Origin of the sequence: Chryseobacterium defluvii (assembly GCF_003634775.1) — a bacterium.
Lineage (GTDB): Bacteria > Bacteroidota > Bacteroidia > Flavobacteriales > Weeksellaceae > Chryseobacterium > Chryseobacterium defluvii.
In genome coordinates, this window is record NZ_RBXB01000001.1 from 1038087 (window position 1) to 1153429 (window position 115343).

Consider the following 115343-nt stretch of genomic DNA (forward strand, 5'->3'; position numbering starts at 1 on the left):
CTTTGAGAAATAAAAACCCTCAAATAATATCCTTTCAGCTATTTGATTGGATGTCTCCTCATCATTCCCTGAAAGCAGTGCATTCTTTTTAGTAAAAACAGCTAATGTAGCCTTCGAGCGAATAAAATTAAAATCTGTTTTTAACTCTGGAAAACTTATTTTTAAATGCTCTGCAAGCTTTGTTTGATAGCTGTTTATTTCTTCCCTGTGATCCATATTTAAATAGCTTTTATTAAAATAAAGCTATATATCAATGGCATCCGATTTTTTGTCCGTCCTTTATTGTCTGGAGATGTCACTTTTAGGCTTTGAGAACATGATATCTTTTATTTTAAAACCGTCTCCGCTCTACATTGCGCACTGTAGAAGCGATGACGATAAAAATCATTTTCTGATCTTCCATGGGTCGAGATCCTTAATGGGAGGATCAGACTTAATGGTGTCAGAAGAACTTATTACATCCGAATGATTGGATTTAATACTGTCATTCCTTTTTTCATTTAGCCTTTGGTAGGGCTCATAAACCTCTACAGGAGTTTCCATATCCTCCGATTGACAGGATAACAAGCTGGTTATTCCGGAAAGAATGGAGATAATTGAGATAATCTTTTTCATGTTGTAATCAATTTTAAAAATTATCCCGGCCGGGTTCTTTAGAATTCTGGAATTGAAATTATATCTCTTATTTGCATTAAAAAATCAATGGTTGTATCATTTTAGATAGTGATACGTACCATTATATAAATTGGTACAACTTTAATAAATTGAGGCTCAGCGGTATATTGGGTTCATGCGTAAAGGGCATTAGTTACTCACTATAATGGGAATTTATGTAACTTTATATATAACAAACTAACCTATCCTATGAAAACCTCACCTAAACCTTATAGCATTCTGCTATTCATTTTGCTATTTCATGCAGTGAGCTCCGAGTTAAGAGGGCAGTACAGTGAATTTTATCAGATCAGGAAAAGATATGAAGACAGAAAAGAGAATGATACGAGTGCACTTCCATTAGTTCAGATTTCTATTGAAAAAGCCAAAAGAGAAAAGAATTATCATGAGTTATACAATGGATATAAATTTTCAGGCTATTTTTCAGAATCAAAAAATTCAAAGCTCATCTATGCAGATAGTGCTATTGAAGCCGCTTTCTTATCTAAAGATGAAGCACTGATAAGTAGAGCTTACATGGGAAAAGGAATTGTATATTATTATAGTTTTAAAAAGTATAAACAGGCGTTGGATCAATATCTCAAGGCTTATGAGTACTCAAAGAAAACGAAAGATCAATACCAGCAAAATAAATTACAATATCACATTGGGGTTGTTAAAAGTTACATTGGCTTTTATGATGATGCACTTGATAATTTATATCCCTCTAAAAACTACTTTTATAATGAATCGTTAAAAAAAGATATCCATCCGAATATTTTGTTTGGGATTAAAAGGGGGTATTTTAACAGCCTTCATCAAATATTGGTATGTTACAGAAATCTCAGAGATTATAAGAGAATTGACTCATTACTAGCTTTAGCGGTTAATGATCAAAATTTGAAGGATAATTATACTCTTGAATACGGTTATTTTCTTAAAGAAAAAGGAATAAATGAATTTCATAAAGCAGATTTTAGAAGTAGTATTACTTCGCTAAACCAGTCTTTAATTCCGATAAAAAAAGCAAAGGATTTTGCATGGGAAAGTGTATGTTATGCTTATTTAGGAAAATCCTATTTGAGGTTGAATAATGAGAAAAAAGCCATCGAGTATTTTACTAAAGTAGATTCTATTTTTCAAAAAGAAGAATTTATGATACCAGAAGTCAGAGACTCCTACGAGTGTTTGATCCAATATTATAAAACCAGAGGCGAGGCTAAAAGTCAACTTTATTATACCGGGCAGCTGGTCAAAGCAGACAATATATTAAATCGGAAATTTCCCTATTTATCATCTAAAATATTTAGAGAATATGATACCAGCAAATTGAACGAAACACACCACCAAGAAAAGAAAACGCTTCAAAGAGAAAAAGTAATTTTTATTGGTGGAACCATTTTTTTGCTTGTTATATTTTTGCACAGGTATTGGAAAGAACAAAATCTTCAAAAGAATTACAGGTTATTAGAAGAGCGGATTTTGAACAAGAATGTTAAATCAAATAAAACTCAGGATAGACAAGATAATCCTTATTCCCTAGAAATTGAAAAAGAAATTTTAGATGATTTATTAAAAAAACTGGAAGATTTTGAAAAGAAAAACAAGTTTTTAGAAAGTGGTATAACGTTATATAAACTTGCTTCAAAATTCCAGACTAACTCTACTTATCTTTCACAGGTAATCAACGAGTACAAAGGTTCAAATTTTAAAAAATATATCGGGGAATTGAGAATCGAATATATCACCCAAAAGCTGTATAATGATAAAAAGTACCTCAGTTATACAATAGAAGGACTAGCAGAAGAGTGCGGAATTGCTTCAAGACCCAATTTTTCCAATCTTTTTCAGGAATATAATGGGATAAGGCCCAGGGATTTCATTAAAAAACGAATGGAAGACTTGAAAAATAAAGAAAATCTTGAAGAAGGAGCAATCAGTTGCGAGTAAGTAGGGATATGGAGCATATTAAAGATTTTTTGATATTAATATTAAATGATAATTTCTAACTTTATATCGGTTAACCAATGAAGTAATGAAGCCTTTTAAAGGAATCGATGATGAGGATGTGCTTAAAGAGTTGCGCAAAGGGAGTGATTTGGCATTTGAATGTATATATCGCCATTTCCAACCGTCGCTTATTTTCTTTGCCAGAAGGTTACTAATTAATTTCGATATTGGTGAATCTGAGGAAATTGTGCAAGATGTTTTTTTAAAACTGTATGATAAAAGAAAAAGCTTTGATTCCCTTTCTAAGGTTAAAGCTTTTTTATACCTTTCTACTAAAAATTCCTGCCTTAATAAAATAGAAAAAGAAAAGGTTCAACGTAAAAGGTTTGATCTCTATATTGAAACTTTTTCCGAGGAGGATGAAAGTTTCATTACTTCAGAAATCATTTATGCAGAGGTGGTTCGTGAGGTCGGGTTGGCTATAGAGGAACTACCGGAAAAATGCCGGATAATTATTAGGGAATTTTTGGATGGGAATAAAAACGCTAAAGAAATTGCTGAAAAATTAAATATTACGGTAAGTACCGTCAATAATCAAAAAGCCCGCGGAATACTTCTTTTAAAGCAGAAATTAAGCAGATCCGGAACTGCATTTTTACTGTTTAATCTATTGATGTAATAAGTTTCAATTTATAAGGCATCAAAGTAAATTTCATTTTTTTTCAATTTTCTTTAGAGATCGAGAACCTTTTCCTGTTTGTATACAAAACAGGAGCTCATGAAACGCACTCAGATAGATCAGGAATTAAAAATAATCGAAATTCTCAAAAAGCATATTAAGGCTACTCCGTTAAGTGTTGAGGAACATGGTATTTTGAAAAATTGGTTGGAAGAAAGCGAATCCAATCAAAAATTATTTAAAAATCTTGGAAACGAAGAGTCGCTGGCGGAGTCCATTAAGATGCTGTATAATACCAATACTGAAAATCTACTAAAAAAGTTCCAACAGCGAGTACGGCTCAAAAGACTCAGGAAGCAAAAAAAGAATAGAATAAAATGGCTATCTGCTGCAGCTTGTCTCATCGCTGTTCTTTCTATAGGTTATTATATCGCCGCAATCCGTTATAAGGGAGATCAAACTTTGAATATTACTAGCCAATTTGGTGACGAAGCCCTTCCAGGTTCTAACCGTGCTATTTTAACATTATCTAACGGAAAGGCCGTTAGCTTAAATGATCATAACAAAGGGATCTCAAATCAAGCCGGAAAGATATTTTATGAAGGGGGAGAAGAACTGCTATCCTTAGAAGATGCCCAAATTGGTGTTTTAAAAACACCTAATGGAGGGCAGTACAAAATTACGCTTGAAGATGGAACCAAAGTATGGTTAAATGCTTCTTCATCTTTAGAATATCCTATAAAATTCCAAGGCAACTCAAGAGAAGTCAGAATTTCCGGTGAAGCCTATTTTGAAGTTGCCCATAACAAGGACAAACCATTTATTGTTTCTTCCAAAGGGCAAAAGGTCAAAGTCTTAGGAACTTCTTTTAATGTTCGTAATTATGACGGAATGGAACAAACCACTCTTTTGACGGGAAGAGTTTCTATAACTTCTGAAATTGGAAATAAACAAATTCAATTAATCCCCGGACAGCAATCAATAGTTTTCAATGGAAAGTCACAGGTGAGAAATGTAGATGTCAGCGATTTTAGTTCCTGGAAAGATGGATTTTTTGCTGGAAGTTCCATGAGCCTGCAATATTTGACTAAAGATATTGAGAGATGGTACGATGTCCAATTTGTTTATCCTCAAAATTTTAATAATTCGGAAAAAGCTTACCTCCATCTTAACCGCAATGAGAAGCTTTCCTCCGTCCTGAAAGCATTAGAAAAAACGTACGGGGTATCATTCCGTATCAAAGGAAAGGAGGTAATCGTTCAATAAAAATTAGTTTCAGTTTATGTTTATGCCCAATGCTTAAAGATGCCGTCCCGGCTGGAACCCGGGACGGCGGCAGCGGGTTTCTAAAAGAGTTTACTTACTAGATTTCATAACCCAACCGTTAACAAAAATATGAATAATACCATTAACAACAATGGTAGTTTTATCTCTTTTCAACAAAAGAAAAATGATAAAATTCCAATGATAACCAAATGGAGGGTGATGCTTTTAAGAGCATTATTCCTTTGTTTGCTCATATTCCTTTATAGCCTCAGTATGGGGCAAAAAATCAGTTTAGAACTTTCTTCCGCATCCTTTAAATCAACAATTCAACAAATTCAAAAGCAATCAGGATATTCTTTTTCTATCAATGACAGGCATATGAGAATTTCAAAGCCTGTCAACATTTCAGCTAAGAATCAGGATATATTAGAGGTTTTACCTGTGATATTTAATCAACAACCGTTTGGATATAGTGTTGATGGAAAAATTGTGATTTCCATTGACCGTAAAAATAATTTGGGTAAGGAAAAGGAAAAAGTAAACCCCTCCGGTTTCCGGCAGCCTGCTTTTAGGGGAAAAGTAGTCAACGAAAGGGGAGAGCCTCTTCCCGGAGCGACTATTAGAATTAAGAAAACCGGGGAGCAGTTTTCCACAGATTCAGAAGGAAATTTTGAAATTCCAATCCAATTTAGAAATGAAGAATTGCAAATTTCTTACATTGGATATTCAAGCCTTGAAAAAATTGGTGAAGATGCGACCCATACTGTTTTGGTTCCTCTACAAAACACATTAGGAATAGCGGAGGTGGTTTCAACGGGTTACCAAACAATTCCAAAAGAAAGGGCGACAGGTTCTTTTGCCATTGTCGATAACAAACTGTTTAATATGAGGGTAAGTCCAAATCTAATAGACCGTTTGGAAGGAAATGTACCGGGATTGATCTTCCATAAAAATACCTCTTCAAGCACTGAAAATGGCGTAGATATCAATATTCGGGGACACTCAACATTATTTGCCAGTGACCAGCCACTTATTATTTTGGATAATTTCCCTTACGATGGAGATCTACGTAGAATTAATCCCAATGATATTGAAAACATTACTGTACTAAAAGATGCTGCTGCCACTTCAATTTGGGGAGCTAAATCAGGTAATGGTGTTATTGTAATAACGACCAAAAAAGGAAAAAGAAATCAAAAGCCAAATATCGAGTTAAATTCGAATGTGACAATTGGAGCTAAACCAGATGTCTATTACAATAAAAACTTTATCAATGCTGATGATTTCATCAATATAGAACAGGAATTATTTGACAGAGGATTTTATAATAATGATCTGGCAAGTTTAAGTATGCCTGTTATTTCTCCTGTGGTAGATATTTTGGATAAAAAGAAAAGGAACATAATCTCAAGTAGTGAAGCAGAAAAAGCAATCTCAGAATTAAGAAATGTAGATGTGCGAAAAGAGATTGAAAAATATTTCTATCAAAAATCAGTGAATCAACAGTATTCAGTAAATATAAAGGGAGGTGGTGATAATATTGATTATTTTGTCTCACTAGGTGCTGATCATAATAGATCAAATTTGGTTGGCAATACAGATTCCAGATATACAGTAAATGTGAAGACCAATATTAACCTTACGAAAAGGTTATTAGCTTCCATTAACTATATGTTTGTACAGTCAGGTTCAAAGCAAAATTATACACTTGGAAATCTATCACCCTATTCTAAGTCCGTTTATCCTTATATGAAGCTTTCCGATGAAAATGGGGGACACCTAGCCACCATAAAAGAATTCAATACGAATTATATTGATACAGCAGGAGGGGGTAAATTCTATGATTGGCAGTACCGACCATTGGATGAACTAGGTTATGCTAATGATAAGAGTCGTTCAACAGACAATTTGGTGAATTTGAGTTTGAAATATGATTTTTCAAAATCACTTTCCGCAGAAATCAAATATCAGTTTGGAAAATCAACCTCTCAAAGTAAGGGTTATTCAAGTGAACAGACTTATTCTACTAGAACCTTAATAAATAAATTCACCTATTTTGATGAATCAGGTAATCCAGTTTATCCTGTACCAAAAGGAGGGATGCTTGACCAGACCTACTCAACGCTAACAACAAAAAATCTGAGGGCACAGATTAATTATAATAAATCTTGGAATGTTCATGAACTTACAGCCATTGCAGGAGCAGAAATTAACGACGTTGTAAAGGAAAGTGACTTTAATACTTATTATGGATATGACCTGAATACAGGAAGTTTTACAACGCCGGATTTTGTAACGAATTTTGAAACGAATCCGTCTTCATCCTCCCTGATACCTTATTATCCTAAAATAACAAAGTTCACCGATCATTTCATTTCTTATTTTTCCAATGCGGCTTACACCTATGATGGAAAATATACTTTTTCCGTCAGTGGTCGAATTGATAAATCCAATCTTTTTGGCGTCAATACTAATCAAAAAGGCGTGCCGCTATATTCAATTGGTGGAAGCTGGAATTTAAGTAAAGAATCCTTTTATCATCTTGATTGGATTCCTTATTTGAGATTAAGAACAACGTATGGGTATAGTGGTAATGTGGATAAAAATGTAACCGCTGTAACGACCATACGGCAATTAAACAATTATTATTATTCAAGAACTCCATATGCTCAGGTGGTTAATCCGGGAAATCCTGATCTTCGCTGGGAAAAAATAAAAACGGTGAATTTTGGAGTTGATTATGCTTCAAAAAACAATCGAATTTCCGGCAGCATTGAATATTTCATTAAAACAGGGTTGGACCTTTTTGGAGATATGCCTCTAGCGGGTTCAACAGGATGGCCTAATTTCAGAGGAAATTATGCAAGGACAAAAGGAAGAGGATGGGATGTTGTACTTAATACAAAAAACATAGTTACTACGAACTTTGAATGGAATACACAGCTTCAACTAAGTAAAGCCCAAGATTTCGTAACCAAGTATGATGTCAAAGAAGCTGATTTAAACTATCTTACGTATGGTTCTGGAAATTTTGGGGCAATTATGCCGCTTGAAGGAAAACCATTATTCGCTATTTATGCATTCAAGTCCGGACCTTTGACCCACGATACTGGTGATCCGCAAGGATTTTTAGATGGAAAACTTACCACTGACTATTCTTCTATTTTTAATAAAACTCCGTTAGACAGCATGGTATATGCAGGTCCATCAAGACCAACCGTATTCGGGTCTTTAAGAAATACTTTAACCTTTAAAAGGTTTTCATTGTCCTTTAATATTCTCTATAAGTTTAACTACTATTTCCGTAGGAACTCAATTTTTTATTCAAGTTTATTCAATTCTTGGAATGGTCATGAGGATTTTTCAGACCGATGGCAAAAACCTGGTGATGAAAATGTAACAAATATCCCATCAATCCAATACCCGCCAATGAATACTTTCCGTGAAGGCTTCTATGCTAATTCGGAATCATTAGTAACTAAGGGAGATCATATACGGCTTCAGGACATTATGCTAAGCTATGATATAGATAAATCCGCTGAAAGCCGTCTTCCATTCGCTCATCTTCAATTGTATTGTTATATCAATAATATAGGAATAATTTGGCGGTCAAATAAGCAGGGATTAGATCCAGATTTATTTGGTAATGGACTTCCTCAACCTAGGTCGATAGCACTGGGTTTAAGAGCCAATTTTTAATTCTTAAGCTATGATTATGAAAAAATACATATTAAATAACAGAAAGTTCATAATATTATTCTTGTTAAATGCCCTTGTCGGTTGCACAAAACAGGACGAATTTTTAGATGCCAAACCTAATCAGGCTTTGACCGTACCAACCTCACTCAATGATTTTGCATTATTACTCAATAATGAGGTGGTATTCAATGCATATTCTCAACCTGCTCTCGGTACACTGCATTCCGATGAAGTCAATGTTACGACAGCCAATTTTAACAATCAAGCGAGTGCAATAAGTCAAAATGCATTTACTTTTCAGTCTGACGTTTTTAAAGGGTCTACCTATTTCCACGAATGGAATCAACCTTATAATCAGGTTTTTATTGCAAATATTGTGTTGGACGGTCTAGCTAAACTGAAAGATCAGAATACCAATTTAAGTCTCTATAATGAGGTAAAAGGTACTGCGTTGTTTTATAGGGCATTTGCCTTTTATAATTTGGTACAAACTTTCGCCCTTCCCTATGACCCTGCTAATGCAAAGTCGGATCTAGGTATACCTCTTCGGCTTAGCCCTGTTCTTACCGATAAAGTACAACGAGCTTCAGTTGAAGTGACCTATGAGCGTATTATTAATGATCTCAAAGAAACATATACTTTGTTACCCAATACAACAATTTCGCCTCGGAAGCCATCAAAGGCTGCCGTAAATGCTATGTTAAGCAGGGTTTACTTTGCTATGGGAGATTACCCAAATGCATTATTATATGCGGAAAAATGTCTTGCTACAAATAAAAAATTAACCGATTATAACACGATAGTTCCTAGACGGAATAATCTTAGTCAGAATTTTTTGGATGAAGTAATATACACCAGTTGTATGATTAATTATGGATCTATTTACAATCCGGATTCGACCATATATAAATCATATAATATAAATGACCTACGAAAAAACCATTTTTTTAGAGCATCATCTGTGGATGGCAGTTTAGTATTTAGGGGCACATACGATGTAAACGGAGATAAATTCTGTGGTTTGGCAACTGATGAAATATACTTAATAAGGGCGGAATGTTTTGCTAGGACAGGAAAAACAAAGGAAGCAATGGGTGATCTCAACCTCTTATTAAAGAATAGATTTAAAACCGGAACATTTGCACCCGTTAATGCACCTGATGCTGAACAGGCGCTAAAGTTGATCCTTGAAGAAAGGAAAAAGGAACTACTCTTTAGGGGAATAAGATGGACGGATTTAAGAAGGCTCAATAGAGAGGAGCGTTTTAAGAAAACTGTTGTGCATATCGTCAATGGAAAAACGTACACCCTCCAGCCTGGTAGTTTATTGTATGCTATATCAATTCCAGAACAGGAAATTCAATTAAATGGGATTCAACAGAATCCGAGATAGGAAGTATTTTGAAAAAAGATTAAAATGAAAAAATTTATTATAGTTATTGTCCTTAATACCTTAGCATTGTTATCATTTGCCCAGCAAGATTCCATTATAATTTCTGGAAGTTTCCAACATTTACGAAGTGAAGATTCTATTATACTGGAGGTAAAAAAATATTATGATGTAGGTGATAAAAATAGTGAAGAGGTTATAATCGTAAAACCAAAGGCAGGTTCCTTTAGTTTTAAAATCGCAGGTCAAAATCACCCACAATTTATAAACCTTATAATGCCTGGTGGATATCAGGATATAATAGCTAACAATTTATCTTTGTATGGTTATTTGGTAGAAAATGGTGATCAAATTTACTACTCGGATAAATATAAAGATAGATTTATAGGTCCCGGATCAGAGAAATGGAAAATCTTAACAAGATTGAGGTCTATTGATGTACCATATGAAAAGCAGAGACGACAAGTAAAGGACAGTGATTTAAAGAGTCTTTTTAATGTTTACGATTCATCATACATTGCGAAGTTGGAATATATATCTGAAAATGAAAAAATGCTATCCCATAATGTATATACATTGATGAAAGCCGATATTGTTTCTTCAAATATAATCGGCAAGCAGTTTTATATCAGGCAAATTGAAAGAAGTAATCCCGCTGCTTTAAACGAGCTTGCAAAAAGTTCCATTACCGATTCGTTGTTCAATTCTTTAGCGAATGATACATCAATGTTTTACTCAATTGATTTTATAGGAGCTGTTATATCAAACTATCATACTAAACAGAGCCTTAGCAACAGAATATTTGATGTAAAAGACTGTTATAATTTTTTGTTAAACACATACCCTTCCAATCTTGGTGAAAGAGCTATTGTATCATTATTTCTTCGCTATATGCAAAGGAATAACATCACGCCTTTGTTAAAAGATGCCGTTTCAAAAGTTAAGGACCGAAATCTTAATACTATCATTCTACGGTTAGTATCTGGACGTGGCGAAGGTTCGGAAGCTTATAATTTTCAGTTGCCGGATGCAAAAGGGAAGATAGTTAGGCTGTCTGACTTTAAGGGGAAAACAGTTGTGCTGGATTTTTGGTATACTGGATGTATTGGCTGTGCAGCGCTTGCACCTTATATGAAAAAAATTGAAGAGAAATTTCAGGGAAAAGACGTTGTATTTATTACAATTTCTGTGGATAAGAACAAGGATAAATGGTTGAAAAGCTTAAAACAAAAGATCTATTCATCTTCTTATACGATAGATTTAAATACTGAAAGTGAAAGTAAGAATCATCCGGTAATAAAAAATTATATGATCCGTTCATATCCAACACTAATTACAATAGATAAAGATGGTAAGATAATGCGTCAAGTTGAGGATCCAAGAGGAGATAATGGCGGTGATTTGATTTCTTTATTAAATTTTTCACTTCAATAAAATAAATACATTGGGTGTCTTTTTTAAATTCACCCAATGTATTATTTTGATAGTCAGGCTTTTTAAGGCTTAGGTACTAAAGCCTGATTGGTTTTAGTATACCCGCTAGGAATTATATTATCCGCAGGTGCACTTGCAGCCTGATATCCAGTACAGGAGGCGCCCCCTTCGTCACAAACGTAATCATTAGGATTTAACATTTGCCAATGAAATGTTGTTGCACCCGTTCTTACCGGGTAATAAGTATTCAAGGCTTTATTTTCTGATTTTTCAACTTTTGTGAATGAAAAAGCAGCGAAAGAACCAATTGCAATTGCAGCAATCCCTAATGTTAATCGTAAATTTTTCATGATATTGGTTGCTTTTATAAATCAAAAAGCTAAACTTTAATTTTGCCTACTCTGAAATAAGGTTTTCGGCTTCCCCTTTTATTTGGGCCTGATTTATTTTATGTATTATAAATTCAGTGAAAGTTTCTCATTTGGTTTTTCTTTTTGAATCAGGGCTATAAATGTTATAGAAACAATAAAAAGATTAAATAATAGATGTTGTGACCAAGACAGATTTTTTATAATTCCGCCGCAACTACACGGAACTTGATCAAAAACATTAAATAAAACTAATGCTGTATAGGTAGTAAAGAGCCCCATTAAGGTTAGAGAGAATAATAGCCCTAATCTTCTTGTCTGATTTATACATAACATTAAAGAAATTGTAATTTCTGAGGTAGGAAGCATCCATTCAAGAACAGTAGTAATAGAATGGGGAAAAGGTTGCCTATTCAAATCTATGGTAAAATTATCAAAATCTAAAAATTTACTCACACCAGTGTAAATGAATAAAATAATTTGTAAGAACACGACTATTTCAACAAAGATATTTTTGGCTTTCATGGCTGAAGATTTTTGGAAGTGATCATTTCACTGTTTATTGAAATGAAACGTAAGACAAATGTAAATTAGAGCATCTTTGATTTGCAAACTATTGTTGTACTCATTTAAGTTTTAGTACGGGAATATAATTGGTAAGCCATTTTCAATTCGAGAATATAGGATAGATTTCAAAATTTTTTTTGATGTATCAATTTAAAAATTGATACATAGATTATAGCCAAATTCTTTTTAGATTATATCAATTTGCACTGACAGTCCATTTTTTGTCATTTCAAAACCCTGGCAAAAATAAGCTGTCCGTAAAAAGGGAAGAACCTAATGAGTCGCTAATTTCCTTCATACTAAACCCACCACCATATTAGGAGAACTTCGTTTACTATAATTCTGAAATAAATAATCAGTTAGAATTTTATTCAACAAAACGACCAAAAAGGGAAGCGAATGTAGAACGGGCAGCCATACCTTCAAGTCCTGCAAAAGACTACGGCATAAACGGTTTCCTCCCCAAAGGGTCCCCTCCAATTATTCCGTTTCCTTTTGCCTTACGCATTGCCCATTCTCTTTTTGGGCTTTCTTTTTTTTCGTTTTTTCTTTTGAATAAAAATCAGGCGAAGCAGGGCGAGCCACCGACAGCGGGAAAAGAGGAATACAAAAAAGAATGTAAAACTCTAAAATCAATGCTTATGAACATTATCGGACGTTTGACAAGTGATGCGCAGGTAAACATCACGTCACAGGACAAAAAAGTAGTTAATTTTTCCGTTGCCGTCAATGAAACGTACAAAAACAAAAAAGGGGATAGAATCGCCCAGACGGCATTTTTTAACTGCTCTTACTGGCTTTCTCCTAACGTTGCCAACCATTTAACAAAAGGACTTCTCGTTGAACTTTCAGGTATGGTACAAGTGTCTGCATGGATGGGAAAAGACGGAGAACCCAAAGCAGGAATGAACTTTCACACCTCACAAATTAAATTTCTTTCGGCTATCCAAAAAAGGAACACAGCTAATTCGGATTCCAATAATGGAACTTCTACAGATGACGATCTGCCCTTTTAAATAGTAATCCCAAAATCAAAAGATCATGACAACAATAGATATTAACGAAGCAAATGTATATGTAGGAACCTATAAGAAATATAACGAAGGTTCACTTTTTGGCAAATGGTTAAACCTGTCAGATTATACAGATAAAGAAGAATTTTATAAGGCATGCACAGAATTGCATAGTGATGAGAATGACCCTGAATTCATGTTTCAGGATTATGAGAATATCCCAAAAGGGCTGATTGATGAATCATGGCTAAGTGAAAACGTATTTGAAGTACTCCAAGCCCTTTCCGATCTAAGCGGCAATGATCAGGAAGCATTTTTAATATGGTGTAATAACGGTCATGCTGATTTATCAAATGGTGATATATATGATTTGATCAGCGATTTTGAAAATGCTTATGTTGCCCATTATGATAGTGAAGAGGATTTTGCAAGGGAACTGATCGGGGAACGTGATGATCTAAACGATTTCGCAAAGCAATACTTTGATTACGAAGCCTATGCAAGAGATCTTTTTTGCGGAAGCTATTGGAGCGAAGACGGACATGTATTCTACAATTAAAATGAACCGCAGGCGACTTATGCCAGATGTCGCCTGCTAAAAATACCACCAAATGACACAGGAACAGTTAAAAGACAATTTCAGAGTCTTGCTTACGATCAATCATCCACTCAGAGAAATAGAGGAACTTTTCCTTAAATCTGTTCAGTGCGGTGCTTTAAATTATAGCGAGGAAGAGGAAGATAGTTACAGGACTGCAAAGATTATATATCATTCCATTCTTTGCAAGATGGCGAGTAGGTGGCAACCACTCGCTCAAGAAAACAAGAATGATTCTGCCAACCTTCAAAAATTCTTGTAAACCAACAAATCTAAAAAAATCATGCTATGAATATCGGAATAATCACCTATAAAAACTACGATGAAAATGTGCTACTCAATGCCCATTTCAATATTGATGAACTATTTAAAATCATCCTTTTTGACAAAGATTTTGTAAAGTTTGAAATTTTTGACACCAATAAAAAGCTATTGGCATCAACCTATTATCCACAAATTGAAGGGAAAGGCTTTTTCATTGATCCTGTAAAAGTGGAAAGGGAGGAAGAAATTAAGTGGATTGATTACTATGCTTTTAGATCACCTTCCACCATACGGCATACAAAAGTGACTTGGAAGGTGAAAGGCGAAGTTTTCAGGACAAAGAAAAAGGCGGATGAGTGTGCAAAGGTGTGGAATAAAAGAGCTTCCTACTTTATTGAGCACTTAATTGATCGTAGTACCTATTCAAAAAAATATAAATGAATTGAAGATGGAAATGAAAATCACGGATTTAAACGGTTTGGAAATTACCGTAACCAATATTAATAAAGCCATCACACAGGCGGAAAACTTTAAAGATATGCATCATATTCCGCCTGTTCCTGCCGATAAGGAACGCCAGAAATACTGGACAGACATTTATAACAAACTATTGGAATTAAAAATAAAAATAGAAAATGAGCAATCTAGCTGATAAAACAGAATATCGGGCATTATGCATCATCGCCCGAATGGTTAAGGAATTTGAACGTTTGCACTGTCTGGACATGACAGTAACGGACGATTGGGATGCAACAGGAGCAAGGAACCTTTTGGAAGGTATAATAGAAACCAACGGTTATAAAGTGAATTACGACCGGAAGGGCAAGGGGAAAAGAACCATTCTAAAAGATGAATCCCAAAAGCCCAACCATAATTATATAAGGTAATTTTTAGAATTACTAATAACAGATTATCAATCATAAAAATCGAAATAATGGAAGCCAATTTTTTTAAGCAGTTAGCAGGAATGGACATTGACAGCCGAATTATGCTAACAATAGCCAAAGCGACAAAGGATACATTAGTAGTGTCTATCTTAGTACAAAACGATGGATGCGGAGACAAAGCAAAGAATATAATTCCTCCACTTAATCTCAAAGGAACAGCAGAGGAACTCGATGCAGGGTTTTTCTCCTTCGTCAAAAAGCCAATCGAATCAGCATCGGGATTGATGTCAAATATGGAATCTTATATGAAACAGCTTGAAGAAGCCAAGAAACAATCAGCGATGGAGAAAGAGAAATCAGATAAGGAAAAAAAGGAGAAAGATGCCAAAACCAAAAAATATAATGATGCAATGGCAAAAGCTGAAGCTCTGGAAAAAGAAGGCAAATTTAAAGAAGCTTGGTCAGCGTTACCGAAGACTTCCGAATATCCTGAAAATACTGATGCCATTCGTAAGAAACAGGATGTTTATGAAAAGCATTTTGCTCCGAGTTTATTTGCGAATGAGCAGACAGAAACCGAAACGGAAGAAGTACGACCATTTTTTACAGAAATTAATGTAACCCCTATATAAGCAGATTATGATTTTAAGTACAGAATTAGCAAGAGTTTTTATACTCATGGATAAAGGGCAGAAAATCAGCCTTGACGACCCTGAACCACGGTGGAGCGTGGACGCTGTTTTGAATTTCTATGCAAATATTTATCCCATATTAACGACTTCAAAAATTTCTGCTCCCATCATTCGGGATGATAAGGTGGAATATGTTTTTGAAAGCGTCATGGGAACAAAAGGTTAAATCTCAACTTTAAAATGATGAGCAATGCAAAAACATATTCAGTGGGGAATAATACGTTCCCCCAAAAACGAAAAGGGACACAAACTTTATCATCGCTTGGGGGAGTTCGCAAATTGGATGCAGAGGCCAAAAGATGCGCAGGAAATCAAAAAGGACAAAAGAAAGTCCGTTCCCATAGCTATGTTGCCAATGGTTTTTTAAGGACATCGTTTCTTCCAAAATATCGGGAAACTGAAATAACACGAGTTTCACGGAAATCTGCCAAATTGGAAAGGGATTTTTTTGAGTCCCTTTTCAAACTGACCGAGCATTATTCAATTGAGATTTCCAAAATAGATCAATTAGAATTTCCTTACAGCATTTTTCTTACGTTGGCTAATGTCAAAAAACAATTAAAAAATACAGTTAACAATTGGTCAGATATTCGGTTGGTACAAGATAAAGAAAAGACGTATCTGATATCCGAAGAACGATATGATTCAGGCTCAACATTATTTTATATTCCTGTTTTCCCTCTATATAAAATGCTACATGACAGGGATAGAAGAAAAACAGCAACCTTGTTATTGTCTGTGTTTTCTTATCTCTATCATGTTGCCGATATCCCTTATTACCGACAACAGGAAAGTTATTTATATTGGGAATACGAAATGCTGAAAGATTGGATGCTTGATGATGAAATTCAGGATGGAGAAAAGGACAAGCGTTTAGATGAAATGAATATATCTGAATGGGTAGGAGATAACATTGAGAAAAAAATATATCATCAAAACAACCTCACGTTTTTCCAGCATCGTATTGATCATTTTAAACCCAAAGATCAGCTTGACAGAGATTGCCTTTTGGTAGCTGAAAAAATACTATCCCTTTATAAGACCTACCCGACAGCTACGATTTTCCGCAATGCCAGCTCATTGATTGATACGGATAATGATGATGTTAGCGAAGAGATCATTTCAATGGACAGGTATATTTCCTTTTACGCTGATAATGTAGGTTGGCTGTCTTCTACATTATTTGAAATGGTCAATAATGAATTTCAGGAATTTTCAGATACGCAGGAACCTGTTATTGAAAAAAGGTTTGATGGAAATGACATGGAAGGGAAAGACCTTCTATTTGAAAGTTCACTTTTTGACCTTTTGCATGACATCATTGATTTGTTGAACGAATACAGAAAATTAAGTAATGAAAAATATTGATATAACACAGGATTTTGAAGGACTATATCACCCAAAATGTGCATTAGTCGTCTATGAAGCGGAGGGAAGACAAAATGATATCTATGTGGAGCATTTTGATATGGATTCAAATGGAAATCCTATTAATGCCCATCCGCTTACTATAAAGGAAGCTGAAATTTTATCAAAGGCTCTTCAAATTGAACAGGAAAAAGAAAACGGTTTTCTTAAGCCTAAGACCCTATTGCCGACCAATATTTTAAGCCTTGACCCAAGCACCGAGAAAGGAACGGTAATTTGGCATACCAAAGCCCAACTTAAACAGCTTTTTTTTGTCGAGAGTTTAGGAATTCCCAATGGTAAAGCCCATGTTCCTCCACTTTTATGGAAGGCGAACAAACATAAATTATCGCTATTCGCCCTGAAAAGTAACAGAAGACCATCGGAAAGAACCAAACTCTTTCATGCGCCGTTTTTTAATGTTTATAATAATGGAAGCGTGTGTATGGGGACAGTCCATATAGATATCAAAAAATCCACCTCCGTAGAGGAGTTTATACAGGGGTGGGAACATTACTTTTTCAATAGTTATTTCAGCCATCTTTTGGAATCTGGAAGCCACATTAAAGGCAATTGTGTCAGCCTTTGGAAAAGACTGATCAAACAGGGAGCTTCATTTCCTTCCGATGTCCTGATGCCTAATCATTTAACCCTTAAAAATATCCTGCCATGATGAACGAAAAACCAAAAATGCATTTTACGGACAAGTATCTGTTAGCTCCCACTAATCCCATTACCGTAAATCTGATAGGGGCAGGGGGAACGGGCTCTAAAATGTTAACAGGACTGATGGAAATTAATGAGAGCCTGCTAGCCCTCGGACACCCCGGTTTACAGGTTCGGTTATGGGATGATGATTTGGTTACCTCTGCAAATTTAGGAAGACAGCGTTTTTTTGAATGCGAAGTGGGTTTGCAAAAGTCCGTTGCGCTGATCAACCGCATCAACCGTTGTATCGGTTCTAATTGGAAAGCGGAAACCGTGAAATTTGTTAAAGACAACGCAGGGAACCTGCCTGAAAATGCAAGAGCAACCATTACAATTACCTGTGTGGATACTGTGAAGGCACGATTCGGAGTAGCTGAGATTCTTACGGAATTAAATGAAAAAAGATCGTATTTCAGGGATTCACCAAAATATTGGATGGATTTTGGCAATAGCCAATATTCGGGGCAGGTCATTCTTTCAACAGTTGGAAACATCAATCAGCCAACATCACAGAAATTTGAACCTGTTAAAAATCTTCCTTTTGTAACCAATGAATATGGAGAGCTTCTGATCCAGTCGGAAAAAAATGATAATACTCCGAGCTGTTCACTTGCAGAAGCACTCGAAAAACAGGAACTTTTCATCAATGCATCCTTAGCGCAGATGGGTTGTGATTTATTGTGGGGGTTATTCCGTAACGGAATGACACCCTATAAAGGATTCTTTCATAACCTGAAAGATTTTAGAACGGTTCCGATCCCAATCGCTTGATTTTGGGATCGGGCGAAAAGTTCGTCCCTTCCTGCGGACGGGATGAACTTTTCGCGGATAAGCGGTGCAGGCAAGGATTGGGAAAATGATCCCGAAGATCCAATCCTTTGCCTGCGGCTGGGTTGTGAGGTATTTTCAGATACCTCTTTTTTAGTTGGATTTATAATTTGTTTGGAATTGTAATTAATTGATGGAAGAATTATCAAATGACTTCTGTATTTTGCATTAAATACAAATTCTAATTTCAAATGGATATTAATTCAATTATTCAGGTCCTTGCTTCAATTTTTACCGTTTTTATTTCAGCCTTTATTGCTCCTTTCTTTTTAAATTTTTATATGAAAAGAAAATTCAGGAAAATGCAATACTTAATTGATTCCCAAAATATATTGCAAAATGTTCATAATGATTTCAAAACCAATTTCGTTGAACCAACTATTGCGGAAAACCTGTTTTTTGTGATGACCGGGATTAGAACCAATTATAATACTATTCCGGCTTATCTTAAACTGAAAGATTTATTGGGTCAGGATTATGAATGGTTGATGATCAGAAGTGCTAAACCACATTTCAAGTTCGATAATAAGGGAGAAATTGAAATCATATTATCAAAATATACATTGATCTACAGGAATTTTTCATTAGTATTATCTTTTGTTTTCTCCTTAACTGGTTTGGGAATTCTAATTTACTTTTCCCGTTTTGATATCAATACATTATCAGAAATCTTACTTATTTATATGTTGGCTTTCCCTTTGTTTATTTTTGCTTTTTATATATTAAGTACTTTAACGTCTATTAGTAGGGCAGGGATATTACAAAAAAGACTTACAGTGGTTAAAATGAAATTAACTCAATCTGAACCGGAGAATAAAATCTGATTAAAATTGATGATTTTACCATTCCGATACTATTTTTGACTTTACAACTGAAAAACTACTTCTTTTTCGGTATGCTTTTTACACCAAGATAATAGCTCCAGCTGAAAATTTTCGGCACAATATCCAAATTAAATTTATAAAGGCTATAGGTGTATAATGAAAAAAGAAAGAATGCAATCCAACTTAGTCCTATGACATAATATCTATCCCTCGTATGAAAACTGAATAATCCAGGTACTAAAGATTTAATTAAAAATGCAGGAACTATACAACAGACTATTATACATATTGTCCAAGGCAATATCCATAATTTGCTTTTTTTAGCCCGAAGAGCTATATTCATTCCTTTCAGAAAATAAATGATGCAGAATATGAAATAAGTAAATATAATAGTATAAATAATAAGCTCAGTTTTGTCTGCTCCTTCACCCAAAATATTTTCTGATATGAGAAATCCTGCATAAAAAAACAAACCATAGAGAGCAGCGATTTTTAAAATCAAAAACGAAAAGTTCAAGATCATAAAAAGTAATCCTATTGAAGATTCGCTTTCTTTATTTTTGCGAAGTTCATATTCCGATTCTGATTCTCCTGGGTAAGCATCGGGGTTATTCCAAGCCATAATAATAAAATTTAAAGTTTGTTAGGCAATCGTCTTATTACAAGGTTGTTACATCTGTAAATATAATAAAAAAAAGCCTTCTCACATCTAAAATTATATATAAAAGCTAGTTGAAATTTAATGATTGATTTTCTTTTAAAACGAGGTGCTGAACTAATTATTAATGCTTACCAATTGAAATTAATATGGGATCTTCATAAAGATTACTTTTCATATTAATAATAATCTTAGAAAAGCAAAGAGCAGAAGAATTTTCTTCTGCTCCTCTGAATGTTTATTTAAGTGACTAAAAATGTTTTATGAAAATTTCACAAAATAAACGGTCCTTAATATTATATCTTTTGAATTAGTTTTTCAATAAGTTTATTCTGTACGTTTAAAAGTTGTGTAATTGCATCTTGATTTTTTAAAATACCGTTTATTAGATCAGGTGATTCCGAATAAAAGTTGGAGTTCGGATTTCCAATATTTTGAATACTACAATCGTTATTCGTTATTGAAAATGTCGGGGCTTCTTCAAGAAGCTCATCTAAATCAATATCGTATACTTCACATATCTTCACCAGATGTTCTGTTGAAGGCTTTGCTATATCTGTTTCCCATTTATGATAGGCTGGCTGCGAAATGTTTAGTTCATCAGCAAGCTGTTGTTGGGTAAGTCCTTTCTTTTTTCTTAGCCTGGATAATTTGGTCCCCAGTGTAATCATAACTATTGTTTATGAAAACAAAAGTAGTGATTTTGGGAATACGAAAAAACATAAAATATAACTATTGGTTATTAAATTTATAACTAATTATATCAAATTTATAACCAAATTATTTGTTTTGATATAAAGTTTAACAATATCTTTCCAACCTATTTCTGTACCGTTTCTTTTATTAGATTTCCTTTGGAAATGCGACGGCTTTTGTCGCAGTGGACTTCTATATTCGCAAAAGATTAATTACAAACCTAAATATTATGAAAAATCAAAAAATTAGAGATACAATACTCTTATTCATAACAGCTGTGTCTATCCTAATTGTTCTTTTCATTTATAATTTCAGAAATGGGAAAAATACGGGAAATAAATATGGGGTTTTCCCATTGTGGGGTTTGCAGAATTAAAATAAGTTTAACCGCTATAAAAAACATCTATTTTATGAAAATTACTTTTTTGGCACTAATAGCAAGCCCTTTGTTTTTAGTGCCTGCACAAAAGGTAGTCTGGCAGAAGGATATTAAATCAAATACTCAGGATTTCCTTAGCCAAGTAACAACTACCCTCGATCAGCAGTATTTAATTACAGGAAGCAGTATTCAGTCCTCAAAACAAACAGAAAGCAAACAAAAAAATGGTTATGATTTCCATTTGGTCAAGCTCAACCAGCAAGGTGAAGAAGTCTGGGAAAAATACTTCTCAGGACAGAACCATGATTTCCTGTCTGCCACAGTGAACACCCAGGAAGGAGGCTTCCTTCTCTCTGGAACATCTTATAGTGGGAAATCTTTAGACAAAAAAGAAGATTCCAAAGGAGGATCAGATTTGTGGCTTATTAAAATCAATGAATTCGGGGAAGAACAATGGCAGAAAACACTCGGGACTGCTTCCGATGAAGAAGCCAGAGCCGTGATTCAAACCACCGACTTAGGTTACTTTGTGGCAGGAAATGTTCAGAACTCAGCTAAAGGATTTGGTTCTAAAGATATCTGGATCATAAGACTCGATAAAACAGGAAAACAAACTTCAGAACTGATCTTAGGAGGAAAAGGACTCGATGAAGTGGAGAAAATGATTCCGACCAAAGATGGAGGAGCTTTATTAGGCATGTATTCCAGAAGCACTACCGGAGGATCCAAGAAAACAGAAAACTTCGGTGAAGGGGATTACTGGATTGTAAAGCTTACCAAAGACGGAAAAGTAGAATGGGAAAAGAACTTCGGCGGAAAGGCAGATGATCATCTAAGAACCCTTGCTTTAACTTCCACGGGATATATCATTGGTGGAGAATCAAGATCAGAAAGATCAGGAAATAAAACCACAGGCATAGAAGAAGGAACCGATTTATGGTTAATTGCTTTAAATGAAAGAGGGGAAGAATTATGGCAGAAATCCTACAATTTTAAGAACAGGGATGTTTTGATGGGAATGAGTGTGATAAGCGGGAAGCAAGAAGCAGGAGGCGGGAAGCTTTCAACTGACAACTCTACCCTGTCAACTAAAGGCATTTTATTGGGAGGTTATACCCAGGCAGAAGGAAGAATAGAGAGTGATGATGAAACGTTCTGGATGCTGTATCTGGATCAGGAAGGGAAAGAAGAGTGGAGAAAGCATGTGAAGGGAGAATCCAGGAAGAAGGAAGAAAGATTATCTGATATAAAACTCAACAGAGACGGTTCTATTATCCTGGCAGGAACCAGTGCAGAGGAATTAGGAAAAGAGAACTGGAAGATCGTGAAATTAGGTGACGGACAGATCGATCAGCTGATTGAAAAGCAGGACATCAGAGTCTATCCGAATCCTGTATCAGATTATACCTATGTAGAGATCGGGTATGAGTTTAAGGAAGCGGATATTTTGTTGTATGATATGAGTGGAAAGCTCCTGCAGCAAACCAAGACTAAGAATAAGGTAACGAAGATCAATACTCAGCCACTCATTCAGGGAGCTTACCTTGTGACCATTAAAACAGATACCAATAAAACAGCGAACGCTAAAATAATTAAGAAATAAATTGTGATGAGAAAATTAATTTTTACACTCTCCATTGCTCTAATTAATATATGCATGGGGCAAGATTTCGAGACAGGTTTCTCCAAACCTGTAGCTTCGGTTTCCTCCTTGTCAACGTATACCAATTCTCCAGTCTCTTTTGCCACGGGGATACCGGACATATCCTTTCCAGTAGTTTCACTTCCGACTAACAGTAAAGAAATCTCTGCGGGGTTGACTCTGAGCTACCACCCTAAGAACCTACTAAGTAGTGAAAAGGCAAGTGAAGTAGGATTAGGATGGAGTCTACTGGGAATAAACGGTGTGATTTCTAGAGAAATTGTTCAAGGGTTGGATGAAAAATATGACGATGCAGCCAATGCAGGTTACATTAAAAACGAGTTTAATGATATTTATTATTACAATATCGGAGAATACTCTGGAAAGTTCAGAATGATAAGGGATATTGCCAACAATACTTTTCAGTTGGTTAAGCTTACACCTTCAAATGTCAAAATTGAATACGTAAGAAATAGCAATACAGCAACTTTGATTTTCAACAGTTTTAAAATTACAGATGACAAGGGGTATATTTACATTTTTGATAAAAACTCTGTATCTCCCTATAAGGAAGGGGCTGTTTCTATACCATTTAAAAGTGCTTTTTTCCTAACTAAAATCTATGATTATAAGATGCAGGAGTTAGTTTCTTTTGATTATCAGGTCGATACTTATACACAACCTTCTGCATCACCAGGGACTTTTCAAAACTGCAAACTTAAAAAGATATGGTCAAAAGATAATGGTTCCATCGAAATTGATTACACTTTCACAGAAGCCTACAAGAATTCAATGAATGATCCATACGAAGTCAATTCAATTGTTTCGAAAAGTAATGCAGGAAATATTTTAGCAAAATTTGAATTTACATATGGCTTCACAGAATTTACTAATCCATACGATTATAAAGATTCCATTTCAAAAAGGACATTATGGAAGATAAAAAAATACAGTTCGGATCTTTCCAAAAACGAAACGACTCAATTTGAATATAACAATTCGGGAAGCTCTAAAGAATATGGAGCAATTCCTGGGCAATTCAAAGATTATTTCCTTTGTGATTACATTTCCCATAATCCGGGTACCAACGAGATTGAAAATCCTAAATATTTTAGTTTGGGGTCTTTAAAGAGAGTTATATCACCAGCAGGTGGCGTTGTTGAATATAACTTTGAAGCTAATGAGTATGCTCATAAAGAGTTTCAACAGTACATGACCGACCTTACTGACAATATGGTATACTTTGGAGATCCGCAATTCCAATACCTTAAACCAATTTATTCCGCAGATTTTAATACAAATATTTCAACAACCTATAATTTTGCAGTAAGTGGTAATACCTCGCAATATAGAGGGGTTTATGTCAAATATGTTGTGAATGAGATTTATCCGTATCAACCAGGCTTTGAACCTAGCGATGGCTCTCAACCTTCATTAAATTTTACAATTCTTGACGCTAATTTTAACGACGGATTTACAGGGGTATTATGCTCTACGCCGCCTCCGATTGTATCGTCAACGAGGTTTATGCTGAATGGTGGCACCCATACCTTAAAAATTCAGAGTCCGACAGGTGGTAAAGGACATTTTGAAATCTATGAAATGACCATCAGAGATCTACCTCACAGAAATGCTATTATTAAAAAAGATCAAGGTTTGCGAATAGAAAGTATCAAATACTATGAGAACTACTATTCACAGACCCCAGCGAAGTTTGAAAGATTTGCTTATGACAAATTTGATGAGACCAATTCATCAAGTGGAGAAAATATTGTTGAAGGAAGTACTCAAGGTTATTTAGTAGAATCGATAGTCTATCAAAATGTAAAGGTATTTAATGGAGACACAGGAGGATACACAAAATATTACTACAAAGCTCCTTCCGCGTACCCTTCCCAACCTGGTCCGTATTATAAATATTGGCCAAATGTGAATATTACCAAAGGTGGATTGATAGAAAAAAAGGAAGTATTTAATATGGGGAATTTATTATTGGCATCTGAGAATTACGATTATACGCTGGCAGAAATGAATGTTCCAAATTATATTCCTATTGCTGGCGGAGATTATGAAACGAAAACTGCGTGGATTAAAGAACAACGTGCTACATCTAAAGTGTTTGATCAGAACGCAAGGGCAGTAACAACCAGTTCTGAATTGATAAAGTCTGCCGATGACTTCAATTTAGTTACAGAAAGAGCAACAAATTCCGATGGAAGTACCCAGGAGAAATCCTATAAATATGCAAGAGAAAAAAATCAAACAGCATTGATCAATGCTAATATATTAGGAGTCCCACTAGAAACTCAGGTGACGAAAAATGGAACAGTAGTAGCCAAAAGCGAGATAAAATATGACAACCCTTCACAACTATATCCTACTTCGGTTATTGCGTTTACGCCTGATAATTTAACAAGTAGCTATACAGGCATTAAGTATGAAGTATATGATGAAAAAGGGCATGTAGTACAATATTCTACAACACCAGATTCCTCAACGGGTATTGGAGTGCCAACCACAATAATTTGGGGTTATAATAAAACAATGCCTATTGCTAAGATAGATGGTGCTACACTTGCTAATATTCCTCAGAACCTGATCGATGCTATAGTGAATGCTTCCAATGAAGATGCCAACGCCTCTCCGGCTGATGCACAAGCTAAAGAAGATGCATTACTGGCCCAGTTAGAAAATTTTAAAAACAATACTGCATTGTCAGGATTTAGCGTTTCAGTTTACACTTATAATCCATCAGTAGGAGTAACGAATGTTTTACCTCCTAACGGTATAAGAGAAATCTATGTCTATGATAGCTTCGGAAGGCTAGAAAAAGTAAAAGATGTCAATGGAAATGTGTTAAAAGACTATCAGTACAATTACAAACAGTAAAACAACCTACCAATGAAAAAACTATTATTTATATTCAATATGCTGTTTGTGGCTGGATTATTTTATGCACAAACACCTACTACTTCGCAGAATTATATTTATACTAGAACTTATTTGTCTGAAGATGGCAGTAAAAAAACTGAATCTGTTCAATATTTTGATGGTCTCGGAAGACTGAAGCAAACAGTTTCTGTAAAAGCCACACCTTCAGGTAAAGATTTAGTGGTTCCTGTATTGTATGATGAATTGGGCAGACAGCCTAAGGATTTTCTGCCACTGCCTATGGCAACTGCCAACGCTGGAATTCAAACCTTAACGGAAGCCGATGTCAACTCATATTACAATGTTGCCAATGCTTACGTTGAAAAGATATTTGACAATTCACCACTAAGTAAGGTACTAGAGGTCGCAACACCAGGTGATGCATGGAAGAAGAATTCTGGTCATACGCGTAAGTCTGAATTTGAAACCAATATAACAGCAGATCAGGTTAAAAAGTTTGTCATTAATTCTTCCTGGGCAAATGCGACCGTGTCTTTTTCTGTTCCTACAGTAGAATGGTATGGAGAAAGTCAGCTCATGAAAAATGTTACCATCGATGAAGACGGAAACAAAAGCATTACTTTCAAAGACTCACAGGGAAAGACCATATTAGCTAGAAAAATGAACGGTACAGAGCCTGTTGATACTTATTATATCTATAATCTTTATGATCAATTAGCACTAGTAATTACTCCAAAAGCAAATAAGGAAATTACCCAAAATGGAAATGTTGTTACCCAAAGTATCCTAGATCAATATTGTTATCAGTACAAATATGACAATAGAAACAGGATGGTGGAAAAAAGGCTTCCTGGAAAAAATTCATGGGATTATTTTGTCTATGATAAACAAAACCGATTGGTATTATCGCAAGACGCCAATCAAAACAGGAAAGAATGGACATTTACAAAATATGATAAGTTCGGGAGAGTCGTGTATACGGGATTGCTAGCCAACACTTCAAATAGGGTTACAATGCAAAATTCCCTTAATGCTATGTCTTCTAATGAATTGAATAACGAAAGCAGAACTTCCACGCCTTTTGCTGCCAACGGACAGAATATTTACTATACCAAAGTAGCATTTCCAACCAGTAACATGACCGTACTTACCGTTAATTACTATGATGATTATGCCCCTGAAGCTCCCGCAAGACCTAACACTATTTTGGGAAAGACTACATTAAGTTCAACACCAACTCAATACTCTACTAATGGGGTCGTAACATATAGAAGTTTAAAAGGGATGCCTACTTCCACTTATATTAAAAATATTGAAGACGACAATTGGACACAATCACATGTGTGGTATGATTCTGAAGCAAAAACGTTGGGTTCTCATTCCATTAATTTCTTAGGCGGTTATACCAAGACTGAAACAGAAATTGATTTTGCAGGTATTATAAAGAAAACTAAAATCTATCATAAAAGGCTTAATACTGATACAGAAAAAGTGATCATTGAAACTTTTGAGCACGATAATCAAAACCGACTACTTGTATATAAGCACCAGGTTGACAATAATCCTGAAGAGGTGTTAAGTCAGAATACTTATAACGATCTTGGACAGCTTGTAGTAAAAAAGGTTGGAAATACAATTTCCTCACCATTACAGACCATTAATTATACTTACAATATACATGGAAAATTAAAAACGATTAATGATCCGAATAACTTAGGTGATGATTTGTTTGGATATAAGATCAATTACAATGAGGTAGAAGGTCTTGAATCTCCCAATACTGATTTTACTGAACTTAAAGTAAAACCTAGGTTTAATGGAGATATCGCGGAAGTATCGTGGAAGACTCTTACCGAAGATAATGAACCGTTGAAGAGATACGGGTATGTTTATGATGGTTTGAGCAGGTTATCTGCTGGATTTTATCAAAAAGCAGGAAATGAGTCTGCTAAAGAGTATTTTGAAAAGATTGATTATGATATAGATGGTAGCATAACAAGGTTGAAAAGGTCAGAAGGGGTTACTGCTGGAAACAGTTTTGCAACAATGATCGATAATCTGAAATATGACTATGCCGGAAACAGATTAACTAAGGTAACCGATGAACAGCAAAACCCATCAGGATATCCCTATATTGTAACTCCTAATACGATAACTTACGATGCCAATGGAAATATGACCACTCTTTTGGATAAAGGAATTTCTTCCATCCAATATAATTTTTTAAATTTACCGAAACAAATCACCCAAAATGCCCGAGTAACCAATTATACCTACAGGGCAGATGGAGTGAAAGTGAAGAAGCTCTTTGGTGATATCGAAACCAATTACCTGGACGGTTTCCAGTATAAATCTACAAAGCCATCTGAAACAGTACCACCGGGTGACTTCCCCCCTGAGCCAGATCCTAATGAAGTTGCTGAAATGAAGCTAAGGATTATTCCTACAGCCGAAGGTTATTATGATGCCCTCAACAACCAGTACATCTATAATTTTACGGATCATTTAGGAAATGTAAGATTAAGCTATACGGATACGAATAAAGATGGTGTCATTCAGCCCAGACAATACAAAGTTGTACAATGTTCAGGATCTGGATGGAATCAAATGTGTATTGATTACTGGAAACCTGGTGAAATTGTAGAAGTAAATAATTACTATCCTTTCGGATTATTGCATAATTATACGGCAACTACACAAAATGTTTACCAGTACAAGTACAATGGCAAGGAGTTGCAAGAGTCTGGAATGTATGATTTTGGTGCAAGAATGTATATGCCTGATCTCGGAAGATGGGGAGTTATTGATCCACTAGCAGAAAGTTATAGAAGATGGTCACCTTACCATTATGCGATGAATAACCCAGCAAATCTTACTGACCCGGACGGAATGGGGTCTTATGATTCTGAAGGAGTTTGGCATAGTGAGATGGAAGATTTTGAAAAATACCACGGTTTAAATTCTTATTCTCCATTTGAAAAAGAGCACAACACCTTTAAAACTCCAGATGGTGAAGGAGCTGGCGGAGGCGGAGGAATAACAATAGGTGATTTGATGGATGCTCTTTTCCCAAATTCTAATGAAGGTTATCAACCAGATTTTGGAAAGTTTGATTTTGAACAATTTGGATTGGAAGACATTGATGACAATATTGATAGAGGTAGAAAGAAAGGAAAAGGAAAGGCAAAAAGAGATATTAAAGGAAATACACTCAATTGGTTTAATGAGGGTGATGGTGGGCTATACATAGCAGCTTCCAATGATATTGTTCCAAATAATACCGTAAGAGTTTTCTCCCACGCAAATGAGGATGCAATAATGGGACCCGATGGAAAGTTGATATATAATGCTGCTGATTTCAATGCTTTATTAGTACATCGAAGTCCGGCTTGGAAAAAATTTAAAGAGAAAGGAGGAGTAATGATATTAGACTTGAGAGCTTGTAATACAGGTTCGATTGAAAATTCTTTTGCACATAGATTATCAATGCATCCTGATTTTAAAAATGTTGTCATAATGGCGCCGGCAGATTATTATATTGCTAGTGGTGACGGTAAATCAACTCACGTGGGAGGACCAGGTAATTATAATCTCTTTATTAATGGAAAATTAGTACGAGGAAAATTTAATAATATCAAACGTTAATAAGTTATGAAAAAAATAGCCTTTATTATAATAACATTCTTACTGTTAAGTTGCCAAAAAAAGGAAAATACTAAACTTGTTGTAAAGAAAGAAGAATTAATTGAACTTAAAAGGGAAATAATTGAAAAAGGTAATGAAGATTCCTTTACTAAATTAGCGCTTAGGATTGGGAATAATTCCCATAAATATGAGATTTTACCTTATGCACTGATTATGGCAAATAAGTATAATAGTGGCGAAGGCTGCCATCAGGTTTTTGTTGGATTACTAGACATGAATAATCCAAATAATTATGGATATAAAATATCTTTAATTAAAGACTTTAGCGAGACGGATAGACAATTTGCTATAGCATATCTTGAAAAAGGGGCAAAACTTAAAAATATAAATTGCATTCTAGCTCTAGAAGAAATTTATAGAAATGGTTGGGGATTAGAAAAAAATGATACAAAAGCCGATAGATTGCAAGAGGAATTTAAGTCCATTACAGAACGAAAGAAATAAATATTTGGCAATGTACTAATGTATCAACCATATTGGTTTTGGAGTTTATATCTTTTTTGAGACAAAGAGCTTGTTTTTTTATACTCTCTAACAATAGAAACATCATAAATCAGGGCTTTTTTAAAGCCCTGATTATAAATTTCACAAAAAAGAAGTTCTTGAAATTATAGAGCTAAACAATTACTATCAGTTAAAGCATGGTTATACAACCACGAACTTAAATGCTATAAATAAAAGTACAACGGGAAGGAATTGCAGGAAAGTGGGATGTATGATTTTGGTGCAAGAATGTATATGCCTGATCTCGGAAGATGGGGAGTTATTGATCCACTGGCTGAAAGTTATAGAAGATGGTCACCGTATCATTATGCAATGAATAATCCAAGAATAAGTATATAAAAGATTAATCACAATTTGGACAATTGATGAACAGGATCAATAGTATTTCGAAAAAGAACCCAGTTTATGGGGAAAGCCTAAAGGCTGGAAAAAATTTATTAGAAAAAGTAGGATTTAAATTTTAAATAATATGAAAAGTTTTGAATTAGGCAACCTTTATACAATAGATACAAATAAAGGTTTGGGATTATTTCAGCTTGTAAATATCCCTGAAGATAAAAAAAACGAAGTCGAAATGATAAGGGTTTCTTATCATCTTTTTCCAGATATTCCAAAAGATATTGATGAAGTATTTTCTGATGACTTTTTTTATGTATGTTTTCCAGTCAAAGCTGCTTTAAGAAAAAAAGTAATAAACTTAGTAGGACATCAGGATTTACCTGAGAATTTTTCCATTCCAAGATTCTACAGAATTGAACATTACTTTAATAAAGGAGAATGGATTATAGTTGATAACAAATCTGAAAATATAGAGCAGGTAAAATCTTTGTCTGATGATCAGCTTAAGTTATCTCCAGATGGAGTTTGGACAGATCTTTATTTAAAAGATCGTTTGGAAGAAGGTTGGCGTTTAGAAAATTGGAAATAATTGAATAAGATGAAGAATTTTGAATTGGGGAGTGTATATGCAATAGATACTGTTAAAGGTATAGGTATATTTCAATTGGTTAATATTCCTGAAGATAAAAGGCATGGAGTTGAAATGATAAGAGTTTCTTATGATCTTTATACGGAAGTTCCTAAAAGTTTCCAACCAGTGTTTGACCAAGACTTCTTCTATATCCGTTTTCCAGTAAAGGCAGCATTAAAAAGGAAAATGATAAACTATATAGGGCATAGTGATCTGATACCGGGTTTTAAAATCCCTAGATACTATAGAACTCCACATTATTTTAATCGTGATGAATGGATTATTTTCGATTCAGAGACAAATCAAATAGAACAGGTCAAAACTCTTACAGTGGAACAACTTAAGTTATCCACTGATAGTGTTTGGAATATCGCATTTTTAAAAGAGCGTTTAGAAGAAGGCTGGCGTTTAGAAAATTGGAAATAAAATATTATGAATCAATATCATTTAATAATTCCCTTTTGGGGTGACGACATTTCTGAAGATTTTGGGTTAAGAGATGTGGTTGTAGAGTATCTTGAGGAAACACTTCAATCCGAAGTTTATGAAGAAGGTACTGGAGTCGATGGAATGCATGTTTTTTCAACTCCGATTTGCCAAAATCAGAAATTAAGGAAAAGATCAAATCAATATTATACCAACGTACTAATAAGGAGCTCAGCCACCTTATAGAGGTTGTAAGTTAATTGTGTGAACAATTCCTGAAATTTAAAATTATAAGAGGCTGTCATTGACAGTCTCTTATTCTAAAAAAATCCATGAAAACAGAAGTATTGATCGAAAAGATTTATTTAGAAGCCACTAAAGGTTTAAAGGAAGAATGGTTTACCACCGATCAACCATATTGGTATAATTATGTTGTTAACCTAGATTTACCTTTGCAAGTTACCTATTTAACTGTGCTATTGGAAAGCCAGGTATACAATGGCGGATTTCACCAATATTTCTGGAATGGATACGGACAATTTGCTCTTGAAACGATTGATGCTTTAATAGAGTTAAATGCTTATAAGAAATCCGGGCTATTAAATAGGGCTTTAAGTATTGTGAAATACGAAAATATCAGCGATGGAGATTTTCGTAATAAGCTTATTAATAAAACACTTACAAAGCTGTTTGAAGGCGAGGACTTATTTGAACCTTTAGGTAAGTTAGATGATCAATATTATCGCACAGCTGATGAAGATATAACGATCTTATTAGAGCGTTTTCTTAGAAAAGAATATCCAGAATACGAGGTTTAATTTTATCGAATTTTGGAATTTATTTCTAAAGCTCTTATTTTGTAGTGTGAACTTCAGTTCTTAATGCATGGCAAGAGGATCAAATATATATCTGTTTTTAGCAATTGTATCAATAATAATCACCTGGCTATTTGTTGGCCTTTTTAGAGATGATGAATTTTATAAGCCAAGTTTGTTTTTAAAGCACCAACCTACGTTTAAAACTATCTTTTGTTCTCCAATAGGAATGTCTGATTTACATTTTGAAAGTCTACCCAACAATGAGCGAACTGAGGAAATTGCATTTCAAGAATATGTTGTTAAACAAAATATTCAGAAAAAAAACGGAGTGGAACTATTTTTCGTTCCATTGATTCTTATACAAACAACTTTAACTTTATTGAGCTTTGGTATTATGGGGACATGGGGAAAATTCGTTTACGAAAAGCGGCATTTTATAACGCATTTTTCATTGTGTTTTATCGCAATTTTTATGGGTAATCTATTCATCATGTCATTTGATAAAATACTTCTTACCCGTTCTTATTGGGATATCAATATTTGGATTAAATATCGGTTTTTTACTAAAAAAAACAAAAACAACAAAATCCTGATAGGTGGTATTAATAGAAGACGATTAATACAAAGGATAAACAAACGCCCCTATTTATTAAAACAGCCGATCCTTCTGGATTCGGCTGTTTTTTAACACCATTTAATCAACATGATTAAATTTAAAGCTTAACTGCTTTTCGTTTCCGAAATTGTCAGAAATCCAAATATCAAAACTCTGCGACACAGCGGATTTGGAAGTATAATAAAGGGCAATTTCTTCCTCTTCACCCTCCGGCAGATCATATACATCATTGGGTTTAAATTCAAATAATCCGTGCTTATACTTTAAAATACCGAACCCATCATATTGAAAATACCGGATATAATAATGCGTTCCAGAGTAAATTCCTGATCGGACAATTTTCATCTTAATCGCCGTTGTTTGCCCAAAGGCTATATCCTCTCTGACAGGTAGTACCTTGACTTCAAAAGGAAAATTTTGCTGTATTTCCAAATTTTCATTTTCACACGAAATCATGATGAAAAGACTTCCGGCAGCAAGCAGCGTCAGCCAAAAGAAGTGGAAAATGAAACTTTCAGTATTGATTAATTTTCTCATTATAAGTTTTTTTTAATTGTTATAAGTTTAATCTGATCCCCATTCCAACTGAAGGCGAAAGACGGTTCACGGAAGTTCCCCAAAACAGATATGCTTTGGTTTGCAATAAAACCATAATCTTATCCGTGATATAAAACTCTAAAGACAATTTCCCTCCAGTTCCGTAAATAAGACCGCTTTTATCCAATATAATAGCTCCATCCGGGAGAATATAATTGCCTTTATTGATGTTTTGATATCCGGCAGCTGCGGTAAGACCCAAATAAAGATTTAGGCTTTTACTGTAGTTTCCTAAAAAACGGAAACTGTATCCACCTTCGCCCAAATATATTTCAAGAGGGAGCTTTTGAACGCCATAGGTGATACTCCTATGCTGATATTCTGCGCTCCAAATTTGGTAATTCCCGCTTCTAGTGTTTTTGGTAAAACTCAATTGGAAATAATAATTATCACGAGGTTCTTTCATAGAAAAAATACCTGATGAAACTGATATTCCTTTTTGTCCGGGAAGCTGTCTTTGGCCTTTTACCTGGGAAGTCATCATAAAGACTAATAGAAGGATATATACAATGTATTTCATAGCCATTTCTTTATATTATTTCATTTTTAAATGGAGCTGATCAACGGGTACTGCCCTGATCAAATCATTATTATTTACTTCTACGATCTGGTGGCGTCCGCCATTTTTTTCATACACTTCGATAACCAGCATTTTGTCATTGGTAAGGGTGAAATTATCGAGCAGAAAAACATTGGTAGCGGTGCTATGCTTGCGGACATCTGAAAGTATTTGATAGGAACGCAGGATTTTCAATGGTTTTTCCTGGGAAACGGTTCTTTTAGCCACTTTCCGGTCAACGATCTTGAAATTAATAAAGTCTATAGAATAGGGGATATTACTTTCATTTCTGAGTTCTGTGTGAAAATACAGCATATGCTCATGAGAATATAAACCTTTCAATGAGAATTGGATACCATAACTCTTTGAAGCGATATGCCTAATGTATCTCTTATTACGTTCATAGATGGCACTCAGTACATAGTCCGAAACAAATGGCGAATAAGATCCCAGGTCTTCAAGAAAGATTCCGCCAAAGTGCCTTCGATTCTCCAGTTGCAAATCGGAAAGGTCATGGCTTAATTTAGAAGGATAAGGACTGTAATACACGGTAAAGCTATAAAAGCTCCCGTCGGCAGTGATCACTGAAAAATTGGTTTCACCTTCAAATCCTTCTACGGATGCTTTGACCCTTAAAACATTATTGGCATCATCGGCTTTCCCTGCCGAAAGATATTCACTACCCAAATCCACATAGGTGATGGCTGAAGGGAAAATGAGATGCGAAGTTTTATTATAGGTTACCTCCAAAATGTAAGGATCGGTGGCTTTTTCGTATTTAACGGTAAGACTGTCCTGTGCAGAAGCATGTACTGCCAAGAGAAGAAAAACCACTAAATTGAGATATAACTTGATACGATTCATTGCTATTTATTTTGTTGTTAATTTTTGGACACAAGAAAAACCTGATGCCCTTCCTTCAATGTCACTTTTACGGTTCTGAGTTTCCGGGAAAAATAGCCCGAAACCCCTTGGACTAACCCTCGGCTTAAATCACCTGTTATCTGCTGTCCGGCAGAACGGGACATCATGATGCTGGTTCCTGAGCTCTGGCTCATATTGGATGCGATCTCGGAGATTGCGCTCGCTTCAGGGGCATATGGAATATTAAGACCTTCCTGCCCGTCAAGATCATATACCAAAATGTCAACAGGAAGAATATTTCCCTGATATTCAATGGAAGATATTTTGAGTTGCATTCTTGCCCCCTGTAATTTTGCTTTGGCAGAAAGCAGCGTTCCTTTTGGAATAGTTCGATGGGAAGTCCTTACAGGTTCAATTAGCCTTAACCGGACTATATTATCACCTGTCACCACCACTGTTTGATGCACCACCGCTTTTATGCTGTTTCTTGGCTGTACTGATTCATTATTTTCTCCCGGTCCAAAAAATCTGGAGTTTAGCTCATTTGAAAAATGAGCAAGCAATGAGCTGTCACTAACATTACGCCTAAGTGATGACACCTTATTATACCCAATTGGATAGACTGCCATAAAATGTTCTTTCTTATCTTTTGAATCAATGGATGAAGAATCATGAGGTAAAGCATTTTGTATCTTTTGATTCCCCACTGGTAAAAATTTTGCAGCCATTTCATATGACTTTTCCATAAGTGCCAGCTGATTATCAATGCCACTCGATGGTTGTGCCTGCGCCTGATCGGCAAGTTCTCTTTTCAAGTCCTGAATTTCTTTTCGTAATTCCTGGGTCTGATAACTTTCTCCATTATCGTAAAATGAGCCCAGCGTCTGTTGAGCATTTCGATAACTATTCAAAGCCGGGTTGTCATTACCCTGAGAATCATCAAATGGATTGGACGATTTTGAATCCAAGGTGTTTGAAGACAAGGCGGAATCAGTATTAAAATAGTCGGACAACGCGGAAAGCGATTGACGTTCTTTCGCCTGCTTGTCTTCCATAAGCTGCTGTTCATATGCTTTTTGCTTATCATCCTGTAAATCGGCATCTTTGGCTTGCGGAACAGCACCATTAATGCCAGAGGAATTTTCTTCTCCATTATCTGAAGGAGCGAAAATAAGATATAAACAACCCAAGAATACGATGCCCATTAATACCATTATTAATGGCTTTTTGAATCGTTCCCATGAAGTTTGGGGCACTTGAATATGATTACTTTCCGCCTCATTTGCATTTTCATCTACAATGAGGCTTATTTTTGAATTTTCCTTTTCTTTCATAATAAGTTTCAATTTTATTAATCCTGTTTTCCGGTTTCAATCTGCTTCCGCTTTAATACCGGATTAGTGATATGTTCTATTTCCATTTTTCTGGATACCTTAGACGTCTCTTTCCAAACCATCACGAGTGTAAATAGGGTAATGGCGAAATACGATAGGAAAAAGTACAAGGTTAACTTTCGTTGCTGGCGGAGCGGAAGAGATTTCCATCTGCGGTCCAGTACTCCAAACTTCTTATCTATATATGATCTTATATTTTTCATGATTGAGGTTTTAGCTTTTAAACCGATTTACTCTTTTCGCTTTTCTATTTCTCATTTCACTAACCATAGCAATAGCTTCAGCTGCTTTAGGGGCGTTGACTATAGAGAGCTGATCCCATTTTGCCTGTTTTAGCAGTTGACCAAATTGATCTTTTCGGGACACCTCCATTGCAGATAAAAATAGTTTTCCGTTTAAGGATTTTACTTCAAAAGTGCATTCGACCCTTGGTTTGTCTTCACCTTTCCATTGCAGGTAACAGGAGAGAGAAATCATGTTATTCTTCTGGGATTCCAACCCTTTTTTGAAGCTTTCAAAATAGCTTTCAAGGCTTTCTTTTAGCTTTCCCGAATGCCCGCCCTGAGTTTGAAAATATCCGGTGTATCCTTTTTCAGAGAGGATTTTGACAAATGTGTTTATATCTGATATAGCTGTCATAATTGTATTATTAGCGTTCTACAATTTCCAGGTCCCGGTTTTCAACAACACTGAACTTTTCAATATTAAAGCCCTGTGGGTTGGTATCCGATCTCACTGAATTCACCAAGAAGCAGGAAGTGACCAGATTACGTTTGGTAAGATTGCTCGATCTTATGATAAATTGAGTAGCGTAAGTAATGGCAGAATAGGGGTAACTATCAAAATTGCAAACGACACTATCAATCTCAATTCGTTGCTGAACGTTCCCAGAGATTACCCTATTGAAATATCCCTTTTCCGAAAGGTCTTTGTAATAATCAAAAGCACTTTTATCTGCTAAGTTGAAAGCCCTTTTCATGTTGCTTTCAATAGCATTCTTATCAGGGGCGAGAGTGAAGAATAGTTCATGGAACCGTCGCACGTGTTCCCTCGCTTCAACAGGGCGGTTGATGGATGCGTCCTGGGATAATGCAAGCATTAGGGATTTACCATTATCAAGGACGTATATTTTCTCCCTTTGTTTATCAGCAAATGAATATGCCTTCCAAATTGATATTGCCACCACGGTAAAACACAGGGCAGCGAATATAATGGCATATAACCTGATCTGCTTGAAGCTGTTTTCGATATTTCTTAACGTTTTAAATTCCATATCTTTTTATTTTAATAGCCTTCCAGCAATATTTCCGGTTACTGCTCCGGTTCCGGCACTTGCAATATTTCCGGCTTTTTTTGAAGTATTTTCAATGGTTTTCGTGAAATTTCTGGCGCCACCAGCTTCGATAACCCAGCCTGTTACAGTTGGCACAGTAAAATATCCTATGATACCAATGATCATAAAAATCACATACACTGTATTGGATGAATCCGGAATAAAATTGGGATCTGAAAGAGACTCAATATCTTTTTCTAAAATCAACGATTGTATTTTGGCGAGCATGGAACTGAAAATATCAGCAACCGGAAGCCAGAGGTAAACACTAATGTATCTTGTCAGCCATCCGGTTAAAGTAGACTGAAATCCATCCCAAACGCTGATCGCAAAAGCGATTGGTCCCAAAATAGACAGTACAATAAGAAAGAAAGTCCTTATGGTATCTATAACCAGAGCCGCAGCCTGGAAAAGTATTTCCAAGAGTTCCCGAAACCAGTCTCTAATAGATTTTCCCATTTCATACGCCTGACGTTCCATATACATTCCCGCCATCGTTGCCAGATCAGATGGTGACCAACCCAACTCTTCCAACTTTTTATCAAATTCTTCGTTAGAGACCAGATAGGCAGATTCAGGATCACGAAGCTTTGCTTCTTTTTCCAATAAATCCCTTTTTTCCTGAAGAGCGTGGAGATCCAGGACCTGATTTTCGAGCATTCCATGTGTGCCTTTGACAATGGGACTAAGAACAGCATTGATGCTGCCCAATACTACCGTTGGAAAGAACATGATACAGATTCCTAATGCAAAAGGACGTAATAAAGGGAATACATCAATGGGTTCCGCCCGGCTTAAAGCCTGCCATACCTTTAGAGAAACATAGAAGAGGGCTCCAAGTCCTGCAACTCCTTTCGCAACCGCTGCCATATCAGCTGATAGAGGCAACATCTCGTCGTATAGATTGCGGAGAATTTCATGAAGATTATTAAATTCCATAGCTTACCAATATTTAGAGTCAACACCATATAGTTCCAAGACGCGCTTTGTATTGTTCTTCTCCTTAGCACGGATATAACTCACTGAGATATTCTTATTGGTAAAATATCGGACAAGGTTATGATAATCTTTAACCTCCTTATATACCCGGTCGATAATATCCATACGTTCTTTATCATTCAATGAAAGCCCATTGGCGGTTACGATTTGCTTAAGTTCTTTTAAGAGTTCTGTACTTTCATTGAGCAGAGTAGAATAGCCATTGGCAATTGCAGCTAATTCCTGTGGAGAGAAATTCGGATCGTTCATCATCTTTCCGAAGTTTTTGACATACATTTCGGAGACATTGCCTACTAAGAGAACTGTTTGCTGAACTTTACGGGCATCTTTGACAAGGTTATTGACGGCTTTCAGTTTGTCGTAATACTCTTTGCCTTGCTCATAAACTTTTTTTACTTCGTTGAAGTTTTTAATCACATTACTTACTGTGGAGGAAGTGTGAACAATTTCATTGGCGCTGTTCAAAATTCCTGAAGCCAGGTTTCCGGGATCGGTTACTACCCACTGCGCTTTCACGGTTTGTAAGCCAAGCATTACAATAATGCTTGCCAGAAAGATCAATTTTTTCATTGTTTTAAATTTTAAGAGTTAATAGAAATGTTATTTTCTTTTTTTCGTAGAGTAATTCTTTTAATCGCCTGCTCAACACTTCCGTCGAACTCCGAGGCAAGGTCCATGACTTCCAGTTTCTCGGTTTCTTCTGTGGTATAGGCGAGATATTCTTCTGTACTAACTTCTGTGGCATACACCGCAGAATGGGTTCCGCCAAGCCCGATCCAGACTTCTTTGTAAAGCCGTTTGGGATCATTATTCATATTGATGGAAAGGATTTGTGAACGTTCTTTGTCGGTGAGTCCGAGCATTTTCTGAATATCATCGAACTTGTTCATATATTTCCGCTGATCCAGAAGAATTTTGCAGTCTGAATTATTGATAATACTTTCCTTGACGATAGGTGAATGGATAATATCATCGACTTCCTGGGTAACGACAATGGCTTCGCCAAAAAATTTCCTGACCGTTTTAAAGAGGTATTTTATATATTCCGCCATACCTTCTTTGGCTATGGCTTTCCACGCTTCCTCAATTAAAATTAGCTTCCGGATTCCTTTGAGCCTTCTCATTTTATTGATGAAAGATTCCATAATAATGATAGTTACTATAGGAAAGAGGATTTTATGATCCTTAATGGCATCAATTTCAAATACAATAAAGCGTTTGGTGAGGAGGTCCAGCTGCTTTTCAGAATTTAGCAGATAGTCGTATTCACCTCCTTTATAGTAAGGTTCCAGAACATTCAGGAAGTTGGCAATATCAAAGTCCTTTTCACGAACTTCCTTTTGCTGCAATACCTTTCTAAAATCCCCTTTCACATATTCATAAAACCCGTTGAATGAAGGGTAACCATCTTCATATTTAATCTTCTCGATATACCCAGCCACCGCATTGGATAAGGCGACTTCTTCGGATCTTTTCGGCGGTTCATCATCACGTTTCCATAAAGTCAAAATCAAGGTTTTGATACTTTCCCTTTTCTCGATGTCAAATACGCCATCATCAGTATAAAAAGGATTAAATGCAATAGGATTATCTTCGGTGTACGTAAAATAAACCCCATCAGATCCTTTAGTCTTCCCATGAATGAGCTGGCATAATCCCTGGTAGGAGTTTCCTGTATCGACGAGTAAAACGTGGGCGCCCTGTTCATAATATTGGCGAACCATATGGTTGGTAAAGAAAGATTTTCCCGAACCGGAAGGTCCTAATATGAACTTATTACGATTAGTAATAATACCCTTTTTCATGGGAAGGTCAGAGATATCCAAATGAATGGGTTTTCCTGTCAACCGATCAGCCATCTTAATTCCAAAAGGTGAGGGCGAATTCTGGTAGTTCGTTTCTTCATTAAAAAAACAAAGAGCAGGTTCTATGAACGTATAGAAACTTTCTTCACTTGGAAAATCACCAGCATTTCCCGGAATGCCCGCCCAAAATAAAGTAGCGACATCTGTCGTATTATGGCGTGGTTTACATTCCATAAGCGCCAAAGCACTTCCGGTATCGTTTTTTAACTGCTTTAATTCGGTACTTTCTTCGGACCATGACATGACATTAAAATGGGCACGTATGGAAGATAAGCCTTGACTATGAGCTTCATTTAAGTACAAATCAATCCATTCTTTATTGATCTGGTTAGCCCTGCTATACCTTGCTAATGAATGCATGTTTCGAGCTGATTTTTCAAACCTTCTTAGGTTTTCATCACTATTATCCAGGAAAAGGTATTGATTGTAAATATGATTACAGCTGAGTAGAAGCCCGACAGGAGCAGCAAACGATAATAAGCAGTCACTTCGATCCGTACTTAGTTTTTCATACCTCGAATGTGAGGAAACTTGGGCAGGCAGATCATCGGTATCGGAAAGGGTATGAAGGCTGAGCCTTTTATTCCCGATTCTTAATTCTTCAGCCCCAATGGCGATGTCCTGCATCGCCGTTGAAGAGTCCCTGGATAGCGTAAAATACTGCTCCAATAAACCGGGATTTTCCTTTGATCCTACAATATCCTCTTCACTCATCAGTTCTATTGTAATAAGACCGCTGTCATTGATGATCCTTTCAAATTGAGTTACCGATTCAAGAAATCGACGGATAACTTCTTTATCCCTTATTTCTTTTGGTATAAGTATACCCTTACAAAGTGAACTGAAATTGCTTTGTTGGCGCATTCTTTCCTTTGTAGTTTTGGTCAGAAAGAGGTAGCAGTAGTGATTTAAAAAGGGTCGTTCATTAAAATGTCTCTGATAAGATTTAGATAAGAAGCTTTGATCTTCTTGCGATAAATCCGGAGCATAGTTCTCTTTAATAAACCAATCTTGTTTATGAATAATGGTATAATCGGGCATTGTCTTTATGGCTTTATGCCAGGTAGAATGTATAGCATCGTATTCGGCTGAGGAAACGGTGAAAAGTTCAGGTAAATGGACTTGAAAACAAGCTGTAACATCACCGTCTTTCGAAATGATACAGTTGTTTTCCACAGCCAATAATGGGAACTTATGTTCCAAAGTGGTCGTTTTCGAAATATTTCTCATGGGTAAATTATTTTTTGGATGATGTGAAATATCTAAAAATGGCTTTCCTGCAAATTATATAGCGCGGGTATCTTTTCTTTGCGCCAAGCTTCATCAGTCCGTGCTGGCCATATTTTCCATTCAATGAGAAAGTCTGCCAGATAATTGTGAGCGAACCGGAGGCTGCGGTAAACAAACAGATATAAGAATGGACGCCTGCCATATACATTACCATAACCAAAATGAGTACTCCTAGCAGTCCTCCTGCAAAAATGAAGAGATATTGCGCCTTTAGCCCTTTAAACTCAACGGTTCGGCCTATACCCTTATTAATATTATAATTACTCATAGGTTAAGGATTAAAGAAAGAATGATCTTAGAATAGTTGCCGCTACGATCAAGAAGATACAGGCGCCAAACCAGCTCGCTGCCGTCTTGGAAGTATCCGGATCACCGGAGCTAAATTTATTGTATACCTTAACCCCACCAATGAGCCCTACAACTGCACCGATAGCATAGATTAGTTTGGTTGCAGGGTCAAAGTAAGAGGTGACCATTTGGGTTGCTTCTTGAATTCCGGCAGCCCCATTTCCCTGTGCCATTACGCTTCCTGAAATAAATAATGCTAAACCCAGGAGCATTAATTTTCTTTTGTTTTTGTCCATGATGTTATTTTGTTAATTGTTAATTTTCAGGCTGTTAATGCAAGCCTTTGGACAAAATTGATAAGGAGGGAGGCTGTATTTTTTACCTATCCGGATGGGGCGTTATTTGTCATTCATTGTCTTTGCAAACACCCGTGGAAGAAGAATTTTCTGACAAAAAAAATCCTATCATGTTTTGATAGGATTTAAATTTTGATGTTGTTTAAAGTGTGGCAGTATGAAATTCTCATCTTTTTCTGCCCTTTAAACTCGGTTTGCTTGTATTAGGTTTTATCTTTAAATTTTTCAAATTTTCTTTAATAATATCTTTAAGTTCTGTTTGTTCCCATGGGATGACCTTGGCCTGATGATGAGACTTTAGTCCGATATGTTTAAGCTCATCTTTTGGGTTCCATCCTCCAAGTCTATTCCAGCCAATGGGATCTAAATATTTTTGGAAAGGAAATTCAATAGCAATAATATCCTTAGGAAAAGCAGTACACTTTTCCCAATCAAATTCTTGAAACTCGTGGGTTTTAGGATTGTAAGGAATCAAATAAGCATTTCTTTCTTCTGAGAAATAGTCGTCAATTTCCTCAAAATGGATTCCATTGGAAAGGAAGTCATCTTTAGGTCGAAGCATTTTCATTCGTAAATCAACATAAAATGTATGCCCTGCTATATTGATTGTAGGCAACATTCCTTTATTTATTCGAAGATCAAATGCTTTCTGATCTACCATGATATCAAAATCCGTTTTACCTTTAACTTCATCTATGGTTAACCCATATCTTTTGGCTATTCCTACCGGATCTATTTGTACGAAATCAGGTATTTCAAACTCTGTGAATACCGTTGCGAAAATGCAATTATCTTCTTTTATCAAATCTTTGTTGTAGTAAAATGAATAGCCAGATTCATTTTCATGCATATTCTTAAATGGAATGACTGTTTCCGGATCACCCACTTCTCGGAGTTCTAATTTTTCCCCGTCCACTGTAAACTGATGTTTATCGATTGTAATTATTGGGAGTTCTCTTTCCATATTTTTTAGTTTTTAAAAAACATGGGCAGTTATACAAACTGCCCAATGTCAAAGTCATTAAAATTACTTTTGGAAAGGGGTGGGCCGGAATCTGAGTTTTCAGTATGGCTTTTATCCAGTAATACTGCAATTCTTTTAGAAGCGCCTTCAATTTGTTGTTCCAGAAGACTGAGCAGTTCGGTTCCCTGTATTTTTCTAACGATTTCAACTGCTTTTTTTTCAAGGGCAGGCTCCGGGTCCTCATTCTGAAGTATTGCCCCCACAGTTGATAGTTCGTCCAAGGTTACCCCCGTGGTGAAACCGATGTCATCTTCAGAAAAATCTTGATCGCTCCAAATTGCCTCTTCTTCCTCTGCATTAAGCTCACTCTCCACATTTTCCTTTGACCCACTTGCCTTTTCCTTAAGTTCAGACATTTTCTGGTCTGTTTCTATTTCAAAAGTAGGAGTGCTCGAAACCGATTTTGCAATTTGTTCTTTTAGGGCATCATTTGTCTGGAATTGGCTGTAATCTGATTTTGTAGCACCAATAATATCTTTGCAATTAGTTCTTTTTTCATTAACGGGTAGATGAGTTGAAGTGTCGGCCTTTTGATTTATTTTACTATCTATTAATAATACAATAATTATTACCAGACATGAAAGGATAAGTATTTCCATAACTTTAACAATTAGAGAATGGGTTTATTATTTTTATTAAAGCTTGAAATGATCTGATCACCAAATTCCTGAAAGTGATAATCAAGAATATTATCCAGATACCCATATATAGTAATTTTGTTTCCACCTATAACCTGAACTATGCGGAGAAGCTTTTCATGAAAGTCCTGTCGAATATAAACCGATTTTCCATCCCTTGCACTGGTATCTGAACGTTTAAAAAAAAGCTCTTCATAATTACCCTTTGCTTGGTTATGATGCCTTGTGGAAGGCAGCTTTTTTTCTTTTTTTTCAGTTTGAATAATTTCTTCCTTTATTTCAATGCCTTCTTTCTGAACACCTTTCGCCATAAATGACATCATGAGTTCTTCATTGATTTCAGGGGCTTTGTTATTTTTATTATCATTTCCCATATCTTATAATTCAGCAATTCTTAAAAATTCATTCATAAATAAATCAAAACCGGATGTTTTCAGTAGTTTTTCTTCCGGTGGAAGAAGGGTAGAGCGGAAAACAGTTCTAGCTTCCGATTCACTTTCCTTTCTGAAACGCATGGAATTTATAATTTTAGATTCCATAAGACTTAAACCCAGATCCTTGATAAGAGCATTGTAAATAGAATAAAGGGGGGAACGCTCCCTTCCATCCACCTGATTCCAGAAAAGATTGATGGCTCTGATGGACGTGTCGTTATTTTTCATAATAACATCCTGCATGATTTGGGTAAAAGCGAGCGTGCTTTCAAGAACCACCCTGTCAGCGGTTATTGGGGTAAAAATATAGTTCATCCCTATTAATGCCTGAATAATTCCAGGAGTATTTACTGTTCCCGGTAAGTCAAAAAATATAACATCAATTGGTGAGTCGGATGAATTCACCAATTGATAGGCTGATTCCAATAAACCATCTGCTTTGTGCTGAATGATCGGATAGGCTTTTTTATTAATTGTTGTAAACTGTTTATAGGCAAGCCTTTTGAATATTTCATTTTCCATTACCGCACTCATGTCTCTTTCTCTCATCTTAATTAAACTGTGCTGAGGAAAGTCGCAATCGTAAACCGCTATATTATACCCGAGTTTATAATGTAATAGACTTGCTGCCAGTGTAGTAAATGTACTTTTTCCAACGCCTCCTTTTTGGGATGAAAAAGCGATGAATTTTGTTGTTGTTTTGTTCATATGTGCATGTTTTTAAGTTTGTATAAATGTGTTGAGTGGTATTCAGTTACATTGGGCTTTATTTATTGATGTATGATCATTAAGCGGCAGGTACTTCCGGATGTATAGGATTTGATATAAATAACCCTATTTATATGTGCCCCTAAAACTATAATTACCTAAGTCTAAAAATTACTCCGTACCTATTTTAGTAGGTTGATATTAGTTCATATCCGGGCATCTGTCTTTACGGCAGTTCTGCCGTAGCTACGTAGGTATGTACTTATGTATTGCCATAATTGTCTATCCATTTAATCCTGTATGTTTAGTGAACTATTGATATGCACAAAAGAAAAGATATAGGTAAAGCAAAAATTTAATTGGCATCATTTGGCTAAAAGGGAGTATCATTTGGCGCTCATTGCCATATCAATACTTTCATTTTCAATTATTTACTTTGCAAAGGGGGAAGTTTAAGAGTAGAGGTTTACTCCTAAAACAGAAAACTGTTCAGCGGAACAGAGCAAGTTATGTTTTGAGCAGCTTGAAATTAATTCCGCTGCTCAAAACCACTTGCCCTCCGGGATTAAACTACTCCGAAGTCGTAGTTTGTAATAAAAACATATTATGGAACAAGGAAAAGAAAAAAGAAATAGAAAGGGTGGGAGAAAGCCTAAGATAGATCCTGCGGTTCACCGATATTCCATCAGTTTGACGGATAATGAAAATGCCAAATTCTTATCGCTATTTGAAGAGTCCGGATTAAAAGTTATGGCGCACTTTATCACTGCCTGTATCTTTCAAAAACCTATTAAGACTGTTAAAATAGATAAAGCTTCGATGGATTTTCATATCCAGCTCACCAAATTGTATGCGCAGTTTAGAGGTATTGGGATTAATTATAATCAAATTGTTAAGCTAATGCACCAGAATTTTTCTGAGAAAAAAGCACAACTTTCCTTACAAGGCCTAGAGAAAAAAACGGTTGAACTTTCTTTGATATGTAAAAAGATTATAGAATTGATAAAAGAATTTGAAGAGAAACATCTTGAAAACACGTTGAAGAAATGATCGCGAAAATCGGTAAGGGAGGAAATTTATATGGGGCTATATCCTATAATCAGCTTAAAGTTGATCGTGGGCTGGGAAAAGTGTTGGGATTAAATAAGATTCCGGAAACGATCAATAATACATACAATACCAATCTTCTTTATCATTCATTTATACCCTATCTGGCTGCCAATGTTAAAACGGAAGTCCCGGTACGTCATATTTCACTTAATCCTGATCCGGACGATAAACTTACCGATGTACAATACATTCAAATTGCAGAGGAATATATGGATAAGATGGGGTATGGAAATCAGCCCTATATTATTTATAAACATACTGATATTGATAGAACTCATTTACACATTGTTTCAGTTTGTATTGATGAAACGGGCAGAAAAATTTCGGATTCCTATGATCACCCTCGTTCCATGAAAATATGCAGGGATCTTGAAAAAAGATATGGTTTAATTCCGGCAGATGAAGAAAAAAGATCAAATAATGAAGTATTATTTAAGCCAGTTGATTACCAAGTTGGCGATATAAAAAGTCAAATTGCTTCTGTTGTCAGACATTTACCCAATTATTACCAATATCAAACTTTGGGTGGTTATAATGCTCTATTATCATTATTTAATATTACCATTGAAAAAGTGAAGGGTGAAATAAATGGACAACCAAGAGAAGGGTTGGTATATTTTGCATTAAATGAAAATGGAGAAAAAGTAAGTAACCCTATTAAAGCTTCAAAGTTCGGAAAAGTGGCAGGGATTAATTCATTGAAAGAAAGGTTCCTTAAAGCAAAAGAAGCTTTGAAAAATCATCATGTAAAAGCCGTTCTTAAAAATACCATTGAATCAGTACTTTCAATTAGTAAAAATGAATCTCAATTTAAAAGTCAACTTATCGAACAAGGGATTAATACAGTAATCCGCAGAAGTGAAGAAGGACGTATTTATGGAATAACATTTATTGACCATGAAAGCCGTACCGTTTGGAACGGTTCAGCGTTGGACAAAAACCTATCAGCAAATGTGTTTAATGACTGGTGGAAAGAACAGACAGCAGAGCAACGCCAAAATACAGAGCAGAAAAGGACCATTACATTATCAGCCGAAGAAATAAACGTTGAGGATGAAAAAGAAGAAACCCACAGGCTTTTTGATTTCCTTGATAAAGAACAACCGAATGATGATACAGGACTGATTGACGGATTGGGCTGGCTATTGCCGGAAGCGCAGGGCGAGGACTACGAGGAACAGGCTTTTGCCAATAGAATGAAGAAGAAGCACAAACGCAAAAGAAATCAATAGTTTTCTTATGAGCTTTACAGGAAAGCAAAATGAACCTCACAGAAAAGTATAACAGGAACAAAATTTCTAAATTTGTACAGGAATAATATAAGCAGATTATGAATGTACAGCAAGAAGATAAATACGATACGTTAAGCTATTCGGGGATTTTCCTTTCGTGCTTTTCCGAATATGGCACACATTGCGTTCACTCCAAACCCGAACACGTTTTGGTTTATATCTATTCGGGCGAGCAGGTAATTGTTGACAGAAATAAAAAGACCATTATAAAAGCGGGGGAATGTGCATTTATCAGGAGAGATAACCGTTTGCAAATGTTCAAGAACAGTAAAGGGGAAGATTTCTACAAAGGCATTTCCCTGACGTTTCAACGGAATGTATTGCGGGAGTTTTACAGCAAAATGAATAAGGCAGATATACCCAAAGATGTGCCTATATCCGATAAAAAAGTTTTCAAGCTAAAGCCAGGCCCTGCAATAGAAAGTTTGTTCCAGTCGCTTACCCCATATTTTGACAGTAATATGAAGCCGACAGAAGGCGTAACCCATTTAAAATTATTGGAGGGAATTTATGCTTTGCTCAACAGTTCGGAGCAATTTTACCCGATACTTTTCGACTTCGCCGACCCTTGGAAGATTGACCTATTGGAGTTTCTGAACGAAAACTATATGCAGGAGCTTTCAATGGAACAAATTGCATCATTTACCGGACGAAGCTTAGCAACATTCAAAAGGGATTTTAAAAAGATTAGCAGCCTTACACCGCAAAAATGGCTCATCAATAAACGTCTGGAAATGGCTTACATCAAACTCAAAGAAGAAAAGAAAAAAGTACAGGAGGTTTATACAGAAGTTGGCTTTAAAAATCTTTCCCACTTCTCTACCGCATTTAAAAAGCAATACGGCATACCACCGACAGAGATTTAAAATTGAGCCTTACAGAAAAGTAATTTGAGCTTTACAGCAAAACCGATGTAAGGCTTTATTTTTAACTTTGTATCATAAAATGTAAGGCAATGGAAACAGCAACAACAGACATATTTGAACGGTTACGCAATGGGCAAAGCGTACCATTCAGCGACCCTCAATATTCCAACATAGGGCAAGCCTGTAACGATACAAAGAAATTGCTGCTGCGATTGAACGGCACAGCCGACCCCAACGAAATAAGAAGTTTATTGAGCCAAATTACAGGCAGCGGGATTGACGACACCACAACCGTATTTACACCGCTACATATCAACTACGGTCGGCATACCAAAATCGGCAAAAACGTATTCATCAACTTTGATTGCGTGTTTCTCGATTTGGGCGGTATCACTATTGAAGATAATGTACTGATAGCACCAAAGGTCAGCCTGCTATCAGAGGGACACCCCGTAACACCCGGAACAAGAGCGACACTAACCACCGGGCATATCCATATCAAAAAGAATGCTTGGGTTGGCGCAGGTGCTACCATTATGCAAGGCGTAACCGTCGGCGAAAATGCCATAGTAGCAGCAGGTGCGGTCGTTTCAAAAGACGTTCCCGACAACGTAATTGTAGGCGGTATTCCTGCAAAGATTATTAAAGAAATAGATTAATGAATAGAGCAGTATTAATTGTAAGTGTAATTGCGATAACGTTACTTATCGCTTGTAATAATAATAAAAATCAAGAAAATATGAACGAGCAAAATAACAATTCCCTTTATCCAAAAGGAGATAAATTATCTAACGAATGGTTTAGCGGAAACGCATTCTTAACACCATTGATAGTAAAAGACAAGAATAATGAGTTCTCGGCAGGCAGCGTAACATTTGAACCAGGTGCAAGAACAAACTGGCACACGCACCCCAAAGGACAGGTATTGCTTGTTATTGAGGGCAACGGGTTTTATCAGGAAAAAGGCAAGTCGGCACAGCCTATCAAAAAAGGCGATGTGATTAATATCCCCGAAAATACAGAGCATTGGCACGGCGCAACAGCTACTACCAAAATGGTTCATATTGCCATTACCAATTATAAAGATGATGAGCAGGTAACCTGGCTGCAAGCTGTAACCGACGATGAATTTACTGAAGCTAATAAGACAACCAATTAAAATTGAGAGTAAATGAAAAAGTTAATCATACTAATAGCAATCCCCCTGTTTGTACTGGGAGCCTGCCAACAAAATAAACAAAAAGAAGAAATGAAACAGACAGCGCAAAAAGACCATTATACATTTGAATTGAGCGATAAAGTAACCCGCCAAAAAGTAACCTTTAAAAACCGCTACGGCATTACACTATCCGGCGATTTGTACATCCCGAAAAATCACGGCAGTGAGCCATTGGCGGCACTTGCCATTAGCGGACCTTTCGGGGCTGTGAAAGAACAATCATCGGGATTGTACGCTAATCAGATGGCCGAGCGTGGGTTTATCGCATTGGCTTTCGACCCGTCCTATACTGGCGAGAGTGGCGGCGAACCTCGTGCCGTTGCTTCGCCCGATATTAATACAGAAGATTTCAGCGCAGCAGTAGATTGCCTTGGTATACAGAAAAACGTTGACCGCAAGAAAATAGGCATCATCGGTATTTGTGGCTTTGGTGGTTTTGCACTAAACGCTACAGCCATTGACAAACGTGTGAAAGCCGTTGCCGTTACCAGCATGTACGATATGACAAGGGTAATGTCCAAAGGGTATAATGATGCAGTTACATTGGAACAGCGTACAAAAACATTGGAGCAGTTGGGCGAACAGCGTTGGAAAGATGCAGAAGCAGGAACATTCCACCCCGGGGCGATATTAAACCCTGAAAAGCTGAAAGGCGATGAACCGCAATTTGTGAAGGAATATCACGATTATTACCGTACAACACGAGGCTATCACGAACGTTCCCTTAACTCAACAGGTGCGTGGAACGCTACCAATGCCTTGTCATTTATGAATATGCCGATTTTGACCTACATCAAGGAGATTTCGCCAAGACCGCTTTTAATCATCGCCGGGGAAAAAGCGCATTCCCGTTATTTTAGTGAAGATGTTTATAAAGCCGCAGCAGAACCAAAGGAGCTAATGATTATCCCGAATGCGGTACACGTTGATTTGTACGACAAGGTTGATGTTATTCCTTTCGCCAAGTTGGAAACATTCTTTAAAGACAATCTGAAATAAAAACCACAGTTATGAAACATTCTTTTTTAATGATTATGGCTTTTATGATAATGATGGTATGCAGTGCTTCGTCCTGTGATAAGAATGAAGATAACAGCAACACAAATAACACTCCTGAAAACACTACTCCTATGGCTAACGGTAAGGTCAAAATAAAGGTAGGTTCACAAACCTTTACAGCTACGCTTTTAGATAACAATTCGGCAAAGGCATTTAAGGAAATGCTGCCCTTAACCATTAATATGGTTGAGCTGAACGCAAACGAGAAATATTATGATTTGCCAAACAGCCTGCCGACCAATTCATCCAATCCCGGAACCATAAAAAACGGGGATTTAATGTTGTACGGTTCAAAAACATTGGTATTGTTTTACAAAATATTTTCAACCTCTTACAGTTATACAAAATTAGGTTCGGTAGATGATGTAACAGGTTTGGCATCTGCATTGGGTTCTGGAAATGTAACCATTACTTTTGAGAAAGGGTAAGATAAAATTCATTTTAAAATCGGACTGAAAAGGTAGCAAACTGCTGCCTTTTTTCTTGTCATAATTCGACCAATCACTGCCACAAAAAGTCCGACACCGCTTTCGTCATACCGCTACTCATAGCGGTTACTTAAATGTGTTATGACCATTACAAGACAACCTAGATAATGCCGAGATAAAAGATGATAACAACGATTTTGATGGTAAAATTATTTTGATTTCGGAAACCATAAAAGCCGCTTAAGATGGTTTTGAATATGAAGAAACGATTTGTTTTGAAAAAAAGGAAATCAAACCATAAAATAGGATTTGAAAAGTATTATATTCATATTTCGACGATAATTTGTGTAATATTTTCATTAATCAATCTGAAATTCATTCCAATTCTATAATATCCTTTTATAGGCTCTTCAGATTCTTTAGGTGGGAGGCTGGTTTCTAAATTTATGGCAATATCATCATCACGGAATAGCCAAGATGATTTAATTTTAAAATCCCGGCTGCAAATTTCCTGATAAGAACAATCGACATAGTTTTTAAATTCTTCAATGCCATCAACAACTAATTTTTGCCGCCAATTTTTTCTTATTTCAAAATGGAGATTTTCCGATATATTTTTTATAATAGTGTCACAATCATTATTATTACAGCCTTTGATAAATTCACGGACTATTTTTCTGGGAATCTTTTCACGTTGTTGTTTTTTCTTCTTTTTAAACGCCAAATATTCTGCGTAATCTTTATCTACAACATTTTCTAATCGATCTTTCCCCCTGTAGAAAGCATCAAGTTGGGTTTCATACAAAGTGTCAGGGAAAAATTCTGCCGTTTCAGGATCTGCTTCCTTCTCAAACTCTTTTAGTAGCAGAAATCCTTTTTGATGAGTAGAATTATTGATACCTGGGATTATATTGATATGATAAGTTCTTTCATCAGATCCAAAAAGCACCTTAATTTCAGGATTAAATTGAACTGGTACATCCGTTATTTTTTTAATCAAATATTTAGTTTCATTTAATGGATCATCAATCGGATATCCCCAATCCGTTGTGCACAGTTTTGATTGAAACCTTGAGACTTCTAATCGAATTTCTTTTCTACCTCGGTGCAAATCTGTCGTGAGTTCATATCCAGGAAACGCATCACAAATATACTTGTCAAGTTCCCATTCTTCATAAGTACTTGTGAAATTAATCGCAAAATGTTCTCCATACTCTGTAATATAAACAGGTGACTCTATTTTGTTTCTGATCAAAATATTTTTGATCATATCAATATCTGTTTTCCTATTTACTGAAATATGTATTTGCGTTTCGATCATTATTTTATGAGAGAATTAAGTATAGAAATTTAAGGATTTAAAGTAAATATCTATTGATATATTTTGGATTCCTAAATTTTATGGGATTGACTTCCCTTTAAAACAATTTTATAGTTAAATTTAACGAATTTTAATAATATTCCATTAATAAACATTGACTGGAAAAGGAAACTTAACCCATTATTATTGATATTTTTAATTATGAGCATCCCCAAAAACCATCATTATATATCACAAATTCATATCAAAAACTTTTTTAATAAAGAAGATGGTGGTATTTATTTGTATGATAAGAATCAAAATAATCTATTTAAAAGTAATGGAACACGAAATATCTTCAGCGAAAAAAATCTTAACACTATACGATTGTCAGAAAATGATTTAGACTATACAAGTATTGAAAATGAATTGAATGATAAATTTGAAAAGGATTTTAACAGGCATTTGGAAACAATCGTTGGTTTTATTGATTCGCATCAATTTTCTACAGAAGTAGATTCTGCTTTAATGTATTTTGCCCGTTATGGTGTAATTGGTGAATTTAGAACACCTGATTTTAAAAGAAGAATGGACGATGCCATTTTCAATGGAATGAAAGATATTATGGAACATGCAGTTGACGGACTTAAAGATAAATTTTTTAAAGCATTTAAATTTGATGAGGAAGTAAAATATACAAATACTAATAATTTTGATGAATTAGCGGATAATATTATAGAAACAATGGGAGAGATGAGCTGGGTTTTACAAGTTCCTAAAAATCAGGAAGATTATTTCCTGCTGGGAGATTTTGGAGCTGCAACTGTCCGCGATAAAATAAATGTATATTTTAATCCCGATGTAAAAGAGATTGCATATATCGGCTTTCCTTTAAGCAGCAAAATTTATTTGCATTTGTATTCTACTAAATGGAGTAAAAGCCCTCAGGAGTCAATAATTCAAATTTTGAGCTCAGCTCATGTTTATGAAATAAATAAGGCCAATTTCATGTATGCGAAAAAATTGATTGCCTGTGAAAATGAAATCTATTTGCAAAATTTTATTTTTCAAGTAAGAAAAGACCTTGGGATGTAGACAATAAATTCCAAAATAAGTCTTTCAAAGACTCTTTCATAAAACTATAGTGCATAATTATATTTTACAGAAAAATTTATTATGCAGGGAGAAGATGATTTACGAGGATTAGCCAAAATAATGGCTTTTATGAGGGCTGTCAGCATTATTCTGGTATTAATGCATTTTTATTGGTTCTGCTACGGTTTCTTTTTGGAACGTGGATGGACATTGGATATAATCGCTAAAATATTGACTAATTTCAACCGGACAGCTGGACTTTTCAGTCATATTATTTATACTAAAGTTTTCGCTCTTTTGCTATTGGCATTAAGTTGTTTAGGGACGAAAGGAGTGAAAAACTCAAAGATTACATGGGCAAAAATTATTGCAGCATTGAGTGTTGGCTTTGCGCTGTTTTTTCTAAATTTTCCTTTGCTAAAATTATCTAATAATATCTATATCCTTACTACAAATATTGGGTATATTTTACTTCTTATGGCGGGAGTTTGGATGAGCAGGCTTCTTCGCAATAATTTAATGACGGATATTTTTAATAATGAAAATGAAAGCTTTCTCCAGGAAACCCGTCTGATCAAAAATGAATATTCTATTAATCTTCCAACCCGTTTCTATTACCATAAAAAATGGCATTCAGGCTGGATCAATGTGGTAAACCCTTTCAGAGCAACCATTGTATTAGGAACACCTGGCTCAGGAAAATCCTATGCTGTTGTGAACAATTATATTAAACAGCATATAGAAAAAGGATTTTCCATGTATATATATGATTTTAAGTTCGATGATCTTTCGACTATTGCCTATAATCATTTGTTAAAGTATGGAGATAGCTATGAAGTTAAACCTCAATTTTATATCATCAATTTTGATGATCCAAGGAAAAGTCATCGTTGCAACCCACTCAATCCGGCGTTTATGACCGATATTTCAGATGCATATGAAGCTGCCTATACGATTATGCTCAATCTAAATAGAACCTGGATTCAAAAACAAGGAGATTTTTTTGTAGAAAGCCCTATCATATTATTAGCAGCCATTATTTGGTTTTTAAAGATTTACGAAAACGGCAAATATTGCAGCTTTCCCCATGCAATAGAATTGCTAAATAAACAGTACTCCGATGTTTTTACTATCCTAACCTCTTACACTGAATTAGAGAATTATCTATCGCCGTTTATGGATGCATGGAAAGGGGGAGCTCAGGATCAATTGCAAGGACAGATTGCCTCAGCAAAGATCCCCTTATCAAGAATGATTTCTCCCCAGTTATATTGGGTAATGTCGGGAGATGATTTTTCATTGGATATTAATAATCCCCAATCCCCGAAAGTACTATGTGTGGGTAATAATCCGGATCGCCAAAATATCTATTCAGCGGCATTAGGGCTTTATAATTCACGGATTGTGAAATTAATCAATAAAAAGGGACAGCTTAAAAGCTCGGTTATCATAGATGAGCTGCCTACCATTTATTTTAGGGGACTTGATAACCTAATTGCTACCGCAAGGAGCAATAAGGTAGCTGTATGTTTAGGCTTTCAGGATTTTTCACAATTAACGAGGGATTATGGAGACAAAGAAAGTAAAGTTATTCAAAATACAGTGGGAAATATTTTCAGTGGACAAGTGGTCGGAGAAACAGCTAAAAATTTATCCGAACGATTTGGAAAAGTACTACAACAGCGACAAAGTATGACCATCAACCGAAATGATACTTCAACTTCTATTTCGACCCAATTAGATTCACTAATTCCAGCCTCTAAAATTTCTAACCTGTCTCAAGGGATGTTCGTCGGGGCTGTTACTGATAATTTTGATGAAAGAATTGAACAGAAAATCTTTCATTCTGAGATAGTAATTGATACTGCGAAAGTGTCAGATGAGGCGAAAAATTATTACAAAATACCAGAGATTGTCTCTTTTAAAAATTCTATAGGGAATGATTGTATGAAAGAAATCATTGAGGATAATTATAAAAAGATTAAAAAGGATATTGAATACATTGTAAAAAGTGAGATGGAGCGCATTAAAAACGACCCTGAATTAAATCACCTTCATGAAAAGCAATAGTGTATCTTTTTGTATTATAGGTGTTTGCAAATTTTTGATTCTTAGGTTCAAATATTTTATAAAAAAGGGCAAATATCAATTGGCCTAATAAAATATCATAATCTTATTTATTCTTGTAATGAAAACCTAATGAACATTTACCAGGTGTTACTTGTTATTCAATATGGAAAAATAGTATAGATGGAGATATAATAATATTCTCTTGGTTGGGAAATATTGTATTTTTTGAACTAATATTGATACCGGGCCTGATAGTTTAAACTTCGTAAAATGATATTTTGCTATGAGAAATACTATCTATGATAACATTTATAAACGTATCCAAAAGCAGGAATGTACTCTGACATTTGAAAAATCAAAAGTGATTGAAGAGGTTTGTCAAATGATGTCTCTTCTCAATGAATCTTTACTTGAATTAAAAAAGTATGTTCTGAGAATTGGTTTTGAATCACCTTCTGAAGAAATAGAGTTTTTTAAGAAAATTAAACCAGGTATTCAGGGTAAACTCATTTATTATAATCGAATATTTAAAATTGAGACAACAAGCCCTGTTAAAGAGGGTGGTTGTTATTATAAACATCTCACCGACCAACAAACTTTACTTCAAAAAGAATTCAAGCAACATTTTGCAAATTCCGAATTCTATAGGTACTATAGATCTTTACGAGAGGATCAGGATGATATTTATTTTAGACTAGGAAATATCAGTGTGACATGGGGACTTCAAAATTTTGCCTTTGACATTGATTATCAATTTTCAACCTACTATGATAGCCAAGTTGCATTTATAATTGCAAATGATTTGATCAATAATTACATTATGTTGCGACTAAATCCTGATAAAGATATAGAATTTTCAAAATCGATCAATTATCAAAATTACCATGATCTTTTCTGGACGGATTCCAAAAATGCACTGATTGAATTAATTTATGCGCTGCATGCGTCCAGAGCACTTTCGAATGGTAGGCTCGGAATTTCTAAGATATGTAATGTTTTCTCCGAGCTCTTTAGTATAGATGTCGGTGACCTTCATCATGCGTTTCACCGTATGAAAGTTAGGGCAGGAAGTAAAACTGCTTTCCTTGACCAGCTCAAAGAGAATTTAGAACAATATATGAACAAGGATTTGTGAATTTTCAATCAGTTGATTTACAGTATTATACGAATTTAATGCCAAGTTAAGCCAATATTTGCCAAGAGGTTTTAATCTTTACTCAATACTACATTTTAATAGCAATCAGTTTATTCTGGTTGCTTTTTTTATTTATGAGATTTTTTCAAAAAAATGCAAATCGTATGGGTAAGGTATGGGAAAACTTGGCGGATCAAGATATACAATATTTCCAGTTTTGTATCAAACCAAAGTTGCAATAAAATGAATATTGAAAGAATTGAATTCCTGGAATGGATGAAACGCATTACAGATCGTCTCGATATTCTGAGCGATCAATTAAAGAAGAATAATAAAAACCAAGCTGCCATAGATGGAGAAGTATTGCTTGATAATCAGGATTTGCTTGAAATGTTAAAAGTTAGCAGCCGGACTCTTCAAAGATATCGTACAGGTGGTAAACTTCCCTATTATTCAATAAGTGGAAAGCTGTATTATAAATTATCTGATGTTCATCAATTTATTCGAGAAAGCTTTACAGCGGCTAGATAAGATAGACTTTAAAAGGCAAATAATGCCTCTGTGAGACAATAAATAATATGGAGGTACTACCACATTAATTTTAATAAAAAATGATTTATGGAAGAGATTAAAGAGCAAAAACCAGAATTGCCTGATCAGTTCACCGACATCATATTGGTTATGGATCAGGAAAAAAAGAAGATCATGGCTGTTAAAAGCATGGGGCAAGATGGCAAAATGGAAACAATTGATCCCAGTAAATCTAACCAGCAGGAGTTTATGCGTGTCGATAGACAAGGAGATGTTTTCAGCAATTTCTTTTCCAACTTTAGCCGGCAACTGAAAGAACCTACACGATTCAAATTTTTCAGAGTTCCTTATAAATTCGGATTGAAGGTAGCTGGGAAACTTCAAAAACATCTTGAAACTTTTACCGAAGAAGGAGAAAAGATGATGAAGCTATATGAGATTAAACCAATAGAAAATAATTCACAAATTCAACAACCGATGGCAACACCAGAATCAACAACCACAGAAAAAGAAGTATCAAAAACTGAGACAGTAGTACAAGATGCGACACCTACAAAAACCTATCGCTTTCAAGAATATCAATTAGACTGGGAAACTTTAAACAGTTTGGGATTAAGTAAAGAACGCTTAGAAAAAAAAGGGTTTTTAGAACCTCTTCTTATGGGAAGAAAGACGGATGGTATTATTAGCGTTAGTTTAAACCTTGGATCTGCTATAACAAGAACTGATGCCAGATTATCGTTACAACCAGGAGAAAACGATAAAGCTGTTATGGTCATCCACGGAATCCGAAAAAGCCCTTCGTTAGATTTTCCTTTTTTAGGATATACATTCACAGATGAGGATAAAAACAATCTTAAACATACCCGAAACCTTGGAAGGGTAGTTGATCTAACCAATCCAAAAACAGGAGAAAAAATACCTTCTCTAGTTAGTATTGATCGTTACACTAATGAACTGGTGGCATATAGGGCAGATCGTATAAAAATTGATGATGAAATTAAAGGCGTTAAATTGAGTGACGAACAGAAATCCAGTTTGAAAAACGGAGAACCTGTTTACATCCAAAATATGTGGTCGGAAACAAAGCAAAAACATTTTAATTCCCATGTTCAGTTCAATGCCGATAAAGGTTTTACAGAGTTTATTTTTAATAGAGAAGCCCCAAGGTTTGTTAATGGCAAACAACTAGCCGATGAAGAGTATAAAAATCTAAAAGATGGCAGAACTGTGTTTGTAACAGGAATGAAAGACAGGGAAGGACAAGAATATTCTGGTTACCTGACTTACAATAAAAATACTATGAAAGTGGATTTCTCTAAGAATGATCCTGAAAATAAAATTAAAGAAAAGCTTCAACCTTCAGAAGATCATAAAACCCAGATTGAAGTAAATAATAAAGGTAAGACACATGAAGCTACGAAAGCTATCAATGAACCATTAAAAACCGGACAAGTCGAGCCAATTAATATTGAGCAAAAAGAAACTCAAAAAACAAACAAACGGAAAATGAAAATGGGCTAATTAAGTTTATATTATGAAAGCTATAGTAACTGGAAAAGAAGTTGTAGCAAGAATAATTGCTAATGTTGTGGAAGCCGTCGATAAACACGACGGCTTCTTTAGTAATACCGAATTTATCGTCACCTGGACAGGTGGTAAAATAATTGATTTATTATGGGGAAATTCAACTCAAATATTCAATGAATCTAAGGATTGTGTATCTTTTAATCCAGAGGATTTAGTCTTAGATGAGATTAAAAATCAATCAAAAGGCTTCAATAATCAGCTTCAAAAAATTAAATATTGTTTGGATCATTGCGATAGTATTATTGTAGCTACCGAACCAAATGAAGAAGGGGAAATGATTTTTAGAGATCTATATACTTATTTAGGATGTAACAAACCCTTTGAAAGATTATGGCTACAATCTTTAACTGAAAAATCTATAGCTCGAAGCCTTGAAAATTTAAAACCATCAAAAAGTTTTGATCATGTTTATGAGGTTCAAAAATGCAAAAGATATGCAGATAGAATTATCCAATACCATATTACCAATTTGGGAGGAAAATCTATCTTAAATGGGCTTGAATCTTTTGGTATGGATCATATTTCTGTATTATCGAAAATATGCCAAAGTTACAAGGATAATCAAGAATCGCTGGGAGAGGATTCGTGGAGGATTAAAGTAGAACTTGCAACCAGCGGAACTAATTTAATATCAGAAATTGAATTTCAGGATAAAATTACTGCGGAGAATGCATATGAATTAATCTCTACCAGTGATCAGGCTAAAGTGGTGAATATTGAAACACACAATAAAAAAGAAGAACCACCTTTATTATTTGATCTTTCTGACTTACAAATTGAAGCCTTTAATCTGTTTAATTTCTCTCCACTTGAAACCCTTAACATTGCTGAGTCACTATATGAGCGAAGATTCATTACCTACCCAAAAGTAAGCAATAACTACATTCCATATGAGGTTTGGGATGATTTGGTCAACAATTTAAGGATTCTCCAATTGACAGAAGATTTTAAGCCTGTATTAAAAAACCTAAGATGGGGATTATTAAACAAACAAATATTAAAAAATAATATTGAAGAGCATCACGGAATAATTATTACAGAAAAAGTTCCTTCTGCGCTTAATGTTCGGGAATTCAAGATTTATGAAATGATTGCTAATAGGGTCATTGAATCGGTTTCTATGAGTTATCTTGAAATTTATAAGACAATAGTGTTGGATATTTCAGGGTACCACTTCAAGATTTATAATGTTGAAATCACACAATTAGGATGGAGAATAATTAACTCTAAAATTTATGATGATTATAAGCTTTTCTTCTGGAATATACCAGAGTTTAAAATTGGTGAGGCCTTAAAAGTTATTAAAACTAACATCTATAGCACAAAATATGATTTAAATGAACAAATAACTTTTACTAAACTTATTGAAAATGGCTTCAATACTTCTTTAGCAATAAAAGAACTTTTGGAAAATGATTTTATTGAGAATTTTAGTAAAAAATTATCTCTTACTGATACGGGTAAAGAATTGTTTAAAAATTTATATAAAAAAAATATTATTCCTTTAGCTGCCAAATTGGAAAGTAGTATAATGCAAGTAGTCAATCATAAGATCGATCCTTCAACCTTTTTATCAAATATTAAATATAATTTGGAAGAATTTGAGGAGATGAAATGGTATGAAAATTTGGAGAGTTCAATTCCAAAACTTTTTTGTCCAATTTGTAAAATCAATCAAATAACAATTACCGACAAATCCATTTATTGTCCGGAAAAGAATTGCCAATGGCAGATGATGAGAAAAATTTGTGGTATAACCTTAACCAATTCGGAAATTTCTAAACTTCTTTTTACGAGTAGATCTTCATTAATTGAAAATTTTAGAATTAATTCTAATAAAACCTTTAAAGCTATTTTGCATTTTGATTTGAAGGGAAGGATTAATTTTCAAATAGTAAAGTAGTTTTCTAAAAGACTTTCACTTCCAAATAACGACAATAATAGCTATTTAATAACTTGGCTTTTCCACCTTCTAATTTAGTCATTGGTTTTATTATAACAGGTTATATACACAATTTAAAAGTTGAGTAAAGTGAAGGAAGAGGGACAAAATATAGAAATTGCGAATACGTCTTCAAAAGTAAAATTAAACTCTGAAAAGGTTGTTAAAATCCTTGAAAAATATGGTACGTCGGTATCTTTGGAAGAAGCTGGAATTATTTTGGAGTTCTTACGAAAACTTGCTGATGTGGCAGTAAATCAGTATATTGCATATAGGAAAAGGAAAGAATAACAACCTAATTTTTATGATATGAACAGAGTAGCAGATTTGTATATTCGGGTTTCGACGGATGAACAAGCTGATAAAGGCTATTCATTACGTGATCAAGAAGAACGACTAAGAAGATATTGTGAAATTAAGAATATTTCAGTACGAAATGTTTACAAAGAAGATCACTCTGCAAAGACATTTAATCGTCCTGAATGGAATGTTTTGATTTCAAATCTCAAGAAAAATAAGAACGGTAAAAGCTCTTCATTACTTCTATTCACAAAATGGGACAGGTTTAGTAGAAATGTATCTCAATCTTATCAGAATATCGACCTCCTTCATTCTCTACGAGTAGAACCTCAAGCTATTGAGCAGCCACTTGATATGAGCATTCCTGAATCTAAAATAATGATGGCCCATTACCTTACCATTCCAGAAGTGGAAAATGAGCGTCGTGCGTTAAATGTTTTTTATGGTATGCGAAGAGCGAGAAAAGAAGGCCGTTATATGGGCGTTGCTCCGCTTGGTTATGTTAATAAAATTACGGAAGATAAAAAGAAATATATTGCCATAAAAGAAGATGAAGCTGAACTGTTGAGATGGGTCTTTGATAAAATAATAGAGAATAATTATAATACGGAACAAATTTGGAAACTTGTAAAGGAAAAAGCAAAAGGAAAGCGGAGATTTAGTCGTAATAACCTTTGGGTTGCCATAAGAAATCCGTTATACTGCGGAAAGATTTTTGTACCCGCTTTTAAAGATGAAGAAGCTAAATTCGTTCTTGGACAACATGAGCCCATAATTAGTGAAAGGAAATTTAATGAAGTACAGGAAATTCTTGATGGAAGAAGAAGGAAATTTCCTAAACCAAAAATAGTATCCTTGGATAAGTTGCCATTAAGAGGATTTTTAAAGTGCCCAAAATGTCAGCGTATGCTCACAGGAAGCGCCTCAAAAAGTCGTTTAGGACGGTATTACTATTATTACCATTGCCATGCCCAATGTGGTGTTCGTTTTAGAGCAGAATTAGCAAATGAAGCCTTTGAATACCAATTAAAGGAATTAATGCCTATACCTGGTATTGCGGAATTATTTGTAGATGCAGTCTTGGAGGATTTTTCCAACAAAATCAAAAAGCAAGGTATCGACCGAAAACAAATGTTAACACAAGTAGAAGAATTGAATAATCGCCTGCAAAAAGCATTAATCCAAAAAGTTGATGGAAAATTAGATGATGAAGATTATGCATATATTAAAAAGGACACACGAGAAAAATTAGAAAAGTTAGAATATAATCTTAGTCAGTTATCTGATCAAAATTTGGAAATTGAAAGGTTATTAAAAAGTGAATATAGTAAGATACTAAATCTTTATAAACTCTATTCAGAAGGGGATATTGAACAGAAGAGGCAAATAATTGTTTCGATGTTCCCTGAAAATTTGCAGTTTGATGGAACACGACATCGAACCCAAAGATTGAATTCAGCAGTAATTCTCATTTATGCTAATACAAAGGATTTAAGCAGAAATAAAAAAGGGATAAGTCTACCGTTTTTAGACTTATCCCAAGAGGTGAGCGCAGGAGGAGTCGAACCCCCAACCTTCAGAGCCGTAATCTGACGCTCTATCCAATTGAGCTATGCACCCTGTTTTAGGTTTGCAAATATAACACTTTTTTGCTTTCTTTGAAAGATGAAATCAAGAATTTTACTATTATTTATCCTTTTCATCTTAACCTCCTGTAAAAGAGAACCAAAAATATCATCTTCAGATTGGACTTTACTTTCCAACCGTTTACAGTACAAAGAGCAAAACGGAATATTACAGCTGAAATCGGGAAATTTCACCTATGATTTCAAATCGGATCAGATGCCTTTTAAAAAAATTATCCTCCTCAATGCAAGTATGGCAGGGTACATTACCGAATTGGGTGCCGAGGATCTGATTGCCGGAGTTTCAAGTCCTGAATATATCTATTCTGATAAAATTCAAAATCTGCTTAAAGAAGGTGAAATTCTGAATGTGGGAAATGAACAGAAATATGAAGTGGAAAAAATTATCTCCCTGAAACCGGACGCCATTTTTACGAACTATGTTGCCAGTTTCGACAATACTTACCAGTTACTAAAAAACAATGGGATCAAGATTATATTCCTGGATGAGTACATGGAGCAAAAGCCCCTTGAAAGAACGGCATATATCAAGCTTTTCGGGAAATTATTAGGAAAAAATAAGGAAGCAGAAACAAAATACCAGGAAGTAGAAAAGAATTATAAAGAATTGAAGCAATTGGCTCTGCAGGCTAAAACCAGACCTCTGGTATTAGCGAATATAATGTATGGTGATGTCTGGTACCTTCCCGGGGGCAATACATCCACGGTCAACTATATTTCAGATGCCAATGCTGAATATATCCTGAAAAACAATACAGAGGAAAAATCCATCCCTATGAGCTTTGAAGAAGTTTTTGCAAAATCCGGAAACGTCCAGTATTGGGTAAATGCAGGGAATCATGTTTCCAAAAAAGAAATGCTCAGCATGAATCCTCTTTACAGTAAATTAGACGTTTTTAGCAAAGGGAAAATATATGTAATTACAGGAAAAGAAATACAAAAAGCCAATGATTTTTTTGAAAGCGGAGTGGTAAGATCAGATCTGGTTCTTAAAGATTATATTAAAATCTTTCATCCGGAATTGCTGCCGGATTATCAACTCACATATATGAAGGAATTGCAATAAATAAGAGTATTTGTTTATTTTTGCAGTTCCTATTAAAAAGTTATGTGGAAAAAAATCAAACAAATTCTGTTGATCATTCTGATACTGAATGTAGTATTTATTATATGGGGAAGATTCTTTAATCCGCCAATTACCATCACACAGATCGGTGGTCTTTTTAAATATGGAAAATTACACCGCGATTATATTTCCTATGATGAGATGGGAGATAATGTGAAAAAAGCGGTAATTGCCTCCGAAGATCAGAAGTTTTTTATTCACGACGGGTTCGACTATACTGCTATTGAGAAAGCAATGAAGCATAACGAAAAAGGCAAAAAGATTCGTGGCGGAAGCACTATATCTCAGCAAACAGCGAAAAACGTTTTCTTATGGCAGGGAAGAAGCTGGTTCCGGAAAGGCTTGGAAGCCATGTATACCTTCATTATAGAAAAAGTTTGGGGAAAAGATATTATTCTTGAAAGATATCTGAATTCCATTGAAATGGGACAGGGCGTTTTCGGAATAGAAGCAGCAGCTCAATATTATTTCGGAAAATCTTCCAAAAATCTTTCCAGATCGGAGGCGGCGTGGATTGCTGCTGTATTGCCCAATCCCAAAAAATATGATCCCAAAAATCCATCGGCCTATTTAAACAGGAAACACAATTGGATTATGAGACAAATGAGAAATGTAAGTTTGAAATAGTATCTTTGTACCAATGAAATTTTTAAATTCCGGTACAAAAAACTTTCAATCTGTTCTTAAAAAATACTTTTCTTTTAAGAACGAAACCCTTTCTTTAGAACCGTTTGCAGAATTTTTGGAGGCGGTAAAAAGAACTGATTTTACCAATGTCCTCAGCTTCTTCAAAAATAATCCGGTTTTCCTGGAACATTTTAAGTATTATATTCATAATATTTTTGAAGGAAAACCCTTCAACCTGTCTCTGACGGAAGCCAATATTCTTTCAGAGAACGCATTTTTTCCTGAGCTTAAAAAAAGAATCCTTAATACCATTTTGCCGCCCGTAGAGCATGAAAATACGGTGTGGTATATGATCGACAATATCAGCCTTCGACCTAAAAAAGATTTGAAATACCTTCATAATCTTCCTGAAAATGAAATCGACGAATTCTTACGAATGCTGGATGCCTCGGATTTCATTAAAAATATCAAGGTTAAAAAAGAAATGCTGTTTGCCATGAACATCCTTTCCTGGAGGGTTACGGGAATGGCAATGGAGGTAGAAGTGGTAAGAATGGCTCCTGAGTACAGAAATTTCCATAACCCTTTTATAGCCCTGCAAAATGAACTGGAAGCGCTAACGGAAGAACTGGAAAATGATCCTGAGCTGCAGCTGCATTCCAAAGACAGCCGTTACAAGCAGATTAAAATATATATAGAACAGTGCCTGGAATTTGTGAATATTGCTTTTAAAAATTCTTCCAAATATGGAATTTCAGGGAAGATCAACCAGTCACTTTTAAAAATACAACAGCAGATTCAAAGAATTTACGACATCGTAAGCCTGCTTGTTATTGATACTGAGGAAGATCTGATGATTAATTCCAAGCAATTGATTTTTAATGTCCTGAGATATAAATCTCATAAAAATAATATCTCAGAACTCGTTAATGACAGTACGAGATTAATTTCCCATCTGATCACCAATCACACCGCTGAAACAGGAACTCACTATATTACTTCTACAAGAAAGGAATACCTGAAAATGTTTTACAAAGCCAGTGGTGGCGGAATCATTGTAGGAGCATTATGTGTATTGAAAATGCTTTACGGATATATTCCCGGAAGCGATTTTTTTCATGCCTTTATGTATTCCATGAACTATGCGATGGGATTTATCATGATTTACCTGATGGGATTTACGTTGGCCACAAAACAGCCTGCAATGACCGCAGCAACAATGACCAAGGTACTTTCTGAAGGGGAAAATAATACAAGAAATAATACGGAATTTGCCCATCTCGTTTCGAAACTTTTCAGAAGCCAGTTTATAGCGTTTGTAGGAAACGTATTACTTTCCTTTCCGATAGCTTTGGCAATCATTTACGGACTGGATGTTTTTTTCTCACAGAATCTGGCGGTTGATAAATCGGATAAGCTTCTTAAAGATCTCGATCCTTTTAAATCCAAAGCTATTCTGCATGCAAGTATTGCGGGGTTTTATCTTTTTATTTCTGGAATTATTTCCGGAAACATAGGAAATAACTCGGTTTTCTATCAGATTCCCGAAAGAATTGCCAAAAACCTTTCTATCAAAAAATTTTTCGGGGCCAGATTTGCCAAAAGCCTTTCCAAATATTATGCGAAAAACTGGCCGGGAATTGTCTCCAATTTCTGGTTTGGTGTTTTTCTTGGGGCTACAGCTCCGGTGGGCTTATTTTTTGGATTGGATTTGGATATCCGTCACATTACCTTTGCAGCAGGGAACTTTGCTTTAGGATTATATGGAAAAGATTTTACTGTAGATAATTATACGTTCTGGTTGTCCTTTATAACCGTTTTTGTCATTGGTTTTTTCAACTTCTTTGTGAGCTTTACGCTGTCAATGTTTTTAGCATTCAGGTCAAGAAAGCTGAACTTTGGACAGGTAAGTGAAATTTATAAAGAAATTTTCAGGTATTTTTCCAAGCATCCTTTGAAATTTTTCCTTCCTATACGCTCGGGGTTAGATAAAAAGGCAGATGACTTAATGAACAGCACCGTGTCTACAAAATCTGAAGATCATTAAATTTTTCCACTCCGAATTTATCCTGAAATTTTTTCAGATAAAAGCTTTTACGCATTTTGAAATCATTTTTCAGTAAAGGAGAATTGATCGTAATCATGATTACCTTATTCTGAATATTAACGCTTTTGATTTCATTAAAAAGACTTTCATCAAGATACTCTTCCAGAAAATCTTTAATCTCAAACGCAACGAGTTTATCTTCAAAGCCATACATTCTGGCAAAAGATTTTACAAGCTCCGAGGATTGGTATTCGCGTTTTTTCTTGTTTTTCATTATGAATTCGGGTTTCGGGATTTTGAGTTTCGAGGTTTGACAGGGAAGTATTATTTTAATTTTTATTTTCGTTCCAGTTTTCTTTTACCCATTTTTTATAAGTATTAATTTTTCCACCTAATACATTCATAGTCTCTTTTTAATATTTCAAATTCCGAAGAAAATTCTGGATATAATGCAATAATTTTTTCTAAATGATTAATGGTTTCGTCATTACTGGCATGACTAAAAACCAAGAACCGTATATAATCATTTTTATAATAAGACCTTCCATAACCTTCCACAATATTAGTGATTATTGAATCTGAGGATCTTCTTAATTGACTTCCCAACTCAAAAAGTTCATACTTTGGAAGAAGAAAAGTAGCTTTATGGGTTTTTAAAAATAAGTCAAATGCCATTTTATAAATATCCAGGTTCTTATAGCTCATATCATTTTGTGTTTTGTATATTTTATTCTGGGATTCGTGCTTCGGGGTTATATCGTACCTCGCATCTTATTCATATTTCGAACCCCTGTACCTCTTATTTATCTTATACCTCGTATCTCGTATCCCAATCATATTTCAAAAATGATGCTTTCTTCGTTAATTTTCTTCACCACACTTTCCGTACGTTCCTTATGCGTATCCGTAATAAAGATCTGTCCGAAGTTTTCCTGATTCACTAATTCTATCAATTGAGAAACCCTGTAATCATCCAGCTTATCAAAAATATCATCCAGCAAAAGAATGGGCGTTTTTCCTGTTAGCTCTTTCACAAGGCTCATTTGGGCAAGTTTTAAAGAGATCAGAAATGATTTCTGTTGTCCCTGCGAACCTACTTTCTTTATTAAAATCTGATCCATTTCAAAAAGCAGATCATCTTTATGAATTCCCTTTGAAGTATAAGTCAGCATTCTGTCTCTCTCAAGACTTTCTTTTAGCAGGTTTCCAAAAGAATTTTCAAACAGATGAGATTCATAAATCACAGAAACAGTCTCTTTTCCTCCGGAAATAATACGATAAAAGTTTTGTACAATCGGATTTAATTGAGTGACAAAATCTTTCCTTTTTTCAAAAATTTTGGTCCCGAATTTAATGATCGGATCATCATAAATATCCAAAGAATCTTTATCAAAAACACGGTTTTTAGCAAAATACTTTAACAATGCATTTCTTTGCTGGATGGTTTTCTGATATTGGATCAGGTCAAAAAGATACTCCGAATCCGTTTGGGAGATCATGGCATCCAAAAATTTTCTGCGGCTTTCTCCTGAATCTGAGATCAGGTTGGAATCGTAAGGCGAGATCATCACACTTGGCAAATAACCGATATGATCTGCTATTCGGTCATAGTTTTTATCATTCTTTTTAATGATCTTCTTTGCTTCTTTAGGCTGAGAAATTTTGATAATATCTTCACTGTCTTCATTAAGGACTTCCGCATCAATTGTAAAAAAATCCTCATCTTTCTTTATATTATTGAAATCGGTATTGCCTAAAAAGCTTTTCCCGACGGATAAATAATGTAAGGCATCCAGGATATTAGTTTTCCCCACACCGTTATTTCCCACAAAGCAATTGATTTGAGGGGAAAACTCAAACTTTTTCTCAGAGTGGTTTTTGAAATTGTACAGGGAAAGCTTCTTGATAATCATTCGTCAAAAATACTCCATTATTACTAAAAATAAAAAAGGAAGTGCGGAACAAGTTTCAACACCAAAAGAAAAATAGGCGTCATTTCTTTCGTTTTCGGAGAAATAAATAAGAATATATGTAACAATACTTGCCAGAAAAAAGGCTAAGGAATAATCATATTTCAGATAGAAGATTGCCAGAATGGTGCTAATGAAAACAAGCAGATAAGCGATATATTTGGTATTCTGAATGCCTGTCAGCTGAGGAAAAGTCTGTACCGCATCTTTTTTCATGTCCCGGATGTCAAAAGGAAGAACCAAAGCCGTGATGAAAAAGAAACTGATGAAAAAAATTGGGTAGCTGAATTGAGACAATGTAAGCCATGAATTCATAAGACCCCAGACCAGCCCCACATAAAATATCTTTAATAAAGGAATTTTCCGGATGTAGACATCCAGAAAAAAACTATTGTAAAGAAGTCCTAAAACAACAATGATCAACCATTTCAGCAAACGGATTTCGTTGTGATTATAGACAATAAGAAAGGCACAGATGATTCCTGCAATCGCATTTAGAACCAATATTTTAAGAAAATGCCGGGTATGTTGGTATTTGGTATACAGATACCCGCTGAAATAAGTGATGAAAATTAAAAATACAGTAGGGAAACGGAACGTGTTTTGCTCTTCCATGAAAAACACCGCGAAAAAAGTTCCCACTATAGAGACATAAATTTGACTGTCTATAACGGATTTTTTCAGTATTTTTAAAGAGTTCATTGATCAAAAATAACATTTATGAAAAGAATATCCAAGATTTTTATGCTTTTGCTTCTACTGCTGAACTTTTCGGCTGCTTACGGTCAGAAATATTATGACGATCAGTGGAAAAAAATAAAGGAGAATAGCAAAAAAGGAGCGTATAAATCTAACCTTCCCATCGTTTTAGACATACAAAACCATGCTATGAAAGAAAATAATGCACTCCAGCTTATCCGTTCCCTGAAAGCGGAATTCAGTATTGTGAATCAGACTGTGGATGATGATCAGAATGATTCTGCTTCCAAATTCTTCGCCAAGCTTCAGACAACGGAAAAAGAGTTGAAGGAAGAAGAAAAGCTGGCGTATAGCGTATTATTGAACAGTTTTTTCATGGATTATTATCAGCAAAATTCATGGAAAATCAATGGCAGGACCAATCTGAATTCACAGGACCTTTCGCAAATTGAAACATGGAGCAAGCTTGATTTTAAAAATTACCTCGGTAAAAGCTTTAAGGAACTTGATCAGCAAAAAGCGGAAATAAAGAAGATTTCTTTAAAAAAATATGAAGATGTTTTTTCCGGCACAAAAGATCTGGAGTATTTCCCGACCTTATGGGACTGGCATTCTTTGAAAAAAATAAGTTTCCTGTCAGACCGTCAACTTTTCACGAAAAATGAACTGGCAGAGAACCGCCATGAAATCAATGCGACCTTCGATGAGCTCATTGCTCAGAACAATGGAAACTCCAAACTGTATTTCATGCATCAGAAATTACAGGAGAATTGTAGTTTCAACCAGTGTAAAGACAGATTGGAGCAGCTTCAGAACCTTGTGAAATCTAATGTAGAGGGCGATTATAAAGTGTTGGTTATGGAAGAGATCATGAACGAGCTGATAGTAAAGAAAAAAGAAAAGGAAGCTTTAGCCATCGCTGCGCAGGCAAAAAGCCAGTATCCAAAATCTCCTTTCATCGAAAATATAAAAAACAAAGAAAGTCAGATTACCAATCCTACACTGAATATCAGATACGAACAGCAAACTCAAAGCAATCTGCCGATACATTTGGTAGCGGAATATAAAAATGTAGCACAGTTTTCCCTCAGCATCTATGAAGTAAAAGAAGGCCTTTCTTCTTTCTTGCAATATGCCCAGAATTCTTACAGGGATTCCTATAACAAGGTTAAAAAGAATTTGGTGAGAAAAGAAGAATACCAACTGCCTGATCCTAAAGATTACCAGGTTCACAAGACTTCTCTTGAGATTAAACCGCTTCCTTCAGGAATTTATCTTGTTGAATATGATGTGGCCGGAGCAGAAAAAAACGATGATGCATCAAGACAGAATTTTTATTTCCTGGTTTCCAATAACAAGATTATTTACCAGACAAAATCAGACAGAAAGCCACTTTCCAATGAGTTGAAGCTTGTGAATAGTGAAAATGGAAAGCCTGTTGCCAGTGGAAACCTTATTTTTCATGAATTTGTTAATGATCAATCAATCAATAAGGTAAATGCTAAGACAGATGAGAAAGGGGGCTTCAAATTCCCGCAAACAGCAAATAAAGGATATTACAGAACTTTCCTGATCCAACAGCCGGAAACGAATGATTTCCAGATCATGCAGATATACGGAGACAATGGTTATGAAGTTGATAATCCCAATAAGAAATTACGGGGAAAAGCTCAGATTTTCACGGACCGGGGTATTTACAGACCCGGACAAACCGTTTATTTTAAGGTCATCAATACCAAAATAGATAAAGAAACCGAATCGGTGGTTTCCGGGCTACAGCAGAAGATAACATTACTGGATGCCAATAGTGAGGAAGTATCTTCCCAAAACTTCACCACCAATGAGTTTGGATCCTATCACGGAAGTTTTACCCTTCCGAAAGGCAAGCTGAATGGAACATTTTATCTGAGAACGGACGGCAGTGAATACGGATATAAGGACATTCGGGTTGAAGAATATAAGAGACCTAAATTTGAAGTCACTTTTGATCCGGTAAAAGAAGAATATAAATATGGGCAAACCATCGAATTGAAAGGAAAAGCCATGATGTTTTCCGGAGTTGCTTTAAGTAATACTACAGTACACTATGAAATCAAAAAACGCAATATCCGTTGGAGATATTTCTGGTGGTATCCTCAGGAAAATGATAATGAAAATTCAATTCTCGGTGAAGCCAAAACTAATGAGAAAGGAGAATTTGTGATCCGTCTTGATCTTAAAAAAGATGAAAAGCTGGAAGGTATCCAGATTGATAATTATGAGATCAACGCTTCAGTGACAGATATTAACGGGGAAACCCAATCTGCAGATACACAGTTGAAGGTTGCCTCGGTTTCCCATTACATTAAAGCAGATGATATTAAAAATGTATTCGCTGAAGAAAATGTAAAACTGAAAGTCGAAACCAAGAATTATAACGAACAAAACCTGAAAAAATCTTATCAGGTTAAATTATCAAAACTGGAAACTCCCAACAGGATTTTCAGAGAGAATTTCCAGTCTGCGGTTCAGGATCTTCCGAAGTTTTCAAAAGACGAGTTTATCAATAAATTTCCACATGACCGATTTGATAAAAATGATGAATTGAAAAACTGGAAAGCTTCATCTGTCATTCTGAACGGTGAGAAGCGAAGTGAAGAATCTCTGGATCTTGGGAAACTGGAAGCCGGAGATTATCAGCTGGAATTATACAATATCGAAGGAAAAGATACGATAAAATCTTCCCAGAACTTCAGTGTTTGGGATAAAAAATCTTTGCAAGCTTCTCAAAAAACATTCTTGACAGTATTAGAACCTAAAGAAGAGTTTTCAAGAGGGGAAAAAGCTAAAGTATATGTGTATTCTGCAATTCCGGGAGCTTTGGTAAATGTTTTTGTTCAGGACGGATCAGGAAAAACCATATCAGAAGTGCATCCGTTCAAAAACGGGGTATTGGAATACACGGTTGAGATTCCGAAAGATAAAGCAGTAGAATATCTGAACCTTCAGTTTCAGGTAGTGGCATTCAATGATGTGCAGACTCAGTCTGTTAATCTGAAAATTAAAGACACGGAGAAACCTCTGAAAATTGAAACCGTAACTTTCAGGGATAAGCTTGAGCCTAACTCAAAAGAAAAATGGTCGGTGAAAATTTCCGGAAATGACAAAGAAAAGATCAATGCCGAAGTATTGGCCAATATGTACGATATGTCTCTGGATCAGTTTGCCGTAAATACTTTTAATTGGCAGAAACTGTATATGCCATATTCCATCATTACATCGTATGACATTAGAGAATATCTGGCCCAGAAATACTATCAGAAAAGACAGTCTTATTATCCTGGGAAATATCTGGAAGTGCCTTATTTCAATTGGTTCGATGGGAATATTCTGAATCATGCTTTAATAGGAAATGCTGCCGGTATTCAGGTTGAAGCCATGCCTGCTCCTGTTGCTGACAGTGCTAAAAATCAGGAAATAGACCAGGTTGTAGTGGTTGGTTACAGGTCAATGAAAAAAGCAGTAGCAAGTAAAGCTAAGGATGGGGCCGCAGATGATGAAACAGAATCTCAAGAATCTTTAGAAAAAGTACCGGTTCGTCAAAACCTGAATGAAACCGCATTCTTCTATCCGGACCTGAAAACCGATGCTGAAGGAAATGTGAATTTTGAATTTACTTCCCCGGAAGCGTTAACGAAATGGAAACTGATGTTCTTAGCGCATACAAAAGATGCAAGAGCAGCCACATTAGAGAAAGAAGTTGTTACTCAGAAAGAGTTCTCCGTTACTCCAAACTATCCGAGGTTCCTGAGAGAAGGAGACGAATTGAACCTGCAATCAAAGCTTTCCAATTTAAGTACGAAGAAACTTAACGGTTCGGCCAGTCTGCAGATCTTGGATGCATTTACCAATGAAGATGTTTCCTCCAGGTTTGGTATAAACAACGGAGTTCAGAATTTCAACCTGAATGAAAACGGAAATACAGCCTTAACATGGAAACTGAAAGTTCCGAACAATGTTTCATCCATTATCATCAAAGTAGTGGCTAAAGCAGGAGCGTTCTCTGATGGTGAGCAACAGGCCATCGCCGTATTACCAAACAGGATGCTGGTTACAGACTCAGTTCCGGTATTCGTAAAAGAAGGGGAAACCAAAACATTTGTACTGGATAATCTTACCAATGCCAATTCATCTACCATTTCGAATGTTTCCAATACGCTGGAATTGACGACCAATCCGATCTGGGAGATTATGTTTGCCCTTCCGAGCCTGAAAAATGATCAGAATAATTCGGCTGACGTGATCTTCAACAAATGGTTTGCGGATGTTCTTGCCTCTGAAATTTTCAAAGCCAATCCAAAAATGAAAACTGTTTTTGAAGAATATCAGAACAAAGGTTTGCTGAACTCTAATCTTGAGAAAAACCAGGAACTGAAACAATTGTTACTGGAAGAAACCCCTTGGGTACTGGAAAGCAAAAATGAAGAAGAGCAGATGCAGAAATTAGCCAGGCTTTTCGATGCCAATACGATGAGGAATTCAATCAACCAGGATTGGGAAGATTTTGTTAAGCTTCAGAATCCGGACGGTGGTTTTTCTTGGTATTCAGGGTATCCAAGCTCTTACGGAGTATCATTATATATACTTAAAAATCTAGGGAAAATAAATACCTGGCTGAAAGATAACGTGAAAGATTACCAGACTTCAGCTCAAAATGAAATGGTAGGAAGACTTATTAAGTACGTAGATAATGAAATTGATAAATATTGGGATGTGAAGAAAGAAAATGTTTGGAATAACTGGACATTGGAATATCTTGACACCCGAAACTACTGGGAAAAACAACATCCTTTGAAAGGAAAAGGAGCTACATTGAAATCTTTGGTAAAGCAAAAAGCAAAGACAGCAAAACTAACTGATTTCACGTTTTTCGGATTACATCGTGCCGCTTTATTGATGAGTGATTACGGCTTGAAAGAAACCTCTGATAAACTCATGAATTACCTTAAAGAAACTTCTACTGACACCAAAACTCAGGGAGTGTACTGGAAGCAGAACTTTAATGACTGGGGTTGGTTCAGTTCGAAAGTAGTAAATCATGCAGGAGCTTTGGAAGCATTCAACAAGTTAAAACCAAACGATCAGAAACTCATTGAAGAGATGAAGATCTGGCTGGTTACCCAGAAAGAAGTGAATTCATGGGGCAGTTCAAGGGGAACTTCGGAAGTGATTTTCACAATTTTAAACTCTGGAAAATCCTGGACAACTGCTGAAAGCGATAAAGCAACCATCGTTTGGGGTGGAAAAGAATTACAGCCCCAGCCCCAGGCAACAGGGTATGTGAAATCTACTGTAAAAACTGATGTTTTAGATAAAAACTTAGGAACCGTAACCGTTACAAAGCCAGGTCCCGGAATCGTTCAGGGAGGATTATTCTGGCAATATTATGAAGACCTGGATAAAATCAAATCTTCAGAAAGCTATATCTCCATTACCAAAGAACTATACAAAAAAGTAAAGACGGTGAACGGAGAAGAATTACTGAAAATCTCACCGGAAACTCCTTTGAAAGTAGGAGACAAGGTTGCTGTAAGGATGATTCTGAACACAGATCGCCCGATGGAGTTCATTCATATTAAAGATATGCGTGCTGCAGGATTTGAACCTGTAGATGTATTGTCCGGCTATCAGTGGAAAAACAGTTTAGGATATTACCAATCAACAAAAGATGCTTCAACCAATTTCTATATAGAATATATGCCGAAAGGGAAATATGTATTTGAATACGATTTTGTGGCGAATGCATCAGGAAAATTCTCAAATGGTATTACCACCATGCAGAATTACTATGCTCCGCAAATGAATGCCCATACAAAAGGAAGCAGTGTGACAATTTCAGAATAAATTTTAAAATAAACCATGAAAAACTGCAGTAAGATTACTGCAGTTTTTTATTTAATAATATGATGAGCAATATTTATTATTCTCAAATTTTTTCAGTTACAATAGAAGAGATAATTAAATCAATTAAACAAATGTTTAATTTTGGAATGATTTTTGGCTATAGGAAATAGTGAAATTTTTAAAACAAAACAAAATGAAATTTTCAAAAACGGTAATTACAGGATTAGTAATGTTGATGGGTGTAAATGCTTTTGCCCAAAAGAAAGGAGAAAAATTTGAAAAGCTACAGATTGAGATGTTCCCAAAAGCAAAGGAAGGATATAAGCAAGTGTATATTCAGCTTCCGGTGGCTAAGAACGAAAACGATTTAAAAGTTGAATTCTTTGTAGGAACTGAAAAAATGCTTGACTGTAATAAACATTTTTTAATTGGAGATGTAAAAACTCAGGATTTACAAGGATGGGGATACAATTATTATGAAGTGGAATCCAAGGGAGAAACCGGAGGAACTTTAATGGCTTGTATAGACCCTAAACTGACTAAAAAGTTTGTAACGCTTCAGCCGGAAGTAGTAAGATATAACAGCAAATTACCTTTGGTATTTTATGTTCCTAAAGACATGGAGGTACGATACAGAGTGTTACGTCCGGATGCCATGAAAAAAGCAGTTCAGAATTAATTTGAATTTTAATATAAAAGCCTCGCAATGTTGCGAGGCTTTTTTGATCTAATTTATAGCTCACAGGCATGACTTATACCTTATATCGGGTTTTTACGGTTTTTTCAAAAGAATATACATTCATACAAAAAAACTGATATATTTGTTCTTTAACAAACGAATAAAGTATGGAAAACGTATTTGACGCAAAAGATGCTCAGAATTACATTGATAGAATCAATAAGCTTGTCCCGGATACTCACGGTTTGTGGGGGAAAATGACCGTTGATCAGATGTTGGCCCATTGTAATGTTTCCTATGAAATGGTATATGAACCTGAAAAGCATAAAAAACCGGGGTCCATTGCTAAATTTATTCTTAAGACCTTTGTAAAATCTAAAGTGGTGGGAGATAAAGCCTATGCTAAGGATAATCCTACTGCACCGCAGTTTATCATCGTGGGAAGAAAAGACTTCGACGAAGAAAAGAAAAGATTGATCGGCTTTATTCAGAAAACACAACAGCTGGGAGCTTCTGCATTTGATGGCAAAGAATCCTTTTCATTTGGAAAACTAAATGCACAGGAATGGAATAATATGTTTGCCAAACATTTGAACCATCATTTGGCACAATTTGGAGTTTAAATAGCAAAAACATGAAAAAAATTTTATTACTTCTTATCCTTGTTTCCAATCTTGTCCTGGCGCAGATGCCGGACATTTCCAATGTATGGCGTAATAATAGCAAGCCATATACAGGAACGATAGGAGATCATAAACAGGAAATAAAACTTAAAGTAAATATTTCCGAACAGAACAGAAAAAACGATCAGGAATACTTTGTTTCAGGGTATTCTCTGGTAGATCAGTCTTACGCCAAATTTGAAGGAAAATTCATAATTACCAAGTATAAAGACACCAAAAATAAAGGAGTCGTATTTGGCGAGTACGAACTGGCCGAAGAAAATAAGGGAAGACATTCAGGGATATTCAAAGGAAAGTTCATTTATACCTTTAAATGGAATAAAAAGACTGAGAAAATTGAAGCACAATATATAGAGCTCGTCGGAGACTGGAAAAGCTACGATGGAACCCTTGACTTCAAGACCCGGTTGAAAAATCAATAAAACTATACACTATGTTAAGAAGAATATTATCAGTTGTAGCCGGTATCATTACGGGCTCACTTGCTATTGCAGCTGTTGAAATGCTTGGACATTACCTGTATCCTTTACCGGCAGGAATGAAAAGCGATGATATGGAAGCGATGAAAGAATATATTCCCAATGCTCCTTTTATGGCCTTGTTTTTTGTGATTATTGCCTATGCATTAGGAGCTTTGATCGCAGGATTCGTTTCTACAAAAGTGGCTAATGACGGGGAAAACAGATACGCTATTATTTGTGGAATTATCTTTGTGATCATTACCATTATCAATCTGGCGATGTTGCCGACCCCGATTTGGTTCTGGGTCTTAGGAATCCTGGTGTGGGTATTGGTTTTAGCAGGGTACAGATTAGCGGTAAATAAAAAATAAAATATGAAATTAGGAGCATTTTCGGTGAGTTTAAGTGTGAAAGACCTTCAAAAATCAAAAGAATTTTACGAAAACTTAGGGTTCAGTTCAATGGGAGGAAGTATGGAGCATAACTATCTGATCATGAAAAACGGCAGTACCTTGATAGGCTTATTTCAGGCTATGTTTCAGGGAAATATGCTGACTTTTAATCCGGGATGGGATGAAAACGCCCAGAATCTGGAATCCTTTGATGACGTTCGTGATATTCAGAAACACTTAAAGGAAAATAATGTTGAGCTTGATAAAGCAGCCGATGAATCCACTTCAGGCCCGGAACACATTATTTTAAAAGATCCCGACGGAAACGTAATACTTATAGATCAACACAGATAACAATTAAAACATAAATAAGATGAGAATACTTAAATGGATTATAATCGTTTTGGCAACCCTCCTTATCCTTTGGCTGGTTATTGCAGCTTTAATTTCGGGAGAATGCAAATATGAGAAATCAATCTCCATAAACGCTCCTGCAGAAAAAGTATGGCAGAATACAAACACTTTGAGGGCGATGGATCAATGGAGCCCATGGAATGACCTGGATCCGGGAATGAAAAAAGACTGGACGGGAACTACAGGACAACCCGGAGAAAAAGTGTGTTGGGAAAGCCAGAAAGAAGAAGCCGGAAAAGGCTGTCAGGAAGTAGCAAAAGTAGATGCGGCAAGCAAAAGAATTGATACCAATATCCAATTCCTTACTCCTTATGAAAGTGAAGCAAGAGCTTACGTGACCGTAGTTCCGGAAGGAAACGGAAGTAAAGCAACATGGGGGTTCACCTCAGAAATTCCTTATCCGTTCACTGTTATGAAATTATTCATGAATTTGGAGGATGCTATCGGCAAAGATTACCAGAAAGGGCTTTCAAGATTGAAAGAAATGTCTGAAAAACCTTAATAAATACAACGTAAAACTAAATTTAAAAAAGAAACATTATGGCAGTAGTAAACGTTTACTTAACATTTAACGGAAACTGTAAAGAAGCATTTGATTTTTACAAATCAGTTTTCGGCGGAGAATATCCTTATATTGGAACTTTCGGAGAAATGCCTCCATCAGAAGAGTGTGGCGAAATGTCTGAAGAAGATAAAAACAAGATCATGCACGTTTCCCTTCCGATCTCTAAAGAAACTGTTTTAATGGGAAGCGATACAGGAGGTGAGTGGGCTCCAAGCTTCGTACAGGGAAATAATTTCTCAGTTTCTGTAGGTGCAGAATCTAAGGAAGAAGCGGATAAACTATTTGCGGGCCTTTCTGCAGGCGGGAAAGTAACAATGCCAATGGCAGATACATTCTGGGGAGCTTATTTCGGAATGTTTACCGATAAATTCGGGATCAACTGGATGGTAAATTATGATGATCCTGCAAAAATGCAACATTCATAATATTCATATTGTATATACGCGATATAGGTAAAAATAACTGACGGACTTTTCCGTCAGTTTTCTTTTTATAATACATTTGTATAATCATAAAAACAATTAAAAATACAAAGATGAAATTCACTATTGAACAAATTAAAACAGCACATCAGAAAGTAAAAAGCGGAGAGGATTTCCCTCAATATATCAAGGATATCAAAAAATTAGGAGTTTCTTACTATACTTCTTACGTAGCCGATGGAAATACAGCATATTTTGATACGGAAAATGAATCAGTTTCTACAGGAAGTAAATATGATACCCGGGTTATTTCACAAAATACGGATATTGAAAATTTCAAAACCAGATTACAACTGCACCAACAAGGCGGAACAGATTATCTGACTTTTTGCAAAGATTGTGCAGATAATGGTATTGAAGGCTGGAAAATGGATTTGAATGCAATGACCTGTACCTATTTTGATAAAGAAGGAAATGAAGTTTTAATAGAACAGGTTCCGTCGCTATAAATTGTTTATATAAGAAGATTAATTCAATTGTAAACGAACGGGAAAAATTTTCATAAAAAATATTTTTTTCTTATTATTGATAATTCATATTGATTTTGATTAATATGATAGACAGGAGTAATAAATTAAAAATAAATTATGAAGATTGTAAAGCTACTGGCTTTGGTTATTTTCAGCTTGGGGACAACATTTTCCTTTGCTCAGAAAAATGATCTTGGGGCTTGGTATATGTATTTCGGGAACAATAAAATCAGTAAAAAATGGAATTGGCATAATGAGATCCAGTATCGTAATTTTGATGCCGTTGGAGATCTGGAGCAGCTGCTGATCCGTACCGGGATTGGATATGATCTGACTGAAAACAATAACAATGTTTTGCTTGGATACGGTTTTATATTAAGTCAGCCTTATGTAAACGGAGAGAAAACTGAAAATATCGAACACAGGATTTTCCAGCAGTATATTACCAAGCAGCAATTCGGAAGGTTTAATCTTCAACATCGTTACCGCTTGGAAGAACGTTTTTTAGAAGATGATTTCAGGATGAGGTTCCGGTATTTATTAGGCGTAAATATTCCGATCAATAATAAAGAAATGCTGCCGAAAACCTTTTATGCATCTGCATACAATGAGATATTCCTGCATTTTGACAGTCCGGTTTTCGACAGGAACAGAGTATACGGAGCGTTAGGATATGTGATCAATAAAAACATGAGAATTGAAGCCGGATATATGAACCAGCTCCAGGAAAATAAAAACCGGGGCCAAGTTCAGATCGGGTTCTATAATAATATTCCGTTCGGTAAAAATTAAAATTTCCACTCTGTTGACAGGCTGGTTCAAAAAATAGTAATAAAATAAACTTAAAACCAAAACACGTATGCATTCAGGAAAAAGATTTGGAGCTTTCGAGTTCATGATGTGGACCAGGAGAAGTATTTATGCCTTAACGATTTTAGCAGCAATTCCAACGGTACTTTATTTCTGCGGATGGAAATTTCTCGCTTTTCCGTGGCAACCTATTGCTATTATGGGAACTGCAGTAGCCTTTATTGTGGGATTTAAAAATAATGCGAGTTACAGCAGGCTTTGGGAAGCAAGGCAGATTTATGGAGCCATCATCAACGACAGCAGAAGTTTCGGATATATTCTGAGAGATGCGCTTGCAGGAAAAAATCCCGGTAAAGTAAAAGAGATGTTCATGCGTCATTATGCATGGTTAACGGCACTTCGTTTTCAGCTTCGTGAACCGAGGGCCTGGGAGAATATGAATACGCCACAATTCGATGAATATGCAAGAAAATATGAAATTCCCGAAAGAACTTCCAAATTAGATGACGAACTGAAAAACTACCTTTCGGAAACAGAGCTTCAATATATTTTGAGCAAAAAGAACAGAGCAACCCAGTTGATGGCAAGTCAGAGCAAAATATTGTCTGAGGCTTATACAACCGGAGAGATTAATGATTTTCAATGGACGCAGATCAACCAGCAATTAGTAAAATTTACCGATAACCAGGGAAAAGCGGAGAGAATTAAAAACTTTCCTTATCCGAGGAATTTTTCTTCCATTACGACCTATTTACTGCTATTGTTTATCGTTTTTGTGCCTTTCGGCCTGCTGAAAGAATTTGATAAATTAGGAGAAGGTACTTTCTTTGAGGGAATTACCTTATGGTTCAATATTCCGTTTTCGTTATTGGTGACATGGTGCTTTCATACCTTGGATAATGTAGGTGAAGCCTCAGTCAATCCATTTGAAGGGAGTGCGAACGATGTTCCGATCACTCAGATCAGCCGTACCATAGAAATTGATATGAGAGATATGCTGGATGAAGCGGATCTTCCGCCGGCGATCACTCCGAAAAATAATATTGTGCTTTAAAGACAGATAATTTCTTTTTATCTGCCTTAGAATTCAGATTTTAATAATATAAAGAGAAATAATAATGATTCATAATTATGTCATAATATCCATAGCGGTTTTATTATCCGTGATGATATTGGTAATGATTGGTCAGAAGCTCAGGGTGGCATATCCTATCTTTCTGGTTATTGCAGGTTTATTAATAAGCCTTATCCCCGGAATGCCGCATATTGAGATAGAACCGGATCTGGTTTTTCTGATCTTTCTGCCCCCGATTCTGTTTGAAGCAGCCTGGTTTACATCGTGGCAGGATTTTCATAAATGGAGAAAGCAGATTTTTTCAATGGCTTTCGGATTGGTTTTCCTTACTTCGATTGTTGTAGCCTATCTTTCATCTTCCATTATTCCTGGGCTCACCGTTGCAATGGGCTTTCTGTTGGGAGGAGTAAATTCCCCACCCGATGCGGTAGCAGCCACTTCTATATTAAAACACATGAAAATTCCTAAAAAGATAACCTCTATTTTGGAAGGAGAAAGCCTGATCAACGATGCATCCAGCTTAATTGTCTTTAAATTTGCTTTAGCGGCCGTTATTTCCGGACAGTTCATCTTCGGAGAAGCAGTGAAAGATTTTTTTAGCATGGCAATCGGCGGGATTGCGGTAGGAGTAGGAGCAGGGCTGCTTTTTGGAGCCTTACTAAGAATTATCCCCTCCAATTCCAATATCGATACGGTAATTACCCTGATCGTTCCTTACATTATGTATATCGGGGCAGAACATTTTCATTTTTCAGGAGTATTGTCCGTAGTGGCAGGAGGCTTATTGATGTCTTATAACTCCCATTGCTATTTGAGCCACACCTCAAGAATCCAGTCCGGGAACGTATGGAGTGTTTTGATATTTCTGATGAATACATTGATCTTCATTCTTATCGGATTAGAACTTCCTGTTGTTGTTGCAGCGATGAAAGAGTATACTATTTCGGAAGGTATTTTTTACAGTGTGGTTATTGGAGGAGCTATTATTCTTACCAGAATATTATATAGCTATGCGTTAATGTATTTTCCGAGAATATGTTCAAAGGAATTAAGGATGAAAGTCCCGAAACCGGATTGGAGAGAACCGTTTATCATCAGCTTTGCAGCAATGAGGGGAGTAGTTTCATTGGCAGCGGCACTTTCTATTCCCGCATTTTTACCTAACGGAGAAGCATTTCCGCACCGTAATATCATTTTATTCGTCACTTTCGTTATTATTTTAATTACCTTAGTAGGACAAGGATTGTTGCTGGCCCCGATCTTAAAATGGTTGAAAATTGATGATGCAGGAAGCGAACTGCCGGAAGAAAAGCAGGAGGTGATTCTGATGAGAAAGTTAAAAGAAACTGCCCTGCATAAACTGGATAATGATTTTTCTGAGCTGGCAGAAAAAAATAGCCTGGTTCGTCATCAGAAGCATAAACTGGAAAATGAAATGATGCTGATGGCAGATAAAGCCCAGTGTATGGCTTCTACGGGTGATTATGTAGCGGCGTTCAATGAAAATAAAGACGTTCTCCGCCAGATTATACAGGCACAGAGAAATGAGCTGCACCGCATGAAAAGAGAAAAAATATTCGATGATCATGTGATGAGAACCATTGAAATGCAGCTGGATTTTGAAGAAGCTAAAATCACCGGATTCTCACATAGCTAAGTAGAAAAAGTAAAACATAAAAATATGAGTGTTCCCATTGTTGTAGAATATAAAGTAAATGCCCCCATAGAAAAAGTATGGAAAGCGTTAACAGATAAAAAGGAAATGAAATCCTGGTATTTTGATATACCGGATTTTGAATTGGCTGAAGGTAAACAATTTAACTTCTATGAACCCGGAGATGCTAAGAAATATCATCACCAATGTGAAATTTTAGAAATTATTCCCCATCAAAAACTCCAACATTCATGGGCATATCCGGAATTTTCTAAAGAAAAAACCATAGTAACCTGGGAAATCAATGCTGAAGATGATGGTACTTTGATCAGACTGACACATGAAGGAATAGATAATTTTAAAGATCTGGGAGAAAGCTTTTCAAGGAACAGCTTTACCGAAGGCTGGAACGGAATTATCGGACAAAGTTTGAAAACGTATCTGGAAAAATAATAATTGGGCGCAAAGCGAAGCTTTGCGCCCAATTATTATCATATATCACTAATAGCAAATGGCAACATACACTGCACTTCGTCCCATTCTTTGGACAGAAAACCTGGATGACACCATCGGTTTCTATATCCATATATTGGATTTTTCTCTTTTGGAGAGAAATGATGAATGGCAATGGGCTTCCCTTCGTAAGGACAATGTTTCTATCATGCTTTCAAAGCCCAATGAACATGAAAATTTGAAAGGAACAGGCTTTACAGGATCATTTTATTTTAATGTAGATAACGTGGATGAACTTTGGGAAGACCTCAAAACAAAAACCAAAATCTGTTATGAGATAGAAACCTTCGAATGGGATATGAGAGAGTTCGCGATCTATGATAATAACGGTTATATCTTACAATTCGGGCAGCCTGTACATGAAATTGGTAAAGCGGAATAAAATTTGCTATTTTTGGGGAAAATATTTAGAAATTCAATGAAAAGAAATATCATAGCAGGTTTTGCAGCAATTTTATTGTTGGCGTCTTGTAACAAGGATGAAAAAATCCTGAACAGTCTGAGTGATTATAACAATTCAATGGAAGGTAAAGGATATCACTTTGGAGACAAGCTTGCCCTTCCGAAAGAGGTTACGGAGAACGCGGAAAGCATTACCATCAGTTTCGGAGATAAGGAAACTTCCGATCTGACGATTGACCCTAAATTTTTCACCCTTGGAGATAACGCCGTAACATTCAATATCAAATCTAAAGGTGGCGAAATATTGAATCAGGATGCTACCATCAATGTTTTCGCAAAAAGCCCTGAAAAAAATCTTTCTTATCAGATTGTTGCTGAATATCCTCACGATCCTAAAAATTTCGTACAAGGATTTCAGATTGAAGGAAATACCATTTATGAAAGTGACGGGCAGAATGGATCTTCCCAGATCCTGAAATATACATTAGGTACTACCACTCCTTTAGCTTCAACCAAGCAGGCTCAGGAAGACTTTTCCGAAGGAAGTACGATCGTGGGTGATAAAGTATACCAGTTAACATGGCAAAGTAAAAAAGGATATGTATATGATAAGAATTCCCTGAAATTGTTATCTGAATTCTCATATCCTAATGTACTGGGAGAAGGGTGGGGATTAACGTATGATGGAAAAAACCTGATTGCATCGGACGGCAGCAAGCTGTTATATTTCCTTGATGCTAAAGATCCTTCCAAATTGGTAAAACATATTGCCGTTGCCGGAAGTTCTCAGGCTTATGACCAACTGAATGAGCTGGAATACCATAATGGCTTTATCTATGCGAATGTTTGGCAGAAACCGGTTGTATTAAAAATTAATCCGGCTAATGGTGAAGTGGTAGGGAAATTTGATTTTACGGAGATAGCCAAGCAAAATACCAAAGGAAGCGATGATGTGTTGAACGGAATTGCCTTTAAAGGGGAAAATATGCTGATCACAGGAAAAAACTGGTCGAAGATTTACGAAGTGGCTGTTAAATAGTCTTACAAATAATAAAAATAAATGGCGTTCTTTAAGAACGCTATTTATTTTTTAGCAACCAGAATAAATTTTGCTAATTTTGAAGCATATTCGAATTCGGTGAAGAAAAATTTAATAGCAGGTTTTACGATAATTATATTGCTGATATCTTGTCATAAAGAGGAGAAGATTCTTGATATTTTAAGCAATTATAACAGCTCAATGGAGCTTCAAGGCTATCATTTTGGTGACAAGCTCGAACTTCCTGAAGAAGTAAAGAAGAACGCCGAAGCTATTTCTATTACCCTTGGAAATAAGGAAACCTCAAATCTGATGATTGATCCCGTTTTTTTTACACTTGGAGACAATAAGGCGATTTTCAATATCAAAACAAAAAACGGTGAAAGCTTAACCCAGGAGGCAACTATTAATGTATTTACTAAAAATCCCGAAGAAACAATTTCCTATCAGATAGTGGCAGAATATCCGCATGATCCTGAAAATTTTGTCCAGGGGTTTCAATTGGAAGGCAATATCATTTACGAGAGTGATGGTGGGAAAGGAGTTTCAAAGCTTTTGAAATATGCATTAGGAGCCACAACGCCGTTGGCGTTAACCAGGCAGCGTGAAAAGGACTTTTCGGAAGGATGTACTATTGTGGGTAATAAGATCATTCAGTTGACCTGGCAAAGTAAAAAAGGATATGTATATGACAAGAATTCTTTGAAATTACTTTCGGAATTTACCTATCCGAATCTGTTGGGAGAAGGATGGGGGCTGACGTATGACGGAGAAAACCTGATTGCATCAGACGGAAGCAAGCACTTGTTTTTCCTCGATCCTGAAAATCCTTCCCGATTAGTTAAAACGGTTGCTGTTGCCGGGAATACCCGTACCTATACCCAATTAAATGAACTTGAATATCATAATGGATTTATCTATGCAAATGTGTGGGGGAAACCTGTTATTTTAAAAATTAATCCTGACAGTGGGGAAGTTGTGGGAAAACTAGATCTTAGAGGAATTGCCAAAAAGAATACGAAAGGCGAGAATGATGTATTAAACGGCATAGCCTTTAAAGGTGAAAATATGTTGGTTACAGGTAAGAATTGGACTAAGATTTATGAGATTGCCCTGAAGTAATTAAAATTTAATCAATTTTGATCTTTGTAAAATAAAGATGTAAATTGGCTGCGATTGTACTTAATAAAAGATATTGAAATTTATATATATCATATTGTTCTCTCTTTTCTGTTCATTATCTGCACAGAAAGCCATTCCATTGGATACTTTGAAGTTGAAAGAAGCAAAAGATATGCTTGCTGATGACTATGGAAATCTTTATATCTATAAAAATAAAGACTTCAGTCTTACCAAATATGATTCCTTAGGAAGGCAAATCGGAAAAATGATGCTTACGGTTCCTTTTAAAATACAAAGTGTGCAAAACCCTTTGAGTGTCCCACTATTTTCAGAAAATGCCCAGGAACTCAAACTTGTGGACCAGAATCTTAATGAGATTCAGAAAGTGGATTTCAAACAAAAATTCGGATTCATCAGAATGGCTTATGCGGAGGATCTTCAGCAGCTCTGGCTTCTGGATGACAGCATGAAACGCCTGATCCAATATAATTTCAGAAATGAAACCACCATCAATTCTTATCCTTTTGATGCAAGCTTTGATGACCTGGTAGATCTTCTTGTATTTGAAAATAAGGTATATATCCTTACGAGAAAGAGCCTGAAAGTTTACACCTTAAAGTTTGAAAAACTTTTTGAAGCACCTTTGGAAAACGGAAAACGGTTCAGAAGAGAAAACGAATTTATTTTGGTCATTACCCATAACGCCATATTAAAATACGTTCCTGAAAAAGAATTAGTGAAAATTTTTGAAGATCCGGATGCACAAATTGTGGATAAAAACACCCTTTCTTTTTTTGAAATCAAAGCCAACAACCTTTATCTTTACAGCCTTGAAAATAATAAAGAAAAGAAGGAACAGGCACAGCCTGAACCTGAACAGAAAACTACAGAAAAACCAATGGAGCAATCAGCAGAGAAACCTGTTGAAGCTATAAAAGAAACTGTAGAGAAAACCGAAGAAAACTCTAAAGAGAAACCGACGGAAAACAGCTTGGAAAAACTTATTCAGGACACTTCGGAAGTTCAGTCTTCGGGTATTTAATTGTTGAGTTAATATCAAAAAAACAGTAAGGAAAAATATGCATATTGCAGTTACAGGAAATATTGGAGCCGGGAAAACTACTTTAACCACCATGCTTGCGAAACATTACGGATGGGATGCCCAGTTTGAAGATGTAGATCATAATCCGTATCTGGAAGATTTTTACGCAGATATGAGCAAGTGGAGTTTTGCACTTCAGATTTATTTCCTTGGAAGCAGATTCCGCCAGGTAAAAGAAATCAGGGAAAGTGGTAAAAATATTATACAAGACCGTACCATTTATGAAGACGCACATATTTTTGCGGAAAACCTGAATGATATGGGACTGCTTTCGGACAGGGATTTTAATAATTATGCTTCTGTTTTCAGCCTGATGAAATCCTTTGTTTCCGCTCCGGATTTGTTAATCTACCTGAAATCAGATGTACCTAATCTGGTAAAAAAAATCTATAAGAGAGGAAGGGAGTACGAAGCATCCATCAGTATTGAATACCTTTCCAAACTGAATCAAAAATATGAAAAATGGATTTCTAATTATACCGAAGGTAAGCTTCTGATTATTGAAGTGGACGATCTGGATTTTGTTGAAAAACCTGAAGATTTCGGATTTATCCTGGAAAAGATCGAAGCTGAGCTTAATGGTCTCTTTTAACAATTAATTATTATAAATTAAGGTTTCCGTAACTCTATTTCTTTCTAAATTTGTTAGAGAGAAGTCTGAAATTTTAATACAATAAAAAGATGTTAGTGAAAGTCCTGCATAATGGAAATTGTTCGAAATCCAATGCTGTTTTAGAGTATCTGGATGAAAACGGAGTGCCGTTTGAGATCATTAATATGGTGGATGACCCATTGAGTGTGCTGGAGATCAGAACGGTATTGAAGAAACTGAATCAAAGCGTTTTTCACATCATCCGCAAAACGGAAAAGCTATATATGGAAAAATTTGCGACTCATAATTATTCTGAAGATGAATGGATTAAAATTTTATCGGAAAATCCTTCTTTAATTCAGAGACCTATCCTTATCAAAGGATCTGTAGCTATGTTGGGAAGACCTATTGAAAATGTAAAATTTTTTATTGAAAAATAAATCAGAAAAACATTAAAAAACATAAACAAAAAAGTCAGCGGTTAGCTGACTTTTTTCTATTAAAGAAGTATTACGCCTTCTATTTTGGCCACTTCTTTATAAATGTTCACTACCTGGTCTGCATCCAGTACAAATGCATTGATATTACAGGCTGTATATTTTCCGTTTTTACTTTCTCGGTTTCCCAATGTAAATTTAATGCCATCAAAAACCCTGTAGATTTCGGTAAGCTTGGCCTGATCAGTCGGGATAATAAATTTAAATAAATAGTCTTCCGGAAAATCGTGGTGATCTTCCAGTTTGGCCTTCAAAGAATTATAAAAATCTTCGGGGCTTGCATGTTGATTTCCTTGTAATATATCCATCTACAAATATTAATTATATATAAATATAATGAAATTTTCTCTATTTTCCAAGCGGCCCCAAAAGCGATTTAGAATTTTGATGTTCGTAATCTTCAATGATATTGAACATTCCGTTGACCAATTGCTCCGAAGCAAGCTGGCTTAATCCTCCGGCATTCACTGAGTTGTTATTTCCGCCCAGCAGACTACCGAGTAAGTTGCTTCCCGAAAGAGCCGTATTAATCGTTTTTACGATACCATACTGGTTTAATTTTTCATCTACTTTCGGAGCAATGGCAGCAACTAATTGCTGGGAAGTTTTTTCTTTTAAAATTTGAGTGGCGGTTGTACCTTGTACAATTCTTGTTACGTCCTGAGCATTTAAGCTGTTGACAGCCCCTTCCAGGATAGGCCTTGAAATAGTAACCGTATAAGAAGCGGCCTGGGCAATATAATCTCTTTCTTTAGCCACTAATGAAGGGGCTATTTTTTCCAAAGTGGCATTAATATCCCTTAATTGTTTCGGTAATGCCTTATCCACTAGATTATTCTGCAGGAAAGCCTCTTTATTGCTGTAAATACCCATTCCTTTATCTATTCCGTTCAACAGCAATCTTTTAATAAGGGATAGCCCTAGATCGGTTGTTGCTAAGGTAGTGCAGGATTGCATTGTGGTATTGATTACTGCTCCGGTTCCGATAACTAAAGCAGCTGCGATGATATATTTTTTCATTTACAATGATCTATTTGCTTAGTGTTTTCAAATTTTGAGCCAAAATTAATACGGATGATCTGAATAGTAAAAGTATCAAGTTAATAAAGATAGGGTGTTTTTATTTAATAATTCAATTAAATTTAACCGTAATATTTAATAAAAATCCCTATATTTTGTTTGTTTAATATAACATAATATAATTTTCGGAAATTATTTAAGATAATTTAACAATGTTAGAGATATTTTTATAATTTTGAATAATGTCTTTTTTTGAGAATAAGAAGATATAATGCTGAATAAGCGAAAAACAAAGCTTTTTTTGATTGTACAAATAAAATAAAAACTATATGAAACAAAGTGATTTAAAGTATTCATGTCTCATTGCCGTTTTATACTTCGGGATGAACGTTAATGCACAGGTTACACCTCAGGACACCATTACCCAAGAAACGAAAATAAATGAGGTTGTGTTAATTGGATATGGAGCTAGAAAGAAAATTGACAATACCACCTCTATAAGTTCTTTAAATGCCGAAGAAGTCACTAAAACGAAAGTTTTAAATGCAACGCAGGCAATACAGGGTAAAGCTGCCGGGGTTACAGTGGTAGCTTCAGACCTTCCGGGTTCTACTCCTTCAGTAATCATCAGAGGTTTAGGAACAGCACTCAGTGGTAGAAATCCACTATATGTTGTAGATGGAATGTTCGTAGATAATATTAATAATATCAATTCTAATGATATTTTATCTTATGACATATTAAAAGATGCTTCTGCATTAGCAATTTATGGTAACAGAGCGGCAAACGGAGTTATTATTGTTACTACTAAAAGTGGAAGGGGTAAAAAAATTACTGTAGAATATGATGGATTTACCGGAGCAAGAATGCCTTTAAAAAAGGTTAAAATGGCAGGCAGTAATCTGTTTTCATATTATACCAATACTGCTTTAGGTACAACAAAATTCTCACAAGACCAACCAGTAAATACAGATTGGTTTGATGCAATAACAAGAACCGGTACCTATAATCAGCATAATTTGTCTTTATCCGGTGCATCTGATAATGCCAAATACTTTTTGAGTTTAAGCAACTATGATGAAAAATCTATTCTTAATGGTTCGGATTTCAACAGAGCCACAGTAAGAACCAATAATGAATTTAAAATTACAAAAGGCATAATCGTTTCCCAGACATTTAGTGTAGCATTTAACAATACAACACCTAAGCCTTTAAGTGCATTTACTGCAGCATATAAGCAATCTCCAATAATTCCGGTATATTTTCCTAATGGGTTATATGGTGTTTCTTTTGTTGGTGCAGATGGTTTTGCATCACCTACAGGATCTTCATTTAACAATGTAGGAAATCCTGTGGCACAGCTTAATTTTAATAATGAAAGACAAAAATCTGTGTTGATGCAGGGTGGTATAAAGCTAGACATGGATATCATAAAAGGCTTAAAATTTACTTCTCAGTTTAATGGAGAATACTATAATTTCAAAAGTTATAATTTTGTTGATTCTAAGGCAATCTGGCTAGCGGCAGACCCTACAAGAGTTCTCAATAATACACCTTATCCTGCAAGTGATCCTACTAATTTATTAACCAATGAAAAAAAGGATTACTTCAACTGGATATTATCAAACTATATTACTTACAATAAAAAATTTGGGCAAATCCATGATTTAGAAGCGACTATAGGAATGGAAGTTTCTGAAAGAAGTGGTGAAAATGTTATCATTTCCCAAAGAAAAAACATGATTGCCAATAGTGATTATTGGGATATCTATGGTACAGGAAGTGATCCGCTTAATTATTTGGATCAGCTGGTAAAATATAATAGCATCAATTATAATAATAACAGGACTAATTCTTATTTTGCCAGAGCTCAGTACAAATTGATGAACAGGTATTTGGTTTCTGCTACCATTAGACGAGATGGTTCTTCTCAATTTTCTGAAGGAAACAAATGGGGGAATTTTCCTGCTTTTGGTGTAGGATGGGTAATTTCCGAAGAGGATTTCCTGAAAGATAATTCTGTTATAAATTCGTTAAAACTAAGAGGAGGTTGGGGAAAACTGGGTAACCAGAATGTTCCGCTTAATATCTTGCCTTTCGCCACAGGAGGAGATTATAATTATAACTTCGGAAGCGGATCTATTGCCAACGGAACAACTATTGATAAGATCAATGATCCGAATTTATCCTGGGAAATTACAGAAGAATCGAATATAGGTTTAGACTATGAAATGCTGAATAACAGATTAAAAGGATCAATAGACGTATATAACAGAGTTACTAAAAATGTTATTTTAGATCAGGTACCATTAATGACTTCAGGTATTTCCCTTGCCGGATTATCGCATTTAGGAGAAGTTACAAATAAAGGAATAGAGGTAAACTTAGGTTGGGACGATAAAATTAATGAGAACTGGAGTTATAGTATCAACGGGAATTATTCATTTAATAAAAATAACTTAAACAAACTTGCCAATGCCAATGTTAATGATATTAGAGGTGGCGGTTTAGGAAACGGACAGTATACTAAACTTTTATCCGAAATCGCAGTAGGTCAGCCACTGGGAAGTTTTTGGTTATGGGAGGTTGCTGGTAAAGATGCTAATGGTAACTTTACTTACGTTGATACCGATGGAGATGGTAAAACAGGAGCAAATGATTTAGATGACAGAAAGTTTATGGGCTCTTACATCCCTAAATCTACTTTTGGAATTAATATAGGACTAAAATATAAGAATGTAGATTTCTCGGCTAATGGATACGGTACTTTAGGAGCTAAAGTTTACAACGGTAAAAAAGCTCAGAGATTTTCTGGTGAAAATGTTGAGTATAATATAGCCAATAATTTCTGGACTCCTGGAAATACGGGATCTGAAAATCCGGCACCATTCAATGCTGTGCCTCTTGCTTCAGATTACTATTTGGAATCAGGAGATTTTTTCAGAATCAATAATATCACTTTAGGGTATACCCTTACAAAACCTATAGAATATCTATCATCTTTAAGATTATACATAAGTGCAATTAACCCTGTAGTTTTTCAGAAATTTTCAGGATATTCTCCTGAACTTAATGCAGACGGAAACCCATATAATTTAACAGGTGTGGAATTAGATGCGTACCCGACATTGAGGTCATTTGTATTTGGTGTTAATATAAAATTTTAAATTACAGAATCATGAACAAAAAAATAATAATATTATCCTCACTACTACTTCTATCATTATCTAATCAAAGCTGTAGTAATGATTATTTGGACGTAAACCCCACACAGGCTATTTCTGCAGAAGATCTTTCTTTGTATAATAATGATGCGGGAGCCGAAAGCTTTGTTACTGCCATTTACGCTAAATTTCGTGACTGGAATATGAGTTCCTTTTCTTGGAACGGAGTATCAAGTATTACAAGCGATGATGCAGACAAAGGTTCTTCTCCCGGAGATACTGGGGGAGATAAAGATTTATTGGATGCATTAAATTTTACTCCGACAGGAGGTTCCATTGAAGAAATATTTAAAGCAAATTATCAGGCGGTAAATCGTTGTAATCAGGCTCTCTTTTTTATTCCTCAATTAAATAATGCAGATCCGAGCCTTAGAAATAGATTAATAGGAGAAGCAAGGTTTTTGAGAGCATTTGTTTATTTTACATTAGTAAGATCCTATGGTGGAGTACCTATTGTTGATCATGTTCCTGTTGCTGGTAATGAAGATGACAGAGTAATGCAGCTAACGAGAAAAACAAAAGAAGAAGTATATGCATTCATTGAAGCTGATTTACAGGCTGCAATTGCTGCATTGCCGGATAAATCTGCTTATTCTGCAACTAATAAAGGAAGAGCATCCAAAGGAGCGGCTTACGCTCTATTAGCAAAAGTTTCACTGTATCAGAAAAAATGGCAGCAGGTAATCGATAATTGTAATATGGTTACCGGATATACTTTAACACCTGATTTTGCGGAGATTTATAAGATTTCTGGCGAAAATAATGCTGAATCTATATTTGAGATTCAGGGACAGGGTGGAATTGATATGCCGGGTATTCGGCAGTATTCCCAAACCCAGGGAGCTCGCGGAGCAGGAGGTTGGGGATGGGGTTTCAATACTCCCTCTCAAAGTCTGGTAGACGCCTATAATGCAGAAGGAGATACTGAAAGAAGGAATGCCACAATTATTTTTAGAAACTCTACTTTGTACGATGGAAGAGTAGTTCCGGCCACTGTTGAAAATCCATATTATAACTATAAGGCCTATTCTTCAGCTTTTACGGGAAGTGATTATTCTGATGCCAATATCAGGTATTTAAGATATGCAGAAGTATTATTAATGAAAGCCGAGGCTATGAATGAATTAGGACAGACAGGTGCAGCAGCTCCTTTTCTTAATCAGGTAAGGAATAGAGCGGGATTGGCTAATACTACAGCTGTTTCACAGTCTGATATGAGAATGGCAATATATAAAGAAAGAAGATTAGAGTTGGCCTTTGAACATGACAGATGGTTTGACATTATAAGAACAGGGCAGGCACAAGCAGCAATGGCAGCCAATGGTAAAACGTTTGTTGTAGGCAAACATGAGCTGTTTCCTATTCCACAGTCTTTTCTTAATGAAGCTCAAGGGCTGTCTACTCAAAATCCTAATTACTAAATAAAATAAAAAACAAATGAAAAATAATATTTTTAAATATATTGGTGCCGCTTTTCTTTTTGGTACGGTGGTATTAAGCTGTGAAGACAGTATTGATAAAGACAATCCGCCAATTCCGTATGCTTCCATCGGAGGATATCAGAACTCGGATGATATTGCTTCAGGAAACCTGATCGCCAAACTGAGTTTTGAAAATAACCTGGATGATAAGGTTAATAATATCACAGGGCAAATGCCGGTGGGGGTTACCTATGCTTCAGGAGTAAAAGGGATGGCATATAATGGTTCATCTTCACAAATGAGATACTCCGTAGGAAATGCTTCCGCAGCAATTACAGGAATAAATAAAAGCTTTACCATTGCATTTTGGTTGAAAAGTGACGGAACCGTAGATCCTGCAACCCCGGGACAAGGAAAAGGAGCACAGGGAATATTCTCTATCGTTCGTCCTACAGAGTTTTGGGGAGGAATTAACCTATTCATAGAAAATCCAAATGCCTCCAAACCTGAAAGAATCAGATTGAAACTTGGAGTGGAAAGCAGTAACCCTGCTGTTGCCTGGAAAGGACAGGGAGTAATTGCCAATTTGGATGGATATAAAGGAAAGTGGGTACACGTAGTTTTTGCTTATGATGCTACCGCAAGCAAATGTTATGTATATCAGGATGGGGAAGCTGCCAAAAACCTTGATGGTTTTGCGTATTCTCCGGCCGGAGGTGAGCTTGGTGGCTATGCAAGCTGGTTTGCGGATAATCCGGGAGGATTGAGTAATCCAAACGGAGTAGCCGGATATGGAAATTTTATGATGTCTGGTACCAATGGAAAAGTGGTTTTCGGATCCCATCAGTTTGAAACAGTACCTCCTCTGAATAATGGATCTCAACAAGATTGGGCAACAAGCTTTGCCGGGCAGATGGATGAATTTAGGATATATAATGTAGCACTGAAGGGTTCGGATGTTGTGGCATTATATAAGCTGGAAAAAGATAATAGATAACTATAAAAGGCCTTTTTTAGGCCTTTTTTTACAAATCCGAATATGAAGAAAGCAATAACAACAATAGTATTAGCAGGATTTTTATTGAGCTCTTGTTCATCAGATGATCCTTCGTCGGGTACGGGAACTCCGCTTGGAGGGGGAGGAACACAAACTCCCACCACGTACAGCGATGCTCAGTTAATAGAAATGGTGCAAAAAGATGCATTAAAATATTTTTGGGACTATGCCGAATCAAACTCAAAATTAGCCAGAGAAAGATATCATACAGATAATCCGGGACAAGATGCCAATGTTGTGACGACAGGTGGGTCCGGTTTTGGACTGATGACTATTCTGGTTGGGGTTAAAAATGGATATATTTCCAAGCCTGAAGCTGTTTCAAGATTAACGACATCTCTGAATTTTCTCCAGAACGCCAATCGTTTTCATGGAGCATGGCCTCATTGGATGAATGGTACCACGGGTCAGGTAATCCCATTTAGCCCGCAAGATAATGGGGGTGACCTTGTAGAAACGGCATTCTTAGCACAAGGACTTATTTGTGTAAGGGAATATTTTAAAAATTCTTCTGATGCTTCAGAACTTGCCCTTTCCCAAAAAGCAGATGCATTATGGAAAGGTATTGAATGGAGCTGGTACACGAAAGGAGAAAATGTTCTCTATTGGCATTGGTCTCCTAATTATGATTTTCAGATGAATCTTCAGCTAAGAGGCTTTGATGAGACCCTAATAACTTATATTCTGGCAGCAGCTTCACCTACCTATACGATTGATAAACCCGTTTATCAGCAAGGTTGGGCAAGAAGCGGAAATATTAAAAATACAGGTACGCAGTATGGAATTCCGCTTATAGTGAATCACAATGGAGCAGGAGGAACAGTAGGGCCTATGTTCTGGTCGCATTATTCATTTTTAGGATTGGATCCGAGAGGATTGTCCGATGAATATGTAAACTATGGTGATGCAACAACCAATCATGCAAGAATTATGTACCAGTATTGCGTTACAAATCCAAAAGGATGGCAGGGATATAACACAAAAAGTTGGGGACTTACGGCCAGTTATTCAAGAAATGCAGACGGTACTACAGGATATTCTGCGCATCAGCCCAATAATGATTTAGGAGTGATCTCTCCTACGGCTGCACTTTCAAATATGCCTTATACTCCTGCAGAAAGCATGAGTATGCTGAGATTTTTATATAACGAAAACTATAATAAATACATCGGGGTTGCAGGTCCTTATGACGCCTACTCAATCCATTATAATTGGGTCACACCAAGATATTTGGCTATAGACCAGGGAACCATTGCTCCTATGGTGGAGAACTACAAAACTCAGTTTTTATGGCAGCTGTTTATGAATGCTCCGGATGTACGACAAGGATTGGTTAAATTAGGATTCCATTCCTCACAATACGGATTTTAAAATAATAATGATATAATGAAAAGGATACTATTATCAATTGGTGCAGCAGCAATATTTTGTAGCTATTCCTGTAAAAATTCTCAGAATTCAAAGCAGGAAACAGTCCAGGCTCATCCTGTAAAAAGCAATATTACAGATGAGCAGTTAATGGATAAAGTACAGAAAGATGCGCTGAAATATTTCTGGGAGTATGCGGAACCGAATTCCATGTTGGGAAGAGAACGCTATCATGAAGATAATATTTACCCTGATAATGATAAGCATGTGATAACTACCGGTGGTTCAGGATTTGGCTTAGCGACTATTCTGGTAGGCGTAGAAAGAGGTTTTGTTCCAAGAAAAGATGCCGTAAAAAGACTCACCATAATGATGGATTTCCTGGCGAAAGCAGACCGCCACAAGGGAGCCTGGTCACACTGGATCAATGGAGAAACAGGAAAAACAGTTCCTTTCGGGAAAAAAGATAATGGAGGAGATCTGGTAGAAACAGCGTTTTTAACTTCCGGGATTTTAATGGTTCGTGAATATTTTAAAAATGGAAATACAGAAGAAAAAGCCTTAGCTAAAAAATGTGATGAATTATGGAAAGGAATCCAATGGAACTGGTATACCAAAGGAGGGGAAAAAGTATTATACTGGCATTGGTCACCTGAATATCAATGGGAAATGAACTTTCCGCTTGAAGGCTATAACGAATGTCTGATCACTTATGTCTTAGCCGCTTCATCACCTACCTATTCCATTGATGCAGAAACGTATTATAAAGGCTGGACCAGAAACGGGACTTATACTACCGACAAAACAAAATACGGCTTGCCATTATATGTGAAACACAATTATGCAGAAGAATATGGCGGACCTCTATTTTGGGCACATTATTCTTATATAGGATTGGACCCTACAGGATTATCAGATAAATTGGTGAAAAACTATTTTGATCTGAATAAAAACCAGGTGCTGATAGACTATAAATATTGCGTTGAAAATCCAAAACAATGGAAAGGGTACGGCCCAAACTATTGGGGATTGACAGCAAGCTATACAAGAAACAAAGATGGCGGAATTGGCTACACAGCTCATATGCCGTCCAATGACAACGGAGTCATAACTCCTACAGCTGCTTTAAGCAGTTTTCCGTATACACCAAAAGAATCAATGGATTTCTTGAGATTTTTATATACTCAAAAGCCTCAATTCATAGGTTCGGCGGGACCGTATGACGCTACATCAATCAATTATAATGACTGGTTCACGCCAAGATATCTGGCCATTGATCAGGGAACAATTGCCCCAATGATAGAAAACCACAGAACCGGGTTTTTATGGAAATTATTCATGAATGCCCCGGAAATTAAGCAGGGATTGAAGAAATTAAGCTTCCGGTCAGCAAAATATGGAATACAATAATAAACTTATCAATAGAAACGGGCTTTAGCCCGTTTAATAAAACAATAGCAAATCAGGCTTTAGCCAAAACCTAAAATCGTAGTATGAAATATAGCCTAAAACATATAGCGCTTTTTTTTCTGCCATTCTCCATGAGCTTACAGGCTCAGGAAGTAAAAGCGGAAATGAACAAAGAAGTTAAAAAGATTGAAAAAATATCTTATATACTGGATTACCCTCAAAAAACAAAAGGAAACGTACCCTTAATTGTATTCCTTCACGGTTCAGGAGAAAGGGGAAACAATTTGGAATTGGTAAAAGCACACAGCCCGTTCACGTATAAAAACCTGATCAAAGAACCTGTTGCCATTTTAGCACCACAATGTCCTGCCAATTCATGGTGGGATACAGAAACTCTTTACCAGTTGATCAGAGAAATTCAGTCAAAATATAAAATTGATGCATCCAGAATTTATCTTACCGGACTTTCCATGGGAGGTTGGGGAACATGGAAACTGGCAATGGAGCATCCTGAAATGTTTGCAGCAATAGCTCCGGTTTGTGCACCTTCGGATCGCGTGATGGAAGCCAATGCAGATCAATTTAAAAACCTGCCCATCAAAATTTTTCATGGTGGTAATGATGATATTGTTTCACCTATCAATTCCATCAATATGTATCAGGCCGTGAAAAAAGTTAATCCTACAGCAAGTTTAACTATTTTCCCTGATGATAATCATAATTCCTGGGATTCCACCTACTCGGATCCTAAATTTTATGAGTGGATGTTATCACAAAAAAAGAAATAATTTTAATACGAATGATATAATCTTGCAAACTTAGCTAAGTAGAACGCCTTTGCGAACTTAAAAATAGAAACATTTATAAAAAGCTTAGCGTGCCTTGCGTTTAAAATAAACATTTGAGACTATAATTGAAGAATGTTGATTGATTAAATCGAAGATTCATGAATACCATAAAAAAATGAAGAAGTTATGAGTAAAAAGTTAATTGTAATTGCCGCTTTAGCACTTTCACCCGTATTTTCGGCACAGGAAATGGTGACCAAACCGGTTCAGTCCTATCAAACTGCCCAATACCAGGCGAAAAGAAAAGCCTTTGTAGAAAATCTTTTATCTAAAATGACCCTAGATGAAAAAATCGGACAGCTGAATTTACCGACTTCCGGAGATTTTACAACAGGACAGGCTCAAAGTTCCGATATTGGAAAAAAAGTAGAGCAAGGGTTAGTCGGAGGACTATTCAACATAAAAGGAGCTGATAAGATCAGATCAGTTCAAAAGGTAGCGGTAGAAAAAAGCCGTTTAAAAATTCCGTTGATCTTCGGAATGGATGTTATTCATGGATATGAAACTACTTTCCCGATTCCATTAGGTTTAGCAGCGTCATGGGATATGAATCTGGTACAGCAATCTGCAAGAGTTGCAGCGAAAGAAGCCTCTTCAGATGGAATCAACTGGACCTTTTCGCCCATGGTAGATATCTCCCGTGAACCGAGATGGGGAAGAGTTTCCGAAGGTTCCGGTGAAGACCCGTATTTAGGAAGTGAAATTTCCAAAAACATGGTATATGGCTATCAGGGTAAAGACTTATCCGCTGGCAATACCATTTTAGCTTGCGTGAAGCATTTTGCACTCTATGGAGCAGGTGAAGCAGGAAGAGATTACAACACGGTCGACATGAGTCATGTAAGAATGTTCAACGAATATTTTCCACCTTACAAAGCAGCCGTTGATGCGGGAGTGGCCTCCGTCATGGCCTCTTTCAACGAAGTAGATGGAGTTCCTGCAACAGGAAACAGATGGCTTCAGACCGAAGTTCTCAGAAAAATGTGGGGTTTTAAAGGATTTGTAGTTACAGACTACACCGGAATCAATGAAATGATTGAACACGGAATGGGAGATCTTCAGCAAGTTTCCGCACTGGCTTTAAAAGCCGGAATTGATATGGACATGGTAGGAGAAGGTTTCTTAAAAACATTGAAAAAATCATTGGAAGAAGGGAAAATTACTCAGGCTGAAATAGATGCCGCCACAAAAAGAATCCTTGAAGCAAAATATGATTTAGGCTTGTTCGATGATCCTTATCGTTACGGGGATGCAAAATTGGCAGCCAAAGAAGTTTATAATATGGAAAACCGTAACATTGCCAGAAATGCTGCTGCACAATCCATGGTTTTAATGAAAAACGAAAACCAGGTGCTTCCTTTAAAAAAATCAGGAACCGTGGCTGTAATTGGCCCTTTGGTAAACAATTCTTTGAATATGGCCGGAACCTGGAGCGTTGCCGCCAAACATGATAAGGCTGTTTCCTTAATGCAGGGTCTTCAGGCGAATTTCGGAAAAGAAGTGAAATTCCTTTCTGCTAAAGGCGCAAATATTGATTATGATGCGAAATTGGAAGATATCTATGCAGCTCACGGTAAAAAAACAGACAGAGACAACCGTTCCAAAGAAGCTTTATTGAAAGAAGCGGTAGACGTAGCCAATAAATCAGATGTTATTGTTCTTGCTATTGGAGAATCTGCCGAAATGAGCGGAGAATCCTCTTCAAGAACTGAAATTACCATTCCGCAATCTCAGGTAGACCTTTTAAATGAGTTGAAGAAAACAGGAAAACCAATTGCTGTGGTACTTTTCACTGGACGACCTTTGGCATTAACCAACATCAAAGATACTCCGGATGCTATTTTAAATGTATGGTTTGCCGGTTCTGAAGCAGGAAATGCAATTTCCGATGTATTATTCGGAAAAGTAAACCCTTCAGGAAAGCTTCCGATGACATTCCCGAGAAGTCTTGGACAGGTTCCTATCTATTACAATGCAAAAAATACAGGTCGTCCTTTAGCTCAGGATAAAGTAGATAAATGCGTTTACGAAAGATTCCGTTCCAACTACATGGATGAGTGTAACACACCGCTATATCCGTTCGGTTATGGATTAAGTTATACAAAATTCAACTATTCTGATATTACCGTTTCCAATGCCAATCCGAAAGGAAACCAAACCATTCAGGCCTCGGTTACCGTAACCAATTCCGGGAATTATGACGGAGCAGAAGTAGTGCAGTTATACATCAGGGATATGGTAGGAACCATTACAAGACCCGTAAAAGAATTAAAAGGATTCCAGAAAGTATTCCTGAAAAAAGGAGAATCTAAAAAAGTAACTTTCGATATTACCCCTGAAAACCTGAAATTCTACAACGGAGAATTGAAATACGATTGGGAGCCGGGAGAATTTGATATCATGATCGGAACCAATTCCGATGAAGTGAAACATTCAAAAATCAACTGGAATAAATAAAACAATACAAAAGCCATTCGGAAGAATGGCTTTTACTTTGGTACAATTTTTACTTATAGAGTCCATATAATAGTATCAATATGAAAAAAACAATTTTACTTGGTGCAATGTTCTTAGGAGCTTTCACTTTTGCTCAAATAAAAGGCGGTGACAGAGATTCCCATGGCTGTATAGGTTCTGCAGGCTATACTTATTCTCAGGTTAAAAAAGATTGTGTGAGAGTTTTTGAGCAAAAAATCAAATTGAAGGAAGTGAAGCCGGAAGGAAGTTTTACTTCCATGACGGCAGTTATTTTTAATGAAGACAAGAGTAAAGCAGAAGTTTTTCTTCCGAATATGAAGGAAAGCCTTATTCTTACCAAATTTGGAAGAGCCAATAGTAAAACCTGGAAAAATGGAAGCTATACTTTAGTTCATTACAAAAAAACAGGATATCAGCTCAAAAAAGATAAAGAGGTAATCTACCAATAAAAAACGAGATAAATCCGCTCATTCGAGCGGATTTTATTTTGTGGCCTATACGCTTAAAAATGTGTATATTAGCTATACCAAATTAAGCGGAATCCGAAAAGCATATAGAGTAGGACAAACTAAACAGTATTATTATGAAAAATCTAAAAAAACTTTCAAAACAGGAATTGAAAACAGTGTACGGGGGTATTCCACAATGTTTACCGGGATATTATTGGTGTTCACTGGAAAGAAAATGTATTCCGGTGGGAACAGACTGCGGGATTTCAATTGAATAATCTTAAAATATGTAGAGATTATTTTATAAACAAAACAGAGGTCGCCAATTCGGCGGCTTTTTTGATTTTTTAAAACTCTTGAATCTCGTTGTTAACAATAGAAAAGATTTGTACATCCTATCATAAAATACCTGTGTTATCTGCTCAATTGGCAAGATGAAAACAAAAAAATAACCAAAACAGAAAACCCCAATTCCAATTTTTATCTCTCACCGAAAAACCGTATTTTTGCATATCTAAAAAGTAAAAGAAAAGAATGAATTCCTACAAAAATCCATTGGAAGAGCGCTACTCCAGTGAAGAAATGTTATTTAACTTCTCACACAATAACAAATTCCGTACTTGGAGACAGCTTTGGATCGCTCTTGCTGAAATCGAAAAAGACCTTGGTCTTGAAATCACAGATGAGCAGATTGCTGAGTTGAAAGCTAATGCTGAAAACATTGATTATGATAAAGCGGCTGAATACGAGAAAAAATTCCGTCATGACGTAATGGCTCACGTTCACACCTATGGAGATGTGGCGCCTTCGGCAAAAGGGATTATCCATTTAGGAGCTACTTCGGCATTTGTAGGAGATAATACAGACTTAATTCAGATCCGTGACGGACTTTTAATTGTAAAGAAAAAGTTAGTGAATGTGATCAAAAGTTTAGCAGATTTTGCTATTCAGTATAAAGACCTTCCGACGTTGGGATTCACCCACTTCCAGCCTGCTCAGTTAACTACGGTTGGTAAAAGAGCTACACTTTGGTTACAAAGTTTGGTTCTGGATATCGAGGAACTTGATTTCTTCCTGGAAACATTGCGTTTCAGAGGAGTAAAAGGAACTACAGGTACTGCTGCAAGCTTCCTGGAGCTTTTCAACGGTGATTATTCTAAAGTAAAGCATTTAGATAAAGAGCTTTCAAAAAGATTCGGGTTTGAAAAAGTTTTCGGGGTTTCAGGACAGACTTACGACAGAAAAATCGACGCTAAAGTAGTAGCTTTATTAGGAAATATCGCTCAGTCGGCACATAAATTCACCAACGATTTACGTTTACTTCAAAATCTTAAAGAAATTGAAGAGCCATTCGAGAAAAACCAGATCGGTTCATCGGCAATGGCTTACAAGCGTAACCCAATGAGAAGTGAAAGAATCGGGGCATTGGCAAAATATGTAATGTCTTTAACGACAAGTTCCGCAATGGTAGCTTCTACCCAATGGTTCGAGAGAACATTGGACGATTCAGCCAACAAAAGATTAACAATTCCTCAGGCGTTTTTAGCAGTGGATGCCATCCTGTTGATCTGGAACAACATTATGAATGGAATTGTAGTCTATCCGAACAGAATCAATAAGCATATTGAAGAAGAATTACCTTTCATGGCGACGGAATACATCATCATGGAAGAAGTAAAAGCAGGAGGAGACCGCCAGGAAATCCACGAAGTGATCAGAGTTCACTCTATGGAAGCTTCCAAGCAGGTAAAAGTAGAAGGAAAAGAAAATGACCTGATTGAAAGAATCTTAAACGACGATTCTTTAAAACTGGATAAATCAAAATTAAAAGAAGTATTAGACCCTAAAAACTTTATCGGGTTTGCTCCGATTCAGACGGAAGAATTCATTAAAAATGAAGTTCAGCCGATTCTGGACCAGAACAAAGACCTGATAGGATTAGAGGCTGATCTTAAAGTATAAACCGTATGCAGTCTTTTCGGCTGCATATTTTTTTTCAACCCGAAGAATATGAAGAACTTACTTTTGCTGCTGATATCGATTCCGATGCTTGCTTTCTCACAGGAGAAAGAGGTGTTGAGGTATTTTATCTCAAAAGACACTTTGGTTGGAGTGAAAAATCAGAAGGGCAAAATTATTGTTCCTGCGCAGTTTAGGATCTATTCAATTATTGAAGACGGAGATTTGGTGAAAGGAAATACCATTTTTTTTGACGGTTGGAAAAAAGAGGAAGGCGATAAAAAGAATATGTGGGGATATGTCTACGACAGAAAAGGAAATTTCCTTTACAGACCATTCTTTTATGACAATGGGGCCGATTTTTTTGATGAAGGCGTACAAAGATTTGTCGAAAATGGAAAAGTAGGATTTGTAGACAGAAACGGAAAAAAGGTTATTGAACCTAAGCATGATTTTGTCTCCCCTTTCAGATTCGGGTATGCAGCTTTTTGTGACGGTTGCGACTGGGAGAAAACAGAAGACGAGCATAAGGCAATGGTAGGCGGAACATGGGGTGTCATGAATTTTAAAGGAGAAATCGTTCAACCTGTTACAAGACCATCTGAAAAAGATGTGGAACTGAATGGAAAATATTATCCGTATCCTTTTCAATACAATGCAAAAGAAAAGAGTATCCTTCAGTTCTTTGAAAAACAGAATAGCTTGTTATCGGGAATCCAGTATGTGAATTACTATAACAAACTCTCTGAAAATGAAAAGAAACTATTCTTTGAAATTGTTGAAAGACCAAAAGAAAATTTCCCTTATTTCAAGGTGTATACCTATGATTATGATAAAATGCATATAGGATTGTGGGAGTTTATTGTTTCGGAGGACGGCAATCATGTATATGCTGTGGATTTCTTTAATGAAGACGAGAAAATTCCTTTTGATAAATGGCTGAAAAAAGAAATAAAAGCAGCTGAAGAATATCAGAAAGAGCATAAGGATAATCCCAATAAATTTAAAAAATAAGTCTAATAATATTTAATATCTGACATCTAATGTCTAATAAGAAAAGAATTTTCGTAGAAAAAAGAGGAATTTTCGATGTAGAAAGTCCAAAAATTTTTGATGAAGTAAAAGCGGTTGTACCGTCTGTGAAAACCGTAAAAGTATATAATGTGTATGATATTTTCGGATTGAATGATGGTGAATTCGAAAAAGTGGTTAACAGTACATTCGTAGATCCGGTTACGGATATCTTACACACAGAAAATCCTGCAGCAAACATTCATTTTGCTATGGAATTTTTACCGGGTCAGTACGATCAGCGTGCAGATTCAGCCCAACAATGTATCGCTTTGTTGACGGAAAATGAGAAATCTAAAGTAAGAAGCGGAAAGCTGATCGAATTTGAAGGCGTATCTGAAACGGATATGGTTAAAATCAAAGATTTGCTGATCAACAAAGTAGAATCTCAGGTAAAAGACCTTACTATCCTGGATATCCCTGCGGAAGAACAACCTTCAAAAGTGATCATTCATGAAAATTTCATCCATTTCAGCGATGCTGAGCTTGAAAACTTCTATAACAACCATGGTTTTGCTTTAGGATTGGATGATTTGAAATTCATTCAGGAATATTTCAAAACAGAACAAAGAAACCCTACGGAAACCGAATTAAAAGTGTTAGATACCTATTGGAGCGACCACTGTCGTCACACCACTTTTGAAACAGAACTGTCAGATATCCGGTTTGAAGGAAAATTCAAACAAACATTGGAAACCATTTTCAATGATTATATTGAAAAAAGAAAATTCTTGGGACGTGAACTAAAGCCGATCTCATTAATGGATCTCGCTACAGTTTGCGGAAGATATTTCCATAAAACAGGAAAGCTTGAAAATCTTGTCGTTTCTGATGAGATCAACGCCTGTACCATTCAGATTGAAGCTGAATACGATGGTAAAAAAGAACCATGGTATTTACTATTCAAAAACGAAACCCATAATCACCCGACAGAAATTGAACCGTTTGGTGGAGCTTCCACTTGTTTAGGAGGAGCCATCAGAGATCCGTTATCAGGAAGATCTTTTGTGTTCCAGGCAATGAGGTTAACGGGAGCTGCGGATGTGTTAGAACCGGTTGATCAGACCTTACCGGGGAAATTACCTCAAAAAACCATTACAAAACAGGCTGCCAACGGATATTCTTCTTACGGTAACCAGATCGGTTTAGCCACTACGATGGTTTCCGAGATCTATGATGAAGGCTACAAAGCTAAAAGAATGGAGGTCGGTTTCGTTACAGGAGCTGTTCCGGTAGACTGGGTAAGACGTGAAAAACCTGCAAATGGAGATTCTATCATCATTTTAGGTGGTGCCACTGGTCGCGATGGGGTTGGAGGAGCAAGCGGAAGTTCAAAAGAACAGGATGAAACATCCATTCATACCATGAGCTCAGAAGTTCAGAAAGGAAATGCCGTAGAAGAACGTAAAATTCAAAGACTGTTCAGAAAGCCTGAAGTAACCAAGCTGATCAAAAAATCCAATGACTTTGGAGCAGGAGGTGTTTCTGTAGCAATCGGGGAAATTGCAGACTCATTAGAAGTAAACTTAGATGTTTTACCATTAAAATATGAAGGCTTAAACGGAACCGAACTGGCTATTTCCGAATCTCAGGAAAGAATGGCAGTGGTTGTTGATCCGAAAGATAAAGAACAGTTTATCAAATATTGTGAAGCAGAAAATATTGTTGCTGTAGAAGTGGCAAAAGTGACCGATTCGGGAAGAATGCAGATGTTCTGGAAAGGAGATAAGATCGTTGATCTTTCAAGAGATTTTCTGAATACCAACGGTTGCTCTAAAAGCCAGGAAGTAAAAATCACCCACCTTGAAGAAGTAAAACAAGAGAATCAATCTTTCACAGAAGAAGCATTCTTACAGATTTTAGCGGATAAAAACGTAGCTTCTCAAAAAGGACTGCTGGAAATGTTCGACTCTTCTGTAGGAGGAACAACAGTGGCAATGCCTTTAGGAGGAAAGTATCAGCAGACTTTAATGGAAGGCTGTGCCCAGACACTGCCCATTTTAGGAGCTAAAGACATCGAGACGGTTTCTCTGGCGAGTTGGGGATTTGATGCTGAAATATCCAAGCAAAACTCGTTATTGGGAGCTTCTTATGCCGTAGTGGAAAGTGTAGCGAAGATCGTTGCTATGGGTGGCGATTATAAAAATATCAGATTAAGCTTCCAGGAATATTTTGAAAAGCTAGGTCAGAATCCAGAGAAATGGGGTAAACCTTTAGCATCGCTTTTAGGAGCTTATGATGCACAAATTAACCTTGGTTTAGCTGCGATCGGAGGTAAGGATTCCATGAGTGGAACTTACCAGGATCTGAATGTTCCACCGACATTAATTTCATTCGCGTGTGCCAACGGAGAAAAGAAAAATATCATCTCTCCGGAATTTAAACAGGCAGGAAATAAGCTCTATTTCTTCAATCATATTCCGCAGGAAAACGGACTTCCAAATTACGATAGTTTGAAGGCTGCTTTCGAATTTATTTTTGAAAATATTAAGGCTGGAAAAATTGTTTCCGTTAAAACAATTAAAGAAGGCGGAGTTGCCGTTGCCTTAGCAAAAATGAGTTTCGGAAACAGACTCGGAGCAGAAATTCAAGGAGCCGATGAAAGTACGCTGTTAGCTAAAAATATCGGAAGTATGATCATCGAATCTACAGAAGAATTACATTCTTCGGGTCTTCAATTGATTGGTGAGGTTAAAAATTCAAATGTTTTGAAAATCAGTGGTTTTTACTTTGAAATCGAAAAATTACTTGATGTTAATACCAAAACATTTGAGAACCTTTTCCCAACCATTGAAAAAGATAAAATTACGGTTGAAATTGATGAGAAATTAAACTCAGTCAACCCAAGAAATATCATCATTAAAAAACACGGGATTGCACAGCCGAAAGTTTTCGCTCCGGTTTTCCCGGGGACAAACTGCGAGTATGAAACAATGAATGCATTCCAGAAAGAAGGAGCCATTGTAAGCAGTTTACCATTGAAGAATATCAACCACCAATTGCTAGATGAAAGCATCGATGCATGGGTGGAAGAAATTAAACAATCTCAGATTTTAGCCTTCTCAGGAGGTTTCTCTGCAGGTGATGAACCTGATGGTTCCGCTAAGTTTATTGTGAACGTTCTGAAGAATGAAAAAATGAAAAATGCTGTTCATGATCTGTTAGAAAGAGACGGTATGATCATCGGGATCTGTAACGGCTTCCAGGCTTTAATTAAATCCGGATTATTGCCTTACGGACAAATTAAAGATTTGGATGAAAATTCTCCGACGTTAGCCCACAATGCCATCAGAAGACACATCTCTCAGATGGTAAATGTAAAAGTTGTAAATGATGAAAGCCCGTGGCTGAAAGGAATGAAAGATCAGGTATTCACGATTCCGATCTCTCACGGAGAAGGGCGTTTCATGGCTTCTCAGGAAGAAATTGAAAAGCTGTACAAAAACGGACAGATTGCAACCCAATACATCGATTTCGATGGAAATATTGCACATGGAATGCCGTTCAATCCTAACAATTCATTGTTCGGAATTGAAGGAATTACCAGTACATGCGGAAAGATTTACGGTAGAATGGGGCACCCTGAACGTTTTGTGGAAGGGCTGATGAAAAACATCCCGACTGCAAACTATCACAACATCTTCAAAAACGGAGTGGAATACTTCAAATAAATAAACAAAAACGGCCGCCATTCATGGCGGCCGTTTTTGTTTATATAAAATTCTGTCAGAATATTTTTTCTGGATAACTTTGTCCCCATATTTAAAAACATATGAAAAAAATGAGGTACGGATTATTTTTCGGCGACAGCATTACGTACGGAGAATATGACGGAGTTTTCGGAGGCTGGGTAGATATTCTGAAAAGATATGCATTACAGCAATTCCATGAAGGAAAGAATGAGCTTATCCTTTTTAATCTGGGAATTGGTGGCGAAACTACAGACGGTTTGATAAAGAGAATTCCCCACGAATTAAATGCGCGAAATGCTGCTGATGGAAATATTGTCTTTATAGCCTACGGAGCCAACGATCTGGCTGCCAAAGAAGGAGAAAAGCTTGTAAACCCAGAACGATTTAAAAGTAATATTCTGACAGCTGTTCAGCATGCGAAGCAATTTTCCCGGGATATTTACCTGGTAAGCATTTTACCTTTTTCCTCAAAATTAGACGGAGTGGTTTCGGTTACGGGAAAGATGAGGGTAAGTGGTGATGTTGTAGTATACAATCAAATTCTTAAAGATATTGTCATTGAAAACTCACTGACTTACATAGATTTTTATGCTGCATTTTTACACGATAAAGAAATCCTGCTTTCTGAAGATGGTGTTCATCCCAATGAAAAAGGCTATGGAATGATGGCTGAAATCGCAATCCCTATCATAGAAAAATATTTATAATGCCTAATTTATTTTCTTACGGAACTTTGCAAAAGGAGCGGGTTCAAATGGAAACCTTTGGAAGGTTGTTAAACGGACAAAAAGATATTTTAACAGGTTATCAGCTTATAATGTTGGAAATTACCGATCCTGAAGTTTTACGAAAAAGCAATCAAAAATATCATCCTATTTTAGAATTTTCCGGAAATGATAAGGATGAAGTGGAAGGCGTACTTTTTGAAGTTACAGATCAAGAAATTCTGCAAGCCGATGAATACGAGGTGGATGATTATAAAAGAATTGAAGCCGTATTTAAATCCGGGAAGACCGGTTTCATCTATGTTGGAAAATAATTATCAACACAAATGGAACGAATTTTTTTACGAATAATACAAGTATTGGTGTGAATCTGTGAAATCTGTGGTTAAAAAATAAAATCAATTAAAAATATATTTCCAGTAAACCATAATTCCGACAATCACTGAAGCGATGCTCATTAATAAAACCGCTCCTGCACAAACATCTTTAATAAAACCGATTCTTTGATCAAACTCCGGATGAACGATATCACAGATCTTCTCAATCGCTGTATTGAGAATTTCAGCACCTAAAACACCAAAGGAAACAATAAGGATAAGTGCAGTATCGATGATAGAAAGGTTTAAATAAAAAATAAGGAAAAGATTGATGAAAAAGGCTAAAACCTCAATCTGAAAATTCCTTTCACTTTTCAGCATCAGGAAAACACCCCGGAATGCATTGAAAAAACTTTTATAAACAGGTGGTTTTCGCATGGCTATTTTTTGTAACAAATATAAAACTTGTATGGTTATGATCTGTGTTTAATGTTTTATTGGAGGAATTTTATGTATTTTTATGAAAGAAAATTTATTCATTACAAGAATGTGAAGCTAATATCAGGGTTGAAAACAGAGTAATGATCTTTGTTAAAAACTCATAGATATTATTTTTTTCTTTCTTGCATCTATTTATTATATTTGTAAAAACTTATTATTAAAATCTATGAAATTTATTATTTCAAGTGGTGAACTGCAGAAGGCTTTGCAAACTGTAAGTGGCGTAATATCAAGCTCTCAATCGAGACCTATTTTAGAAAACTATCTTTTTGAGCTCAACGAAAATAATGTTACCATTACAGCATCTGATGGCGAAACAACTCTTGTGACTTCTCTTGAAGTGAAGTCTGAAGATTCTGGCAAATTTGCCGTTCCTGCTAAAATTTTTCAGGATTTTATCAAAACCTATGGTGAGCAGCCTTTAACATTTTCTGTGAAAGATAATGCTGAAGGAACAGGTAGCCAGTTAGAAATTCTGGATGAAAAAGATAATTTCGCAGTGGCACTGGATAACGCAGATGATTATCCTGAATTACCGGAGTTTGATGCTGCCCAAAGTGTAACCATGTCTGCAGGTGTTTTATCTGAAGCATTAACCAATACGCTTTTTGCAACGAGTAATGATTCTCTTCGTCCGGTGATGACAGGTGTTCTTTTTCAGTTTGGAGAAAATGAAACCAATTTCGTTTCCACAGACTCTCACAGATTAGTAGTATATAAAAGATCTGATCTGATGAATGTAGAGCCGATGGAATTCATTATGCCTAAAAAGCCATTGACGATTTTCAAAAATATCTTAGCAAGTTCGAGTGATGATGTAACGATCGAATTCAATGAGAATATGGCTAAGTTTACTTTTGGTAAACATATCTGGATCTGTAGACTGATCGATGGAAAATATCCTAATTATACAGCGGTAATCCCAAAAGAAAACCCGAATGTATTGACGATTAACAGAAATCTTTTATTGGGAGCGATTAAAAGGGCGTCTATCATGTCCAACAAATCTACCAATCAGGTAAGATTCAAGCTTTCCGGAAATATCCTGCACCTTCATGCAGAAGATACGGAATATGCAAACAAAGCGGATATGCAGATTCCTTGTGATTATAACGGTGAAGATATCAACATCGGGTTTAGCTCCAAGTTTTTAACGGAAATGCTGACGATTCTTGGTTCCGATGATATCACCATGAAAATGTCACAGCCGAACAGACCGGGAATCATTGAACCTCTTGACGGTCTTGAAGACAACGAAAATATCTTAATGTTATCAATGCCGGTAATCGGATTGTAAGATTAATAAAATAAAAAAAAATAAAAGAGGTTTGGTTTTCAGGCCTCTTTTTTTGTTGTAGGAGAAGATAATATGGAAGCGAAAATTTCTTATGGTTTAGATAAATATCTGAGGAATCAGCCAAATCTGCAAGAGAATAGATTTCGTAAAGATATGTCACTTTAAATTCGCTTCTAAATTTCGCTATTTCTCAAAAAAACACGACATTTGTACATTCAAAAATTCAAGTAAAAATTTTCAAAATAATTTATGAAAATATCAAACAACTGGCTGAAAGACTTTATCAAAACGGAAATCAAACCTGAAAGAATCGGGGAGTTCCTTACGGATATAGGCCTTGAAGTAGAAGGGATAGAAAAGTTCGAAAGCATAAAAGGCAGTTTGGAAGGAATAGTTGTAGGTAAAGTATTGACCTGCGAAAAACACCCGAATGCAGATAAATTAAAAAAAACGACTGTTGATGTCGGTAACGGCAAAGTTCTGAATATTGTTTGCGGAGCTCCTAATGTGGAGGCCGGACAAACCGTACCTGTAGCTGTAGTAGGGACTAAAATCTATGACAAAACAGGGAACTTTTTCGAAATCAAGGAAGCTAAGATAAGAGGTGAAGTTTCACAGGGAATGATCTGCGCTGAAGACGAACTGGGATTAAGTGAAGATCATGGAGGTATTATGGTGCTGGATGAAGAAAAATATGAAGTAGGAAAAAACTTTGCAGATTATTTTGAATTGACGAATGATGATGTTTTTGAAATCGGTTTAACACCAAACAGAACGGATGCCATGTCTCATTATGGGGTGGCCAGGGATCTGCATGCTTACCTTTCAACCAACAAACAGAAATCCGAATTTGAAAAAGTATCTTCTCAACCTCTGAACAATGAAGGTTCACATGCCTTTACCTTAGAGGTGGAAAACACTGAACTATGTCCTAGATATATCGGAGCAGTAATAGAGGAAGTAAAAGTAGCCGAATCTCCGGCGTGGTTAAAAGACAGGTTGAAAGCAATCGGATTAAATCCTATTAATAACGTAGTAGACATTACCAATTATATACTTCATGGATACGGGCAACCGCTCCATGCTTTTGATGCAGATAAAATTGCAGATAAGAAAGTGAAGGTTGGAACCGTAAAGGAAGGAACCAAATTTACCACTTTGGATGGAGTGGAAAGAACATTAAACGGTACCGAGATCATGATCAAGGATGGCAAAGATCATCCGATGTGTATCGCGGGAGTTTTTGGAGGTGCCCATTCGGGGGTTTCCGGGGAAACCCAGACTGTTTTCCTTGAAAGTGCTTATTTTAACCCGGTAGCGGTGAGAAAAGGAGCTAAATTCCATGGACTGAATACCGATGCTTCTTTTAGATTTGAAAGAGGTGTTGATCCTAATATTACAAGAACAGCGATTACTCAAGCCATTAAAATGATCCAGGATATAGCAGGCGGGAAAATGGTAGGAGAGTTGTTGGAAGAATATCCTAAGAAATTAGAAGATAACTATGTAATCATAAGATTCTCGAAAATAGAACAGATCTTAGGAACTAAAATTCACAGAGAAAAAGTAAAGGAAATTTTAAAGGCCCTTGAAATTCAGGTTTTAAATGAAATCCAGAACGGATTTGAAATCTCCGTACCGGCTTATAGAGCCGATGTGACGAGGGAAATTGATGTCATTGAAGAGATCTTGAGAATCTATGGATATAACAAGATTGATGCTCCTCAAAAGATTTCTTTTACCCCGGTAAAGCTTAGTGCACAAGATCAGGACGAATTGGAAAACAATTGGACGAGAACATTACAAAGTTTAGGTTTCAATGAAGTAATGAATAATTCATTAACTTCTGTAAAAGATGAAACTGATGCTGTGAAATTGTTGAATCCTTTAAGCAGCGATTTGGCATTCATGAGAAAATCTTTGTTGGAAGGACTTCTTCAGAATGCAATCTATAATATCAACAGAAAAAATCAGGACATAAAATTCTTCGAACTCGGTAAGATCTATCATAAAAAAGAAAAATATGAAGAAAGAAAGCAGCTGGCTATTCTGGTTACAGGGAGAGAAGTTGCCGAAAACTGGCTGCAACCTAAATCTGCTACCAGCTTCTATAATCTGAAAGCGTATGTAAAGGTTTTATTGGAAAAATTATCCATAGACTATAAAGAGGTTGCTTTATCCGATGAAAGGTTCTCTGATGCTCTTGCCTATGAGACGGATGGGAAAACTTTAGTAAGAATCGGGAAAGTGGCTTCAAACCTGTTAAAAGAGTTTGATATAGATCATGAATGCTTTTATGCAGAAATTGAACTGGAATTTGCTCAGGAACTTCGATCTAAAAATGAACTGAAGTTCAAAGATATTCCTAAATTCAATAAAATCAGAAGGGATTTGGCCCTGCTGATCGATAAAAATGTAAATTACCAGGATCTGTACCAGGCTGCAAAGAAAAACAAATCACCGTTCATTAAGAGCATCAATCTTTTTGATGTGTACGAAGGGAAAAACCTGCCGGAAGGAAAGAAATCGTATGCAATGAGTTTTGAGCTTCTGAATGAAGAAAAAACATTAGAAGAAAAAGAGATCTCAGAAGTGATGGATTCCCTGATTAAATCTTTCCAGAAAGAATTTAATGCTGAATTAAGATCTTAATATCAAATAGTATATCAATACAAGCGGGCTAAAGCCCGCTTTTTTTTATTCACCCATATTGGCCACCATATTTATAATTTTTACTGTTTTCAGGGAACAACAGAAATGTTAACGGAATAATAAAATCGCCGGAAAGCCGTTCAGATAATATATTTTCCGTAAATTTGGTTAAATCAAAAAAAGAAAAAAATGAAAAACCTTTTTTTAAGTATATGTGCGGCAGCGGTTTTAGTATCGTGTGGAGCAATGTCTGGTTCGTCCGCTTCGAAAGTAGGTAAATCTCAACCTTCACTGGCCAATACAAAATGGACATTGGCAGATCATGTAAAAGGTAAAATTCCTACATTAAATATCGAAGGAGAAAAACTGAACGGAAATGCAGGATGCAACAATTATTTCGGCACAGTAAAACTGGATGCTTCCAACGGGGCCTTTTCTGCCGGGCAAATGGGATCCACAAGAATGATGTGTGATAATATGAGTGTAGAAAAGAATTTTATGGATATGGTGGGGAAGGCTAATAAGTATGTGGTTTCCGGAAATACTTTAGAACTGTATCAGGACAACTTATTATTATTGAAATTCAATAAATCAGAATAAAAATAAAAGGAACTCAATTGAGTTCCTTTTTTTATGGGTAATTTTTATTCTTCCTCTTCTTCGTCGTACTTAGCAAGCTCCTCATCGCACCATTTAAAAGCAGCTTCTACCACTTTAGTAGCTTCATCTGCCATTGTTTCTTCATCGTCGCCTTCCAAGTCATCCAACCACTCAACTTCTTCTTCCTCAACGTTTAAGATAAATCTTGGATATTCTGTATGAACAACGAATAAATCTTCTGGAAATTCCGAATTATCTGCTAATAAAAACTTTGGTAATTTCATTTTTTTAATGTTTTAACTTTCTCAAAGATAATAAAATTATTCATATTTACTCCTGTCTGTTTCAATTTTTGCAAAATTTTATGAAGGGGTTTGCCTGTCGTTTATCATAAAAAATGATCACCATTATTTCAATGATGATCATTTATATTGAGATTGTTTTTCTCAGCCCGGAACTGTTGTTCGCTGCGAAAAACAATTATTTCAAAAACATTTTGGAAACCTTTTCCGCTTTTTTACTTTCTGAATAATCATAGAATCCCTCTCCTGACTTTACGCCCAGTTTTCCGGCCATTACCATATTCACTAATAATGGATTCGGAGCATATTTAGGGTTTTTGAAACCATCGTACATTACATTCAGGATAGCCAGACATACATCAAGACCGATAAAATCAGCCAATTGAAGCGGTCCCATTGGATGTGCCATTCCTAATTTCATTACCGTGTCGATTTCTTCCACGCCTGCCACTCCATTGTAAAGCGTTTCAATAGATTCATTGATCATTGGCATCAGAATTCTGTTGGCGACAAATCCAGGGTAATCATTCACTTCCACAGGAACTTTTCCCAGTGTTTTACTCATTTCATAGATGGCATCGAAAGTTTCTTTTGAAGTAGAATATCCTTTGATGATCTCAACTAATTTCATGATCGGAACCGGGTTCATAAAATGCATACCGATCACTTTATCCGCTCTTTTGGTTACAGCGGCAATCTTAGTGATGGAAATAGAGGATGTATTGGTGGCCAGAATACAGTTTTCCGGCGAAAACTCATCCATCTGAGCGAAAATTTTCAGCTTCAGATCCTGATTTTCAGTAGCCGCTTCTACAATAAGATCAGCCGCTCCTACAGCATCCTGTAGCTGAGTAAAGGTAGTAATATTTCCTAAGGTTTCCGCTTTCTGTTCTTCGGTAAGGTTACCCTTTGCAATTATTCTGTCAAGATTGGTGGTAATGGTTTTCAAGCCTCTGTCTAAAGCTTCCTGGGATACGTCTACCAGGTTTACTTTAAAACCGCTTTGTGCAAAAGTGTGTGCAATACCATTCCCCATGGTTCCTGCTCCGATAACTACGATGTTCTTGATCATTTTTACGTATTTAATTATTTTGATTTTTTATAGATAGTTATATTTCTTTTTTGTAATAAGTCGGATTTCGTTACGGGCGCTGATTCTTCAAAATAGACAATTCCGTCTCT

General features: G+C 36.0%; 112 protein-coding genes, 1 tRNA gene and 1 pseudogene (2 of these 114 cut by a window edge). 80 read left to right on the plus strand and 34 right to left on the minus strand.

Annotation, left to right across the window (positions count from 1 at the left end; translation table 11 throughout):
* Both BCF58_RS04785 and BCF58_RS04790 read right to left on the minus strand, forming a co-directional pair.
* Positions 1-216, minus strand: the 5' end (the start) of a protein-coding gene (locus tag BCF58_RS04785; RefSeq protein WP_121460637.1) for a DUF1896 family protein. It extends 216 nt beyond the left edge of the window; the window shows 216 of its 432 coding nt (coding positions 1-216); its start codon is at positions 214-216; its stop codon lies beyond the left edge, outside the window.
* A gap of 168 nt (positions 217-384) precedes the next feature.
* The gene (locus tag BCF58_RS04790) at positions 385-615 is read right to left on the minus strand and encodes a hypothetical protein (protein WP_121460638.1); all 231 of its coding nucleotides are present in this window, start codon (positions 613-615) and stop codon (positions 385-387) included.
* Between the two features lie 576 nt (positions 616-1191).
* Between BCF58_RS04790 and BCF58_RS04795 the strand changes: the two genes are divergently transcribed.
* From BCF58_RS04795 to BCF58_RS04820, 6 genes are all read left to right on the plus strand, one after another.
* Positions 1192-2604 (plus strand): helix-turn-helix domain-containing protein, encoded by a 1413-nt coding sequence (locus BCF58_RS04795; protein WP_170148971.1) that lies wholly within the window; start codon positions 1192-1194, stop codon positions 2602-2604.
* Positions 2605-2689: 85 nt separating this feature from the next.
* Positions 2690-3283, plus strand: coding sequence for an RNA polymerase sigma factor (locus tag BCF58_RS04800; protein ID WP_121460640.1), 594 nt, complete (start codon positions 2690-2692; stop codon positions 3281-3283).
* 99 nt (positions 3284-3382) lie between these two features.
* Positions 3383-4549, plus strand: a complete 1167-nt coding sequence (locus BCF58_RS04805; protein ID WP_121460641.1) for a FecR family protein — start codon at positions 3383-3385, stop codon at positions 4547-4549.
* A gap of 129 nt (positions 4550-4678) precedes the next feature.
* Positions 4679-8248: a SusC/RagA family TonB-linked outer membrane protein gene (locus tag BCF58_RS04810; protein ID WP_121460642.1), complete on the plus strand. Its 3570-nt coding sequence runs from the start codon at positions 4679-4681 to the stop codon at positions 8246-8248.
* Between the two features lie 16 nt (positions 8249-8264).
* The gene (locus BCF58_RS04815) at positions 8265-9641 is read left to right on the plus strand and encodes a RagB/SusD family nutrient uptake outer membrane protein (protein ID WP_170148972.1); all 1377 of its coding nucleotides are present in this window, start codon (positions 8265-8267) and stop codon (positions 9639-9641) included.
* A gap of 24 nt (positions 9642-9665) precedes the next feature.
* Positions 9666-11072, plus strand: a complete 1407-nt coding sequence (locus tag BCF58_RS04820) for a TlpA family protein disulfide reductase (RefSeq protein WP_121460644.1) — start codon at positions 9666-9668, stop codon at positions 11070-11072.
* 62 nt (positions 11073-11134) lie between these two features.
* Here BCF58_RS04820 and BCF58_RS04825 read toward each other — a convergent pair whose 3' ends face one another.
* Positions 11135-11422, minus strand: coding sequence for a hypothetical protein (locus tag BCF58_RS04825; protein ID WP_121460645.1), 288 nt, complete (start codon positions 11420-11422; stop codon positions 11135-11137).
* A gap of 105 nt (positions 11423-11527) precedes the next feature.
* The gene (locus BCF58_RS04830; RefSeq protein WP_121460646.1) at positions 11528-11965 is read right to left on the minus strand and encodes a MauE/DoxX family redox-associated membrane protein; all 438 of its coding nucleotides are present in this window, start codon (positions 11963-11965) and stop codon (positions 11528-11530) included.
* A gap of 683 nt (positions 11966-12648) precedes the next feature.
* On the opposite strand from BCF58_RS04830, the gene BCF58_RS04835 reads away from it, so the two are divergent.
* From BCF58_RS04835 to BCF58_RS04885, 11 genes are all read left to right on the plus strand, one after another.
* Positions 12649-13023 (plus strand): single-stranded DNA-binding protein, encoded by a 375-nt coding sequence (locus BCF58_RS04835; protein ID WP_121461048.1) that lies wholly within the window; start codon positions 12649-12651, stop codon positions 13021-13023.
* 25 nt (positions 13024-13048) lie between these two features.
* Positions 13049-13579, plus strand: a complete 531-nt coding sequence (locus BCF58_RS04840) for an antirestriction protein ArdA (RefSeq protein ID WP_121460647.1) — start codon at positions 13049-13051, stop codon at positions 13577-13579.
* Between the two features lie 327 nt (positions 13580-13906).
* The gene (locus BCF58_RS04850; protein ID WP_121460649.1) at positions 13907-14323 is read left to right on the plus strand and encodes a hypothetical protein; all 417 of its coding nucleotides are present in this window, start codon (positions 13907-13909) and stop codon (positions 14321-14323) included.
* A gap of 7 nt (positions 14324-14330) precedes the next feature.
* Positions 14331-14534, plus strand: a complete 204-nt coding sequence (locus BCF58_RS04855; RefSeq protein ID WP_228434736.1) for a 3-isopropylmalate dehydratase — start codon at positions 14331-14333, stop codon at positions 14532-14534.
* A complete protein-coding gene (locus tag BCF58_RS17270; protein ID WP_147462024.1) occupies positions 14518-14769 on the plus strand; it encodes a hypothetical protein in 252 nt (83 codons plus the stop codon). Before BCF58_RS04855 ends, BCF58_RS17270 begins: the two co-directional genes overlap by 17 nt.
* Before the next feature lie 47 nt (positions 14770-14816).
* The gene (locus BCF58_RS04860) at positions 14817-15401 is read left to right on the plus strand and encodes a PRTRC system protein E (RefSeq protein WP_121460650.1); all 585 of its coding nucleotides are present in this window, start codon (positions 14817-14819) and stop codon (positions 15399-15401) included.
* A 7-nt stretch (positions 15402-15408) separates the two neighbouring features.
* Complete coding sequence (locus tag BCF58_RS04865; protein WP_121460651.1) at positions 15409-15627, plus strand: PRTRC system protein C; 219 nt, start codon at positions 15409-15411, stop codon at positions 15625-15627.
* A gap of 14 nt (positions 15628-15641) precedes the next feature.
* Positions 15642-16829: a hypothetical protein gene (locus BCF58_RS04870; protein ID WP_147462025.1), complete on the plus strand. Its 1188-nt coding sequence runs from the start codon at positions 15642-15644 to the stop codon at positions 16827-16829.
* A complete protein-coding gene (locus tag BCF58_RS04875; protein ID WP_121460653.1) occupies positions 16816-17541 on the plus strand; it encodes a PRTRC system protein B in 726 nt (241 codons plus the stop codon). Before BCF58_RS04870 ends, BCF58_RS04875 begins: the two co-directional genes overlap by 14 nt.
* Positions 17538-18347: a PRTRC system ThiF family protein gene (locus BCF58_RS04880; protein ID WP_121460654.1), complete on the plus strand. Its 810-nt coding sequence runs from the start codon at positions 17538-17540 to the stop codon at positions 18345-18347. Before BCF58_RS04875 ends, BCF58_RS04880 begins: the two co-directional genes overlap by 4 nt.
* Before the next feature lie 359 nt (positions 18348-18706).
* Positions 18707-19228, plus strand: coding sequence for a hypothetical protein (locus BCF58_RS04885; RefSeq protein WP_147462026.1), 522 nt, complete (start codon positions 18707-18709; stop codon positions 19226-19228).
* Between the two features lie 55 nt (positions 19229-19283).
* Here the strand turns inward: BCF58_RS04885 and BCF58_RS04890 are convergent, their stop codons facing one another.
* Together BCF58_RS04890 and BCF58_RS04895 are read right to left on the minus strand one after the other, a co-directional pair.
* The gene (locus tag BCF58_RS04890) at positions 19284-19850 is read right to left on the minus strand and encodes a hypothetical protein (protein WP_121460656.1); all 567 of its coding nucleotides are present in this window, start codon (positions 19848-19850) and stop codon (positions 19284-19286) included.
* Between the two features lie 332 nt (positions 19851-20182).
* Entirely contained in the window at positions 20183-20557 is a 375-nt protein-coding gene (locus BCF58_RS04895; RefSeq protein ID WP_121460657.1) for a helix-turn-helix domain-containing protein, read from the minus strand.
* Positions 20558-20992: 435 nt separating this feature from the next.
* Between BCF58_RS04895 and BCF58_RS04900 the strand changes: the two genes are divergently transcribed.
* The 9 genes and pseudogenes from BCF58_RS04900 (at position 20993) to BCF58_RS04945 (ending at position 32606) form a co-directional block, all read left to right on the plus strand.
* Positions 20993-22564, plus strand: a complete 1572-nt coding sequence (locus tag BCF58_RS04900) for a T9SS type A sorting domain-containing protein (RefSeq protein ID WP_121461050.1) — start codon at positions 20993-20995, stop codon at positions 22562-22564.
* 6 nt (positions 22565-22570) lie between these two features.
* On the plus strand, positions 22571-25492 hold the full coding sequence (locus BCF58_RS04905; RefSeq protein ID WP_147462027.1) for a hypothetical protein: 2922 nt from the start codon (positions 22571-22573) through the stop codon (positions 25490-25492).
* A 12-nt stretch (positions 25493-25504) separates the two neighbouring features.
* Positions 25505-29140 (plus strand): DUF6443 domain-containing protein, encoded by a 3636-nt coding sequence (locus BCF58_RS04910; protein WP_121460659.1) that lies wholly within the window; start codon positions 25505-25507, stop codon positions 29138-29140.
* Between the two features lie 6 nt (positions 29141-29146).
* Positions 29147-29644, plus strand: a complete 498-nt coding sequence (locus tag BCF58_RS04915; RefSeq protein ID WP_121460660.1) for a hypothetical protein — start codon at positions 29147-29149, stop codon at positions 29642-29644.
* 160 nt (positions 29645-29804) lie between these two features.
* A pseudogene (locus BCF58_RS17685) lies at positions 29805-30028 on the plus strand (RHS repeat-associated core domain-containing protein); the annotation flags it as partial.
* Between the two features lie 145 nt (positions 30029-30173).
* A complete protein-coding gene (locus BCF58_RS04925; protein WP_121460662.1) occupies positions 30174-30632 on the plus strand; it encodes a hypothetical protein in 459 nt (152 codons plus the stop codon).
* Between the two features lie 9 nt (positions 30633-30641).
* Entirely contained in the window at positions 30642-31100 is a 459-nt protein-coding gene (locus BCF58_RS04930; protein ID WP_147462029.1) for a hypothetical protein, read from the plus strand.
* A gap of 332 nt (positions 31101-31432) precedes the next feature.
* Complete coding sequence (locus BCF58_RS04940) at positions 31433-31918, plus strand: DMP19 family protein (protein ID WP_121460665.1); 486 nt, start codon at positions 31433-31435, stop codon at positions 31916-31918.
* 67 nt (positions 31919-31985) lie between these two features.
* A complete protein-coding gene (locus tag BCF58_RS04945; RefSeq protein ID WP_121460666.1) occupies positions 31986-32606 on the plus strand; it encodes a hypothetical protein in 621 nt (206 codons plus the stop codon).
* Between the two features lie 6 nt (positions 32607-32612).
* On the opposite strand, the gene BCF58_RS04950 is transcribed toward BCF58_RS04945, so the two are convergent.
* The 16 genes from BCF58_RS04950 to BCF58_RS05020 all read right to left on the minus strand — a co-directional run bounded on the left by BCF58_RS04950 (position 32613) and on the right by BCF58_RS05020 (position 44883).
* Positions 32613-33071, minus strand: a complete 459-nt coding sequence (locus BCF58_RS04950; RefSeq protein WP_121460667.1) for a TraQ conjugal transfer family protein — start codon at positions 33069-33071, stop codon at positions 32613-32615.
* A 19-nt stretch (positions 33072-33090) separates the two neighbouring features.
* Positions 33091-33651: a conjugal transfer protein TraO gene (locus BCF58_RS04955; RefSeq protein WP_170148973.1), complete on the minus strand. Its 561-nt coding sequence runs from the start codon at positions 33649-33651 to the stop codon at positions 33091-33093.
* Between the two features lie 15 nt (positions 33652-33666).
* Entirely contained in the window at positions 33667-34554 is an 888-nt protein-coding gene (gene traN, locus BCF58_RS04960; RefSeq protein WP_121460669.1) for a conjugative transposon protein TraN, read from the minus strand.
* 17 nt (positions 34555-34571) lie between these two features.
* Positions 34572-35888, minus strand: coding sequence for a conjugative transposon protein TraM (traM, locus tag BCF58_RS04965; RefSeq protein ID WP_121460670.1), 1317 nt, complete (start codon positions 35886-35888; stop codon positions 34572-34574).
* Between the two features lie 17 nt (positions 35889-35905).
* On the minus strand, positions 35906-36151 hold the full coding sequence (locus tag BCF58_RS17275; RefSeq protein WP_147462030.1) for a nitrogen regulatory IIA protein: 246 nt from the start codon (positions 36149-36151) through the stop codon (positions 35906-35908).
* 10 nt (positions 36152-36161) lie between these two features.
* Complete coding sequence (locus BCF58_RS04970; protein WP_121460671.1) at positions 36162-36587, minus strand: hypothetical protein; 426 nt, start codon at positions 36585-36587, stop codon at positions 36162-36164.
* A 10-nt stretch (positions 36588-36597) separates the two neighbouring features.
* On the minus strand, positions 36598-37221 hold the full coding sequence (traK, locus tag BCF58_RS04975; protein ID WP_121460672.1) for a conjugative transposon protein TraK: 624 nt from the start codon (positions 37219-37221) through the stop codon (positions 36598-36600).
* 6 nt (positions 37222-37227) lie between these two features.
* Positions 37228-38220: a conjugative transposon protein TraJ gene (traJ, locus tag BCF58_RS04980; protein WP_121460673.1), complete on the minus strand. Its 993-nt coding sequence runs from the start codon at positions 38218-38220 to the stop codon at positions 37228-37230.
* A gap of 3 nt (positions 38221-38223) precedes the next feature.
* Complete coding sequence (locus tag BCF58_RS04985; RefSeq protein WP_121460674.1) at positions 38224-38850, minus strand: DUF4141 domain-containing protein; 627 nt, start codon at positions 38848-38850, stop codon at positions 38224-38226.
* Between the two features lie 11 nt (positions 38851-38861).
* Positions 38862-41375, minus strand: a complete 2514-nt coding sequence (locus BCF58_RS04990) for a TraG family conjugative transposon ATPase (protein WP_121460675.1) — start codon at positions 41373-41375, stop codon at positions 38862-38864.
* Between the two features lie 7 nt (positions 41376-41382).
* Positions 41383-41703: a DUF4133 domain-containing protein gene (locus BCF58_RS04995; protein WP_121460676.1), complete on the minus strand. Its 321-nt coding sequence runs from the start codon at positions 41701-41703 to the stop codon at positions 41383-41385.
* A 10-nt stretch (positions 41704-41713) separates the two neighbouring features.
* Positions 41714-41995: a DUF4134 domain-containing protein gene (locus tag BCF58_RS05000; RefSeq protein ID WP_449384891.1), complete on the minus strand. Its 282-nt coding sequence runs from the start codon at positions 41993-41995 to the stop codon at positions 41714-41716.
* Positions 41996-42245: 250 nt separating this feature from the next.
* Positions 42246-43043: a hypothetical protein gene (locus BCF58_RS05005; protein WP_121460678.1), complete on the minus strand. Its 798-nt coding sequence runs from the start codon at positions 43041-43043 to the stop codon at positions 42246-42248.
* A 29-nt stretch (positions 43044-43072) separates the two neighbouring features.
* Entirely contained in the window at positions 43073-43702 is a 630-nt protein-coding gene (locus tag BCF58_RS05010) for a conjugal transfer protein TraD (RefSeq protein ID WP_121460679.1), read from the minus strand.
* A gap of 11 nt (positions 43703-43713) precedes the next feature.
* Positions 43714-44115: a DUF3408 domain-containing protein gene (locus BCF58_RS05015; protein WP_121460680.1), complete on the minus strand. Its 402-nt coding sequence runs from the start codon at positions 44113-44115 to the stop codon at positions 43714-43716.
* Between the two features lie 3 nt (positions 44116-44118).
* Entirely contained in the window at positions 44119-44883 is a 765-nt protein-coding gene (locus tag BCF58_RS05020; protein WP_121460681.1) for a ParA family protein, read from the minus strand.
* 606 nt (positions 44884-45489) lie between these two features.
* Between BCF58_RS05020 and mobA the strand changes: the two genes are divergently transcribed.
* From mobA to BCF58_RS05055, 7 genes are all read left to right on the plus strand, one after another.
* On the plus strand, positions 45490-45933 hold the full coding sequence (gene mobA, locus BCF58_RS05025; RefSeq protein WP_121460682.1) for a conjugal transfer protein MobA: 444 nt from the start codon (positions 45490-45492) through the stop codon (positions 45931-45933).
* Positions 45930-47225, plus strand: a complete 1296-nt coding sequence (mobB, locus tag BCF58_RS05030) for a conjugal transfer protein MobB (protein ID WP_121460683.1) — start codon at positions 45930-45932, stop codon at positions 47223-47225. The genes mobA and mobB overlap by 4 nt, the downstream gene beginning before the upstream one ends.
* Positions 47226-47323: 98 nt before the next feature.
* On the plus strand, positions 47324-48151 hold the full coding sequence (locus BCF58_RS05035; RefSeq protein WP_121460684.1) for a helix-turn-helix domain-containing protein: 828 nt from the start codon (positions 47324-47326) through the stop codon (positions 48149-48151).
* An 89-nt stretch (positions 48152-48240) separates the two neighbouring features.
* On the plus strand, positions 48241-48810 hold the full coding sequence (locus BCF58_RS05040; protein WP_121460685.1) for a sugar O-acetyltransferase: 570 nt from the start codon (positions 48241-48243) through the stop codon (positions 48808-48810).
* Positions 48811-48890: 80 nt separating this feature from the next.
* A complete protein-coding gene (locus BCF58_RS05045) occupies positions 48891-49310 on the plus strand; it encodes a (R)-mandelonitrile lyase (protein WP_121461051.1) in 420 nt (139 codons plus the stop codon).
* A gap of 12 nt (positions 49311-49322) precedes the next feature.
* Positions 49323-50369 (plus strand): alpha/beta hydrolase, encoded by a 1047-nt coding sequence (locus BCF58_RS05050; RefSeq protein WP_121460686.1) that lies wholly within the window; start codon positions 49323-49325, stop codon positions 50367-50369.
* Between the two features lie 11 nt (positions 50370-50380).
* Entirely contained in the window at positions 50381-50857 is a 477-nt protein-coding gene (locus tag BCF58_RS05055) for a cyclophilin-like fold protein (RefSeq protein ID WP_121460687.1), read from the plus strand.
* A gap of 325 nt (positions 50858-51182) precedes the next feature.
* Here BCF58_RS05055 and BCF58_RS05060 read toward each other — a convergent pair whose 3' ends face one another.
* Positions 51183-52178 (minus strand): hypothetical protein, encoded by a 996-nt coding sequence (locus tag BCF58_RS05060; protein WP_121460688.1) that lies wholly within the window; start codon positions 52176-52178, stop codon positions 51183-51185.
* Positions 52179-52379: 201 nt separating this feature from the next.
* Between BCF58_RS05060 and BCF58_RS05065 the strand changes: the two genes are divergently transcribed.
* From BCF58_RS05065 to BCF58_RS05100, 8 genes are all read left to right on the plus strand, one after another.
* Positions 52380-53252 (plus strand): DUF4238 domain-containing protein, encoded by an 873-nt coding sequence (locus BCF58_RS05065; RefSeq protein ID WP_121460689.1) that lies wholly within the window; start codon positions 52380-52382, stop codon positions 53250-53252.
* 81 nt (positions 53253-53333) lie between these two features.
* Entirely contained in the window at positions 53334-55322 is a 1989-nt protein-coding gene (gene mobC / locus BCF58_RS05070) for a conjugal transfer protein MobC (protein ID WP_121460690.1), read from the plus strand.
* Positions 55323-55605: 283 nt separating this feature from the next.
* Complete coding sequence (locus BCF58_RS05075) at positions 55606-56457, plus strand: RteC domain-containing protein (protein ID WP_121460691.1); 852 nt, start codon at positions 55606-55608, stop codon at positions 56455-56457.
* Positions 56458-56700: 243 nt separating this feature from the next.
* A complete protein-coding gene (locus BCF58_RS05080; RefSeq protein WP_121460692.1) occupies positions 56701-56988 on the plus strand; it encodes a helix-turn-helix domain-containing protein in 288 nt (95 codons plus the stop codon).
* An 87-nt stretch (positions 56989-57075) separates the two neighbouring features.
* The gene (locus BCF58_RS05085; protein ID WP_121460693.1) at positions 57076-58512 is read left to right on the plus strand and encodes a DUF3945 domain-containing protein; all 1437 of its coding nucleotides are present in this window, start codon (positions 57076-57078) and stop codon (positions 58510-58512) included.
* Between the two features lie 13 nt (positions 58513-58525).
* The gene (locus tag BCF58_RS05090) at positions 58526-60481 is read left to right on the plus strand and encodes a type IA DNA topoisomerase (RefSeq protein ID WP_121460694.1); all 1956 of its coding nucleotides are present in this window, start codon (positions 58526-58528) and stop codon (positions 60479-60481) included.
* Positions 60482-60610: 129 nt separating this feature from the next.
* On the plus strand, positions 60611-60811 hold the full coding sequence (locus BCF58_RS05095; RefSeq protein WP_147462031.1) for a hypothetical protein: 201 nt from the start codon (positions 60611-60613) through the stop codon (positions 60809-60811).
* Between the two features lie 18 nt (positions 60812-60829).
* Positions 60830-62413: a recombinase family protein gene (locus tag BCF58_RS05100; RefSeq protein ID WP_121461052.1), complete on the plus strand. Its 1584-nt coding sequence runs from the start codon at positions 60830-60832 to the stop codon at positions 62411-62413.
* Here the strand turns inward: BCF58_RS05100 and BCF58_RS05105 are convergent.
* Positions 62367-62440 (minus strand) — tRNA-Arg (locus BCF58_RS05105). The two genes, BCF58_RS05100 and BCF58_RS05105, sit on opposite strands and share 47 nt — an antisense overlap.
* 45 nt (positions 62441-62485) lie before the next feature.
* On the opposite strand from BCF58_RS05105, the gene BCF58_RS05110 reads away from it, so the two are divergent.
* The 3 genes from BCF58_RS05110 to BCF58_RS05120 are packed head-to-tail and all read left to right on the plus strand — an operon-like array spanning position 62486 to position 66266.
* A complete protein-coding gene (locus BCF58_RS05110; RefSeq protein WP_121460696.1) occupies positions 62486-63532 on the plus strand; it encodes an ABC transporter substrate-binding protein in 1047 nt (348 codons plus the stop codon).
* Between the two features lie 42 nt (positions 63533-63574).
* A complete protein-coding gene (gene mtgA, locus BCF58_RS05115; protein WP_121460697.1) occupies positions 63575-64219 on the plus strand; it encodes a monofunctional biosynthetic peptidoglycan transglycosylase in 645 nt (214 codons plus the stop codon).
* Between the two features lie 13 nt (positions 64220-64232).
* Positions 64233-66266: a recombinase gene (locus BCF58_RS05120; protein ID WP_121460698.1), complete on the plus strand. Its 2034-nt coding sequence runs from the start codon at positions 64233-64235 to the stop codon at positions 66264-66266.
* Here the strand turns inward: BCF58_RS05120 and BCF58_RS05125 are convergent.
* The 4 genes from BCF58_RS05125 to BCF58_RS05140 form a co-directional block, all read right to left on the minus strand.
* Positions 66244-66540: a hypothetical protein gene (locus BCF58_RS05125; RefSeq protein WP_121460699.1), complete on the minus strand. Its 297-nt coding sequence runs from the start codon at positions 66538-66540 to the stop codon at positions 66244-66246. The genes BCF58_RS05120 and BCF58_RS05125 overlap by 23 nt on opposite strands.
* 104 nt (positions 66541-66644) lie before the next feature.
* Positions 66645-66971: a four helix bundle protein gene (locus BCF58_RS05130; RefSeq protein WP_228434737.1), complete on the minus strand. Its 327-nt coding sequence runs from the start codon at positions 66969-66971 to the stop codon at positions 66645-66647.
* A 128-nt stretch (positions 66972-67099) separates the two neighbouring features.
* Positions 67100-68179: a DNA replication/repair protein RecF gene (gene recF / locus BCF58_RS05135; RefSeq protein WP_121460700.1), complete on the minus strand. Its 1080-nt coding sequence runs from the start codon at positions 68177-68179 to the stop codon at positions 67100-67102.
* Between the two features lie 3 nt (positions 68180-68182).
* Positions 68183-68938, minus strand: a complete 756-nt coding sequence (locus tag BCF58_RS05140) for a UbiA prenyltransferase family protein (RefSeq protein ID WP_121460701.1) — start codon at positions 68936-68938, stop codon at positions 68183-68185.
* A gap of 18 nt (positions 68939-68956) precedes the next feature.
* Between BCF58_RS05140 and BCF58_RS05145 the strand changes: the two genes are divergently transcribed.
* From BCF58_RS05145 to BCF58_RS05235, 19 genes are all read left to right on the plus strand, one after another.
* Entirely contained in the window at positions 68957-74818 is a 5862-nt protein-coding gene (locus BCF58_RS05145) for an alpha-2-macroglobulin family protein (protein ID WP_121460702.1), read from the plus strand.
* A gap of 193 nt (positions 74819-75011) precedes the next feature.
* Positions 75012-75497, plus strand: coding sequence for an ecotin (locus BCF58_RS05150; RefSeq protein WP_121460703.1), 486 nt, complete (start codon positions 75012-75014; stop codon positions 75495-75497).
* 167 nt (positions 75498-75664) lie between these two features.
* Positions 75665-76120, plus strand: coding sequence for a DUF1569 domain-containing protein (locus BCF58_RS05155; RefSeq protein WP_121460704.1), 456 nt, complete (start codon positions 75665-75667; stop codon positions 76118-76120).
* 11 nt (positions 76121-76131) lie between these two features.
* Entirely contained in the window at positions 76132-76602 is a 471-nt protein-coding gene (locus tag BCF58_RS05160; RefSeq protein WP_121460705.1) for a hypothetical protein, read from the plus strand.
* Positions 76603-76613: 11 nt separating this feature from the next.
* The gene (locus BCF58_RS05165) at positions 76614-77012 is read left to right on the plus strand and encodes a hypothetical protein (RefSeq protein WP_121460706.1); all 399 of its coding nucleotides are present in this window, start codon (positions 76614-76616) and stop codon (positions 77010-77012) included.
* Between the two features lie 3 nt (positions 77013-77015).
* Positions 77016-77387, plus strand: a complete 372-nt coding sequence (locus tag BCF58_RS05170; RefSeq protein ID WP_121460707.1) for a VOC family protein — start codon at positions 77016-77018, stop codon at positions 77385-77387.
* Positions 77388-77406: 19 nt separating this feature from the next.
* On the plus strand, positions 77407-77949 hold the full coding sequence (locus BCF58_RS05175; RefSeq protein WP_121460708.1) for an SRPBCC family protein: 543 nt from the start codon (positions 77407-77409) through the stop codon (positions 77947-77949).
* 38 nt (positions 77950-77987) lie between these two features.
* The gene (locus tag BCF58_RS05180) at positions 77988-78437 is read left to right on the plus strand and encodes a VOC family protein (RefSeq protein ID WP_121460709.1); all 450 of its coding nucleotides are present in this window, start codon (positions 77988-77990) and stop codon (positions 78435-78437) included.
* A gap of 110 nt (positions 78438-78547) precedes the next feature.
* The gene (locus BCF58_RS05185; RefSeq protein ID WP_121460710.1) at positions 78548-78943 is read left to right on the plus strand and encodes a DUF1398 domain-containing protein; all 396 of its coding nucleotides are present in this window, start codon (positions 78548-78550) and stop codon (positions 78941-78943) included.
* A 138-nt stretch (positions 78944-79081) separates the two neighbouring features.
* The gene (locus BCF58_RS05190; RefSeq protein WP_121460711.1) at positions 79082-79756 is read left to right on the plus strand and encodes a DUF2490 domain-containing protein; all 675 of its coding nucleotides are present in this window, start codon (positions 79082-79084) and stop codon (positions 79754-79756) included.
* 67 nt (positions 79757-79823) lie between these two features.
* On the plus strand, positions 79824-80828 hold the full coding sequence (locus BCF58_RS05195; RefSeq protein ID WP_121460712.1) for a bestrophin family protein: 1005 nt from the start codon (positions 79824-79826) through the stop codon (positions 80826-80828).
* Positions 80829-80892: 64 nt separating this feature from the next.
* Positions 80893-82506 carry a Na+/H+ antiporter gene (locus BCF58_RS05200; RefSeq protein WP_121460713.1) on the plus strand — a complete coding sequence of 538 codons (1614 nt, stop codon included), beginning with the start codon at positions 80893-80895 and terminating at the stop codon, positions 82504-82506.
* Positions 82507-82530: 24 nt separating this feature from the next.
* The gene (locus BCF58_RS05205; RefSeq protein ID WP_121460714.1) at positions 82531-82956 is read left to right on the plus strand and encodes an SRPBCC family protein; all 426 of its coding nucleotides are present in this window, start codon (positions 82531-82533) and stop codon (positions 82954-82956) included.
* Positions 82957-83014: 58 nt separating this feature from the next.
* The gene (locus BCF58_RS05210) at positions 83015-83398 is read left to right on the plus strand and encodes a VOC family protein (RefSeq protein ID WP_121460715.1); all 384 of its coding nucleotides are present in this window, start codon (positions 83015-83017) and stop codon (positions 83396-83398) included.
* A 36-nt stretch (positions 83399-83434) separates the two neighbouring features.
* The gene (locus BCF58_RS05215; RefSeq protein WP_121460716.1) at positions 83435-84457 is read left to right on the plus strand and encodes a glutaminyl-peptide cyclotransferase; all 1023 of its coding nucleotides are present in this window, start codon (positions 83435-83437) and stop codon (positions 84455-84457) included.
* 99 nt (positions 84458-84556) lie between these two features.
* A complete protein-coding gene (locus tag BCF58_RS05220; RefSeq protein WP_121461053.1) occupies positions 84557-85579 on the plus strand; it encodes a glutaminyl-peptide cyclotransferase in 1023 nt (340 codons plus the stop codon).
* Positions 85580-85652: 73 nt separating this feature from the next.
* Positions 85653-86621, plus strand: a complete 969-nt coding sequence (locus BCF58_RS05225) for a hypothetical protein (RefSeq protein WP_228434738.1) — start codon at positions 85653-85655, stop codon at positions 86619-86621.
* 37 nt (positions 86622-86658) lie between these two features.
* On the plus strand, positions 86659-87273 hold the full coding sequence (locus BCF58_RS05230) for a deoxynucleoside kinase (protein WP_121460718.1): 615 nt from the start codon (positions 86659-86661) through the stop codon (positions 87271-87273).
* An 89-nt stretch (positions 87274-87362) separates the two neighbouring features.
* A complete protein-coding gene (locus BCF58_RS05235) occupies positions 87363-87713 on the plus strand; it encodes an ArsC/Spx/MgsR family protein (protein WP_121460719.1) in 351 nt (116 codons plus the stop codon).
* A 59-nt stretch (positions 87714-87772) separates the two neighbouring features.
* On the opposite strand, the gene BCF58_RS05240 is transcribed toward BCF58_RS05235, so the two are convergent.
* Both BCF58_RS05240 and BCF58_RS05245 read right to left on the minus strand, forming a co-directional pair.
* Positions 87773-88078 carry a DUF493 family protein gene (locus BCF58_RS05240; protein WP_121460720.1) on the minus strand — a complete coding sequence of 102 codons (306 nt, stop codon included), beginning with the start codon at positions 88076-88078 and terminating at the stop codon, positions 87773-87775.
* 40 nt (positions 88079-88118) lie between these two features.
* Positions 88119-88790 (minus strand): DUF4197 family protein, encoded by a 672-nt coding sequence (locus BCF58_RS05245; RefSeq protein WP_121460721.1) that lies wholly within the window; start codon positions 88788-88790, stop codon positions 88119-88121.
* Between the two features lie 329 nt (positions 88791-89119).
* Between BCF58_RS05245 and BCF58_RS05250 the strand changes: the two genes are divergently transcribed.
* The 14 genes from BCF58_RS05250 to BCF58_RS05315 all read left to right on the plus strand — a co-directional run bounded on the left by BCF58_RS05250 (position 89120) and on the right by BCF58_RS05315 (position 108806).
* Complete coding sequence (locus tag BCF58_RS05250) at positions 89120-91957, plus strand: SusC/RagA family TonB-linked outer membrane protein (RefSeq protein ID WP_121460722.1); 2838 nt, start codon at positions 89120-89122, stop codon at positions 91955-91957.
* A gap of 11 nt (positions 91958-91968) precedes the next feature.
* Positions 91969-93435 (plus strand): RagB/SusD family nutrient uptake outer membrane protein, encoded by a 1467-nt coding sequence (locus BCF58_RS05255; protein ID WP_121460723.1) that lies wholly within the window; start codon positions 91969-91971, stop codon positions 93433-93435.
* Between the two features lie 16 nt (positions 93436-93451).
* Positions 93452-94432, plus strand: coding sequence for a LamG-like jellyroll fold domain-containing protein (locus BCF58_RS05260; protein ID WP_121460724.1), 981 nt, complete (start codon positions 93452-93454; stop codon positions 94430-94432).
* A gap of 42 nt (positions 94433-94474) precedes the next feature.
* Positions 94475-95863: a glucoamylase family protein gene (locus BCF58_RS05265; RefSeq protein WP_121460725.1), complete on the plus strand. Its 1389-nt coding sequence runs from the start codon at positions 94475-94477 to the stop codon at positions 95861-95863.
* 15 nt (positions 95864-95878) lie between these two features.
* The gene (locus tag BCF58_RS05270; protein ID WP_121460726.1) at positions 95879-97270 is read left to right on the plus strand and encodes a glucoamylase family protein; all 1392 of its coding nucleotides are present in this window, start codon (positions 95879-95881) and stop codon (positions 97268-97270) included.
* Between the two features lie 83 nt (positions 97271-97353).
* Positions 97354-98058, plus strand: a complete 705-nt coding sequence (locus BCF58_RS05275) for a carboxylesterase family protein (protein ID WP_121460727.1) — start codon at positions 97354-97356, stop codon at positions 98056-98058.
* A 186-nt stretch (positions 98059-98244) separates the two neighbouring features.
* On the plus strand, positions 98245-100575 hold the full coding sequence (gene bglX, locus BCF58_RS05280) for a beta-glucosidase BglX (protein WP_121460728.1): 2331 nt from the start codon (positions 98245-98247) through the stop codon (positions 100573-100575).
* A gap of 80 nt (positions 100576-100655) precedes the next feature.
* Positions 100656-101045: a hypothetical protein gene (locus BCF58_RS05285; RefSeq protein ID WP_121460729.1), complete on the plus strand. Its 390-nt coding sequence runs from the start codon at positions 100656-100658 to the stop codon at positions 101043-101045.
* 134 nt (positions 101046-101179) lie between these two features.
* Positions 101180-101323: a bacteriocin-like protein gene (locus BCF58_RS05290; RefSeq protein WP_121460730.1), complete on the plus strand. Its 144-nt coding sequence runs from the start codon at positions 101180-101182 to the stop codon at positions 101321-101323.
* 256 nt (positions 101324-101579) lie between these two features.
* Positions 101580-103007: an adenylosuccinate lyase gene (purB, locus tag BCF58_RS05295; protein ID WP_121460731.1), complete on the plus strand. Its 1428-nt coding sequence runs from the start codon at positions 101580-101582 to the stop codon at positions 103005-103007.
* 48 nt (positions 103008-103055) lie between these two features.
* Positions 103056-104018 carry a WG repeat-containing protein gene (locus BCF58_RS05300; RefSeq protein ID WP_121460732.1) on the plus strand — a complete coding sequence of 321 codons (963 nt, stop codon included), beginning with the start codon at positions 103056-103058 and terminating at the stop codon, positions 104016-104018.
* Between the two features lie 29 nt (positions 104019-104047).
* Positions 104048-107746, plus strand: coding sequence for a phosphoribosylformylglycinamidine synthase (locus tag BCF58_RS05305; protein WP_121460733.1), 3699 nt, complete (start codon positions 104048-104050; stop codon positions 107744-107746).
* Positions 107747-107847: 101 nt separating this feature from the next.
* On the plus strand, positions 107848-108474 hold the full coding sequence (locus BCF58_RS05310) for an SGNH/GDSL hydrolase family protein (protein WP_121460734.1): 627 nt from the start codon (positions 107848-107850) through the stop codon (positions 108472-108474).
* The gene (locus tag BCF58_RS05315; protein WP_121460735.1) at positions 108474-108806 is read left to right on the plus strand and encodes a gamma-glutamylcyclotransferase family protein; all 333 of its coding nucleotides are present in this window, start codon (positions 108474-108476) and stop codon (positions 108804-108806) included. Before BCF58_RS05310 ends, BCF58_RS05315 begins: the two co-directional genes overlap by 1 nt.
* Before the next feature lie 84 nt (positions 108807-108890).
* On the opposite strand, the gene BCF58_RS05320 is transcribed toward BCF58_RS05315, so the two are convergent.
* Complete coding sequence (locus BCF58_RS05320; RefSeq protein ID WP_121460736.1) at positions 108891-109247, minus strand: diacylglycerol kinase; 357 nt, start codon at positions 109245-109247, stop codon at positions 108891-108893.
* 229 nt (positions 109248-109476) lie between these two features.
* Here BCF58_RS05320 and dnaN point away from each other — a divergent pair, with 229 nt between their 5' ends.
* From dnaN to BCF58_RS05335, 3 genes are all read left to right on the plus strand, one after another.
* On the plus strand, positions 109477-110607 hold the full coding sequence (gene dnaN, locus BCF58_RS05325; RefSeq protein ID WP_121460737.1) for a DNA polymerase III subunit beta: 1131 nt from the start codon (positions 109477-109479) through the stop codon (positions 110605-110607).
* A 249-nt stretch (positions 110608-110856) separates the two neighbouring features.
* Positions 110857-113259, plus strand: coding sequence for a phenylalanine--tRNA ligase subunit beta (pheT, locus tag BCF58_RS05330; protein ID WP_121460738.1), 2403 nt, complete (start codon positions 110857-110859; stop codon positions 113257-113259).
* Positions 113260-113448: 189 nt separating this feature from the next.
* Complete coding sequence (locus BCF58_RS05335) at positions 113449-113859, plus strand: META domain-containing protein (RefSeq protein ID WP_121460739.1); 411 nt, start codon at positions 113449-113451, stop codon at positions 113857-113859.
* A gap of 44 nt (positions 113860-113903) precedes the next feature.
* Here BCF58_RS05335 and BCF58_RS05340 read toward each other — a convergent pair whose 3' ends face one another.
* The 3 genes from BCF58_RS05340 to BCF58_RS05350 all read right to left on the minus strand — a co-directional run.
* Positions 113904-114143, minus strand: a complete 240-nt coding sequence (locus BCF58_RS05340) for a hypothetical protein (RefSeq protein WP_007845674.1) — start codon at positions 114141-114143, stop codon at positions 113904-113906.
* 196 nt (positions 114144-114339) lie between these two features.
* A complete protein-coding gene (locus BCF58_RS05345; protein ID WP_185144826.1) occupies positions 114340-115230 on the minus strand; it encodes a 3-hydroxybutyryl-CoA dehydrogenase in 891 nt (296 codons plus the stop codon).
* Between the two features lie 17 nt (positions 115231-115247).
* A protein-coding gene (locus tag BCF58_RS05350) for a hypothetical protein (RefSeq protein WP_121460741.1) crosses the window boundary here: on the minus strand, positions 115248-115343 show its end. The gene runs 321 nt beyond the window's last position; 96 of the gene's 417 nt are visible here — the last part of the coding sequence; its start codon lies off the right edge, out of view — the gene reads right to left on this strand; its stop codon occupies positions 115248-115250.

Coding starts and splice junctions, on each gene's coding strand:
- BCF58_RS04790 (WP_121460638.1), bottom strand. CDS start 615: ATGAAAAAGATTATCTCAATTATCTCCATTCTTTCCGGAATAACCAGC.
- BCF58_RS04795 (WP_170148971.1), top strand. CDS start 1,192: ATGGGAAAAGGAATTGTATATTATTATAGTTTTAAAAAGTATAAACAG.
- BCF58_RS04800 (WP_121460640.1), top strand. CDS start 2,690: ATGAAGCCTTTTAAAGGAATCGATGATGAGGATGTGCTTAAAGAGTTG.
- BCF58_RS04805 (WP_121460641.1), top strand. CDS start 3,383: ATGAAACGCACTCAGATAGATCAGGAATTAAAAATAATCGAAATTCTC.
- BCF58_RS04810 (WP_121460642.1), top strand. CDS start 4,679: ATGAATAATACCATTAACAACAATGGTAGTTTTATCTCTTTTCAACAA.
- BCF58_RS04815 (WP_170148972.1), top strand. CDS start 8,265: ATGAAAAAATACATATTAAATAACAGAAAGTTCATAATATTATTCTTG.
- BCF58_RS04820 (WP_121460644.1), top strand. CDS start 9,666: ATGAAAAAATTTATTATAGTTATTGTCCTTAATACCTTAGCATTGTTA.
- BCF58_RS04825 (WP_121460645.1), bottom strand. CDS start 11,422: ATGAAAAATTTACGATTAACATTAGGGATTGCTGCAATTGCAATTGGT.
- BCF58_RS04830 (WP_121460646.1), bottom strand. CDS start 11,965: ATGAAAGCCAAAAATATCTTTGTTGAAATAGTCGTGTTCTTACAAATT.
- BCF58_RS04835 (WP_121461048.1), top strand. CDS start 12,649: ATGAACATTATCGGACGTTTGACAAGTGATGCGCAGGTAAACATCACG.
- BCF58_RS04840 (WP_121460647.1), top strand. CDS start 13,049: ATGACAACAATAGATATTAACGAAGCAAATGTATATGTAGGAACCTAT.
- BCF58_RS04850 (WP_121460649.1), top strand. CDS start 13,907: ATGAATATCGGAATAATCACCTATAAAAACTACGATGAAAATGTGCTA.
- BCF58_RS04855 (WP_228434736.1), top strand. CDS start 14,331: ATGGAAATGAAAATCACGGATTTAAACGGTTTGGAAATTACCGTAACC.
- BCF58_RS17270 (WP_147462024.1), top strand. CDS start 14,518: ATGAGCAATCTAGCTGATAAAACAGAATATCGGGCATTATGCATCATC.
- BCF58_RS04860 (WP_121460650.1), top strand. CDS start 14,817: ATGGAAGCCAATTTTTTTAAGCAGTTAGCAGGAATGGACATTGACAGC.
- BCF58_RS04865 (WP_121460651.1), top strand. CDS start 15,409: ATGATTTTAAGTACAGAATTAGCAAGAGTTTTTATACTCATGGATAAA.
- BCF58_RS04870 (WP_147462025.1), top strand. CDS start 15,642: ATGATGAGCAATGCAAAAACATATTCAGTGGGGAATAATACGTTCCCC.
- BCF58_RS04875 (WP_121460653.1), top strand. CDS start 16,816: ATGAAAAATATTGATATAACACAGGATTTTGAAGGACTATATCACCCA.
- BCF58_RS04880 (WP_121460654.1), top strand. CDS start 17,538: ATGATGAACGAAAAACCAAAAATGCATTTTACGGACAAGTATCTGTTA.
- BCF58_RS04885 (WP_147462026.1), top strand. CDS start 18,707: ATGCAATACTTAATTGATTCCCAAAATATATTGCAAAATGTTCATAAT.
- BCF58_RS04890 (WP_121460656.1), bottom strand. CDS start 19,850: ATGGCTTGGAATAACCCCGATGCTTACCCAGGAGAATCAGAATCGGAA.
- BCF58_RS04895 (WP_121460657.1), bottom strand. CDS start 20,557: ATGATTACACTGGGGACCAAATTATCCAGGCTAAGAAAAAAGAAAGGA.
- BCF58_RS04900 (WP_121461050.1), top strand. CDS start 20,993: ATGAAAATTACTTTTTTGGCACTAATAGCAAGCCCTTTGTTTTTAGTG.
- BCF58_RS04905 (WP_147462027.1), top strand. CDS start 22,571: ATGAGAAAATTAATTTTTACACTCTCCATTGCTCTAATTAATATATGC.
- BCF58_RS04910 (WP_121460659.1), top strand. CDS start 25,505: ATGAAAAAACTATTATTTATATTCAATATGCTGTTTGTGGCTGGATTA.
- BCF58_RS04915 (WP_121460660.1), top strand. CDS start 29,147: ATGAAAAAAATAGCCTTTATTATAATAACATTCTTACTGTTAAGTTGC.
- BCF58_RS04925 (WP_121460662.1), top strand. CDS start 30,174: ATGAAAAGTTTTGAATTAGGCAACCTTTATACAATAGATACAAATAAA.
- BCF58_RS04930 (WP_147462029.1), top strand. CDS start 30,642: ATGAAGAATTTTGAATTGGGGAGTGTATATGCAATAGATACTGTTAAA.
- BCF58_RS04940 (WP_121460665.1), top strand. CDS start 31,433: ATGAAAACAGAAGTATTGATCGAAAAGATTTATTTAGAAGCCACTAAA.
- BCF58_RS04945 (WP_121460666.1), top strand. CDS start 31,986: ATGGCAAGAGGATCAAATATATATCTGTTTTTAGCAATTGTATCAATA.
- BCF58_RS04950 (WP_121460667.1), bottom strand. CDS start 33,071: ATGAGAAAATTAATCAATACTGAAAGTTTCATTTTCCACTTCTTTTGG.
- BCF58_RS04955 (WP_170148973.1), bottom strand. CDS start 33,651: ATGAAATACATTGTATATATCCTTCTATTAGTCTTTATGATGACTTCC.
- traN (WP_121460669.1), bottom strand. CDS start 34,554: ATGAATCGTATCAAGTTATATCTCAATTTAGTGGTTTTTCTTCTCTTG.
- traM (WP_121460670.1), bottom strand. CDS start 35,888: ATGAAAGAAAAGGAAAATTCAAAAATAAGCCTCATTGTAGATGAAAAT.
- BCF58_RS17275 (WP_147462030.1), bottom strand. CDS start 36,151: ATGAAAAATATAAGATCATATATAGATAAGAAGTTTGGAGTACTGGAC.
- BCF58_RS04970 (WP_121460671.1), bottom strand. CDS start 36,587: ATGACAGCTATATCAGATATAAACACATTTGTCAAAATCCTCTCTGAA.
- traK (WP_121460672.1), bottom strand. CDS start 37,221: ATGGAATTTAAAACGTTAAGAAATATCGAAAACAGCTTCAAGCAGATC.
- traJ (WP_121460673.1), bottom strand. CDS start 38,220: ATGGAATTTAATAATCTTCATGAAATTCTCCGCAATCTATACGACGAG.
- BCF58_RS04985 (WP_121460674.1), bottom strand. CDS start 38,850: ATGAAAAAATTGATCTTTCTGGCAAGCATTATTGTAATGCTTGGCTTA.
- BCF58_RS04990 (WP_121460675.1), bottom strand. CDS start 41,375: ATGAGAAATATTTCGAAAACGACCACTTTGGAACATAAGTTCCCATTA.
- BCF58_RS04995 (WP_121460676.1), bottom strand. CDS start 41,703: ATGAGTAATTATAATATTAATAAGGGTATAGGCCGAACCGTTGAGTTT.
- BCF58_RS05000 (WP_449384891.1), bottom strand. CDS start 41,995: ATGCTCCTGGGTTTAGCATTATTTATTTCAGGAAGCGTAATGGCACAG.
- BCF58_RS05005 (WP_121460678.1), bottom strand. CDS start 43,043: ATGGAAAGAGAACTCCCAATAATTACAATCGATAAACATCAGTTTACA.
- BCF58_RS05010 (WP_121460679.1), bottom strand. CDS start 43,702: ATGGAAATACTTATCCTTTCATGTCTGGTAATAATTATTGTATTATTA.
- BCF58_RS05015 (WP_121460680.1), bottom strand. CDS start 44,115: ATGGGAAATGATAATAAAAATAACAAAGCCCCTGAAATCAATGAAGAA.
- BCF58_RS05020 (WP_121460681.1), bottom strand. CDS start 44,883: ATGAACAAAACAACAACAAAATTCATCGCTTTTTCATCCCAAAAAGGA.
- mobA (WP_121460682.1), top strand. CDS start 45,490: ATGGAACAAGGAAAAGAAAAAAGAAATAGAAAGGGTGGGAGAAAGCCT.
- mobB (WP_121460683.1), top strand. CDS start 45,930: ATGATCGCGAAAATCGGTAAGGGAGGAAATTTATATGGGGCTATATCC.
- BCF58_RS05035 (WP_121460684.1), top strand. CDS start 47,324: ATGAATGTACAGCAAGAAGATAAATACGATACGTTAAGCTATTCGGGG.
- BCF58_RS05040 (WP_121460685.1), top strand. CDS start 48,241: ATGGAAACAGCAACAACAGACATATTTGAACGGTTACGCAATGGGCAA.
- BCF58_RS05045 (WP_121461051.1), top strand. CDS start 48,891: ATGAACGAGCAAAATAACAATTCCCTTTATCCAAAAGGAGATAAATTA.
- BCF58_RS05050 (WP_121460686.1), top strand. CDS start 49,323: ATGAAAAAGTTAATCATACTAATAGCAATCCCCCTGTTTGTACTGGGA.
- BCF58_RS05055 (WP_121460687.1), top strand. CDS start 50,381: ATGAAACATTCTTTTTTAATGATTATGGCTTTTATGATAATGATGGTA.
- BCF58_RS05060 (WP_121460688.1), bottom strand. CDS start 52,178: ATGATCGAAACGCAAATACATATTTCAGTAAATAGGAAAACAGATATT.
- BCF58_RS05065 (WP_121460689.1), top strand. CDS start 52,380: ATGAGCATCCCCAAAAACCATCATTATATATCACAAATTCATATCAAA.
- mobC (WP_121460690.1), top strand. CDS start 53,334: ATGCAGGGAGAAGATGATTTACGAGGATTAGCCAAAATAATGGCTTTT.
- BCF58_RS05075 (WP_121460691.1), top strand. CDS start 55,606: ATGAGAAATACTATCTATGATAACATTTATAAACGTATCCAAAAGCAG.
- BCF58_RS05080 (WP_121460692.1), top strand. CDS start 56,701: ATGAATATTGAAAGAATTGAATTCCTGGAATGGATGAAACGCATTACA.
- BCF58_RS05085 (WP_121460693.1), top strand. CDS start 57,076: ATGGAAGAGATTAAAGAGCAAAAACCAGAATTGCCTGATCAGTTCACC.
- BCF58_RS05090 (WP_121460694.1), top strand. CDS start 58,526: ATGAAAGCTATAGTAACTGGAAAAGAAGTTGTAGCAAGAATAATTGCT.
- BCF58_RS05100 (WP_121461052.1), top strand. CDS start 60,830: ATGAACAGAGTAGCAGATTTGTATATTCGGGTTTCGACGGATGAACAA.
- BCF58_RS05110 (WP_121460696.1), top strand. CDS start 62,486: ATGAAATCAAGAATTTTACTATTATTTATCCTTTTCATCTTAACCTCC.
- mtgA (WP_121460697.1), top strand. CDS start 63,575: ATGTGGAAAAAAATCAAACAAATTCTGTTGATCATTCTGATACTGAAT.
- BCF58_RS05120 (WP_121460698.1), top strand. CDS start 64,233: ATGAAATTTTTAAATTCCGGTACAAAAAACTTTCAATCTGTTCTTAAA.
- BCF58_RS05125 (WP_121460699.1), bottom strand. CDS start 66,540: ATGAAAAACAAGAAAAAACGCGAATACCAATCCTCGGAGCTTGTAAAA.
- BCF58_RS05130 (WP_228434737.1), bottom strand. CDS start 66,971: ATGAGCTATAAGAACCTGGATATTTATAAAATGGCATTTGACTTATTT.
- recF (WP_121460700.1), bottom strand. CDS start 68,179: ATGATTATCAAGAAGCTTTCCCTGTACAATTTCAAAAACCACTCTGAG.
- BCF58_RS05140 (WP_121460701.1), bottom strand. CDS start 68,938: ATGAACTCTTTAAAAATACTGAAAAAATCCGTTATAGACAGTCAAATT.
- BCF58_RS05145 (WP_121460702.1), top strand. CDS start 68,957: ATGAAAAGAATATCCAAGATTTTTATGCTTTTGCTTCTACTGCTGAAC.
- BCF58_RS05150 (WP_121460703.1), top strand. CDS start 75,012: ATGAAATTTTCAAAAACGGTAATTACAGGATTAGTAATGTTGATGGGT.
- BCF58_RS05155 (WP_121460704.1), top strand. CDS start 75,665: ATGGAAAACGTATTTGACGCAAAAGATGCTCAGAATTACATTGATAGA.
- BCF58_RS05160 (WP_121460705.1), top strand. CDS start 76,132: ATGAAAAAAATTTTATTACTTCTTATCCTTGTTTCCAATCTTGTCCTG.
- BCF58_RS05165 (WP_121460706.1), top strand. CDS start 76,614: ATGTTAAGAAGAATATTATCAGTTGTAGCCGGTATCATTACGGGCTCA.
- BCF58_RS05170 (WP_121460707.1), top strand. CDS start 77,016: ATGAAATTAGGAGCATTTTCGGTGAGTTTAAGTGTGAAAGACCTTCAA.
- BCF58_RS05175 (WP_121460708.1), top strand. CDS start 77,407: ATGAGAATACTTAAATGGATTATAATCGTTTTGGCAACCCTCCTTATC.
- BCF58_RS05180 (WP_121460709.1), top strand. CDS start 77,988: ATGGCAGTAGTAAACGTTTACTTAACATTTAACGGAAACTGTAAAGAA.
- BCF58_RS05185 (WP_121460710.1), top strand. CDS start 78,548: ATGAAATTCACTATTGAACAAATTAAAACAGCACATCAGAAAGTAAAA.
- BCF58_RS05190 (WP_121460711.1), top strand. CDS start 79,082: ATGAAGATTGTAAAGCTACTGGCTTTGGTTATTTTCAGCTTGGGGACA.
- BCF58_RS05195 (WP_121460712.1), top strand. CDS start 79,824: ATGCATTCAGGAAAAAGATTTGGAGCTTTCGAGTTCATGATGTGGACC.
- BCF58_RS05200 (WP_121460713.1), top strand. CDS start 80,893: ATGATTCATAATTATGTCATAATATCCATAGCGGTTTTATTATCCGTG.
- BCF58_RS05205 (WP_121460714.1), top strand. CDS start 82,531: ATGAGTGTTCCCATTGTTGTAGAATATAAAGTAAATGCCCCCATAGAA.
- BCF58_RS05210 (WP_121460715.1), top strand. CDS start 83,015: ATGGCAACATACACTGCACTTCGTCCCATTCTTTGGACAGAAAACCTG.
- BCF58_RS05215 (WP_121460716.1), top strand. CDS start 83,435: ATGAAAAGAAATATCATAGCAGGTTTTGCAGCAATTTTATTGTTGGCG.
- BCF58_RS05230 (WP_121460718.1), top strand. CDS start 86,659: ATGCATATTGCAGTTACAGGAAATATTGGAGCCGGGAAAACTACTTTA.
- BCF58_RS05235 (WP_121460719.1), top strand. CDS start 87,363: ATGTTAGTGAAAGTCCTGCATAATGGAAATTGTTCGAAATCCAATGCT.
- BCF58_RS05240 (WP_121460720.1), bottom strand. CDS start 88,078: ATGGATATATTACAAGGAAATCAACATGCAAGCCCCGAAGATTTTTAT.
- BCF58_RS05245 (WP_121460721.1), bottom strand. CDS start 88,790: ATGAAAAAATATATCATCGCAGCTGCTTTAGTTATCGGAACCGGAGCA.
- BCF58_RS05250 (WP_121460722.1), top strand. CDS start 89,120: ATGAAACAAAGTGATTTAAAGTATTCATGTCTCATTGCCGTTTTATAC.
- BCF58_RS05255 (WP_121460723.1), top strand. CDS start 91,969: ATGAACAAAAAAATAATAATATTATCCTCACTACTACTTCTATCATTA.
- BCF58_RS05260 (WP_121460724.1), top strand. CDS start 93,452: ATGAAAAATAATATTTTTAAATATATTGGTGCCGCTTTTCTTTTTGGT.
- BCF58_RS05265 (WP_121460725.1), top strand. CDS start 94,475: ATGAAGAAAGCAATAACAACAATAGTATTAGCAGGATTTTTATTGAGC.
- BCF58_RS05270 (WP_121460726.1), top strand. CDS start 95,879: ATGAAAAGGATACTATTATCAATTGGTGCAGCAGCAATATTTTGTAGC.
- BCF58_RS05275 (WP_121460727.1), top strand. CDS start 97,354: ATGAAATATAGCCTAAAACATATAGCGCTTTTTTTTCTGCCATTCTCC.
- bglX (WP_121460728.1), top strand. CDS start 98,245: ATGAGTAAAAAGTTAATTGTAATTGCCGCTTTAGCACTTTCACCCGTA.
- BCF58_RS05285 (WP_121460729.1), top strand. CDS start 100,656: ATGAAAAAAACAATTTTACTTGGTGCAATGTTCTTAGGAGCTTTCACT.
- BCF58_RS05290 (WP_121460730.1), top strand. CDS start 101,180: ATGAAAAATCTAAAAAAACTTTCAAAACAGGAATTGAAAACAGTGTAC.
- purB (WP_121460731.1), top strand. CDS start 101,580: ATGAATTCCTACAAAAATCCATTGGAAGAGCGCTACTCCAGTGAAGAA.
- BCF58_RS05300 (WP_121460732.1), top strand. CDS start 103,056: ATGAAGAACTTACTTTTGCTGCTGATATCGATTCCGATGCTTGCTTTC.
- BCF58_RS05305 (WP_121460733.1), top strand. CDS start 104,048: ATGTCTAATAAGAAAAGAATTTTCGTAGAAAAAAGAGGAATTTTCGAT.
- BCF58_RS05310 (WP_121460734.1), top strand. CDS start 107,848: ATGAAAAAAATGAGGTACGGATTATTTTTCGGCGACAGCATTACGTAC.
- BCF58_RS05315 (WP_121460735.1), top strand. CDS start 108,474: ATGCCTAATTTATTTTCTTACGGAACTTTGCAAAAGGAGCGGGTTCAA.
- BCF58_RS05320 (WP_121460736.1), bottom strand. CDS start 109,247: ATGCGAAAACCACCTGTTTATAAAAGTTTTTTCAATGCATTCCGGGGT.
- dnaN (WP_121460737.1), top strand. CDS start 109,477: ATGAAATTTATTATTTCAAGTGGTGAACTGCAGAAGGCTTTGCAAACT.
- pheT (WP_121460738.1), top strand. CDS start 110,857: ATGAAAATATCAAACAACTGGCTGAAAGACTTTATCAAAACGGAAATC.
- BCF58_RS05335 (WP_121460739.1), top strand. CDS start 113,449: ATGAAAAACCTTTTTTTAAGTATATGTGCGGCAGCGGTTTTAGTATCG.
- BCF58_RS05340 (WP_007845674.1), bottom strand. CDS start 114,143: ATGAAATTACCAAAGTTTTTATTAGCAGATAATTCGGAATTTCCAGAA.